The following is a 115,343-nucleotide window of genomic DNA, read 5'->3' as shown; positions in this document are numbered from 1 at the left end:
ATTCGATATTTACCAACATATCTTGAGGAACAGGAATCAGTAAACCATCACCATTACTATTCAAGCCAGCTTCTAAAATTTGTTTCAGGTTTTGAGCCTCCGCCCAGATGCTACGCGCCATAATAATTCGTTCGGGTGCAACTGCTCGAATAAGTGCTAAAACTTCAGGATTTGTAGTTCCCACTTCCAAACCCAATTGTTCTGGAGTTCCCCAGGTTTTTGATTCTTTTACTACCTGTAAATAAAGGGGTGATTCGTTTGTCGGATATTGCTGTAAAGCTTCTGCACCTGGATTAGAAGTACAGCATAAAATAAACACCGCTTTATCAGGATAGACTAAAAAAGGTGCTACGTGATCTTGTCCTGTATAGGGACTGAGAGTGATTGCGTCCACTTGCCATTTGGTAAACACAGTCTGGGCAAAGATGCTACTAGTATTTAAGTCACTGTGTTTGGCATCTAAAATCACTGGGATATGGGCTGGAATAGCTGCTAAAGTTTTGTACAGTAGTTCTAAACCAGGAATACCTAATGCTTCGTAAAAGCCAAGTGTCGGTTTATAAGCACAAACGAAATCAGAAGTTTCCGCAATAATGAATTGTAACCACTTTTCCAAACCAGCAATCAGTTCTTCAGATTCATAACGCCCAGGCATCATCTCTGGATTTGGATCGAGTCCTACAAATAACAAGCTTTGATTTTGTAAGATATTTCTATTCAATTTATCAAAAAAGTTCATTTTTTTTAAAGAGTCATTTGTTATTTGTCATTGGTCACTTGTACTGAGTTTCGACTGCGCTCAACTACCGCATAGTCATTGGCGCAGCCTCTCGTAGAGAAGTATTGGTCATTGGTCATTTGTTATTTGTCATTGGTCATTGGTCATTTGTCACTTGTACTGAGCGAAGCCGTTGGCGCAGCCTCTCGTAGAGAAGTATTGGTCATTAGTCATTGGTCATAGTTTAGTTAGTAAAACATTGATTCTGTTAATTCGGTTCCACCCGCCTTACGTCCTAATTGATAGTGAATTATTGCAAATAAGATAACCATCGGCACTGAGGCAAAGTGAACAATTCGCAATGCTTGCCAATCGCCAAAACAATCCACAATCCAGGAAAATTGAGCAGGTTTATACATTCCTATCCCTGTAAATAATGCCAGCAGCAAAATAGGAATAATTGCTGTATAAGCAATTCGATGCCAAGCATAAATTAGGCGTTGGGAATTTTGAGTTTTTTGTAATGCTTTCAAGTCATTAGCACTGACAAAGCGATGTCGCCAGCGTCGGGTAATTAAAATGTAAATTCCATACCACAACAGGTTCAGCGAGAATAGCCACATTGCTGCAAAATGCCAGTGTCTACCTCCTGCAAGCCAACCTCCTAAAGTAAATATCAAAGGAATGTGCAAACCTGCGCGTCCACCAAAAACAGGGTTAGCGTTGTAAATTTGTAGTCCACTGGTGAGCATGATAAATAGACTAATGATGTTACACCAGTGGAAAATTTTGGCTCCTATTGCTTGAGTGGGTCGCTTTCGAGTTGGAGAGGGAACGTTGGAAGTCATAAATTTTGACTGATAAAATTTGTTGTTTATCTGTCTTAGGTAAATAGCCCAGCAAGTTTGGGTGAGTATTACTCACTTTTATTTTCCCATCATTTAGATTCAGTATTTTGGGATTAATGGTCTACCATCTGCTGTTTGATTACCAGTAGACCGATGTCAATCCAATACCTAAATCAGCAGCGCAGCAGTACAGGATTGCTCTTTTTTGGTGGAATGGGGTTTTCTGACGACCCTAGAGTTGTCAAACGATCGCATTTTGGCTGGCGAATGCGAGAGCGTTTTTTATCCAGTATGTATTAGACTTCTTGCATAAGTCGGGAAAAGGGGCAGGGGAAAGGGGAAAAGGTTCTGCAAAAGTCCCCTTCCCCTTTAACCTTTTCCCCCAAGAGTGCAAAAAGCACTTTTGCAAGAGGTCTATTGGTGATAAACGCGGTTTACTTTTTAGACATCATTTAAGATTAAAACATCAACAGGTATCAAACATCATTTAAGCAAGGAGAATAAGATGGCTAACACAGATAATCTCATCGATGTGAGAAATTTGGGTGTTGCGATCGCCGATCCCTTAATTGGTAGCACTACTCCAAAAACTCCTCAGATATTGGAAGTTACTGGTCAAGGAGAGGTCAATGTTGCTACCACTTTAACTGATGTAGAATTGGGGATTAAAGTACAAGGAAAGACTGCAACCGAAGTTCAACAACTTGTTGCTCAACGTTCAACAGCGGTAGTTGATGTACTGCAAAAGCTTGGGGCGCAAGAACTTCAAACTACATCTATTCAACTAAATCCTGTCTATAGTTATGAAAATAGTACTCAAACTCTAACAGGCTTTGAAGGCCTGAACACATTTGAGTTTGAGTTACCAACAAATCAATCTGGGGCAGCAATTGACAAAGCTATTCAAGCAGGCGCAAATGTCATACAGAATATCAGCTTCACTGCCTCAGATGAAGTATTGCAGCAGGCACGCCTGCAAGTTCTCAGCGAAGCTGTTAAAGATGCTAAAGCTCAGGCTCAGGCTGTTTTTAGTACCTTGCAGTTAACCCCCGGACAGATTATTGACATTGATATCAACTCAAATGACAATCCTAGACCATCTCCCTTCGTGTCTAATCTAACAGCAGATAGGGTTTCTACAACTCCTATAATTGGTGGTTCTCAGACGGTAAAAGCTAGTGTTTCTCTCGATATTGGTTATTCTCCAAATTCAGCAGTGATTCTCGATCTACCTCTTAATGGGTTGCAGCAATTTGCTTAATCAGGACTTATGCAAGTTTCACAAGCACGTGGCGGACTACACCGCGCCCAATACCGTTCGGTTAACGTGAGTTCGACGAGTGCTATTTTGACTTCTCCCCCAGCCCCTCTCCTACAAGGAGAGGGGAGCAAAAACCCTCCTTACTCGTTACTCTCCTTCGCCTTTTAGGAAAGAGAGGCTGTCTGGGAGAGGTTTGGTGAGGGGTTTTTAGAGCCGTCGAACTCACGTTAAAGTTATAGTTCTCAATTCTGTCCGTTTTATAAGTAAAAGCACAGAGCAATTAAATTTAATAGTATAAAAAAATACAAAGCTGAGTAGATAAAAAAAATTAGGTTGATTTATAAGCTTTTGAAGTAAGTGTGACATTGCTCGGTTGTGCCTCATCAGAATTTCTCCTACTAACTGCCTTCAGACTTTTTATAATTCCTTTAAACAATATTTCAGTAATCATCCAGATGACTTAAGACTACTAAACTAACAAAAATGGGATCAAAGTATAACAAGTCAGGCTATATAAAACTCTTATCGCCAAAATCTTCTTGAAATATGCCTTGTTAGAGTTCCTGTTTTAGTCTTCTTATGATCATCTTACTTACAAAATATGACTATTATCATAATTTGAGTAAGGATTACAAGCATCTTTGAAAAATGAATAAAGCTGCTATGTAGTCTATTCTGAATCGCATTATGCTGCCGCCTCACAGTCGAAAAATTCATTTTATGAACTGTCTTTAGTACACCAATATCGAGCATAAAAACTGAAATGGATAATCAACAATTGCGTGTCGATTCTAACCAAATTATTGTCTTCATTGATTCTGCTATAGAAAATTCCCAACACCTAATTAAAGGTGTAATACCACAAGCAGAAGTAATTGTCCTCACTTCCCAGCAGGATGGTGTTGAGCAAATCACCGCAGCTTTACAAGGACAAGTTCGCTTCACTAGCGTTCACATTGTTTCTCACGGTGCCCCAGGAACTCTTTATCTGGGAAACACAAAGCTGAGTCTTAGCACTCTGGATCGCTACTCCGAACACCTGAAGGCTTGGTTCACCCCATCCCTGTTTCTTTACGGCTGTAATGTGGCCATGGGTGATGCAGGAGAGGAATTCCTTACAAAACTTCACTACTTTACAGGTGCAGCGATCGCTGCATCTACAACACCAATTGGAAATGCAGCACTTAATGGAAACTGGGAACTAGACAAAAATTTAGGAGCAGTAGAATTTTGTCCAGCATTTCTTCCATCTGTAATGGAAAGTTATCCTACAGTGTTTGAACAGTCTAACCCTATAGTGGTGGGCAATACCAGTTATTTTACCACCTACGACAATATCAATGGCACAGAACTGTGGAGAATTGATGCCAACACTGGCAATCCGGTACTAGTCGCAGACATTAATCCCGGTAGTGCCTCCTCAAATCCCAGCAATTTCACTGTTCTAGGTAATAGCCTCTACTTTACCGCCAACAATGGTTACAATGGCACAGAACTGTGGAAAATTGATGCCAATGGCTATCCACAACAGGTACAAGACATTAATCCCGGTAGTGCCTCCTCCAATCCCCGCAACTTCACAGTCGTAAATAACATTCTCTACTTTGTCGCCACAGATAATTACAATGTCAGCCAGTTGTGGAAAATAGACCAAAATGGCTATCCACAGCCCTTAAGTGTTCCTGGTGGTCTGCCCAATAACAGCAACATCACAGTACTAAACAATCGGCTCTACTTCACTGCATCGGAGGGGATGAATGGCACTGAACTGTGGACGATTGACCCTAACAATGGCAATCCGATCAACCTCAACATTAATCCCGGTAGTGCCTCATCAAATCCCAGCAATTTCACTGTTCTAGGTAATAGCCTCTACTTTACCGCCAACAATGGTTACAATGGCACAGAACTGTGGAAAATTGATGCCAATGGCTATCCACAACAGGTACAAGACATTAATCCCGGTAGTGCCTCCTCCAATCCCCGCAACTTCACAGTCGTAAATAACATTCTCTACTTTGTCGCCACAGATAATTACAATGTCAGCCAGTTGTGGAAAATAAACCAAAATGGCTATCCACAGCCCTTAAGTGTTCCTGGTGGTCTGTCCAATACCAGCAACTTCACAACTCTAGGAGATAGCCTTTACTTCACTGCATCGGAAGAGATGAATGGCACTGAACTGTGGATGATGAACTCCACGACTGGCAACCCCATCAACCTCAACATTAATTACCAGAATGGTGCTTCTAATCCCAATAATTTCACAGTTGTGGGTAATAGCCTCTACTTTACTGCCAATGATGGTTACAGTGGGACAGAGTTGTGGAGAATTGTTGCTAATAGCTATCCGCAACAGGTAAAAGACATTAATCCTGGGATTGGCTCTTCCAATCCTCATAATCTGACAGTGATAGATAACACTCTTAACTTTATTGCTGATGACGGTATAAATGGTACACAAATGTGGAGAATTGATCCTAATACTGGTACTCCGAACACTTTGGGTATTTAACTTCCCAGAAAATACTTCAGCCTCCAAGAATGGTTTTCCAGCCTCCAGGCTGGGAACCAGTTGGGTTGGGGCAAGGGCTGTATCTTAACTTAGTGCCATTCGTTCATTACCTAAAAGTTGGCGTGTTTTCTAATCGCGGCATAGTGTCTTGCTGTTGTATTCATCTCAATCACCAACTCTGTCCCTCGATCTAATTGAGAATTACACTTAAGTTTACCTTGATGTTTTTCAACGATAATTTGGCGACTAATTGATAACCCTAGTCCTTGACTTTTGTCTACTGGCTTGGTTGTAAAAAACGGTTCAAATATATGTCTTTGGATATGGGGAAGCATACCTTTGCCATTGTCAAAAATGCGAATTATAACTTTGTGTTTTTTACCTAGTAGTTTGTCCTTTACCCAAGGTTCATTATTGTTGACCAATGATAAATGACTGCTAACAACTTCTGTATGAATCAAAATTTTTGGAGTAAAAGAATAATGGTGCTTCATCTTCTCTTCTAAAGCATCAATTGCATTAGTCAAGATGTTCATGAATACCTGATTTAGTTCACCAGGGTAACACTCAATTAAGGGTAATTTCCCAAAGGTTTTAATTACTTTAATTTCTGCTCTATCAGGTTTTTCTTTGAGACGATGTTGTAAAATCCTGAGAACACTATCAAATCCTTGATGTATGTCAACCTTTTGCATTTGACCTTCGTCAGAGGTAGAAAAATTTTGCAAGGCGAAAACAATATCTTTCACGCGCTCAGAACAGGCTCGCATTGACCACAGTAATTTGAAAAATTCTGTCTTCACGAAACCAAGGTCAAGGTGTTGCAAATGTAAGGCAATAACTGGAGTAGGCGTGGGATAGTAATATTGGTAAAGTTCAATAATTCTGATTAAATCTTCAGCGTATTTACTAGCAGGATGGAGATTGCCGGAGATAAAGCTAACGGGGTTGTTAATTTCGTTAGCCATATCCGCCACCAGTTGACCGAGATTAGCCATTTTCTGGTTCTGCAATAACTGCTTTTGGGTATATTTGAGTTCATCAAGAGTAGTTTCTAGCTGCTGTGATTTTTCCTTAACTTGGTCTTCGGTAGACTGGTGTTGAGCAATTTCTCTTTGGAGTTGTTCAAATAGTTGGTATTGTTGAGTAGCGATAGCTTTATCTTGATTAATATCCTTGTGCGTTCCCACCATCCGCACTGGTTTACCGAATTTATCCCACTGAAATACTTTGCCACAAGTCAAAATCCACTTCCACTCCCCGGATTTAGTCAACATTCGCAATTCGACTTCAAACACAGGTATGCATCCTTGCAGATAATCGTGCAATACCTGGCGAATTCTTGGTAAATCTTGTGGATGTACCAGTTGTTCAAAGGATTTATAATCGTTGTCGATTTCGTCTACTTTATATCCCAGGATGCTTTTCCATTGGGAATCGTAATAGGTTTTGTCAGTTACCAGATTCCAATCCCACAACCCCAAGCCATTAGCGATTAATGCCATTTGTAAGGCGGCTTGTGAGCATTGGCAAGGATCTAAATTTTCTAGAGATAAGTCTTTGGTTTCTGGGAAACTCTGAGAATCTTGTACTGAAAGTAGAGCTTCTGATTCATGAGTAGCGGGTTCTTGGATATGCATAGCTGCTGGTACGATGAGGAAGATATTCTGTAGCTTTCTCTCTACGCTGTTTTAGCACCCTGACGATTCAGTTATGGACAAATCGCCTAGTTGGTTTATTAGGCTGTAACTTAGGTCAGGGATATATCAGCCGATATCATCAATTGAAATGGAATTTAGAAGAATGTAACCTCTGTTGCGATCGCAATAGCAATATTTTAGAAAAAATCGCTACATTGTTGTGCATCTACATTCTAAGATATGTCTAAAAAAAGTAGTTCAAGTCACATATAATTACCTAAAAATCCCGAAAAAGTTGTAAAAAAAATTCTATGATTGAATCACGCTAAATAATTTCAAGATGCAAAAAATTGTCAAGGCTTTTTTGTAGCTTTTTGAGTCAGGTCTGGCTGCTATGCATACAAGGCAGGCGACATTGACTTCTAAAGCTTAATGGTGTGAGAAAAGATCGTGCTGAATTAGACTCAATGAGTAATGACTATAGATGAACTAGTATTGCTACTAAAAGCCAGTCAAGCAACCGGTTTAACGACGCTCCAAGAATTGATATTACGTTCTTCGTGGGAAGGAGAAACCTACGCCAATATAGCTATTGAAGCGCACTACGGCGAGGAACGTGTTAAGAAAATTGCCGCTCATTTATGGCAAGTACTGAGTAATTTTTACAAAGAACCAATAGATAAATCCAACTTTCGCCAGACTCTAGAAAATCACCCTTTTAGCGAAGCACATCAGCAGTTAATTAAGGAATTCAACCGAGCCGCCACAGCGATATCCTTAGAATTTCCTAGTGGTCCAGTATCTCTTAATTCCAGATTTTACATTCCTCGTTTGCCAATTGAAGAACTCGCTTACGCAGAAATGGCTGAACCTGGGAGTGTAATTTGCATCAAAGCACCCAAAAAGATGGGGAAAAGCTCTCTGGTTTTGCGATTGCTTGCACGCGCTAACAAGCAAGGCTTTCGTACCGTAACTTTGGACTTTCAGCAAGCAGACAAAGCAGTATTTGCCAATTTGGATAAATTTTTGCGTTGGTTCTGTGTCAATGTTAGTCGGGAGTTACAGCTAGAACCAAAACTCAATGATTATTGGGATGAAGATATGGGTAGCAAAGTCAGCTGCTCTATCTATTTCCAAAAATATTTACTGCCTGCGCTCTCAAGTCCCCTGGTTTTAGTATTAAATGAGGTGGATTGGCTATTTGAGTATCAGGAAATTGCTGGAGAGTTGCTACCATTAGTGCGATCGTGGCATGAACAAGCCAAAAGGGTAGAAATTTGGCAAAAACTGCGTCTGGTTCTGGTTTATTCAACAGAAATTCTTGTTCCCATAAAACTCACTCAACCACCATTTAATATTGGTTTGACAATTAATTTACCTCCCTTTACGAAAGAGCAAGTGCAGGATTTAGCACAACGTCACGGCTTGGATTGGACAGATGGTAAAGATGCCGATAGTTTAATGGCAATGGTGGGAGGAAATCCTTATTTGGTGCGATTGGCATTGTATCATCTTGTAGGTAAAGGTGGATTAAAAGGAGATTTAGGGCAGTTATTGCAACAAGCACCTACAGAAGCCGGAATCTATAACCAGTGTCTAAGGCAATATGTATTAGCACTTCAAGATGAACCAGAATTAGGAGATGCTTTTTATGAAGTGATTAATACTACAAATTATGTGAAATTAGAGCCAAGCTTGGCATATAAATTACAAAGTATAGGGCTAATTAATTTAGAAGGCGATCGCAGTACTCCTGCGTGTGAATTATATCGGTTATATTTCCAACAATATCTCAAAAAAAGTGAGCATTTCAATAATACTCATGTTGAACAATTGAAATAAGAAAATCAACAGTTATCAGTCCTTTATAGTTTAGATGAACTAACTTAATTAGTTAATTACTGCTACTTTGAAAGCTACCTGCAAATTGAGGGGCAAAATTTTGCTCGTCAAAACACTCCAATATCACTGATTTTTTGCGATATAAAAAAGAATTCAGCTATTCGGAATTCAGGAGCGGAGCCGGAGACGCTCTGCCTCCGGTCAGAATGAAGACGCTCGATGACTCGCTAACGCTTCGCTATCAGTGGGGGATTCAGACCCGCCGCTGTTTTGTTTAACACTAAATATGCAGATTGAGTAGAGGTGTTAAACCCCTGAATTCATCCAGTAGTCGCACAAAATTCATTCTGAATTCTGACTTCTGACGCCTTTATTCTGTTTTACTAAAAATAGCAACTGATAAGACTTTTTTTGTCGATGAAATTTCCATTACTAGCTTGGGAATAATAAATCATGCATGAGATAAACTTGCAATTAATCTCAGCATATTAGGTGTGTTTACTATCGACAAATAAAGGAACAACTTGTTAATGAAAGTGAGTTCATTAGGAATTAAGTTAGGTCTTGCAGCTGTTAGCAGTAGTTGTCTTGCAGCAGTAGCGATCGCTATGAGTGGGGCAAGTGCAATTGCTGCTCAATTCATCACAATTGAAAGCACTGGTACATTATCAGGAACTATCGAACTGCCCAGGAATAATCCCAATTTCAATAACAGTATTACTCGTATTGATACGGATGATACTGGAACTTATTACCGGAACTTAGGTACTAATAATAATCCTAATTATGTTCCTGTATATCAATCAAACTATTTACAGGTAGAAACACGCTCCGATGGAAGTCTGCATCATTTTGTTGACTTTAAAGGTATTCCAATTGTCTCGTTTGATGGTGTTTTGACATCACCTGTTCTTTCTGGTGGTCAATTGACTACCTTTCTTTACCAGGGACAATTGCCAGGAACCACATTTCAAGGAGTAGTTCAAGATGAATTTAATCTTACAAAAGCTTTCTACACTGGTACTGTCACCGACCCAAACACCGGAAAGAAGTATCAAGGTACTTTTGAAGTGAGTGGATATGGGGAGCGATATAGTAATCCCAATGGGAATTTAACTCCCACGGTCTTTGATTTCAAGTCTGATATCCCAGGTTTACCAGGTGTAACATCTTTGACCATAACTAACGCTAGTTTGGCAAATTTAAGAATCATAGTACCTATAAATGAAACTTCTATTCCAGAACCCGCTAGCCTTCTCGGAACTCTGATGGTAGCTAGTTTTGGTATCGTTCTGAAAAGAAGAAAAGACAGCGGACTTAGGAAGACGTTTTAAAACTAAAAGCCTGTTGTAAAAAAGCTCACAAGGCTGAAGCTGAATTGTAAAAATCAGTGCCTTGTGAGCAAATAATCTCAGACAATAAGGACTTTAATCCTTATTACTAACTTATTTATCTATCAATTTAAAATAAGCCGGACTTTTGCAAATCCGGCTGAGTTTAATCATTCATCTATACGCAGTAGCTTGCGATAAAACGGTTGCGAAAAATCGGTTATACGATAACGTTTATAGTTATCCATAAGTTCAATTAAAAAATTAATAAACTCGAAACTAGCCATCATCAGTTCATAACTCAGGTCAGCATTGCCATCAAACTGAATTCGGCAACGGGTTAAGTCTGAGGGTAAAGTAGCAACATTCCAAGAGGCGACAAAGGGGACATGTTCGCTGGCTTCAATTTTCCGATGTCCCTCCAAGACCCCTTTTTGATAAAGACTGATGGCATAGGGTAAGAAATTGCGCCTAGCACCCTGAACATAAGGTAAGTAAACACTCGCTTGTTGTTGAGTTGCAGGCTGGAGTTGCTCAATAGACATAGTTAAATATTCCTCAAGTTAGTTAGCAACTGGGGATATTAGTGGATGTTAGTAGTATTCCCCAAAGATGTGTCTAAAGCACATAGTGGTCAGTGAAGAAGGGAATAGGGTACAGGTTACAGGGTACAGATTATTCCCTATCACCTGTCACCTGTCAGCTCTCTAATCCCAATACCAATGCCCCATGCCTAATAAATGAAGTTACTACTAAGAAATATTAAAATTTCGGTTACAATGATGCTGCATTAACTGTTATCGAATCTGGGAACGGTAACACTAAAAATCCCTACTGTACAGTGGTGGATGCCGTTATTGCAGTTTTTCCCAACAAAAAGCTGCTGCTACCTTGCTATTACTTTACCCAAACCGGAGTTCTCATTAGAGAAAGTCCGACTCTACAAGCTTCCTGCCGAAGTGGCTATCAAAGGAATCAAGCTTCTGTCTAAGAGTAGCAAACGCGGTTAATATGAGGTAATTACGCACAGTGGCGGTGACAACAAATGTAGTCCCAGCGGCTTTTGGCTTAGGGATAGCGGGTATTGCAGTTTGCCCATTCCGATTAATATCGGGAAAAGTAGCTTAGGGATATTTGTCCGTAAAATTACTAACTGTAGACAAATAGTGGTTTTTGAATCAAGCAACCTAACCTATGCCAGCGAATTCCTGGCCCGAAGAAGATTCTTATCAAGAGCTCGATCCGCTCAACTCCTTGTTATCTGACCTATCAGTAGATGAGGAGTCAGTGTTAGAGACAGATTCTATGTCTCTACCATCCCGGTTTCAAGGTCGTAGAGGCAAAGCAGCTCTAGTCTTGACTATCGTCTGGAGTGGCACGATCGCTCTACATTTAGTTTCTTGGGCTTCCATTTTTATTCTAGGACTGACCACCATTCTAGGATTTCATGCTTTGGTGGTGGTGTTTACTAAATCCCGTCGCTATCCAAAAGAAATACAGGGAGATTTACCTTCTGTTTCGGTGCTAGTGGCTGCGAAAAATGAGGAAGCGGTAATTGCTAAATTAGTCAAAAATCTTTGTAATCTGGAATATCCAGGTGGGGAGTACGAAATTTGGATAATTGACGATCGCAGCAGTGATAGCACGCCACATTTATTAGCGGAACTCGCACAGAAACACGACCAGCTAAAAGTACTAAGGCGTTCAGCAGAAGCTACTGGTGGCAAATCGGGAGCGTTGAATCAGGTATTGCCGCTGACAAAGGGCGACATTATAGCAGTATTTGATGCTGATGCCCAAGTAACACCAGACTTACTGCAACAGGTAATACCTTTATTTCAAAGAGAAAACGTGGGGGCGGTGCAGGTGCGAAAAGCGATCGCCAACGCTAAAGCAAACTTTTGGACTAAGGGTCAAATGGCCGAAATGGCCCTTGATACTTGGTTTCAGCAACAGCGGACTGCCCTTGGTGGCATTGGCGAGCTGCGGGGCAATGGTCAATTTGTCCGGCGTTCCGCCTTGGAAAGCTGCGGTGGCTGGAATGAAGAAACCATTACCGATGATTTGGATTTGACAATCCGTTTACATTTGGATAAATGGGATATTGAGTGTGTTTTCCATCCAGCGGTGCAAGAAGAAGGAGTGACAAATGCAGTTTCACTTTGGCATCAGCGCAACCGTTGGGCAGAAGGCGGTTATCAGCGCTATTTAGATTATTGGGATTTAATTCTCAAAAACCGGATGGGATGGCGTAAAAGCTGGGATTTGCTGATTTTTATGCTGATTATGTATATCTTGCCGACAGCAGCAGTCCCAGATTTATTAATGGCGATCGCTCGTCATCGTCCACCAATGTTAAGTCCGATCACAGGCTTGTCCATTTCTATGTCGATGGTAGGGATGTTTACAGGTCTGAAGCGGGTACGTCAAGATCAAAAATTCCCACTTTCTACATATCTTACGATGCTGGTGCAAACCCTGCGTGGCAGTTTATATATGTTGCACTGGTTAGTCGTCATGAGCAGCACTACTGCTCGGATGTCGGTAAGACCAAAGCGCCTGAAATGGGTGAAAACCTTGCATACGGGGAATGGAGAATAGGGAATAGGCAATAGGGCATGGGGCATGGGGAATAGGGAATGGAGCGGGGGATGGGGAATGACGAATAGGGGAGAGTTTTCCCCTCTGCACCCCGCCCAATGCCCAATGACGGCAGTTGCTCCACTTGGGGAGACCCCAAGACCGCACTGCCTCCCCAATGCCCAATCCCGAATTTTTTATTCATCATCCACGTCTGCTTCTTCTACCCATTCTGGTGTAGTTATGGAATCGGAGAATTCTGGAAAATCATCTGCAAAACGGATGATTTGTCCGTTGAAAAATTCTGCTACACGTTGAGCTGCGATCGCTACTTCGTCAGGTTCCCAATCAGGTGCGGGTGTTTGTTTTGGGGGTGGAGGCAAAGTTTGCATCCCGTTTGCATTTACCCCGTTTCCATTTGCCCTATTTCCATTTACACCATTGCCATTTCTTGCTGCTGTCGGTGCTGGTGGTGGATTAGTTGGCCGTGGTGCCGACGCTGGAGGCGAAATTTGCTGGTTGTAACTGGGAGTTGGTGGTTGCTGAGAGCGAGTAGAATCTTTTGGCGGAGGATTTTTTTTGGCTGAGGTAGGAGTTACAGAACTGACTTGTTCCAGATTTACCTGAACTTCACGTTGAAAAGTCTGCTGGAAAGCTGCTTTCATCATCGGGAGATCAGATTTAAGTGTTTCATACCATTTAGCCCCTTTAACAGCAATACGCGCTACAGTACCGTTAAACTCTATTAGCTGGCACATTTGTCCAAGTAAAGCTTGCCTGGAAGGCATCGGAAAATTAGTACGCACCTGTTGCCAAACCTGAGTTAAGTCATATTCTGCTTCGCCAACAACTTCTGAAGTTACTGGTTCAAGGTTCGCAGGTGGCACGGGTACGGATACAGGTTCTGGGGTTGGTGGTGAAACTGATTTAGCAGCAGCAGAATTGTGATTTGTTTGCCGTTCAACTGGGGGAGATGAAGTGACGGGCTGATTTTGGGCTGTCGCTTGATGATTGACAGATGCAGAATTATGATTTGTTTGCGGTTCAGCTACAGGTACAGAAGAGACTGGGTGATTTTGGGCAACGACTGGAGGATAGTTTGGAGATACAGCAGGTGTATTAACTCGTGGCGCGACACTTGAGGTTTGTGGCTGAATATTCGTCGTCGCACTGGGTAACAATCCTAGTAATGTTACCTCCAACCACAAACGTGGCTGGGTGGTATTTTTAATTTGTACTTCAGCTTCTCGCAAGTGTTTCTGTCCCGCCAAAATCACGCTCATATCGAAGTATTGAGCAAACTCAACCAGCGCTGTCCAAGTTTGCTGAGTACAAACAACTAAATCGTGGCGGTTGGGCGCTGTTTTGGCAATCAGTAAATCGCGGTAAAAAGCAGCGAGATTTTGCAGAATAGTTAGGGGTTCTCGACCGCGATCTAGGATGTAGTGGGTACAGTCTAGAACCGCTTCCGGTTTATCTTGAGCGATCGCATTTAAAAGCGCTAGCAAGTCCTGTTCGCTTACCGTCCCCACCAAATCCCAAACTCGCTCTGGCGTGACTTCACCTGCTAACAAGCTTAATTGGTCGAGTAGACTTTCGGCATCTCGCAAGCCTCCCTGAGAAAGTTGGGCTACCAGGGTGACAGCATCAAGTGAAATATGAATGTTTTCTTTATAGGCGATCGCGCTTAAATGCTTCACCATCGCCTCTAACTGAATGCGTCTAAAATCAAACCTTTGACAGCGCGAAATAATTGTTGGTAAAACCCGTTGCGGGTCTGTTGTCGCCAATACAAAAACCACGTGTTTCGGTGGTTCTTCTAGTGTCTTGAGTAGCGCATTGAATGCCTGGGTACTGAGCATATGGCAATTATGCACCAAAAGCCCATTAGCAACAAAGTTATGATTATCTGCTACTTCAATGTCATAGACTCGCTCGAGCCCAGCGAGGTGAACAGATTCGACAGTCTCCAAACTTGTAATCCATTGAGGGGATGGAATATTGTTTAAGGTCTGCCAGCCATTTTCTACTGGTGCTTGCCCCCAACCGTATATAGTGGTATGTCTTGCCTGTACTACTTCTGGTGTAAAATTTTGTTGTTGCTGAGTATCCCATTGCTGTAAGCCAAGTAGCAATGAGTTGGTTTTCTGCGGCAGAGAATCCTTCGGTATGTAGTTGAATTTGTGGACTTCCTTCTGGACTGAGGGTGCGTCCATCGATACCAAATTTGTAAATGAGGATGCCGCATCCGCATTCACAGGGGATAGTATCTTCACTCCTTCTTTTACGTCCAATGCTTGTAGCCATCCCTGGTTTGTCCTAATTAAATGATTATCGGTACATCTAATTTCTCGGTTAGTTGTCTTTATAACCAGGGTTTGCCGTTCTCCTTGCTCTAACCATCTGACAACTTTCTTGAATTCCCACTTAAGAGATGAGTCGTTGTAACTCAGTACTTTCTTCCCTTTAATTTTGGGATCGTCAATTCTGTGAAGTCCCTCATCAGTCAAGATCAGAGAATCTCCAGTTAAGCATTCGTCGATTACATAAACCTTGTAGCGACACTGCACAGGAGCAAACTGGGCTTTTTCAATCAACTCGCGGATATTATCGACACCAGTATTACTAGCGGCATCGATTTCAATTACATCTAGGGTGTAGCCCTTAGCGATCCCCTGACAAACCTCACACACGCCGCAGGGTTCAGCCGTGGGCCGATCGCTTTTGAGACAATTGAGGGACTTAGCCAAAATCCGGGCACTAGAAGTTTTCCCCGTACCTCTTGGCCCAGTGAATAAGTAGGCGGGGGCGATTTTAGATGTGCCGATCGCGTTCGTGAGGGTGGTGGCGATCGCCTCTTGGCCCACCAGTTCAGCAAAACTTTTGGGGCGATATTTGTGGTGCAGGGGTTCGTAAGACATGGAAAAATAGACTTCAATGCCTTTCAATGTTGATTAGTAGCACCGAGTCGAGTTGAGGATTCAATTATTTTAAACTCTCGTACCTGGCTTTATTTATCGATGTTGCATAGGTCTTGCACTCAACTAATGCCGTAAATTTTGGCACTCAGGAAAGCAAGCAACCAGAGCCGATCCTCTACTATGATTTCAACATCAATAGTATGGGAATTATAGCATATCATTTAGTACATTTGTTCTATTAAAAAACACAGGGAAGCAGAGGAGAATAACTCTTGACAAATGACAAGTGACTAATGACAAATGACTATACGTTTTATTTACTGAACTAACGCCATAGTCCAGTGCGATCGCTACAATTTTATAGATAAAGTAAAACTCGATGGTGCAGCAGATGCTCAAGCGGCTATTTCAATGGCTCAAAAAGCTTTTTCAGAGCTTGTTTGGTGGAAAACAGACTGCCTCAAAATCTAGGGGAAATGTCCAAAAAGAACCAGCGCCACCCCTAAGCGATACGGATCTGGAATTTCTTTTCAACGAACTGTTGCAAGGAGTACATCAAGCACGAGGGGAAGCATGGGCACAGAAGTGGCTGCATAATATCGAACATCGCATCACAACTCAAGACTGGGTTGAGTGGCTAGGGCGCTTTGGCGACAGATTGCTCGCATCTCCGACACCCAATAATGAAATGGCGGCGCGGTTAGTGCAATTGGGTGAGTTAAAAGTCGGAGAAATTGGAGATGTTGCCTATAATATCGGGATGCAGTTGTTGACACGCAATGAAGGCGAACCAGTTTGGGAATATGAAGGACCAGATGCTTTTAGCACTCCTTTGCCCTCTGAGGGAACTGTCTCAGTATCGGAGTCAGCAGATGCACCAGAGAACCTCCCAGAGGGAGAATACCAAACTGTCACCCTAGAACAGTTGTTTGTAATGTTACAGGAGGATGAAAATTTACGTCAGCAGATTGCTCAACAGCTTGCGGTTGAAACAGACGATCCACAAGTGCTTGTCCAGGCATTAATTAGTCAGTTATATCCTGCTGGGCAATCGACTACAGAGCAAACTGAAAATTAACTGCTTGCCACAATCAAATTCAAGAGTTAAATCTGGGAATTGTTACGTTGTAATGCTATGCTCTTGAAGATTTGTATATTTTTTGCTAACCTGCTACGGAAGCGCTGTCCGAATCTAATGGGTTTTTACGTAATTGATGATTTTTTTAAGACAACGATGGCTAAAATCTAGAAAAACAAAATCCAAGAGTGTGGCAGATGCTCAGGCGGATATCGCAGTCGCTTAAAAGGTTTTTAAAGCGCCTCATTGCAAGTAAACAGAATAGTTCTCTCAAAGGTGCGAGAGGACGCAATCTGGTGGGGGTACCACCAGAACTAACCAATGCGGATCTGGAACAATTGTTTATCCAATTGTTAGAAGGCGTGCATCAAGCACGAGGACGACAGTGGGCATTGAGGTATCTGCAACGAATCGAAAATCGCATTCCGGCTGAACGTTGGATAGACTGGTTGGTGATGTTTGGTGAAAGCTTACTAGCTTCACCTACACCAAATCCTCTTTTAGCAACACAGATGGTGCAATTAGGGGAACTTGGTGTTGGCAGAATTGGAGAAGTTGCTTATGACATTGGCATTCGGCTAATGCAAAACTTACCTACAGAAATAGAAAATTATCAGGACAATCAGGCACAAGACGATCTAGAAATCACTCCTGGGCAAGAACTGATCCGCGAGTTGGGCGAGCAGTTATGGGAGTATGATGAGCCAGATGTAATCGAAACTACTCCTGGACAAGAACTGATCCGCGATTTGGGCGAGCAGTTATGGGAATATGATGAGCCAGATGTAATCGAAGCTACAACCGATGAAGAAATTATCCCAACTTCTCCCGGACAAGAGCTAATTCGTAGCTTTGGCGAGCAATTATGGGAATATGATGAGCCAGATATTGAACCAATAACGTCAGCACCTCAAAATGTCTCTTTTGAGGAGACATCGCCCGAAAACTTCGAGGAACTGGTATGGGAATCTGAAAGGGAAGACGCCCAAGCTACAATACCAGAAAATATCCCCCTGCCGACAGCAGAAGATACAATCAGCTTGTTAACCCAACTTCGGTTCGACGAAGAAGAAGTTGTTCAAATTACTACACCAGCAAATTTTCTTTCCACGAGACAAAAGACTGAATTGGCAACGTCTCCCTCGGTGGAAACCTGGGATAACACTTTGACGAATTTAGAGCCAAATGTAGCTAATACTTTAGATGAGTTGTGGGTGAAGTTGGATCAAAGTACCAATTTAGTCCAGCAACTTGCTTCAGATTTGGCAGTTCAAAGCAGTAATTCTCCTGGTATTATTGAGCGGCATAACGATAATCCGATTACCCACGCTCAAGGGTGGTTTTACCAAGGTCTAAGCCAAGCGAAAACAGGCGATTTGCTAGGTGCGATCGCATCTTACGATCGAGCGATTGAAATGCAACCCGAATTATCAGAATATTGGTTTAATCGAGGCTTAACGCTGTTCCATTTAGAACGTTTTGATGAAGCGATCGCGTCTTATGAAACAGCCATAGAACTGAAACCAGACTTTTACAAAGCTTGGTACAACCGGGGTGGAACTCTCGGAGAATTAGGATACTTTGAAGAAGCGATCGCTTCTTTTGACAAAGCTATAGAAATCAAGCCAGACTATCAAGAAGCGTGGTCTAGCAAGGGTTTGGCACTGCTGAAATTAGGTTGGCTACCAGAAGCTATTGCTAGTTATGACCAAGCGCTACAACTCCAACCAGAAGACCAGGAAAACTGGTATTACCGAGGCATAGCCCTAGCCGTCAGCGAACAATTTGCCGAGGCGATTATATCTTACGACAGAGCTATAGAAATTAACCCAGATTACCACGAAGTGTGGATAGATCGGGGTGTAGTGCTGTTTAATTTAGGCAGGTGGTCAGAAGCGATCGCTTCCTGGGACAAAGCACTTTCAGTTCAAGCCGACTTCTACTTAGCTTGGTACAACCGAGGTATAGCATTAGACAACTTAGGGCGCAGACAAGAAGCGATCGCCTCCTATCAACAAGCGATCGCCATTAAACCCGATTTCCATTTAGCTTGGTATAATCAAGCAGTAGCACTGTTTTATTTAGAACAATTTGCCGAAGCGATCGTTTGTTATGACAACGCTTTGCAAATTAAACAAGACTATTGGGAAGCTTGGATTGGTCGGGGAACTGCGATCGGTCATTTAGTAGATTCTGACGTTTTGCAAAATTTGTCGAGTAGTATCATCGCGACAAATCCTGCTTTACAACAGGGCGGCTACGAAGGAAAATTAAAAAGCTACGAAGAAGGGTTAAAGCATCTGCGGACAGATACCCATCCAGAAGGTTGGGGTAGATTGCATTTTGCGATCGCTAATACTTACTATGAGCAAGGCAAAAAACATACCAATCCCCGCGATTATTGGCGCAAAGCTGCATCTGAGTACCATCAAGCGCTGTTAACCCTGACATTAGAATATTTTCCCCAGTTGCATCTAGAGGTTTTGCAATCTCTCAGCAAAGTGTTGATGGGTTTGGGACAAACCACACAAGTTCAAGAATTGCTGCAACGTGGGACAGATTTATTGCGACAATTACTCAGTGAAGAAACTCGCTCAGATGAAAGTAAAAAACAGTTAGCTTTAAAATTTGCAGGCTTCGATCAATTGGCAGTAGATTTAGCTGTGGAGTCGGGTGATTTAGTAGAAGCTTGGGAAATTGCCGAACAAGGTAAAAATGCTTGTTTAAACTGGCTGCTTTCTGGCTGGAATAATAATATTTACTCGCCTTATTATGGCGCAATTCAACAACTATTCAATCCTTCAACAGCAATTATTTACTGGCATATTAGTCCAGTTGCCCTACATACTTTTATTCTCAAAGACCAAGCACCATCACCAATTCTCCTGTTTACACCCATGCAAGATACTGGGGTAATACCTTTAGGAGAAGATGCTATTCGTCTTAATGAATTGCCTCTACCCGAAGCAGTGCAACGCCTAATTGAATTTGAAATTTGGCTAGAAAATTGGCATCAACAATACCAAGAATATCGCAGCACAGCCCACGACAAAGAAAGTAAAAGTCAGCATTCTTGGCGAGTTGAGATGGAGGAGAAGCTGTTGCAACTGTATGAAATCCTGAATATTTCCACAATTGCACAGGAACTCGAAGGTATCACCCAACTGGTCTTAATTCCTCACCGTGACTTGTACAGATTGCCCATTCATACACTTTTCCATTTTTCTTCGCCATCACCAGAAGAGTTACCGAATGTGGAATCAAATTTCAGCTTTACTTATCTACCTAGTGCCCAAATAGGTTTATCAATCAGAACTGAGGATATTTGGCAGTGGCAAAATAAGTTACTGCTCAGTGTTGAACATCCTGAAAGTACAGGTTATCCCACACTTAAATTTGCCAAACTGGAGTCTGAAATTGTTAGTCAGATGTTCAATAATATCCAACGAATTCAAGGGGCAGAAGCTACGAAAAGTATTGTTGAAAATGCCCTATTTGATAATTATAATATATTGCATTTTACAGGTCATGTTACTAATAATTTAGCTGAACCGAAAAAGTCAGAATTAGCATTAGCGGGTGAAGACAGACTTACTCTAGATGAATGCCAACAAAATCTAGATAGTTACAACCTTATTACCCTCTCTGCCTGTGAAAATTTAAGTACTAACAACTACACTATCACCAGCGAATATGTAAGTTTAGTCAGTGGTTTTGTAACTCAAGGCGTACCTCATGTAGTGAGTACTCTTTGGACTGTAGAATCTTCGGCTAGCGCCTTGGTGATGATCGAGTTTTACCGACGATTACAGCCCAATAAATCAGCAGTTACTGCCTTAGCTGAAGCAACACGATGGCTGAAAGAACTAACTGCTGGAGAACTGACAAAATGGTATGAAGATATCTTAAATAATCTGCATCCAGAAGAAGTAAGAATTCAAACTTATTTAGCGACTCAACTATATAGAAATAGTAAAATGGCATCAGATAAAATTCTTTATAATCATCCTTATTATTGGGCAGCATTTACGATTACGGGTAAGCCTAATTAATACTTTTAAACTTTGATTACAGCTATAAAATTAGCCAGATACTTGTTTTTAGCTTCATCTCAGAATTGGGTAGAAATGAAAACAATTGAAGAATTAAAGACTCGAATCAAAGAACTCAGTAGTCAAGCTGTAAAATTTAGTAAAAAAGCAACTGAAGTGTGTTTGACTAATCGCGAACAAGCTAAACATTTCAGACAACAAGCTAGAGAAGCTAGTAAGCGTTGTCAGCTATTGATACAAGAATTGAAACGGCAATAGGTTTAAAATAATTCGTACTGATACCAATTCACAAAAAATATGATACAGATGCAAACCATAAAACCTATGCTAATTGTCACTTTCTTAATTTTGAATTTTGAATTTTGAATTTTGAATTGGTATGAGGGGTTTATTATGCCAGATGTTCGGTTTGATAAATACTATCGTTATGAAGACTTAACGCGCATTCTGCACAGTTATGCGAAGGAATTTCCCCAACTAGTACGCATAGAAAGCATTGGCAAAAGTTACGAAGGACGTGACATTTGGCTATTGACAGTTAGCAACTTTGCCACTGGCGCACATCAAGAAAAACCTGCCCTCTGGGTTGATGGCAACATTCACGCCACTGAACTAGCACCATCAAGTGTTTGTTTATACCTATTGCAAACATTAGCGACAGCTTATGGTACTCACCCAGAAATTACCCGTTGTTTGGATACCCGCACCTTCTACATTTGCCCCCGTGTTAATCCTGATGGTGCGGAGTTGGCATTGGCTGACAAACCGAAATTTATTCGCTCCGGTACTCGCCCTTATCCTTATGATGAGGAAAGCAACGATGGCTTAGTGATGGAAGATATCGATGGCGATGGTCGGATTTTATTGATGCGAATCCCCGATGCTAATGGGGCTTGGAAAGTCTGTCCGACTGAACCTCGCCTGCTGGTGCGACGCGAACCTACAGAAATCGATGGTCAGTATTATCGCGTACTACCGGAAGGAAAGATAGAAAATTATGACGGAGTTCAGATTCAGATTCAGCGTTCTAAGCAAGGGCTAGATTTAAACCGGAATTTTCCATTTTTGTGGCGGCAAGAATCTGAGCAATCGGGGGCTGGTTCTTATCCTACATCTGAAACAGAAGTGCGATCGCTAGTTCAATTTATCACTACCCATCCTAATATTACAGGAGCGATCGCTTTTCATACCTTTAGCGGTGTTCTCATCCGTCCCTACACCCACCTCAGCGATGATGAATTTCCGGTCAATGACCTCCGCACTTATCAACGCATTGGCGCAAAAGGTACTGAACTTACTCAATACCCAGCCATCTCTGCCTTTCATGATTTCCGCTACGACCCCAAAGACGTAATTACAGGTACATTCGACGATTGGGCTTATGAATATCAAGGTCTATTTGCCTGGACAGTAGAAGTCTGGAGTCCGCAGCGCCAAGCTGGAATTAATGATTATAAATACATCGATTGGCAACGAGAACACTCTGTAGAAGATGACCTGAAGTTGCTGCGTTGGAACGATGAGAAACTTGCAGGTAAAGGCTACGTAGATTGGTATCCCTTCGAGCATCCCCAACTCGGTCAGATTGAACTAGGCGGCTGGGATACCATGTACGCTTGGACAAATCCACCCCCTGAATTTCTGGAGAAAGAAATAGCCCTCTTTCCAGAATGGCTAGTTTGGCATCTATTAATATCTCCGCGTTTAGAAATTTACGAAGCCAGTGTCCATAGCTTGGGTGATGATACTTATCGGGTGCAATTAGTTGTGCATAATACAGGCTGGTTGCCCACTAATGTCACCCAAAAAGCTTTAGAAAAAAAACTGGTGCAAGGCTGTATCTGTGAAATTGAACTGCCTCCTGGGGGAACTTTGGTAACGGGTAAGCCCCGTGAAGAGTTAGGTCAATTAGAAGGACGAGCCTACAAGCCTTCAACTCCCATTAGACGGCACAGCGATCCTACCAAGGATCGGGCAAAAATGGAATGGGTGGTACGTGCGCCCCAAGGTAGTACAGTTAGACTGCTAGCCCGTCATCAACGTGCTGGAGTTGCTCGCACTGAATTGACATTTCCATAATTTGGATATTTAAAATTGTCAAAAATTATCCTAATACAGCTTTGCCTAAACCGATAATTACCGTTCGCCTAATTACACGCGACGAACTTCCCCAACTTTTGGCTTTATATAAGCATCTAAATCCTGTCGATGCACCTCTACCGACTGATGATGTTTTACAATCTATCTGGGATGGGATTTTACACGATCCCCGTTTGTATTACATCGTAGCTGATGTTGATAACCAGCTAGTAGCAACATGTAATTTAACTATTGTTCCCAACTTGACACGTGGCGCACGTCCATACGGCATTATTGAAAATGTTGTCACTCATCTCGATTTTCGACAACAAGGATTGGGTACACAAGTGCTGCATTATGCCTTAACATTAGCATGGCAGCAACAGTGCTATAAAGTGATGCTTCTGAGTGGCTCAAAACGTGAAAAGACGTTGCACTTCTATGAAAATGCAGGGTTCAAACGTGGAGTAAAAACCGGATTTGTTGCCTTCCCTCCAGAGGAGTTGTGAGCAGAACCGATACAGATTATACCTCTTTTCAAAATATTGGTTGATCTATGGGTTCCTTTTCATGAAATAGTCTTTTTTAAAAAAATAAATTCCTAGCCAAAAATGCTGGGGCGATCGGGCTTAGAATTTTTGATTGCGATCGCTAATTTCCAGTCTAGTATTTGAAAATTTACCATTAATGACAACTATCTAAAGAATGAAAGTTTTTCTTCAAAATCTAGCCCTGAGTTAGTTGTATGATTTCGATCGAACTACAATAATACAGCATATCGCCAAGATACTTTTATTTATTAAATCTTGCTAAAGATCATGATACATTGAGTTTGACGGCATTAACCCTCCTCGGCAATTATAAAGAGACGGCTATTAAAAGCCAATTATTTTACTGCTTGACTGGAATTTTAGAACTGAATAAAATCGCCTACTTGCATTAACTCTCTTTATTGTTGCAACATATATTAACACAGGAGCCATGCTTAATTCTTAGTGTGCTCTGCGGTTCTTAAAAAAATAGGAATTCGATACTATGTGTGGTGTACATGAGGATAAACGTTATGAGATATCAAAGCAGCTACTCATAATGTTCAGCGTTTTAATTTTCCAGAGCTAACAGGTTTCATTTCTGGTTTTCATGTCGAGGCGAACCAAATAATCATCTGAGATATTTGTATTCATTTAACCTTGCATCCAGTATTTTCCACATCATCAACCCAAGAAATTGAAAAGAGGATATTTCCATGTCTAGTTTGTCTCGTTGGTCATCAACAAAGGTTGCTTTGCTAGTTCTGGGAATGACAGCTGCTACAATAACTCCCATCGTAATTTCTGCCCCAGCTTCATCTCAAACTCCTGTTCCATCTACGACACCATCACCTGAGACACCATCACCTGCGACACCATCGCCGACTTCAACAGTTAACCTGTCTGATGTTTCCTCAGATTATTGGGCGCGTCCCTTCATTCAAGCCCTAGCTGAGAATAACGTGATTAGTGGCTTTCCTGATGGCACTTATAGACCAAATCAGCCTGTGACTCGTGCGGAATTTGCTGCTTTGATTCAAAAAGCTTTCAGTAACCAAAACCGAGTTCGGCAATTAAGTGCAGGTGGATTTAGTGATGTTCCTGCTAACTACTGGGCCGCTGCTGCAATTCAAAACGCCTACGAAACTGGATTTTTGGCAGGCTATCCTGGGAATGTGTTTAGACCAAATCAAGAAATTCCTAGAGTGCAGGGGATCGTTGCCTTAAGTAGTGGTTTAGGTTTAACTGGTGGCGATACAAGTACTCTCACTACTTACTACAACGATGCCTCAGCTATCCCAGAGTATGCTGTTGGCAGTGTGGCAGCAGCGACAGTAAGTAATCTTGTTGTCAACTACCCGGATGTAAAACAACTCAATCCGCAACAGTCTTTGACTCGTGCGGAAGCAGCAGCACTTTTATATCAAGCTTTAGTTAAACAAGGACGGGCGCAACCCATTGCTAGCAATCTTCCAGCTAGTCAGTACGTTGTAGCTGGAACTCCTACAAGTACTGATATTGTTTCTCTAACGGCATCCAGTAGTTCTTTTACAACTCTGACTTCTTTATTAAAGACAGCTGGTCTAGCAGATGTTCTTCAACAGCCAGGCCCTTATACAGTCTTTGCTCCCACCAATGACGCATTTGCTGCTTTACCTGCTGCTACCTTAGAACAGTTACAGCAACCAGAGAACAGAGAAGCGTTAGTTAAGATTTTGAGATATCATGTGGTTCCGGGTGCGGTAACTGCTAGTCAACTCTCGGCAGGGGAATTGACAACGGATGAAGGAAGACCTGTAAATGTTAAAATTGATTCCGCTAACAGTCAAGTCTCGGTGAATAATGCCAGAGTTCTCCAAGCGGACGTGAAAGCTAGCAATGGTATTATCCATGCAATTAACCAAGTCCTGATTCCGCCTGATGTTAACATCAGTCAGTTAAATCAGCCACCAACAGGAAATGGGACACCTGATGTTAACGTAGGTAGAGCTACTCGCGGTGGCAGAAGCTATATCGGAGTTGGTGGTAACATTGGTTTGAGCGGCGATGATACAGCTCTGAGCGACACTAACTTTACAGTGATCAGTAAACTTGGTCTGACAAATTATCTCTCAGTGCGACCATCGGTAATCTTTGGGGACGATACAATATTTCTAGTTCCTGTGACTTTAGATTTTTCTCCCCGCAGAGCAGGTTCGGTAGGCGATAGAACCTATAGTATATCTCCTTACATAGGTGCGGGTGTCGCAATTGAAGCTAATGCTGATACTGATATTGGATTACTGTTAACAGGTGGTGTAGACATTCCTCTCGGTTCTAAACTCACGCTAACAGGTGGTGTAAATGCTGCTTTTGTAGATGATACTGATGTCGGACTACAATTAGGAATTGGCTATAACTTCAGGTAAATAGAAGTAGAACATGCAATCAGGGCGCACAACTAACTGTGCGCCTTTGCTGTATTAAGGTCGCTTGATTGCTAAAGTAAGTCCATCGGCGATGGGGACAAGGGAGAGGGTAATGCGTTCGTCATGATGTAACTTCTCGTTCAGCGCCCGGATTGCTTGGGTGCTTTCATCTTGATTTTGCTCATCAGCTACTTGTCCAGACCATAAAACATTATCGATCGCAATCAATCCACCTGGACGAACTAATTGCAGCGATCGCTCATAATATCCATCATAATTTTCTTTATCAGCATCAATAAAGGCAAAATCAAAAGTTTCGGCTTGTCCAGTTGCCAATAGCCGATCTAAAGTTTCCAAAGCTGGAGCCAATTGGAGATCGATTTTATCAGCAACTCCAGCTTCTAGCCAATACCGCCGAGCGATCGCAGTAAATTCTTCACTCACATCACAAGCGATAATCTTGCCATCAGGCGGTAGTGCCAAAGCTACAGAAAGTGAGCTATAACCCGTAAATACTCCAACTTCTAGGGTTTTCTTCGCTGCAATTAACTGCACCAGAAGGCTCATAAACTGCCCTTGTTCTGGTGAAATCTGCATTCCACTCCGGGGATGATTGGCGGTTTCTTGGCGCAACTTCCCAAGAATCTCTGGTTCTCGCAGCGAAACAGATAAAAGATAATTGTAGAGTTGTTTATCAAGACCTATAGACTGTTTTGGCATGATAGATCGGAGAATTGAGAGAAACTACAGTTATACTATCGCTGATCGGTGGAATCTCAGGAATAACATGGTGCGGTTAGTTTTGACAGCAATATTGCTGGTGCTAGTGACAGCTTGTGGCAGTATTGGACTGCTACCGACTAGCGAGTTAGTGCAAAAAGCGATCGCACTTGGGCTAGAACAAACTCAACAAAAACTTAGCCAACAACTAAATCTAGATTTTCAAGGATTTGAAATCAAACGGCTATCAATTACCCAAGAACAACCCCTAACGATTGAAAATTTACCAGCTTTCCACGTTCGGGGAACCTACGATTTGATTCTCAAGCTACCAAAACGTCGCTTGACGCAACCAAAACAACCCTTTGATGTTTACTTGCAAATTCAGCAAGAAGGTAAAACTTGGCGATCGCTAATTACCGAAAAAGGTAGCAAAGATACTCAACCAATTTGGCGTAGTTATTTAGTTGAGTAAACCCATATCATGAAAGTGCTTTTTTACGGTTGCGTAAGAATTGCAAACCAGTAATGTAAACACCAAATACCAGTAAACCTGACATAAAACTGGGTTCAGGAACACTAGCAGTAGATACAGAATTGATACTTACAGCAAAGTCTTGATTTAAGTCTACATTATCACCAAATGAACTGTCGGCAGCACCAATAAATATAAATTTTGCATCACTGGGAACTTGTACAAGAACACCATTAAAATCTACACGTGAAATGTAAAAAATACTATTATCTAAACACTGCAATGGAAGACAACCGTTGGGAAGAATTGCATTAATAGCGCCAGGAACTCTGTCAGTCGTTGCGCCATCATACTCTCCGATGCTTGGTAGTAAGGTATTGTCAGCGCTGAAAGTAGCCCACATTGCACCAAAATATTCATTAGTCGGATCGCCAAAGGGTGAAAAACTGCCAAACCGTTCCAGTTTAATTGTGTCCCCGGAATTAATTCCCAAATCTGTTAGAGAAAAAGGTACGCTGTCAGGACTAAATGTATATGAGGAAATAAAACTTGCACTAGGGTCAATGTTGAATTTAGCTGCCAAAGCTTGAGCAGAATCAATTTTGAATAATACTACTAAGCTGAAGGCAGTTTTAACAGTTGCAACTGATAATTTGGTGAATAATTTAGGAATTTTTTGATTTTTTAACAAGGCTGACATCATGATTTCCTACAAATTGTTAATTACTGAAATCAAAAAAAATTTAAGTCTGAATTCTGCACAGTATGATGTGTGCTACTAGAAAAAGCATCACAAGCATTTCCGTATAACTGGTGAGGCATAGTCATGATCGAGGTATAGTTTCACCGGAGACGACAAGATGTATATTAACTTTTTCGCCAGTTCCATCGCTGGAATAGTGGTTGTGGTGCTAACGGCTTTTGGCTTACTGCAATGGTTGCACATCCCTGCTGGTAACTTTCTTGATTGGGTGATTGGTGGTGCTAGTTTTTGGTGGCTATTGGTAATTGTTACCGTACCGTGGAATGTGCATTTTCAAGCTAAAGAAGTCTTAGCAGAAGCCGCACAATCAACAGAGAAAGGAATTCCAGTTGATGAGAAACAAGTGAAGTATGTCACATTGTTGGCAAAGCGATCGCTCTGGGTTGCCATTGCTTTACACTTATTCTCAGCTGTTGGTCTTTATACTCTTGCTGCCACTGGTATTAGTACAGTGGGATATATAAGTTCTGGTGCAGCTTTGTTATTAACAATTCTGCGTCCAGCGATTCGCGCTTATGAATATTTATATGCGCGGTTAGCGATGATTCGCCAAGAATGGAAGTATCCGCGCGAAGATATTTTTGAACTGCGCGATCGCTTCTCTATATTAGAGCAAAAAATCCAGTCGTTGGAAGATCAACTCAATCCTGAACAACCCTATTCCTTACCCGCAACTCAACAACGTTTTGCCGAAGAAACTCGCAGAGATTTAGCCCGAATCGCCGCTAATTTAGAAGAATTACGGGCGACAAATCAAACGGAACATGAGCGTTTGGCAAGAGAAGCCAGAAATGCGATCGCCCAACTTTCCACAGATGGGCAATTTCTCGATCATGTCCGCGAAATTATTCGATTTTTTAAGACCACTTAATGATTGCTTTAATCCCACATTCCGCACCAGAACTGTCACAAAAGAAATGAGACGTAAATTTTGTAGCCAGTTTTTGACTCAAAACCAAACTGTGAAGGATGAAAAGTTAAAAATTAAGCCGGAGTGAGGAGTAAAATAAATCAGTATAAAAAATCCGGCAGAAAAAAGTAGAGTACTATCATTGAGTAACTCACAAAAATTGATAAAAATTATGCTTGATTAAAATGAAAATCAAATTAACAAATAGTAGCGCTGACAAGCGTTAGGAAAGAATTGTAATATCGATAATCTTTCATCACAGAGGTTTAATATTTGTGAGGCCCCATTAATAATTAATAAATGAATACCTTGAAAACATTGAAATATCCATCTGAGAGTCGGGCGGTATGTGAGTTTACCTAATTGGTTTTTTATTTTTTGATTTTGAGCTAATAAACTTTCACGTAACTGTCTTTGACCTAAAGTATAAATTAACAAACATAACCCCATAATCATTGATAATGCCTCAATGCGCTCCCTTGACTTAAGAAATATGCTGTCTGTCAAGAATAAAGGGTCTTTGAGAAACGCAAATCCTCTCTCACATGATTGTTGAGCTTTATATTCTTTAATCATGTCTGAGTGGCTGAGTTGGGATTCATGGATAACATTAGTTGCTAAAATAAATTTTCCCGAAGCGCGATTTTCTATTTCGATTGCCTCTTTATCCTCTTCTAGCTGCGCTGAAATTTGATAGCAATATTTCCAATCAGTCTGAGAGTTATTTTTGCTCTTAATTTGAGGCTTTAACTGTTTTTTAGATATTTTAATTTCAGTCAAACAATGATATTTTAATTGCTCTGATAGATGTAATGCCGCTTTTTTCGCATCTCGATGACAAGCAAATTCTTCATTACATAATTTCGTGAGCTTTTGATGACCATTTATTTGAGCTTGCTGAACACGGCGCATCAGCTGTTTAGAATCTGCTTTTTTGCGTTCTTGACTTTCAACTATCAGCCATCTTTGTTCGATACCAGCATAGTTACTAGACTTGACTATATATGAATAACCTGTTATTTCACTTTGGATGAAATTTTTGGAGTCTATTTCTAATAGTATTTGCTTGGCTAACCCCACTGTCAATGGTACTCTGCATAACCATTTGAGGTTTTTCATCAAATTCAGGTTTTCGGCACTATATAATGCGCTGTCTGCTACCATTAACGCATCTATATCAATATTTTCTCGAAAATTCACGAGAGTCTTCGCAAAAGTTTTCGTATCTGATTGATTTCCTGACGCTGCTTTTAAAAAGATGGGAATATCCCCATCACTACTACAGATTAACTCTATAATAAATTGTTTTAAGTCTGGTCTATGATCTCTTGAATAACCATAGGTAATACTTATTGGTTGTGGTGCTACTTCTATTTCTCTATTTTCATTCTCTGTGATTGTATTTTTTTCAAACACTACTTCTGGTAAGCCTGTTTCATATTCTCCATGTAAGTGCATTGAACTTGAATCCAAGTGCAATGATGACAACTCTACTCCATATTTTTTTACTGCTGCTAACGCTATTAGAGTGAAGATTTCACTTAATCCCTTCAAATATAATTGGTCTAATACTCTTCCTAATCTGTCATCGTTTAAATATTCTGGTAATATCCCTTCTCCTAACAGATGTTCACAGGCGTAGCCATCCATATATTTAGGAAACATATATAACGTTCCTGATACAAAACCTAACCCATTTAATATCATTGCTTTAACCGCCTGACCCCCACTTACCTTTTCTTGTGGGTGCTGTCCGAGTATTTTATTTATTTGGGATACCAGCCCTATTTCATCGATGATTCCTGCTACTATCCCCAGGTGATCTAGATTTTTTACCTCAATATTCAAGGGCAAATTCATTTTCACACTACATTCCATCAACTATTTTTAGTTTTTCATTCTGGGAAGCTTATGGAGTGCTAATTTTATTTATTTTTTGACTTTTACCCTGATTCTGGCTACTAACTTTGCTCCTGGATATTAATTGTCTCAATTTTTACTAAGATTCTTGATTTACTTACTGCTTTCTCTGTGTGCCACTTTTGGGTGCGGAATGTGGGTTTAATAGCTACAGCTCTAGCAGTTGTCGTTTATATAAAGTACATCTTTTAACCTCAACCCTAATGCCTCTGCTTACTAAGGAGAAGGGAGTGTTTGCCTCAGCAAATACGGGGTGAGGTTCCGAATGTATATGTTATAACTTTGTACGAATGATGATTAGTAAAGCTTACATAACTTCAGGAGTACTCACGGTGAATCAGATACAACTGACTTTAACTATTGGTTACTTATTAATGACATGCTATTTTTTAACTAATTGGTTGATATTTTCTTTACATCATCCTGCTTCCAATCCAGAAGATAAATTTTTCTCGTTTGTGATGTTTATGGTGACAACTATCTTCTGGCCTTTGATGATTCCGATGTCTTGTTTAGAAATGGTTCAACAAAAGCGTATAGACTTTAATAAAATGATACCTGTTCTCTTAGCAATATTTGTATTTAGTGTTTCATATTATTTAACCGAATAATTAATAATTCCTCCTCCTAAATTGCATAGATATTCAAGAGAAGCCGGAGGTTTGATTTGTTACCCTCCGGCTTCTTTATGCACAACTACCTTTACTTGTTAGGCAGTCTATTTATTAAACTTGAATAAACTTGAAATTTCTTAACGGCGTCTGCTGCCAAAACCAGTTGAGCGGCGGGGGGCTGAACTACGTCCACTACCAAAACCACTGCCAGAATTGCGTCTGGGTGAAGTGGCTCTACCAGAGGGTCGCAACGTACTACCACCAAAACCAGAACCAGAAGGACGGTTATTACCTGTAGTGCTACGCGGTGTATTGCGTATATTTGTATTTCCAGGATATGACCTTCTAATTGTCCCTGTATTGCGGAAGGCAGTGCGATTTGTTACGGCTACGGGTGGCGCATTGTAGCGAGTTTGATAGTGTTGAACTGCTTGGCCATAGCTTGCGCCATATCCACCGAAGCCACTTAATCCTTGTCCTGGGTAATAGGCAGGGGGTACATAATATTGGGGTCTAAACAACATACTACCAATTGCCTGTCCCGCCAAGCTACCAGCTACAGACCCAGCAAATGGTGCCCAGAAGTTATTTTCTCGACGGACTACAACCGTCTCTTGTTGTCCTGTTTGGGGATTAGTTCTATTCTCAGTAACGTTGTGGACGTACTCAATTTTAAAATCTTCCGTCAGATATAAAATTGGTTGCCCTTTTTCTACCTTCAGATAGCTTTTTTTACCCTGCTTGATTTCATCATCAGTTAACCGCGCCATTTGCAAATTTTCAGTTGCAAAGGTTGGGGGATTATTGTTAAGTAAAAACAGGCTATACTCACCAGTTGCATCGTCATAAGTGGCTTGTTGTATTTGATACTCGCCATCCCTCAACTTTGTACTAGTAGAGGTTTGGTTAACGTTCTTAGCTGGAGGAGTACTTTGGTTCTCGCCACCACAAGCAACAGTTGTGATACACAAACTCAGAGCTAAAAAAACGGCTGTAAATTTACGTACTATGGTCATGATCATTGGATTATTGTCCTATCTCTGAGCTTAACAATTTATCATCTAAGTAGTAAGTACGGACTACCCGACATATTACAAAGGAATCAATTCTGGGTAATATTGCAACAGTTGATCGCTACTAAGTTCATCGCCCAACTGTGCCGGTGAGAAATGTACTTGGATTGCCTTTAATTTATGTTTATAGTGCAAATTTATCAATGCTTTCAATCCTTCCTTGAGCGCCTGAACGTTAGAAAGATCGGTTTCCAAATCTGGTACTTCTCCTTCATAAGCTACTGTAATCATCACAATGACGTTGCGGGTTACAGGTATGGATAAAGGTTCATTCGATCCATTGGAAGCGTAATCTGGTTCGCTAAGATATCTTTCGGCAGAGTCAGTAAATAATTCATTTACGTAATCTCCCGCTTCGCCCTCATTCCAAAATACATCACCTTCGTTAGCAGCAGAAAGCCAATATTCATCGTATTGCAGCAGGGTTTGGCTAATTTCTACCAATCCTTCTCCTAAAACTTCTAAATCGCCATCGGCATCGATCGCATTTCGTCCAGCACTATTTAATACTCCCAAAATTGGCGCTACTTCACCTCCCCCTAAGTGCAGAAATAGACGAAACACTACATAGCGAGTTCGACCGATCATTTTATTAAAAATATTGCTCATTTTTTCCTCCAAAATTTTTGTTTTTTGTCATTTGTCATTGGTCACTTGTACTGAGCGTTCGCGTAGCGTCTCGAAGAGAAGCCGAAGTATTGGTCATTTGTCATTAGTTCAATCCCCAATGTCCCATAACTAATGATTAATATAATGAAATCCTTTAACAAAATCTATAATAATATCTAATGGAGGTAATATATTTTTTGTTGAATCACTGGATATATCATAAGCTGAAGCATTAAGAGCAGAGCGATTAATAAATCTTTTTCCAAAGTTGGGATGATCGTAAACAATCAAAGTGTGGGCACTGGAATTCGTTAAAACTATTTGGGCTGGGGCTTTACAAAAATTTAATTTTGCGGCTACTTCGATATTTTTTTTCATCTGTTTAATTGTTGTAGCCTGATTCATAGCTTGTTCAAAAAGAGTATTTAATTGTTTGACTATCTGAGGCGATTTTAAGTTTTGGTTTGCAACAACTTTATTGTTAATTATTTCCACTATACTGGAAATATTTTTTTGGGTAGATGCTGCATCTAGAAAGGGAAGAATGACAATGTAAGCTGTGGGAAATAATGCTTCGTCGCTATCTACATGAAAGGTAAAAATAGTCCGGCGACGGCCACTTTCAATGCTTGGAGGTTGTTTCAGCCCTCGATATTCTTGAGCAATTTGGTAGTAAGCGCCAGCGATCGCAAAATTGGCTTCATGTTCTAGAGCTGCATCAACAATAATCCGAATTGTTGGCGGTGTTTCGTTAAAAAAATCTCGTGACTCTTCAGAATGGAAATTTTGGACAATGGAGCGATCGCCATTTGGGCTAAGATCGACCCATTCACAAACTATGCCTTCGGTTTTTAAACCAAATCTGGAAGTGGCATAAAGCTTGGCTCCTGTTAAAGTTGCTCCTGTTAAGTCAGCACCGATCCATTCTGCTCTAATTAATTTTGCCTGAGTTAAATTAGCGTGGACTAAACTTGTATTTGTTAAATTGGCATTGCTTAAATCTGCGCCAATTAAATCAGCCCCGCTCAATTTTGCGCCGCTTAAATCTGCCCACCGGAGATTTGCGCTGCTCAAATCTGCCCACCGGAGATTTGCACCACTCAAATCAGCCCCGCTCAAGTTAGCATGGCTGAGATTGGCTTGTCTGAGTTCGGCATCTCGCAAATTTGCACCGCTCAAGTCAGAACGACTCAGGTCACTGGCGTTTAAGTTAGCTATCTCCAAGTTGGCTCCAGTTAAAGAAGCACCTCTCAAGATCGCCTCACTTAAGTTAGCGTGACGGAGATTCGCTTGGCGCAGTGTCGCTTCTCGCAAATCAGCACTGGTGAGATCGGCCTCCAACAAATCAGCGCGACTGAGGTCAGCGCGAACTAACTCGGTGCGGATTAATGAGGCTCCTCTAAGTTGAGCGCGACTTAGATCGGCTCGAATCAAATTAGCAACGTTGAGACTGGCGTTATTAAGAATGGCGCTGCATAGATTTGCACCACTGAGTCTGGCTACATTCAGCTTGACATTGCTCAAATTAGCTTCACTCAGATTCGCGCCACTCAGGTTGACTATACTCAAATTAGCATCGCTCAGATTTACGCCACTGAGTTTTACTCCACTCAGATTAGCTTCTGGGAGGTCAACACCACTAAAGTTTAAGACTCCTGCTGCGTATTGTTCCAGTAATTCCTCTACAGTCATCGATGCTACCCCTTGGATGCCAACTTTAATAGTTGGTAAAGTCATAAAAAACGGAATGTCAAAATCAAAAATGAATATTGGAATTTTAGGATTGGGACTGATTGGCGGATCTTTGGGTTTTGATTTGCGATCGCAAGGACATCATATCTTAGGAGTTAGTCGCCGTGAAGCAACCTGTCAAAAGGCAGTTACCTTGGGCAGTGTTGATGAAGCATCAGTCGATCTGAGCCTATTAGCCGCCGCAGAAGTTGTATTTATTTGTACACCTCTAGCGCTTATTGTGCCCCAATTTGAACAGTTAATCGCTCATTTGTCTACGGCTACAGTCGTCACGGATGTAGGTTCGGCAAAAGCACAGATAGTTAAGGATATTACTCCCCTTTGGGATAATTTTATCGGCGGTCATCCAATGGCAGGCAGAACAGATAGTGGGATAGAAGCTGCACAGCGCGATTTATTTGTTGATAAACCTTATGTCTTAACACCGATAACAACAACTCCAACTAATGCAATTACAGTTGTAGAAGAAATTGTGCGATCGCTCGGAGCTAATATCTATTTTTGTCAACCAGAGCAACACGACCGCGCTGTGAGTTGGATTTCCCATTTACCGGTGATGGTTAGTTCTTCGTTGATTGCTGCTTGTTTGAGCGAAACTGACCCCGATGTTTTGCAATTAGCCCAAAAGTTAGCTAGTTCGGGTTTTCGGGATACTAGTCGTGTGGGTGGTGGGAATCCAGAATTGGGCGTGATGATGGCGCGGTATAATCGTCAAGCATTGCTGCGATCGCTGCAACAATATCGTCAAAACCTCGATGAATTGACTAATTTAATTGAGCAAGAAAATTGGGCAGTTTTAGAGGAAAAGTTCAAATCAAGGCAACAGGCACGACCTGATTTTGTTTAATAGTTGTCGGGTGCGTTCAGCTATCGATAACGTACCCATTTTTTAATTTAAACCTCGTCTACCTTGAAAACCGTAGTTTTGTAGGTTGGGTGCAGCGATAGCGTAACCCAACAGAAAATTTGGTGGTAATGTTGGGTTGCGTTTCACTCCACCCAACCTACAAAAGTATATTTTTTAAAAAACTCTAGGTTTCAACATAGATGAGGTTTAGTAAGTTAATTGATAAACAGAATTCAGAATTCAGAATTCAGGAGTCAGAATCAATCAGGAAACTTTAGTTATAAGTTGGTCAGCGATAGCCAAGCTGTCATAGTAGAAAATCTTCATGTATTAGGCATGGTACGCAATCATAAATTGGCGAAATCAATATCTGATGCAGGATGGGGAACATTCACCAACTTTTTAGCCTACAAGCTAGAACGCGGAGGTGGAAAGTTGGTTGAGATTGATAGATGATTCCCCAGTTCTAAGCTTTGCTCTAATTGTTTCTATCAAATCGGTGAGATATTATTGGATGTCCGTGAATGGACTTGTCCTCATTGCAAAACTCATCACGATCGTGATGCGAACGCAGCCGTAAATATTAGAGCAGAGGGTATCAGAATGCTTGCCCTGAGCGCAGCCGAAGGGATAAAGGCGGAAGGTTCAGCCGTCTCTGCTGTAGAAGGGGAGGTAAGACCAAAATTAGGGCGAAAGTCCAAGTTGCGGCACTCCCCCGTGATTACAGAAGCCAACACTGTACTTGGTACTCCAAGTCAGTGTGAGTAGTTCACAAATGCTACTCAACAGTCTGATAGTCACCAAACCGATGTACCATACAGATAAATTTACAAAAATCAACAATGGTAGAACGTCCAATCAAGAAATCGGAACGTCAGGCTCAAGCAAACACTGACAGCAATTCCGAAAATTCGGATTCTGTAACTCCGATTGAATCCAACCCCAAAAGCTCAAAACCGAGCCGCGAACGCTCATCTGACAAAGGGAAAAAAGCATCATCTAGGGATGAAAGCAGACCACCGGTAAATCCGGCACTAGCGCGTGGCCCAAAACCGGTTAAACCTCCAACCCCCAAAGTTAAAACAGAAGAACTTGAAACCGAATCAGAATCTATCTCTGAGGAGTCTCAAGACTAAAATTACAAGTGTTGTTGTGTGTGATGTGGGAGGCTATAAGCATATTAAAGATTGAGATTTCTGACTCCGAAGGCAGCGATCGCGCCCCCCATCACCATTAGATTATTTTTAGCGATCGCGTCTCTCATAGAGTTCCTGTATGTCAAATGCGCGAATGGGTAGGTGTACAAATTTCACACCCCCAAAAAATTGCTTCTATCTCAATACCAGTAAGCATTTCACCCCACTCATCACCCAATTATCATCCGCGCAATCTCTGAAATGCTTACAAAAACTAGGATGTCAGCCTTTAACTTTTCCCGGCACTCTTCCCAAAGGAATTCTCTAATGCTATGATTGCTCCAGAATCGCGCAACCGCACCTTGAAAACTAAATATAGCTTGGCTTTCAGGCTCCCGCTATTGCAATTCATCAAAATCCCTATTAGGGATTGAAACAGCCCTATCCTGGGCATCAATCCGGCTCATCTCACATTGCAATTCATCAAAATCCCTATTAGGGATTGAAACATGACATGGAGCGGTGAGTCTGCTGACAGAGTGTATTATTGCAATTCATCAAAATCCCTATTAGGGATTGAAACAGAAAGCACAGACCGGACGGGACAGCTGAAACTGTGGAATTGCAATTCATCAAAATCCCTATTAGGGATTGAAACTATTTGGATCGAAGTATATTTCGTACTCAGCACAAATTGCAATTCATCAAAATCCCTATTAGGGATTGAAACCTGAATTAGAAAAGAAGCTAAATACATTACGCAAAATTGCAATTCATCAAAATCCCTATTAGGGATTGAAACCGCCATCTGCTTTTTTACCGGATGCCGAATCTCCGAAATTGCAATTCATCAAAATCCCTATTAGGGATTGAAACTCATCGTAATAGAAAATAGCCTGAGCTTTATTCAATTAATTGATTATTGCAATTCATCAAAATCCCTATTAGGGATTGAAACTCATCGTAATCGCAATGCAAAAACCCAGCAAACTATTGCAATTCATCAAAATCCCTATTAGGGATTGAAACTTTCTGTGTGTCCTTTGTAAAGATTGTGGCAAAGCCATTGCAATTCATCAAAATCCCTATTAGGGATTGAAACCATTATTAGTACTGCCCTTTGTTCGGGGCATATTGCAATTCATCAAAATCCCTATTAGGGATTGAAACAGAATGCGGATTCTTTATTGATAACCAATGCTTAAATTGCAATTCATCAAAATCCCTATTAGGGATTGAAACCATTAAATCCTGCTGAAACTGTGTTAAGTGTTTGCTCAGATGATTGCAATTCATCAAAATCCCTATTAGGGATTGAAACTCGATACAATCCATCAAAACTACATAATGCATAATATTGCAATTCATCAAAATCCCTATTAGGGATTGAAACCAAGCACTTTACAAACTACGGGAAATAGCCGCATTAGATTGCAATTCATCAAAATCCCTATTAGGGATTGAAACTACCAATATAATCCTTATTCAAAACAGTAAGTAGAATTGCAATTCATCAAAATCCCTATTAGGGATTGAAACTTTGAAACGCAACGCTTTTTGAAGGTTTTTGGGCGTTGATGATTGCAATTCATCAAAATCCCTATTAGGGATTGAAACCAAAAGTTCGTATTGACTTTGCGGTTGAATCCATTATTGCAATTCATCAAAATCCCTATTAGGGATTGAAACGTATCAGTGAGGCAATACACCTTGAAACTTCCGAATTGCAATTCATCAAAATCCCTATTAGGGATTGAAACACAACAGGGGAGCCGATACGCTGCTAATAGGAGATTAAAAATTGCAATTCATCAAAATCCCTATTAGGGATTGAAACTCTAATGCTTGAATCTATTTGCAAATGGTTCTGATTGCAATTCATCAAAATCCCTATTAGGGATTGAAACGACTGTTACTAGCTGGTTGAATGACCACGGTATTATTGCAATTCATCAAAATCCCTATTAGGGATTGAAACATCAATCATAATTTAGCTGGCACGATCGGCGGACTGGCATTGCAATTCATCAAAATCCCTATTAGGGATTGAAACATAAAAACAAGCTCTGGCTGAAACTCCTTTAAATCCATTGCAATTCATCAAAATCCCTATTAGGGATTGAAACGCACTGTAGAAAGATGTCGGCCCAATTCCCACGCATTGCAATTCATCAAAATCCCTATTAGGGATTGAAACATCCCACACGGACGGCGTGAGTTTGACTTTCAAGATTGCAATTCATCAAAATCCCTATTAGGGATTGAAACTTAAAGCCAAGAGGCAGCTACGAAATTAACCAATCATTGCAATTCATCAAAATCCCTATTAGGGATTGAAACTAATTAACAAATCACAAAATAGGAGTAAAACATGGATTGCAATTCATCAAAATCCCTATTAGGGATTGAAACAAATCTTTTCTAGCTTCTGCACCACATTCAGGGCACTCCTGATTGCAATTCATCAAAATCCCTATTAGGGATTGAAACTCAAATCAGCAGTATCCTATGCCCGCTGGGGAAACTATTGCAATTCATCAAAATCCCTATTAGGGATTGAAACTTGAAGAAACCAATATAATCATTGGCACAGAAACTATTGCAATTCATCAAAATCCCTATTAGGGATTGAAACGAAAATTTTTATAGTGAATCCGATAATTACCGGATATTGCAATTCATCAAAATTCCTATTAGGGATTGAAACATAGTGCCTTCACATAAAGTATAGGTACTGTAACATTGCAATTCATCAAAATCCCTATTAGGGATTGAAACCAATTTGAGATTGATACAAATAAGCAGAACCATCATATTGCAATTCATCAAAATCCCTATTAGGGATTGAAACCAATCCAAAAACCAAAACAAATTAAACTACTAAAAATTGCAATTCATCAAAATCCCTATTAGGGATTGAAACCAATCAATAGCAGATTCCGCTAGAAATGAAGTTGATTGCAATTCATCAAAATCCCTATTAGGGATTGAAACAGAGAAAGTTAAAAACCAAGTTTGTAATAGATAGATTGCAATTCATCAAAATCCCTATTAGGGATTGAAACTCATTCATTAACCGAAAAGATATTTCGGCATCTAATTGCAATTCATCAAAATCCCTATTAGGGATTGAAACATCTTGACTTGGCTTTAATAACTTTCCTGCTTATTGCAATTCATCAAAATCCCTATTAGGGATTGAAACTTAGTAAATCCATAGCAACTGCTAATTTCTCTGCGGTTTTTATTGCAATTCATCAAAATCCCTATTAGGGATTGAAACTTAGTAAATAGGCACGAGTGCCTACTTCCATCTGATTGCAATTCATCAAAATCCCTATTAGGGATTGAAACAGCGATCGCTAGTCTTGGTAGATGGGCGATCGCTTATTGCAATTCATCAAAATCCCTATTAGGGATTGAAACGACTGCTACTGCCGGACTTGCTCTATCAATCGTTATTGCAATTCATCAAAATCCCTATTAGGGATTGAAACTCTTAAAAAATCCAATCATGTCATTTTACCAGGAATATTGCAATTCATCAAAATCCCTATTAGGGATTGAAACATATGCTTTACTCTGAGAGACGCATTGCATGGGAGAGAATTGCAATTCATCAAAATCCCTATTAGGGATTGAAACTGACATTTGTAATATCAATTCATCCATGTCACGACATTGCAATTCATCAAAATCCCTATTAGGGATTGAAACTTATGCCAAGCGCCTGCTAGATGCCCAATCCCGCATTGCAATTCATCAAAATCCCTATTAGGGATTGAAACCCGGCATCGACTGCAACGCAAGGAACTAACACCAATTGCAATTCATCAAAATCCCTATTAGGGATTGAAACAGTTTGGGGCTGTGAGTAGTAAGCAATCTTTCCATATTGCAATTCATCAAAATCCCTATTAGGGATTGAAACCCGCCCTGGTACACCTTGCAATCCCTGTAACATTGCAATTCATCAAAATCCCTATTAGGGATTGAAACTAAATTTGCGATCGCCTCACGCGAACTCAACCCCCAAATTGCAATTCATCAAAATCCCTATTAGGGATTGAAACCAATCCGTGTGGCGTGAAAATTGCTCATAAAAAATTGCAATTCATCAAAATCCCTATTAGGGATTGAAACGTTTCCGTCTTTGTTTCGAGCCAGGTTATAGCTTCGATTGCAATTCATCAAAATCCCTATTAGGGATTGAAACAAAAACAACTATCGTATTATCCAATGAAAGTATAATTGCAATTCATCAAAATCCCTATTAGGGATTGAAACCTAATACTTTTATTCAAGTTGCTAACGCATTAGCATTGCAATTCATCAAAATCCCTATTAGGGATTGAAACCAAACTCTTTCTTACCTATTATGAAGCTTGAAAAATTGCAATTCATCAAAATCCCTATTAGGGAAGCTGAAATCCCATATAGGTTTTAGCATTAGCGCTAATGCTAAAATCCTCTTCCCTCCTGCCTCCTGCTTCATCCCAACGACAAATATTTACACGCACTTACTGATTACTGTTCTTCGCCTTTTTCTTGAAGGAGCGATCGCCAATCTTCAATCGCCTTCTCCGTCCACAGCCAATTTTTAGTTAATTTATCTACCTGGAAATTTTCTGGATCGGACTTGAGAACCGTTTGCCGCAATTTGATCGCTTCATTCAAATATTGCGTCTGCTTACCATTAGATTGACTAAGTGCAGATTTATACAATCCAAGAGCTAAACCAGCATAAGAAGTTAAAGCATCTTGAGGAACTGCTGTGTTTTGGGATGTTGATTTTGTGTTCTGTTCTTTGAGAGCTAAATTCAAAGCCTTGAACCAAGAATCATTGGCGCGATTCAGATTGCCTTCTGTGTAGTAGGCAAATCCCAAAGCGTTATTATACAAAAGCGATTCGGGTTTAGCTTTGGCAGCAGTTTCCCAATAACGACGGGCATCATCGACGCTATAGTTATTGTCTCCAGTTTGGATAGACTGCCACGCCAATCGTCCCTTGTAAAAATTCACAGATGGATCGTCAGCTTGTTTACTGGGAATTAGTTTTAAGGAAGTTCCAGCCGCAGCCAGTGCGCCCCGATTCAGGAGTTCTTCTACAGCCAATAACCCACCTTGCAAGTCACCCTGACTCAATTTTTCCGTAGCAGTAGCGGTGACAATTCCAGTCGCTGCTATTTCTAAATCGATATTCGGCTGCTTTGGAATCGGTCGAGAATCAGGTAGAGACTGGGCGGGAATTTCTGGTATTTTAGGCAATGCTTGGGGGCGATTTTGCCACCAATTTAAACCGATCGCAGCGGCGATCGCACTAATCCCCACAACACCCACAATCGGCCAAAGTTTGCGGCGACGAGTACGATTTCTTGGCGGGGGTGGTTGCAATTGCGAAAAATTAGAATTTTGCCAATTTTCTTCAAGGTTTCCCGGAGTTGCAGGTGGTGGTGGTGGAACTTCTCCCCACAAATCTGCTGACTCTTCTGAAGAAGTCATTTCCTCTGAAATCTGGCTTTGGTGAAGACTATTTTCGCTAATTTGTCGATCCGGTTCAGTTGCAGGTTTTTGGTTATCTAGCTGACGAAATAAATCCGAAACGATCGCAGAATCTTCTTCATAGCTTGGGTCATCATACTCAATTTCATCAACCAGATCGCCCCAAGTCTCTTCACCCAGCCAGTCCAACCCAGAATCCCGCGTTAAACCACTAGGAATCATATCTTCCATTCCTAAAGGCATCTCGCTATCATCAGGCATACCAGGGTACATCATGGAAGTTACCCCTAAAGGCGAACTATACTGATTCAGCGAATCTGTACTTGTAGATACCTCAGTTTCCTGACTTAAAAAACCGTCAAATTCTGGCTGGAGATATAAAATCGGTAATGCCCAGTACATCTGGTGAGAACCATAAGCCGAAATTAATCCTTGGCGCACCCGACTTACACACAAATCTACTGGATATCCCTGACTTAAATTGCGGTAAAACAATTGTGTGAGCGTCAACGCCACTTCATCAGGAATCCGTTCTGACATCGCCAAAACGCTTCTAATTCCGCGCTTCACCAGACTTTCCGCTAAGTTTCGTTCGCCAGTATCTCCAGAGGGATTGGACGCTGCTGTGTATGCACCCAAGCAGGAATTAAACACTGCCATTTGGATATTATTATTGACGAGCAAACCTGCCAAATCGTCCCCAGTTAAGATTTCTGTTAAGCCAGTTCTGCGACTAACAAGATAAATTTCTCCGCCATTTGCGCCTAAGTTACTATGACCAGAGTAATGGAGAACGTGGTATCTACCTTGTTCTAGGGCTTGCGTCAGTTCTTCCCGTCCTGGTTGGTCTAAGACAGTGAGTTCAATTTCTGGGAAACGATTGCGACTTTCACCAAGTCGTGACGTTTGACGGTGAAGTTCCGCTTGCAGTTTAATTGCTTCTTGTTTCTGTAAGTCAAGACGGACTTGATCTGAGGGAGAAGCAATTACCATCAAAACTCTGACACCACCTTGTTCTGGTGGTGTGGGCATATTTTGGGATCGCAAAGGAGAAGCCCCCAAAATTCCACTTTGGAAGCGAGAAAAAGCCACATAAGGCCCAGTAGCCAAAGGGCGATCGCCTGCGTGCATCACTTCCCAAGGCAAACGAGCTAATCTAGTGTCTTTTAGCCCCAAGCGTAAGCGTAGTACTTGTTGATGGTTCTGAGCAATACCTTGGGCAGTAATCCAACTATCTCTGAGAGTGCCTTGAAATAGGGCGTTATAAAATTGTTGACCCAACGCCACCAAATTCACAGAGTTTCTGGCGATATCGCTTTCATGTCCGCCAGAGGTAAATGGATCTCCTTGCAACACTGAATTCAACGGGTCATTCATCAAATGCCCAGCAGCCATCAACCAATCAGCTATAGGCCAAGTCACCAATTCTTCTGCCAATGGTACCCCAGGCGCGACTTGTTCCGTCCGCACCAAGTAGTCATTTTGCCCTACTGGGGTTACGGAAATATGGAATTCCTGGGTCACAACTTCTCCTGTCCGCCTCCTAAATCTGGTTTGAAACGCGAAAGTTTCAAGTCGATTTTTCGCTTCCTCTGATAATTTAGATGCATCCTACCCCTAAATGTTTCTGATTCGGTGTCGTTTTGGTTTTTCTGCCTTTACAACTTTATCCGGATCGGATTACCTGGGTCTAGAACACTTAATTGGTAGATGCACCTTGATCTTCAACTCCCCTAGTTGGCTAACACCCACTGGGGGTTTTTTTATTTTTGGCAAACAACAGCAACTTCTGACGCAGATATTCTCTACCAGAAAATAGTGCTTAATCCTAGAATACTTGATTAATAGATGGATGTCCCTCGATCTTTAACTCCCCTCATTGAGTTAATATCCACTTTGGTTTTTTTGACACACGATAACAATCAATTTTCTCATAAATTTATCCGGAGCATGGTGGTTAAACCTAGAACATTTAAGTGGTAGATGCACCCTGATAACTAGCTCCCCTGGTTGGCTAACGCCCACTGGGGGGTTTTTTTATGAAAATTCAGTCCTATTGATTAACCCTGAAACACCCATTTTGTAAAGCAGCGCACCGATCGTTTAATTGGTAGGTCTGTCCTGATAACTAACCCTTTTGAAGTTTCTCTTCCATCGACAAACAGTAACAACTTCAACCTCTGCTAATTTATCCGGTAGCGACCCATTTATTTTAGAAAAGATTATTGGTAGATTCACCCTGATAACTTACTCCCCTGGTTGGTTAACACCCACTGGGGGTTTTTTCTAGTTGCGTCACCGATAGCGATCGCAAATGCCTCTGGTAGAAAAATCTGCGCGAGTCTTTTCCTGTCAGAGATGCTACGCGTAACTTGCTTTTCCATAGAGGTACGAGCTTTACAGCCCATCGTCGTAGACATCGCCTCTGATTTCGTTCATTTTTCCCGGAAGATGCTATCTGCCCCTAGAAAAGATTATTGGTAGATGCACCCTGATAACTCACTCTCCTAGTAGGTTAACACCCACTGGGAGTTTTTTTTATTAAAAAAAAATAACTGACCCTGATAACTCAACTCCCTTGATAGGTTAACACCCACTGGGGGTTTTTTCTAGTTGCGTCACCGATAGCGATCGCAAATGCCTCTGGTAGAAAAATATTACCGAGTCTTTTCCTCTCAGAGATGCTACATGTAGCTTGCTTCTCCATAGAGGTACGAGCTTTACAGCCCATCGTCGTAGACATCGCCTCTGATTTCGTTCATTTTTCCCGGAAGATGCTATCTGCCCCTAGAAAAGATTATTGGTAGATGCACCCTGATAACTCACTCTCCTAGTAGGTTAACACCCACTGGGGGTTTTTTTTATTAAAAAAAAAATAACTGACCCTGATAACTCACTCCCCTGATAGGTTAACACCCACTGGGGGTTTTTTCTAGTTGCGTCACCGATAGCGATCGCAAATGCCTCTGGTAGAAAAATCTGCGCGAGTCTTTTCCTCTCAGAGATGCTACATATAGGTTGCTTCTCCATGAGGTACGAACGTTACAGCCCGTTATAGACATCACCATCAACTCTAATTGAGTTCATTTTTCCCGGAAGATGCTAGATGCCCCTAGAAAAGATTATTGGTAGATGCACCCTGATAACTAACTCCCCTAGTAGGTTAACACCCACTGGGGGTTTTTTATTTAAAAAATAACTAACCTTTGTGCAAATTTATCCGGAGTATGGTCTTCAACCTGAGAACACTTAATTGGTAGATGCACCCTGATAACTAACTCCCCTAGTAGGTTAACACCCACTGGGGGTTTTTTTACCCCAGACGCGTAGCAGTGAGCCATACAACCAGAGTAAATCACTATCACTAGTCTTGTTGCTACTGCTGGTAGACCTTGAGTCTCCTCCTGTTGCCAGGATAGAGCATAACTTACTCACTCAATCCCTGAATCGCTTTCTTTTTATTGTGAGCTAGAGACGCCACTCCAAAATGATTGCTATGATATTTAATCACATTCTTAATTTTTTTTATATATTTTGACCGATATTTCTTGATGGTACAAGCCCCTAGATTTATCTATAGAGTCAATCCAAAATCCAAAACTTGTACTGAGCTTGTCCTGAGCGTAGTCGAAGGGCGAAGTCGAAGTATCTAAAATCCAAAATTGTCTGACGAGTTCCCTTTTAACTTTCACTATTTGTCTGCCTCAGCAAACCTTACCTTCTCAGCACCTACTAACAGACTAAATATCAGGCTACCGTTAACAGTACCCCTGAAGCAATTGAAAACTGCTAGAAGTTCCAATTTTTTAGCTGGTTGGGATTAGACGGTAATTGTCTGGTAAACAGGCGGTCTAAAATTTCTGATTTCTGTTCTGAACTGAAGTTGTCATAAAAATTTTCCAGCTTCTCAACTATTCCGAAATTTCTGAAAGCCTCTAAATTAGAATCTGGTTTTTCAATTAAAGGTTTTTGTCTATTCTGGGAATAACTAAGTATATCTACTGTATGATTATTCCTTCGATGCACAAGCTGCATCAATAAATCTATTGCAACAGTTGGCAGAACGCGGTAGGTAGAAGTCACAAAAAAATCAAAAGTCATATTTCCTAGACGGATGCGATCGCCGTCTTTGAGCTTAATCGGCCTAACAGCGCGATTACCGTTCACAAAGGAGCCATTGGTACTGTTGAAATCAATTAAGTAGAAGCCTTGCTGGTCAATATGCTGAATAGCAGCGTGGCGACGAGACAGATGATTGTCAGCAATGCAAATACCACTAGTGCGATTACGACCTATCGTCCAGATTTGTTGTGGCTGTCGTAAACTCTGAGTCTCATTATCGCCCAAGTTAGTCATCAGATAAACAGCAACACTATCCACTACACCATGTACGTAACCTGTCGTCTTGACTCTCCTCAACGACGGTTGAGATAGGTTTTCTAGCTGAAGAATTTCATCTAGAAGGCTGCTGTGGTGTTCGTACAACTTGAGGAATACTTGATATAAAGTTAATCGCCGTTCTATTTCCGTTTGTGCAAAGTCAGTCATTATACGTGAACCTTATACTACCTGATTTCGCGTGTAATATACATTTCCAGCCGACAATCAGGAATAATTGATTTTTTGCTTTTTGCTGCCATCTGAAAAATTTAGTGGTTTAGAAACATGCTATTTTACAAATTTTAGGTGTGAGATTCTCTGTTATTTATAGCCATCAAAAGCATGTAAATACCTTTAGAAAATTCTTATGATGCTTTATGGTTTATTGTAAATAATCATTTGTTATTTGTAACAGATAAAAATCATAAAGATTTCATGAAGAATTGACAACCATCTACGTATTTTTGCTAGATAGTCGGATATTTCTTAATATTCGTGAGAGTGATGGCTATGGCTTAACTGAAACATTATACATATTTGGTCAATTTTAAATAAATCTAAGTTTTACCGAAAAGAATCAGGGCTAATTTTCCCATATATAAGAAAAGTTCAGCATTGTAATTTCGATCGAACAAGTGTTTGAAAATTGTTAATAAAAATGGAGAACTAAAAAGCAGGGAGGTTGAGGCTATTCTGCTAATCGAAAATAATTGATTTCAATAAAAAGGATTCATCCTTCAAGATAATCTAGAACCTAATATCGGAGAATATTCGCATAGAACTACGGCGGCAAAACAGACTATTCCCGAGGAATCAGGAAACTCCATTCGTCTAAAGATTGGGGTAGTTCACACTTTCAAATCACAACAGGCCTCGTTTGCCATTGGGACGCACGGTCATCCAATTTGTTTTTGCTAGTGCTAGCTGCTCATCAGAAATTTTGGCACTGGTGAGATTAGCACCACACAGATTAGCTCCTCGGAGGTTCGCATTGCTGAGATAAGCATTGCTAAGGTCTGCGCCTCGCAGGTCTGCTCCTTCTAAATCAGCATGGTTAAAGTATGCTTTGCTCAAATTAGCATCCTTAAGATTTGCTCGAGTCAGACTGGCTCTGCCAAAGTCACTATTGTGAAGATTAGCTCCCTGAAGATTGGTTTTTTGCAATTGAGCAGAATGGAAATTTGTTTGAGATAAATCAGCACCTTGCAGATTTAGCAAATTTAAATTGTGTAAAGCAAAATCTCGTCTTCCCTTCAGATAAGCTGTTAATAAACCTTGGGTATCTAACTTCCGCCCAACTTTAGAATTTTGACTTTGTGAACCATTGCTGTTGCTACTGAAAGTCGTTGATTTGGCCATCCCAGAACCCTGGTGTAATCCCGCAGCTTCCGCTGCCTTGGCTCGTCTAGCACGAATCGCTGCCGCTACCTGTGCCACTCCAGTGTTGGTACCAGCAGGGTTGTTACATAAAACAGCAGAATTTTCCAGGTGGTTATGTGTTCGCTCTTTAGATCGATTATCAGATTTAGTCAGCAAACCCTTTGCTAAACTATCTAGGTATGGTTCTATTTCCAATGCTCTGAGAACTTCTGCCGCAGACTGATAGCGATTACGTACAGACACTTCTAACATTTTTCGCAACACATTGCCTAAGTGATCGCTCACTTGCACAAGCTGCTCCCACATCATCTCGCCAGTGTTGGGATTGTAATCTAAATCTTTAGGAGTTTTGCTAGTCAGTAAATAAATGCATGTCACACCTAGTGCATAAATATCACTGGCGTAGACTGGACGCATAGCCATTTGCTCTGGAGGTGCAAAACCAGGAGTACCAATAGCATATGCAGTTAATGCTGTCTGTCCTGATGGGCCTGCCGCACTTTGGCTAATTTGGTTTTTGACGGCACCAAAATCGATCAGTACCATTCTGGCATCTTGAGTGCGGCGGATTAAGTTGGCTGGCTTGATATCACGGTGAATCACCTTTTGCTCGTGGATGTATTGCAACAGTGGCAAAATCTCGCTCAAAAATTGCTTAACTCCAGTTTCGCTCAAGATGCCGTTAAGTTTGACCTCCTCTTGCAAGGTGTCACCACTGATATATTCTTGAACTAAGTAGAATTGCTCGCGATCTTCAAAATAGTCTAACAATCTTGGTACTTGGGGATGATTGCCAATCTTACCTAAAGTTTTAGCTTCTCGTTCAAAGAGTTCTCTGGCCATCTGTAAAACGTATGGAGCGCTTCCTGATGGACGTAATTGTTTGATTACGCAACTCGGTTCTCCTGGTAAGCCTCGATCGTTAGCTAGGAAGGTCGCTCCAAAGCCACCCTGGCCTAATGGTTGGATCGCCTGATAGCGATCGCGCAACAGTAGTTGCGAGCCACAAGACTGACACCTTTGGCTATATACCAAATTTTCTGGATTGGAACAGGTAGGATTTAAGCAGTAGCTCATGCACTCTCAACTCGCTGCACGAATAATCACGGGGAGTGTTATACTCTCTTCCAATTATTTAGACATTAATCAACTCTTGCCAGGTAATTTTTGCTGGAAATCCTTTGAAGAGTTCCTAAAGTTTAACTGAGATTACCTAAAGCGATCGCTAAACAAGATTATTTATTATACTTACATTGGTAAAGACTGTGTATGCTACTTTCTACCAATTCCTAATTCCTAATCACGCTTTCTCAAGGCTTGTGGCGTGCATCGTGCTGTTATTCCATTCAGAAAATCAGCTTTAATCTGGTTTTTTGTATGGGAGAACTGGTATTAAAAGGTATTGGAGGGCAGTGCCCAACGCCAGTTACTAATTTGGGGAAACCCCAGACGCTCGCCGACTCGCTTGCCGCCGACGCTATCGCTTTTAGCGTCTCCCCTTCCTCCCAAAGGGAGAAGACCGCACTGGCTACTCTACAGAAATTCGCTGTAGAATTTTGGATGCCCAAATTTGGAGGCAATTTAGAATTATCTCCATTAGTCATTAAGAGATTATTAGCTAGCTTTCATATTCACACTAGTCAGTTGTTCGATAAGTGCAAAAACATCACTGCGGCTGAGTTTCTCTTTACCATTAGCAAGGGCGTCAAGAGTGCCGTTTGCCAGGGTGAAGGGGATTTGACAAAAATCTAAGGCTGGCCCGGTAGGAAGGTCTTTGATATAAGCTTCGGCCAAACCTAGATTGCGTCGGGCATACTCTTGCATATTTTCTGCACTCCAACCTTCTGGGAAGAATTCTACCCCACGCTTCAAATCTTCAGTGTGGTTACGCAAGATATTGACTGCTTGTAAACCCCGCCCAAAACCAATCGCCTGGGTACGGTTTGTTTGTGTTCCATCGTACCAAGTCCACAAGTCAGAAAGTAATAGTCCCACTGCACCTGCAACTCCAAAGGTATAACGATCTAAATCAGATTCTGTATAAATTTTCCAGTTTTTTTCTGACCAATAAGCCATCCGGTCAGCCATTGCAGCAGTGGCATCCCAAATTCGAGGTGCAATGGTGTCTGGTGCTAGCAGTGACCATTCTCTAATCCTCAAAGTGACTTCTTCTAATGAATTCTCATACCCACTAAATCCTGCAAAGAAAGCATCTACCGCAAAGCCATCAACTCCTGCCTGTAATGTCAAGCTAATGGTTCTTAACAGCTTTGCTTTAGTAGCGTTATCTAGTTCGGGATGATCTTCAATTTCATCAATGGCACGCATACACAAATATGCTGATGCTACTGCTTCTTGCAATCCTGGCGGTAAAAGACTAATTGGAATATAAAAAGTTCGGCTAGTTTCTTTGAGGATTTGCAATGCATCTCTACGTAAATTCATGTTTTCACTCCCCACTTGATTTTTGCACCACATGAAGTTTGCAGTTTTTTGATGATACTGGATATAGTTTTGACTAAACTTTAAAAACTATAGACTATAAGATACGCTAGTATTTCATCTAAAAATTGATAGTTTTTGGTATTGCAATTAACAAAACTCTCAAATTTATCAAAGTCTAGTCTAGTATAGAGGTTTTTGGGTGCAAAAGTGTTTGAAGTGTCGTTTGATATAGCTTTCATAAACTTTTAGCATACATATAAAGAATTATGGTAATATTTGGTTGGATATGACGAAATTGTTCTATAAGCAAACATCCATTTTAGCGATTTGAAAGTGCTTGAAGTCTGCGTTAATCTGACTAACAAAATGTAATTCTTGTATATATAAAGACAATTCAGGAAAAGCTGACAACGGATAACAGCATTTGTACATACCTTTGGATGGGTACAATGGTTTACCGAAGATTTAAGGTCAGTTAAATTGGACAACATATAAGGCTGCAATGCCTGAGTTGGACTAAGCCTAATCGATTGGAGTCAGAACCGTCTTGCTGTTTAAAGTGACATAAAGTGACCAAAACTTAGAACAAGAAGTTCCCGTATATTTACGAGATTGGCAAAAGTCGGGAAAATTCCATACCTTTTCCCGACTTTTGCAAGAGTGGGAATGAGAGGACACCTCCCCATCTGCTCTTAGGAAGGGGAGATGCCATATAGGCATTGGGGTTCTTTCGCATATTCATCAAGAATCGGTGTTATAGTCTAGATTATGTTTACAAACAAACCGAACAGTTTGTAAAAAATTAAAAAAATATAGAAGTATTCCTAATTATTAAATTTTCTGAATCTCTTGTTGATACTGTAAATATTTTTTATGTAATTCCTCTGGAATGGGAATAAGACGATTATTTTGCAAACTGACAAAACCACCCTTCTGACTAGCCACTGCTGCTAACTCATTGTTAGATAAAATTTCAGCTTGCACAGTCCACTTTAAGCGTCCTAAACCACTTAGCCATAAACGTCCAATCACTCGATCGATAATCTTTATTGGACGTTTATATTCAATTTCAGTCCCAGCTAGAATTGGTGTATATCCTAGCTCAATTTGTTGATTGAGCTGCCAATGTTCATCTAAAAACTTTAGACGTAAATCCTCTAGCCATCTGATATACACGATATTACTCACAATTCCCATAAAATCAATGTCGTATGTTTTGACAGGAATTGCTAATACTACTTCTAATGGTCTGTGTAAGTTGTTATTTACTAGCATTATTTCTCTTGATATTTTTTAATACTGCTTGGTCTGTTCAATTAAAGAGAAGTTTTTAAGTATTGATTCAAGTGATTAATTACCCTATGGATATGAATTGAATCTCCATAAAGCTTGCTGATCATTATGCCTCCTTCCAGTGTTGCGATTATGATGGTAGCGATTTCATCAGCACTCACTTCCGGGCGAATTTCACCCTTTTTAATTCCTTTTTCAATAATTCGACAAATTAGATGTAGCCAAGAGTTCATCGCTTGTTGAGCACGTTGTCGCAACGCCGGATGAGCATCATCACTTTCCACAGCAGTATTCAGCAGTGGACACCCGCCCTTGATTGGTGGATTTTCTGCGAAGCTACTAAACACCGCAATGATTGCTTGCAGACGTTCTACTGCGTGGTGTTTGCTTCGTAATGCAAATCTAGTATGCTGCTTAATGCGAGCGATCGCAAAATCAAAAGCCTGTAGTGCGAGCTCGTCTTTGCTTTGGAAGTGATTGTAAATTCCTCCTTTCTGCAATCCAGTTACACGCATAATGTCTGACATTGATGAACCTGCATACCCCTGTTGATTAAACAGTTCGGCTGCTTGCTCAAGAATTCTAGTTTTTGTTTCTTCGCCTTTGGACATTACAGCGATTTTGATAGTAGGGAGTGAGGAGTTTATTGAATTGAAAATTGCTGTAAATAAAATCTTACCGACCGAATGGTTTGATTTAAATTATCATGATAGTTGCTTGTAAGTCAAGATTTTTTCAACACTGAGTAAAGAACTAGGCATTAGACCTGCCTTGAAAATAAGGCAGGAGGCAGTGTTTCGACTCCCAACTCTTGGAAAGGCTGCACAACTCTTGGAGACGCTCTTGCTAGCTTGCTTCCACGTTCGCGTAGCGTCCCGTAGGGAAGTGGTACGACTACGCTCTGTTACCACGCCAACGACTACCAAGAGGGCAAGTCCCTCAACAACCAGGCAGTTCTTGCTGGAGGAAATGTTTGCCAATGCAGACTTCACCTGGTTATAGACGCCGTTAGTTTTGATGCTACTCCACCATAATTAATTAGGATTTTGGCACGATCGGGAATTTCAGCAGCAATGTTGGCGATTTGACCTTTGCCAAACAGGATTTTGACTGGATTGCAAAAAACAAAGTTTTCCATGAGTCATTAAACTAGGGAATCGAAATTGACCTTGAGTATCGTAATCACTTTCAGGATGTTGCCTAATTGCAGCATAAATGCGATATATCGCGTCTCTACAAAGTTTGATATTATCCCTATGCTTACTAATACCAATTTGAAAAAAGAATGCGACACATAGACAAGACCCCTCCCCAACCCTCCCCAATACATACGGGGAGGGTGCCGTCAGGCGGGTGGGGTATCTGTCACAAACATTTTTTGAATCGGTATAACTTGTAGGTAAATTTTTGAGCAACCAGTCCGTAGGGAGTTTGACTGACTGCGGTGTATTATCCAGATAATTGAGCAATATACAACGCGAATACGCTGGACGTTTAATCATACTTCCGAGTAAAATACGGTAAGTGCATCGCCTTACGTGGTTTTATATGTAAAACTATAGAAAAACCTAGTTAGAAGTTGAGTTTGGCAGAGCGACTGACCAATAAGCAGTTATCAAAGTCTGTTTGAGCTAAATGCCAGTTGTCATGCTTACAAAAACTTCCAGACAGGTTTTAAGTTGTCCAGGAATCATTGAGAAACACAATAACTTGTCATAACTAGCTCTGTCTACCACTGGGCTATAGTTTGGCTGAGTTGCTGCTCTCTAACTGCTCGTAATTAAGTCAGTGAACAGTTATCAAGGCTTCGTTTGGGGATCTAATCAACCCTTACCGACGCTGCTCACTTATAGAAGTGGGAGATTCAACAGGACTTTGATAACTGATAACTAATTGTTGAAACCCCTGAAGAGTATGCACTATTTATTACTACCGTTCTTAAGCTTTTTTGTTGGTATCATCGTTGGTTTGACGGGTATTGGTGGAGCGTCTCTCATCACCCCAATGTTGATTTTTATTTTTCAGGTTCCGCCTTCTATCGCTGTGAGTTCTGATGTTGTGGCCGCCACCTTAATGAAAATTGTTGGTAGCGTCAAGCATTGGGAACAGAAAACCCTCGACACAGAAGTTGTCAAATGGCTGACCTTTGGAAGTGTTCCAGGCTCATTGTTCGGAGTAGGGATTTTGCACTTCATTAAACATACAGGTGAGTATAGCCTGGATAATATCTTGCTCCGTTTGCTTGGCGGGATGATTTTGCTAGTCACATTGTTAGCACTAGTGCAATTGTTGTTATTGACTTTTTTCCCTAAATTTAATTTACCCGAACTGCCAAAGTTAGACTTAGAAACTAACTTTGGTCGATTTATGACAGTTACTTTAGGAGCAATTTTAGGCTGTCTGGTAGGTCTAACTAGCGTCTCTTCAGGTTCAATGTTTGCCTTAGTGCTGATTGGGTTTTTCCGTCTTGATGCCCGAAAGTTAGTGGGTACAGATATTTCACACGCAGCAATTTTACTGCTGTTTACAGCCCTTGGTCATCTCAGCCTGGGAACAGTTGATTGGAGTTTGGTACTGCCTATATGGTTAGGCTCTGTGCCTGGGGTGTTATTAGGTGCTAAAATCTGCCAAATAGCTCCGCAACGCCCGTTACGATTTATTATTTACGCCATTTTAATGATGGTAAGTTGGAAATTAGTTCATCAAGTTTGACAGGACTCGGTAATATTAAACTGTCTCAATCAAAGATGGGAGGCCAAAGTTCGGATACTAAGAGTTCCCACTCAGGGAACAACTCTGAGACAGTGAGCTTTTCACTATTCCCTAACACCGTCACTTTACTGCTAGGACGATAAACACTCACGGTCTGAGCATCTGGGTCAATCAATAGCGCTATTCTCACTCCCAAGTCTAAGAATCTTTGGATCGTTTGTTGCACAGATGCCAGTCGGTCAAAGGCAGATTTAATTTCCACTACTAAATCAGGCACCAATTCAGGATAAGTTCGCGGCACCCGCTTCAAGCGTTCCCGTGAAAAGAACGAGATCCGCGGCGCAACTATCTCTCCATTGGGTAACTGAAATCCACCTTTAGAGCTAATAATATGCCCTAGCTTACGAGGCTCTACCCAGGAAAATAAAAACGCACAAAATCGAGCGTTAATTTCACCAGAGGTAAAATCAGGTGGGGAATCGCTCAATTCATCTTCATTGCTAAAGTTTCTACTAGGAATAATAGTTGCCGATGGGATGTTCAGAGATGTGATTTCTCTTAGCACTTCTTGCCAAAGATTCTGAAGATTTACGTCTAGCTTTTCCAGCACTCTGACTGCTACTCCATCTGTTACCCCTAGCACACCTAGTAGAAGATGCTCTGTACCAATGAATGTGTGACCTAATCTTAGAGATTCTTCTATAGCAAAGTCCAAAACTTGCTTTCCTTTAGGAGTAAAGGGATACTCCACACCTTGAATTCCAGTACCGCGACCAATAATTTTTTCTACTTCAGTTTGAGCAGCTTCAAGGTTGATATCAAAAGACTTGAGAACCTTAGCAGCAAGACCATTACCTTCTGCAATTAATCCAATCAAAATCTGTTCAGTACCTACAAATTGATGTCCTAAGCGCTCACCTTCGCCTTGTGCCAGCACGATCGCTCGGTATGCTTTGGCAGTAAATCTTTCAAACATAGACCTTTCCTCTGTTAAGAAGATAAATGGCAGTGGACAGTGGAATATTTGAGCAATTTTGAACGCTAAGGATAAACTAGGGTCGTATTTACCAACTTCAATAGCGTTGATGGTTTGACGACTCACGCCCAAAATTTTTGCTAATTCTGCCTGTGACCAATTGCGTTGAGTTCTCAGAAAACGTAAACGATTTTGCATTGCTTGGCTGAAAAAACCAGTGTATTTGCATAGTTTTTGCCTTGCTTGAATTTTATCGTAAACCTAACTTGTCTTTATGTCAAGTTTACTTTACATTAGCAATCAAACCTCCATTCACCCCGTTTTGAAAAAAGCGGAGACATTTGTTGGGTTTAAAAGCTTCAGGACTTACACCAGATGTGACTCAAAATCTGATTATTGCGTAGCGAACTTTAGATTTCAGATTGGGGTTTTCATTGTTCAATCTCAAATCCAGCATCCAACACCCAACATTAATTAACCTCTCACCCAAGGTAGTAGAGTGAATGTACCTCGTTCATACATAATGAACAGACCCAAGCCAATTAACACAAAAGGTACGGCAGCTTTACCGTAGCGACTTAAAATATTAGCAATGGTAGGTTGACGACTTAAAAAATAAGCGATCGCACACCAAACTCCTACCATGATAAAAAATATACCTAAAATTACTCCCAAACTGGCAAGGTTATGACCAGCGAACAAAGGGATATATATACTAATATTGTCGCCACCATTAGCGATCGTTACTGCTGCCACTTTATAAGTTTGGGGGTGCAAAATACTCAAAATAAAAGACAATGCTGGGTTGGTAGGTGTAGGCTCTCTAAAATCACTACTGACTGTCTGAACTGTTATAGTTTCTTCTTTTCTAGATATCAATTGTTGAATACCAATTGCTATTGGTAGTAGTCCTAACAATCCTATCCATTCTCGCTGTACAACCAATCCACCAAAAAATCCTGGTAAGCTAGCGATGATAATGGCTGTAAAACCCAAATATTGACCGAGTAAGATATGCCGCCGCCGAAAATTAGCATTTATTTGAGAAAAAAATATTAACAAGATAATGATGTCATCTATGTTAGTGGCGATGAAGGCAATTATCCCTTCACTGAAGGCTGTCCCTAGCTTACTCATGCTGGATTTTTAGAATCTACGATTTACCACCATACCAAATTCACTAATTCGTAATTCGTAATTCGTAATTCGTAATTCGTAATTACACTCGTTTCTCGCTAACGCTGTGCTAACGTAATTCGTAATTATTGACGAAATACTCGCGCGTCATTATCAATTACGAATTATTTTAACCTTTTGGTACAACTTAGATTTAAAATGACACAGTAATTATTACTGACTCCTCAATTATTCTTCATCTTAAAATATGAATGAGTTAGTTACTGCAATTACTACAGGGGCAATTGCATTCATTGCCACTAATATTGATGATATTGTCATTCTATTATTATTTTTTTCTCAAATAAATGCTAACTTTCGCCCCCGGCATATAGTTGCTGGCCAGTTTCTCGGTTTTACAATTCTGTTAATCCTTAGCCTTTCGGGTTTATTCGGAGGATTAGTTTTATCAAAAAACTGGATTGGATTACTTGGTTTACTACCAATGTCTATAGGTATCAGTAGCTTAGTGAATCAGGAAGAAGATTCATCAAAAGAAGTTCTAGCTGCAACAGAAGAAGCTGAAGCATCAACAATTACTAGTTTTTTTTCTCCCCAAGCTTATAGTGTAGCAGCCGTTACCATTGCTAATGGTAGCGATAATATTAGTGTCTATGTGCCTTTATTTGCTAGCTGCAACTTAGAGAGTTTTTTGGTAATTATCGGATTATTTTTTCTCTTGTTAGGAGTTTGGTGCTACGTTGCATACAAATTAATTAACAACAGAGTTATAGCTGATGTATTGACTCAATATATTAATAATCTTGTGCCTTTTATTCTGATCGGATTAGGCATTTTTATTGTATTAAAAAGTGAAGCTTTAAGTCCAATAAAGCTAGCTGCTAGTAGTATCTGTTTGATAATTTTGGTGAAAAACAATGAAGGGCGGATTTGACGATCTAATTAACAGTTCACGATCGGATCGAGGAAACCCGCCCCTACCTAATCCTGGAACTTAGTTTAATTCACGATTCTAAGTTGCCTCATTAAGAGTCTTATCCTGAGAATGCTTACTTACTATCAGAAATCAAACTTTACTCAACCACTCATTCTCCTCTGGATCTTTGAATAGTGAGGTGCTGAGGTAACGTTCGCCGAAGCTAGGCTGTACCATGACGATGAGGCGACCTGCATTTTCTGGCCGTTGTGCCACTTGAATAGCCGCATATAAAGCAGCGCCAGTCGAAATTCCCGATAGTAATCCTTCTTCTTTTGCAAGGCGACGGCTGTAAGCGATCGCTTGCTCATCTGCTACCTGAATCACTTCATCTACCAGTTCTGAACGGTAAATTGCTGGGACAAATCCCGCGCCAATACCCTGAATTTTGTGAGGCCCTGATTTACCGCCTGCTAATACCGGACTGTTGCTGGGTTCAACTGCGATCGCTTGAAAACTCGGCTTCCGTTTTTTAATAACTTCTGAAACTCCCGTAATTGTGCCACCAGTACCCACTCCCGCCACGAGAATATCTACCTCTCCATCGGTATCATTCCAAATTTCTTCGGCTGTGGTTTCGGCGTGAACTTTCGGGTTAGCAGGGTTACGGAACTGCTGCAACATATAAGCATTGGGCGTTTTAGCTACAAGCTGTTCTGCATGAGCGATCGCTCCTCGCATACCTTCTACCCCTGGCGTTAACTCTAGTTGAGCGCCATAAGCTTTGAGCATGGATCTTCTTTCGTGGCTCATTGTGTCAGGCATCGTTAGAATGAGATGGTAGCCCTTGGCAGCTGCCACCATCGCTAGCGCAATTCCTGTATTTCCAGAAGTCGGCTCTACTAAAACAGTTTTTCCGGGGTGAATCAAGCCTGCTTCTTCCGCCACTTCTACCATACTCGCGCCAATCCGGTCTTTCACAGAAGATGCTGGATTCATGCTTTCTAGCTTCACCACAATCCGAGCAACCGCTCCTGACGCTTGGGGAATCTTGTTTAATTGAACTAGAGGAGTTCGGCCGATTAACTCTGTGATATCTTTCGCTATCCGCATGGGGGTACTCCGTCGTGTCTAAATATAATACATTGGACTCTGCTGGGCGCGAGTTTCTCTTTCCTCGCACAAGTCTTGGAGTGTATAACGACCCAAAACTTCTATTGAGGCAGCGTTAGCTTGCTCCCAAACTTCATAAACCAGAGTCTTTTCTAGAGTCGGAGAGTTAGAGGTATCTTTCTCTTTCCGCTCGCCTTCAACCAAAGTGACAATTTCAAGTATTGTAATCTGCCAAGGTTCCCGAACTAAAACGAAACCTCCTTTAGAGCCGCGTTGACTCTGCACCACACCAGCACGCCGGAGGTTAGTCAAAATTTGTTCCAGATAGCGCTCAGGTATGGGTTGCTTGGCAACGATCTCGCTCATGGTTAAAGGAAGTTTTTGTCCGTGGTGGCTTGCTAGTTCTAAGAGTGCCAGCAGCGCGTATTCCACTTTGGAAGACAGATCCAAGAGAGCGTAGTTTTGGCTATTCAAGACTGTACTCAATATACTACGGTGAATTGAGGGACTTATCGCAGTTTATGCGAAATTAATTTTTTTCAACTGTGGAATGTGATAGCATCCCACTTATTACCCACAAAAACACTATAATCTATCGACTTACCGTAGATTTAGATATTACACAATTCCCAATATAAGGACTCGACCTTTTTCTGGGAGTCATCCTGAGTTTCTGTTTTCAGAGCCTCACCCATCAATAAAAATCTCAACAGAGTATGCTACTAACTGATTTGCAAACCATTTTTGAGCGTGACCCAGCAGCCCGTAACTGGCTAGAAGTATTGTTTTGTTACCCTGGACTCCAAGCTCTAGTGTTTCATCGATTGGCGCACTGGCTGTATAAAATTGGAATTCCTTTCATACCAAGATTCATCTCTCATCTTAGTAGGTTTTTAACCGGAATTGAAATCCATCCTGGGGCATTAATTGGCCAGGGAGTGTTTATTGACCACGGTATGGGAGTTGTGATTGGCGAGACTGCGATCGTGGGGGATTATGCCCTGATTTATCAAGGTGTCACCCTTGGCGGGACTGGGAAAGAAAGTGGCAAACGCCATCCAACTTTAGGTTCTCATGTGGTTGTGGGAGCAGGTGCGAAGGTATTGGGAAACATTCAAATTGGCGATCGCGTCCGTATCGGAGCCGGTTCAGTGGTGCTACGAGATGTTCCCAGTAACACTACAGTAGTTGGGATTCCAGGGCGTGTGACTCGTCAGAACAACTCATCTACCAATATTCTGGATCATGATAAAGTCCGCGACGTAGAAGCTGAAGTCATCCGTGCTTTATTTGAACGCGTCAAGTCTCTAGAGAAACAGTTCGAGGAGTTGGAACAATCAAGTTTGTCCCCAACTGAGCTTGGCGACGAATTAACTGACAACCCTAAGAGCAAAAATTCTGATGGGATGATTGAAGATTTTCTTGATGGTGCAGGAATTTAAGTGAGGGAATGGGGCATTGGGCATTGAGAGTGCTGAGTAATGAGTAATGAGTAATGAGTAATGAGTTAGGAGTTAGGAGTTAAGAGTTTTATTTATCTCCTTGTCTCCCTTATCTCCCTTATCCCCCTGCTCCCTGCTCCCTGCTCCCTGCCCCCTCCTCTCCTCTTTAAAATACCCATAGGTTCTTATAACCTGATATAAATGTAATACTACGGTTAATTTATCGGAGAATAGTTTTATATAATATGGTGTCTTTGTACACAAGCTTATCTAGTTCAAGCAGTAACAATACTAAGCAACTTTTTGCCCGTAGGTCATTTCTGCCAGAGCATCATAACGACCTTTGGAAGATTGAAACGGGTTTTGTGAGAACTTTTAGCTATCTGGAAGATGGTACAACTGTTGCTTTAGGATTGTGGGGGCCTGGAGATGTCGTTGGTAAAAGGTTGTCAAAATTAGAACCTTATCAAATGGAATGCCTAACTAAAGTGGAGGCAACAGTTTTACCTCTAGAGGAGTGGACTGAACTCACAGAAACTCTACTAGCCCATATCCAACAGGCTCAAGAATTGATGATCATTCGTAGCCATAAAAAAGTGGATACTATGCTTATCAAGCTATTGGCATGGTTATCCAAAAAGTTTGGTTCGGAAGTTGAGAAGGGACGTTTAATAGATATGCGTCTGACTCATGAAGACCTGGCGGAAATGGTCGGTTCAACTCGTGTTACGATCACTCGTGTTCTGGGGCAGTTTGAGCAAGAGGGCTTGATCGATCGCCTCTCCTTACATCGAATTGTTCTCAAAGAAGAAGAAATTTGGTACTACGAAATTTAAATTATTTCAGTAAAACCAGCTATCGCCGTCGGCATTCGGCTTGCCCACAATTCTAAGATTCAAGGATTCTAGGTAAGCTAAACCGCGAGAAATTTGTGGCACTGTTCCCCGCAGTTCAATGTCAAAGCATCCTTCTGTATTTGGTTGTAGCATAGCCTTGGTAATATTAACTACCAAGCCGTAAGTAGAAATTAACTGCGAAATCACGGGCGCTTGCAGATAGCATTTGGGAATATGTATTCGCAGACGAATCTGAGTAACTTGGCTTTTTTCAGAAACGGAAGAAACCAGTGATAATCTGTTTTGGGAATTGGTTTTTTGGTTATTTAATGCTGCCATTGGATAGTGATGATTTTATTAATTAGCGTAGGCGTAGCCCGTCGTAGACATCGCTATAAACGCTAGACAAATCTAGCCAAATCGGTAGTCCCAGTTTTTCTAAATAACTCAAGCTAGAGTAGAGTTGCTTTGTTCTTCCCCACAAATCCAAGTCAAACCAGCCGTCATCTTGCGTATTGGGTTGAAGTATCGCACTAGTAATATTGACTGTTAGCCCATAACGAGAAACTAACTCGGAAATCACTGGTTCTTGGTAATAAGATTTTAAAATGCACAGTTGTAAGCGTAATCGATTGGTTTGACCCTGAGAAATCCATTGCTGGAATTGTTCTTGCCATTTATTTGTCAGCCATGCAGAGTCTTTGGGACTCAGTTTGATAGCTGAATTTGGGAAAGGTAGAGTGTGCTGGTTGGGTTGAATTTGGTTAGCGATCGCTAGTTGCAGTAAATTCACTCCCAATCCTTGCAAGTAAGATAGGCTATTTGTCAGTTTTTGAGGATTTCCTGAAAGTTCCAAATCAAACCAGCCATCACTGTCACTGTCGGATGTCAGGGATGCAGCTTTGATATTGACAGTTAAACCATAACGAGAAACCAGTCGAGAAATTACAGGTTGCCTGTTATACTGTTGAGGCACGAGAATTCGACTGTGGACTGAAGCGGGTTCTACAGATTTACTCTGAGACATCAGATTAATTCCCAATAGCTATCACAATTTTTGGGTTCGGCAGAGAATCTTGCTGATGCCGTGCCCCCACAACTCAACTGTGCCTGCTTGAATATCAGCCTCATATAAATTTTCATATTTCTAGCTTTTATTAAACTACTGTAACTTTATCGACTTTATGCATTTAATTGTTATGTAAAGGAGACTCCCACAAAGACGGAAAAAATACAATGGGTAAAATAACGTAAATCAAACTCATTATATTTTGACTAGCTTGAGGTTAATACGGTTGACATTTTTACATAAATATGATATAAATACTTTTTGTAAAGATAGTCCAGTTTGAGTAATCCACGCGCAACTTGAGACTTAGGCAGTGGACGATGTTAGATGCTCTACTTGGAAGGAAAGTTTTTATTCATACTTAATACTTATTTCCTCCAGCAATAACTGCTATCTCTTATGAGAAGTAGAACGGTGTTAATAATTAAAGGTTTAGATTAAGCGGCTCTAGCCCTATTTTGGGGACTAGAGCCTTCAAAGTATAAAAAAATTATGTTTTTTACATTATTTAATATACTTTAATTTATTCCTGCCTACTTACTTAAATATTTTTGATACTTCAGCTAATTTTTAATAAAATGAAAAGTCAGTGTTGACGCGATCGCAGAAACTTTAAACTTTAAGTTCATATCCTAAAATTGCCTTGATCTTTACCTTGTTAGGATATTAATGACTGTAGAATAGTCGCTTAAACTTTCATGATAAAAGTTGATGATTAATATTACTAAATTAAATAAATTTGACTTTTTAGTTTTAATTGGGATTGTGATTATTGGTCTTATACATTTGCCTTTTCCATTTGATGGAGATCAAGCATTTTTTCGGCTTGGTGCTTTGGAGATGCAACAAGGAAAGTTACTCTATCGTGATTTTTGGGATGTCAAGCAACCGGGGATTTTTTGCTTTTACTTTTTGGGAGGAATTTTATTTGGTTTTAATGAGATTGGCATCCATCTCTTTGAACTTATTTACATGGTGTTTCTGTCTATAATATTGTTGCTGAGTCTAAAAAGCTATTTTCAGCATCCGATAATCGCAAGTTTAGTACCTTTGTTAACGGTTGGCGTTTACTATATTGTTTCACAGCCTTGGCATCTTACTCAAGTAGAGGCACTGGTTAGTTTGCCTTTATTTACTTGTGTTTGGTTAACTTCTCAATCTTTTAAATATGAAGGTAGAAAAGCATTTTTTATACTTTTACTATCAGGCTTTCTTGGTGGAATTATCATCACATTTAAATTAATACTTTTACTAATATTACTTTCTTTTTGGCTAACTACTTTGATATATTCTTTGCTGATCAAACGGCAGCCAATTCCAAAAGTATTTATAGAAATCTTTATTCCCATTTTTATGGGGATTATATTTCCTATTTTATGTATTGTTAGTTATTTTGCCTGGTTTAATAGTTTACCAATTTTGTATCAGACATTTTTTTTATATCCACCTCGGATTGTTGCTAATTCCCAATTTAACCCAAGTGGGCTTTTTGCAGGAATAAAATGGTTTTTAAATAATTTTTACCCTCTAATTTTAGCTGCTACTGTTGCCGTAGATGTATCATTACGTAAGTCTAAGAATATATTGACTTTGCTACTTGTTATTTGGTGTATTTTTGCTTGGGGTGTGATTGCTCTACAACGTGGCGCATTTTGGGAATATCATTATTTACTATTGTTTGTACCTTTAGGTATTTTAGCTACTAAAGGATTAGATGTTTTATGGGAGTCTTTAATAAAATTGAGTTCCCCATTTACGACAATCTTGCTGATATTTTTGTTTTTCTTCCCTTTATCGCACACTTTGATAAAAAAGAGTGTTGTTCTGGTTAATAATAACTTTGCTTTAACTGAAGAGACACGATTCAAATATCAGACTGTTTTTAGAGAAAAATACCCATCTCTTCGTTCAGAAGCTGAATTTATCTCCCAACCAGGAAGTCTTCCTGGTAAGATTTATGTAGCTGGCGATCCATCTATTTACTACTTCTCCAATCGGACTCAGGCAACATCACTACGTGGTTGGGCACTTGAATATTTTCTGCCTGAGCAATGGACAAAACTTTTAGAAGAGTTAGATTCATCTAAGCCTCCTTATATCTTTATTGATGATATTCAGCAGCCTACTATCAACAAAAATTTTCCCAGAATGCTAGAATTTCTTGAGAGTAAATACCGTATTTTACGTCAAAATAATAACGGTACTTGGTATACACTTTTGTAGACAAATCACTACAGCAATTCTGAATCATTTATCAGAAATAAGATCCCCGACAACTTTTATAAAGTCGGGGATCTGCGGGTTTTAATACAATACAGTTCAGTTAAAGAAAATTGTAGGTTGGGTTAAGCAAAGCGCAACCCAACAAAACCCCGAAAATGTTGGGTTTCGTTCCTCAACCCAACCTACACATTTCAAAGTTTTTGGCACTAACCCAAGCGTATTGGGTTTCAAGACTCTTAAAACCAGACAAATAAACTGTTTGTGTTACTATAACTCTTACCAATCGGTTGCTTTAGTATCATCCCAGACTTCCAATTCCAAATCGCGGAGATAAGTTAAACCGCTTTGAATTTGTGCATCTGTTCCTTGTAGTTCAAGGTCAAACCAACCATCTCCGACAGCATTGGCTCCCAAAATCGCTGCCGTGATATTCACAATCAGTCCGTAGTCAGACACCAGGCGAGAAATGACAGGTTCCTGGTGATAATCTTTAGGAATTCTGAGTCGAATCCGTTTATTGGTAAGTGTATTGTCAGTAGCCATATCTGAGTTGTTTCAATCCCTAATCGGGATTGGTACAGAACTACTCTTAACCCTAACGGTAATTTCCTGATAGGTACTAAGTAGATCGTACCATGTCCCATGATTTGCTTGTATCCTATTTCAAAAGATAACTATAATCGCTTGATTTTTCTATTCAACATCTTTAATGCGGGTTTTCCGTTCTAGAATCTCCTTCAGCACCAAGGTTACTACTGCTAACAACGCTAACAGTACAGCCGCAGAAAAAGCCGCTTCAGTTTCGTATTGTTTGTAAGCGTCTTCTACAAACAGTGGTAGGCTCTGGGTTTGGTCAGCAATGTTTCCAGATACCACTGAAACCGCTCCGAATTCACCCATTGCTCTGGCATTGGTCAAAATTAAACCATAGAGTAAGCCCCAACGGATACTAGGTAGAGTGACGCGCAGAAATATCTGCCAATCTTTTGCACCTAGAGTTCTTGCAGCTTCTTCTTGATCCTTACCAAACTCTTCTAAAACAGGAATCACTTCCCGCGCCACAAAGGGCATACTCACGAAGGCTGTAGCTAGTACCATACCTGGAAAGGCAAAGATAATCTTGATATCATGGGCTTGAAGCCAAGGGCCAAACCACCCATTCCGTCCGTAAAGTAGGACAATCATTAACCCTGCAACTACAGGCGAAATTGAAAAGGGCAGATCGATAATGCTCAAAACTACGGCGCGTCCAGGAAATTTATGACGAGCGATCGCCCAAGCTGCACATAAACCAAATACCGTATTTAAAGGTAGAGAAATCACAGCTAGTAACAGTGTTAGCCAAGCTGCATGGATAAAAGCTGGTCGCGTCAGATTGGACAGAAACGGCCCAACACCCTTACTAAAAGCTTGGACAAAAACGTTAATTGCCGGGATATATTGAACTAGGGCTAAATAAGCGATCGCTATCCCAATTAAAACTATTGGCACCCAACTCTTCTGCTCTTTCGGCTTGGCCGTATGTGTCTCAGATGCAGATGAGTGAAAACTTGGCTTATCTACTGTCATATCGCCTTGCCCATGCTTGTAAGAAATTAATTGCCAATAACAGTACCAACGAAATTGATAGTAAAACTATGCCAATTACTGTTGCACCAGAATAGTCGTACTGCTCTAGCCGTTGGAAAATCAGTACAGGTGCGATCAAATCTTGGAAGGGCGTATTAGAGGAGATAATCACAGTTGAACCATACTCTCCAACTGCACGAGAGAAACCCAAGGCAATACCAGTCAAAATCGTGGGAAATAAAGGTGGCAAAATCACTTTCCAGAAGGTCTGCCATTGAGAAGCACCCAGACACCAGGCGGCTTCTTCAATTTCATGTTCCATTTCCTGAAGTACGGGTTGCACAGTTCTCACAATAAAAGGTAGTGAGATAAATATCATTGCTACCGCTACTCCCGTGCGGGTAAAAGATATCTTAATTCCCAGTGGTGCTAGTAGCGAACCTAGCCAGCCGTTATCGCTGTAAACAGTTGCCAGTGTTAAACCTGCTACAGAAGTTGGTAGTGCAAAGGGTAAATCCACTGTGGCATCAATCAAGCGCTTGAAGGGAAAGTCGTAGCGAACCAGAACCCAAGCAATTAAAGTTCCAAATACGCCATTGAGTAAGGCAGCAAATATTGCCGTCACAAAAGTTACGTTGTATGTTGCTAGTGCGATATCACTGGTTGCGATCGCCCAAAACCTAGATGGAGGTTCTGTAGCTGCTTTCAGGAACATTGCAGTTATGGGGATCAGCAACATAACTGTCAAGTATACAATGGTGATTACCCAAGTCCAAGAAACTCGCTCCAATCTCTTCAAAAACGGTGTTTTGCGTTCAACTTCTACAGAAGGAGATACAGTCGTCATAGTCAAAAATTCAAAATTGGAAATTCACAAGGAGCTTTTTGCCAGTGTTCGTAATTGCTAATTCGTAATTCAACCACAGACCAACTATTTTTTATTCTGGAGAAAAGAAAGTTGTGGAGTCAGAATTACGAATTACGAATTACGAACTTGTACTGAGCTTGTCCTGAGCGTAGTCGTTGGCGCAGCCTCTCGTAGAGAAGGGCGTAGCCGAAGTATTACGAATTATTTTTTGCCTTGAATCTTGTCAAACACGCCCCCATCTGCGAAGAACTTCTTATCAATTGCTTCCCAACCGCCCAAGTCTGCAACTGTACCCAGAGTTTTCAGCTTAGGAAATTTGTCAGTGACTTCCTTGGTTTGAGCTAAAGTCTCATCCACAGGACGGAATCCTAATTTGACAAACTCTTGCTGTGCTTCTGGGCTATAGAGGTATTTCACAAAACCTTCAGCAACTTCGCGGGTTCCGTGCTTATCGACGTTTTTATCTACCACAGCGATCGGATTGTCGATGGATATATTCACATCGGGAACGACATACTCAACCTTCTCGCCCTTTTGTTGTGCCAAAAGAACTTCGTTTTCGTAGTTGATTAAGACATCTCCCTGCCCTTGCTTGGCAAATGTATCAGTAGCTTCCCGCGCATCTTTAGGCAAGATTGGCACATTTTTGTAAACTTTAGTCACAAATTCAGTAGCTTTCGCCTCATCGCCACCTGTTTTAATTACAGAATCCCATAGTGCTAAGAAATTCCACTTAGCACCGCCGGAAGTTTTGGGGTTAGCAGTAATCAATTTCACACCATCTTTGGCTAAATCTTGCCAGTTCTTGATGCCTTTAGGATTGCCGGGACGAGTGACTATTGCTGCAACAGATTTGGAGACAATGCCATTGTTGGGAACTTCTTTCTCCCATCCTGGCTGAATCAATCCAGCCTTCTCAATCTTTGTAGTGTCTCCAGCTAATGCTAAGTGAACAACATCTGCTTCCAAACCATCAATAACAGCGCGAGTTTGGGAACCAGAACCACCATAGCTTTGCTTGAAGACGACAGTTTGATTATGATCTTTTTTCCACTGTTCTACAAACTTAGGAATAATTGCTTCGTGAGCGGCTTTGGTGACAGCAAAGGAAACTAGAGTTAGTTCAACACTATCTTTGCTTGCAGCCACAGGAGTAGCATTAGCAGCAGGGGTTTCAGAGGAAGAAGTACTCCCAGTTCCTCCACCAGAGCAGGCGGCAAGGGCTACACTCAATACAGTACCTACCAAAAAGAGTGATACAAAGCCTTTGAGCGAATTTAGTTTGAACCGATACGTTCTATTGAACGCGTAGATGCGTTCGCCTTTGGCGTTGCCGTAGGCTAGCAGCTTGTCGTAAGACATCGCTTGTAATCTTTTCAGTAAGCGTTGCCACAAACTCATTCTATTTCCTCCACTAAATCCACAAATAATCGATGGGAATACAGTTATATAGTGTTTATCATACTGGATGATTCCATGTATCTAGTTGCAAACACCAAAAAACCTCACATTCTTTATCAAGAACATGGTGATTTTACCAGTTCTGTGAAAAATTAAAAATGCTTTTACTTTCAACTATCAAATTGCATAGGCGCAGCCCTTCGTAGGCATCGCAATCAACTATCTGCTGCATCAAGCAACTTGCTATAGAATAGCTAATCTAGCGTAGGCGTAGCCCGCACTTCGAGTGAGCTTCAGTGACCATCGTAGATATCGGCTTCGTTCAACGCAGTGCAACAAAATCAAATAACGTCTTGAGTGCAAGAGAAATTACTGTAGTGAGAAATATACGGCGCAACCAGAGGTTACTGAGTCTGAGAGCAACCCGCGATCCAACAACTCCACCAATGAACATAGTAATACTCAGAATAATACCTAGTTTGTAATCAACTATTCCCTGCATAAAGAAAATAATGGTGGCAATTAACGAAGAAAAAATGTTGATAAACTTTGTGTTTGCGATCGCCTGCACAAATGTCATCCGAAATAGACTGACATAAACTGCTGTGAGCATAGTGATATAGCCTCCACTAAAGAAACCACCATAAACACCAAGCACAAAAGTTGCCACATATCCACCAATTTCTGCTATTGGTGAGGGTTTCCCTATTTTTGAAACGATTCCAGCATTCCGATTGGTGATTGAAAAGACGGTAACTACAATCATCAAAATCGAGATAATCAGAGGCATCGATTTTGAAGGTACAACTAAAACAAGTAATGCACCGATAATTGAGCCTAAAAGGGTTAATAAAATCATTATTGGCAAGCGCCTGTGGTCAATTGCTTTTTTACCAATAAAAGGCAATGTACCACCAACGCTCATAAAGGTTAATGCCAGCATATTAGTGGCAAGAGCAATACGCGGTTCAATGCTCAATTGCAAGATTACAGGGACGGTAATTAAAGAAGTGCTTCCTGTAATGACACTTATAACACTTGTTAGAAAGAAAACTGTGATGATTAAAATTAATTGAGTAGCATTCATTAGAGATTTGATCTTTATGTTGTTATCAATACATTTTTTAAAGGATGCTTGCAGTAGATAAAAGATATCTAAAACCCTTAATATGAATGAAATACAGCTTTTTGAAATTATATTAATATAAATAAAATTCAGTGTAAACTTATAATTTTATACCAAAATAAATGGTAAATTTTATATATTGGTAACAACTAAGTTGGGGGACTTCATATAATATTGATAAATTACAACAGTGAGCCACATCCAATACTGTGCGATCGAGAGTTATTGGTGTAGATAATTGGTCTTTCAATAAGCGATAAATAGTGTCTCTACATCAGGGTTTGATTGGTGATACCAATTCAATTAATGATTGCAACATATCCTTGGCTAAAGACGCGATAAATCGCGTCTCTACAAATGATCTATTTGTCGCATTCTTTTTTCAATTGGTATGATTATGAACTGTATGTATTACAATATAAATAGCATGAAAAACAAAACCCATTTAGAAATTATCTAAATGGGAAAAATCGAACAAATATTTATGATTAACTGAATGCATATTTCAGGGGTAGCCCGTCCTGAAAAACTAGTAATTCCCCTGGTTGAATTTGTGTCCAAACTTCATTGTCAGTCAGGGGCGTGGTAGCAATGACAGCGACGCGATCGCGTTCAGTAGTCACTTCCCGAAAATCTACGGTCATGTCTTGGTCAATTAAATGGGCAGCAGCAAAGGGCGCTTGGCGAACAATGTAGCTGAGTTTAGTTGAGCAGTAGGCAAAAAAGTGTTCTCCATCTGATAATAAGTAATTAAATATACCTAATTTCGCAATTACAGCAGTAATTTCTTGCAGCACAAAGTACAGTTCCTTGATATCGGGCTTACCTTTAGGAAAGCGCGATCGCAATGTTTCTAGGATCGTACAGAATGCTTTTTCACTATCGGTATCACCTACGGCTTGATAAAAGCCCAAATTTTCTGGATCAAAATCTGGCAAATTACCGTTGTGGGCAAACACCCAATACTGGCCCCACAATTCTCTGCGGAAAGGATGGCAATTGTGTAAGGCAATTTCACCCTGAGTAGCTTTGCGGATATGGGCTATGACATGGGTTGAGTGGATGGGATAACTCCGCACAAACTCAGCTACCGGAGAAGCAACAGAAGGTTGAGCGTCTAAAAACATTCGACATCCCTTTCCTTCAAAGAAAGCAATGCCCCAACCATCGCTATGGTCATCCGTTTTTCCTCCCCGTGCAGAAAACCCTTCAAAAGAAAAGCAAATATCCGTTGGAACATTGCAATTCATTCCGAGCAATTGGCACATTAGCTCTCAATTTTTGACTAAGGTCTCAGGATCAAGATACTTCAGAATGCTGCATTGATTCTGGAGCGATCGCTTCAATCTTAGAATTTAAGGCTGAGATATGCCAAACGATCCCCAAAAATAAAGAGTCTGCTTCTAGTTAGGATGATGACACTATGCCAAAAGATGGTAACGGCGGATATCTGGTGCAGCAGTCACTAAACCTTCGAGTTTAGCTGCGGCCGCTTGGAAATGGGGTGAATCTAGATGAGTATTCAGGGCTTCATCAGAAGTCCACTCTTCTACAAAAGTAAAGTCTGTTGGATCGTATTGGTTTTGCAAAAGTTCATACTTAATCGCACCTGCTTCCTGACGGGTTGGCTCAATAAGTTCCAACAGTACAGCTTTTAGTTCTTCTACTTTGTTAGGCAAAGCAATAACACGGGCAACAATTTGAATAGTTTGGTTTGTCATTTGTTATTTGTCATTGGTCATTTGTCATTGGTCATTGGTCAAAACAGTGTTGAGTAATGAGTAATGAGTAATGAGTAATGAGTAATGAGTAATGAGTAATGAGTAATGAGTAATGAGTTTTGTTTATCCCCTTGTCCCCTCACTCCCTCATCTCCCTCATCTCCCTGCTCCCCTGCTCCCCTGCTCCCCTGCTCCCTGCTCCCTGCTCCCTGCCCCCTGCCTCCCCTGCTCCCTGCTCCCTGCCCCCTGCTCCCCGATCTTCCCTGCTGCTCTGGTATTAATATTTATTAAAACATCTGCTGTAAATATTGTTCATAGCCTAGTTGTTCTAGTTTTGCTTGCTTTGCAATTACTGATTCACATAAGGTTTGACGATATTGTTGTACTTTTTCTAACAATTCTGGTTGATGAGTTGCGAGGATTTGTATTGCTAAAAGACCGGCATTTTTGGCATTACCGATCGCTACTGTTGCCACAGGAATACCACCAGGCATCTGTAAAATAGAATACAAAGAATCTACACCTTGTAAGTTCCGAGTGGGTACAGGAACACCGATCACAGGAAGGGGAGTCAAAGACGCTACCATTCCAGGTAGATGGGCAGCACCACCGGCACCTGCAATAATTACCTTAATACCGCGTTGGTGTGCAAGTTGAGCATATTGCACCATGCGTTCTGGGGTGCGGTGAGCCGAAACGATCGCTACTTCGCTCTCAATACCAAATTCTTCACAAACTGCGATCGCATCTTTCATAGTGGGCAAATCGGAATCGCTGCCCATGATAATACCAACTAGGGGAGTCATAATAATTCAAAATTCAAAATTCAAAATTCAAAATTATTTGAGCTAGCTTATGGAAGCTAAGTGATGCGGATCATCATCTCATCTATTGGCGTTGTTTGAATTGATTCATTGATGTAAGTTGCATCTAAAATCAGATTTAGCTCTATTCTCGCCAGTGTGATGACCCAAGCAACACAAAATCCTGTAGATATTATCAATGCTAGAGTGCCTGGTTACAAAAATTTGCAGATGCTCTTGGTTAATCAAGAGGGCATAATTGAGCAAATTTTGCCAATGGATACAGTCGGGAAAGACATCTGTGCATCCGCGATCGATGTTGCAGGTGACTGGATTTCATTGGGTGGCGTTGATTTGCAAATTAACGGTGCATTGGGTTTGGCATTTCCTGATTTAACGGCTGAAAATGCTCATGTACTCCAGAAAATAACGCAATTTTTGTGGGATGTCGGGGTAGATGGATTTTTACCGACACTTGTAACAACTTCAGTAGAAAATATTCAGCGATCGCTTGCTGTGATTGCTGATATTATCCCCTGTCAACAAGCTGGTGCCAAGATTCTCGGAGTCCATTTAGAAGGCCCATGTTTGAATTGCCATAAGCGCGGCGCACACCCAGCAGAGTACTTGTTACCCTTAACAATTGACGAGGTAAGGCGGGTTTTGGGAGATTATGCAACGCTCGTGAAAGTCATCACTTTAGCGCCGGAGTTAGATCCCACTGACGAAGTAATTCCATATTTGCGTTCTTTGGGAATTACCGTTAGTTTAGGACATTCTCAGGCGACATCAGCCCAAGCGCAACTTGCTTTTGAACTCGGTGCAACGATGGTAACTCATGCTTTCAATGCTATGCCACCATTGCATCACCGCGAACCAGGATTATTAGGGGCAGCAATTACCCATTCTGATGTCATGTGTGGTTTTATTGCTGATGGCGAACACGTTTCGCCCACGATGCTGCAAATATTACTTCGCGCTAGCTATGAAGAAAAAGGGCTGTTCCTCGTCAGTGATGCCCTTTCACCTCTAGGGCTACCCGATGGCGTGTATCCTTGGGACAGTCGGCAAATTGAAGTTAAAAACGGTACGGCACGACTAGCCGATGGCACTTTATCGGGGACGACTTTACCCTTATTAGTGGGAGTGCAGAATTTGGTGAAGTGGGGGATTTGTGATGTAGAGACTGCTATTTTGTTAGCTACAGATGCACCTAGACGAGCGATTGGTTTGCCTGGAATTACCAAAAGTCAACCTGCTAATTTATTACGCTGGCATTGGGATGAAGCGACAAAAGAACTAACGTGGCAGCGATTATTGGGCTAAATTTCGCTTCAAGGTGATAGGGGAAGAAGCGTTAATTATACTCAATAAAAATGTACATTTGTGAGATAGACATCATAAATCAATGAATATAGCTTTACTCGTTAAATTTCTCGCTCCCTGTCTGCCATTTCTGTTGAATGTGGGTAACAAAGCCGTAGAAGGTGCATCTCAAAAAGTAGGTGAGGATGTTTGGAATAAAGCCAAAGCTATTTGGGCTAAGTTACATCCCAAAGTAGAGGCGAAAGAAGCAGCAAACGAAGCAGCAACGGATGTGGCACAAAAGCCAGAAGATGAAGATTTACAAGCAAGTTTGCGAGTGCAACTTAAGAAGATTTTAGAAGCGGATACAGCACTTGCAGACGAAATAGCTAAGATTTTGCAAGCATCGACTGACAAACCCGGAGACAATATTCAGGTCAGTGCTAATGCTTACGACCAAAGTACGGTGAAGCAAGTTGGGAAGATTGACGCAAACCAAGTAAGTTTTTAATTGAATAGGGTGGATAGAGTACTGCCTACCCTAAAAATTTTGATGTTTCGAGTTCTGAGCAGGAACGGCCGGGTTCCAAACAGGAACGGCCAGGTTTTAAGCAGGAACGGCCGGGTTCCGAACAGGAACGGCCGGGTTTTAAGCAGGAACGGCCGGGTTCCGAACAGGAACGGCCGGGTTTTAAGCAGGAACGACCGAGTTCCAAACAAGAACGGCCGAGTTCCAAACAGGAACGGCCGGGTTTTAAGCAGGAACGGCCCAGTTCTGAACAGGAACGGCCCAGTTCACAGCCACAATATCAAGCAAAATTTCTACCTACTCTAAGCAATGGTAGAGGAACCCAGCCCCAGTAACCCGAACAACATTGAAATGAATGCCACTGCCCACGGTGACAGTAAAGTGACTATGGTAGGGCAGTTAAATGCAATGCAGCAGAAGTCAAATTTATTGTTGACGATATACAACCAATACTAGAGCGATTGCAACAAATCTCTCCACCAGAATCGCCGGGGGTTCTCAAAGCAGGGAATCCCGGTAAAAGTTTGGCTTACTGGCAAGGAAGAACAGCAGAAATTGCCCAAATACAGCAATGGTTAATTGATAAAAATACCTTTTTAATTGGTATAGAAGGCATCGGTGGCACAGGTAAATCGATGCTGGCTACAAAAATTTATGATGAAATTGTCGTCGGTTATGGCATTGGGTACGTAGTTGGTTTAGGCGGTAATATTAATTCACTATCTTCTTATGAAAACAGAAATAGTCGGCTATTTTTCAACTATATGCTGCAAAAACCACTGGTCAGTCTGTTAACTATGGGATTGTTTGTGCAATCTATTGCTGCTCACTCCCAGGCTTTAACCTATAATTACAGCAATCCAAGTTTATCTCAGCAATCCTTACTAATAAGCCAATTTAGACCAGGTGCTAGTTGTGAAGCCAACGACAACTTAAGTTTGTTTGCTGATACTTTTATTAGTGTGTGCCGAAAAGCATCGATTAGGCGGGAGTTTCCCAGTGAGTTTCTGAACTCTTATTTAGAAGACATTAAGAAAAACAAATCGGCTATTGGTAAAAAAGCTTGGAAATTATTAAATGATAATAGATTTAAAAAGTAGCCGTGGAGAACATGAGATGAAAACTGAAAGTGCAAATCAAGCAGAATCCTTCTATATTGCTATAATTCTTTACAAATCATTTTCAGATAAACCTGATTATCAACCTTTGTACCAAGAAAGCTTTGTCTTGATTAAAGCCGCTTCTTTGGAGGAAGCAAAAGCAAAAGCTTTGAATCATGGGAAAAATGAAAGTGTCAGCTATACAAATGAAAATGAAGAAACTATTACTTGGTCTTTACAGCAAGTAGTAGACGTGAATTCAGTTTTGTATGATGATTTTGATTCATCTGAGGATATTGTTGATTTATATACTCGACATTTTCGGAACTATGAGGCTTACCAATTATTTGAGCCATTATTATCTCAAGAGTAACTTGGAGAATAGTTATCAAACCACGCGATCGCTTTTGTCTCAGTGATGGGAATTGACAAGAGCGATCGCATACGTGTAGAAGCCGAGGGTATGGCAAATCAATTAATGTTTCTAACAAAATATATTGATAATTTTTAATCGGCGATCGCTTTGTGTGAAAATCTGTAAATTTATAATTGTATATAGTTAAATTATGGAATGTATGTAGAAGGTAAAAAAATGACAATTACTACCAAACTAAAACAACTCTATGAAACCGATGAGAATTTATGGTTAGAAGAAACTATTGAATTATTAAAACAAAAACAGTTTAGCCAGCTTGATTTAGAAAACTTAATTGAGGAATTAATCAGTTTGGGTAAAAGAGATTTAGCTAAAGCAAAAGGTCTTTTAAGGCAAATTATTATTCATATATTGTTACTCCAATATTGGCAGATTGAATATGAGAGAAACTATCGTCATTGGATTGGAGAAATTAAAACTTTTAGATATGACTTAAATAATCATTTAACAACGAATTTAACAAAAAAGTTACAGGATGATTTAGAGAATATTTATCAAAGTGCAGTTGAGTTTGTGAAAATTAAAACCGATTTAAATATTTTTTTAGAAAAATGTCCTTACACTCTTGTACAATTATTAGATGAAAATTATTTACCTTAAAGATAGCAGTATTATCTAATTTTGGTGAAATCAAAGCAGCACTAAGAGCGATCGCAGTTTCACGAATAGTCATGATAATTGCCTTTTTCAGTCCTCTTCATTTTGACTCAAGGATTTGACTAAATGCATGGCAAGGGCGATCGCTTTGTGTAAGAGTGCCTACTGGCTAGCGTTCTGTCTTTACCAACAACTTGAGCAGCTGTATTATAAGCCTGTGCCAATCTCATATAGGTGCTTTTGTTAAACCCAGCAGAGTTTCACAAAAATCTGATTTACTGCAATTTGTTAGTCCCGTTCTTAAATACTTAATTGAGAATTCCTTAAAGCCTGGGTGCTCATTTAAGAAAATACGATGGAAAGTAGCCTGATCGCCACAGAGAACATAATCTTCTATGCCACCCTGACCAACATAGTTAATCCAACGCGCTTGAAATCTTACTTCTAAGAAATATAGTGTTGAGTATTGCTTCCACTCTGAATTAAGATTATTATCATATTCGTATAAAGCATCTTTCCAAGTACCACTGGAAATTATAAATGTTGGAGAATGATATTTAATAGCATTTTCAGCCATGTGGATTTTTTGAAGACTGAAGTAGAATCCTGCCGTTCGATCTGAAGACTTTGGTACATAGTATTCACCTAACTTATTTAACTGGACATATATAGGGTGATAATAAGTGCGTTGTCTAGATGCAAATGGTGTTTTAGGCAAAGAATTTGCTGTGTGGTTATACCTTGTTTTGGAATTTTCTATTAAATAACTCTCTAGTTGAGACAGGAAAGGTACTAATTCGCATTTAGGCATTAATGGTGCTTGCCAATAGCGGACTCTGACACATTTTTTACCATATTCTTTAACCAGTTGCTCAAAAGCATTTTTTCGATGATGTCCAATAAAACGAGTTTTGAAACATCCGGCTTGACCAATATAAGCTGTAGGCTCTTGATCACTGCCTACAAAATAAATACCACCGAAGGTAGGAAGTGATTTTTTATCAATATATAAAACCCAAGGAAGTTTAGTTACATCAATACGGTTAGCAGTAGCAATAACTTGAGATGTATACAATTTAGATTTCATTGCTAGATGTGCAATTATATTGTGAAGAATTTAATCAGCAAATTCTATTTATAGAATGCCCAAAATTTCCTCACATATAACGTCAATGCAGTTTAGATTGCACTTCTATTTGATGCGCAATAATTTAAACAAAATGCAGTAGATAACAAAATAAAAAGCCCGCTGATGCGGACTTTCTAAATTAATTAAGTTATTGCTTTACTTAGCGTTTCGCCAACTTCTTCGACATCTTCCGCAGACGAATTGATTGGGGTGTAACTTCTACCAATTCATCGGGGCCAATGTATTCCAAAGCACGTTCTAGGCTCATGTCTATTGGTGCTTGCAGTTGCACTAGTTCATCGCCACCAGCAGCGCGGTGGTTGGTTAACTGCTTGGTTTTACAGATATTCAGTTCCAAATCTTGCGGACGATTGTGTTCGCCGACAATCATGCCTCTGTAAACCTTTGTGCCGGGAGTAATAAAGAATGCTCCTCTATCTTCGGCGTTTTTCATGGCGTAGAAGGTAGAAACGCCTTCTTCAAAGGAGATTAAAACACCTTTGTTACGGGCTTCAATATCGCCACTCAGTTGACGGTAATCTAAGAAGCTGTGGTTCATGATGCCTTCGCCACGAGTCATCCGCATGAATTCACCCCGGAAACCAATCAAACCACGGGCGGGAATGACAAACTCTAGTTGGGTGCGATCGCCACTACCAGGCTGCATATCTTGCATTTCGCCTTTACGTTGTCCCAGGCGTTCGATACAGCTACCCACAGCATCAACAGGAATGTCTAACACCAAGAGTTCGTAAGGTTCGCAAGGTTGACCGTTGACTTCACGGTAAATTACCTGTGGCTGAGATACCTGAAACTCGAATCCTTCGCGGCGCATGGTTTCAATTAAGATACCCAGGTGGAGTTCTCCACGACCGGAGACGAGGAATTTATCGGGAGAATCGGTTTCTTCGACACGCAAAGCCACGTTGGTTTCCAGTTCGCGGAAAAGGCGATCGCGTACTTGTCTTGATGTCACCAACTTACCTTCTTGACCCGCAAAGGGCGAATCGTTCACCCAGAAGGTCATTTGCAAAGTTGGTTCATCTACTTTAATTAGTGGTAAAGCTTGGGGTTCGTTAGGATCGGTAATCGTTTCCCCAATATAAGCATCGGCGAAACCAGCCACCGCCACAATATAACCTGCGGTTGCTTCTTCCAGGTCTACACGCTTGAGTCCTTCAAAGCCCATCAACTTGGTAATTTTACCTTTGACAATGGTGCCATTTTCTGTGACTAAAGCCGCTTGTTGTCCTGAACGGATAGTACCGTTGTGAATTCTGCCAATGATAATCCGTCCCAGATATTCAGAATAATCTAGGGTTGTGACTTGTAATTGTAGAGGCTTATTGCGATCGCCCACTGGTGATGGAACGTGTTTCAGAATCGCGTTAAACAAAGGTTGCATGTCTACCGATTCTGCTTCCAAGGTTTCTTTGGCAAAACCTCCCATCCCGGAGGCGAACAGATAAGGAAAATCACATTGGTCTTCATCTGCGCCTAATTCCAAGAACAGATCCAAGACTTTATCTACAGCAACGTGGGGGTCAGCCTGACCGCGATCGATTTTGTTGATGACAACGATAGGACGCAGCCCTTTTTCTAAAGCTTTTTTCAGAACAAAGCGTGTTTGGGGCATGGGGCCTTCATTAGCATCGACAATCAGAAGACATCCGTCAACCATGCCGAGTACCCGTTCAACTTCGCCACCAAAGTCAGCGTGTCCAGGAGTATCAACAATATTAATTAGTGTTTCTTTGTAGCGAACTGCTGTATTTTTGGACAGGATAGTAATACCCCGTTCCCGTTCTAGGGCGTTGGAGTCCATAACGCAATCCGGAACGTCTTCGCCTTCGCGGAAAATGCCGGATTGTTTGAGGAGTGCGTCAACCAGCGTGGTTTTGCCGTGGTCAACGTGGGCGATAATGGCGACGTTGCGAATTGGGAGCGTCATAGAAGCTTTTGGTGAACTCTAGAGGGTGTTTATAAGATTTACATTTGAATGCTAGGCTGTTTTAACAGAATTGAGAAGGATCGGCAAATTCTGTAAAGAACCTTTAATAATTCTAGCGTAATCGTCACAATTGCGGGGAGTTTTGTAAACCCCACAATCGAGATGTGTGGTAATTACGGCGTTGGTGGGATAAAAAAGCTTCTGTGACAAACAGGTGTTAACTGAAGGGCTGTATTGCTTTTGAGAATTGCGGTTGATTCGCATAGAAGAATTTTGTCATTGAAATACTTTGGTGAAAAGTGCGATCTTTGTCCCAGAGAGATGAAGTTCCTGGCTGCTAAAAGTCAGGTTATTTCGTGTTTGGGATCGATAGAGAAGCGATCGCCAAGCCTGGTTTTTATTGACTAGAATGGGGTGGGTATCTCTACAAAAATATTCAACTTACACGGAATTCTCACAATGTAGAGCGAGGTCAATTGTTTAGGAGAGTAAGAAGCGATGTCTACGATGGTCACTAAGCTTGTCGTACCACTTCGTGGAAGCAAGCTAGCAAGAGCGTCTCGTAGAGAAGTGCGGGCTACGCCTACGTCATTATCTATGTAGAGACTTTACAATGTAACGCTTCTAGAGAATTTAAGGTATATCCTAAAAACTAATAAAATGACAGCGATAGTTATATGGTCTGCTGCCTAAATCCTAATTGCGAGAATCCCAAAAATCCTGACGGGGCAAATTTCTGCCTCAGTTGTGGCACACAGTTGGTATCGCTCTTGAGAAATCGTTACCGAATCATCGCACCATTAGGAAGAGGAGGTTTTTCACGCACATATATTGCAGAAGATATAGACAAGCTCAATGAACGATGTGTTGTTAAGCAGCTGGTTCTAAGTCAATTTTATGCCAGTCAAGGTAGTCAGGCACATAAAAAAGCGACTGAGTTGTTTGAACGAGAAGCTAAACGTCTCAAAGAACTAGGAGAACATGTCCAAATTCCCAATTTATATGCATATTTTAAGGAAGCTGAATATCTGTATTTAGTGCAGCAGTTTATCGAAGGGCAAAATCTGTTGCAAGAGTTAAAACAACAGGGAGTTTTTGATGAAGCCAAAATTCGAGATTTTTTAAATGATTTATTATCCGTAATGGTAGACATCCATCAACAACAAGTAATTCACCGAGATATTAAACCAGAAAATATTATTCGCCGTCAAAATGATGGGAAGTTAGTACTAATTGATTTTGGGGTGGCAAAACAAAAAACGGAACCTACAAACACTACGATCGGGACAATTATTGGTTCTTTGGGTTATGCACCAATTGAGCAAATGCAAACGGGTAAAGTTTTTCTGTCTAGTGATATTTACAGTTTAGGAATAACTTGCTTTCAACTGCTGACCAATATTTCTCCTTCGAGTTTGTGGATGAAACAAGGCTATGGTTGGACTTCTAGTTGGCGGCAGTATTTAACGCAACCTATAAGTCAAGAATTAGAGATGATTCTTAACAAGTGTCTACAAGAAAATCACGAACAGCGTTATCAATCTGCACAGGCTGTCTTACAAGACTTGAAGAAGTTGCCACCGCTAAGGTATACATCACCTCCTACTGTTATTCCACCTACTCTACCATCAAGAACGCAACCGCAAAATCAATATCAATCAACTCGATATCTACCACAATTATCTAACAGGAGATTATTGTCTGGAGCAATAATAGCTGGATCGGGTAGTTCATTTTTAGCGATCGCACTTATAAGTTTTCTTGGAACGACTTGGATTAGCTCTGGATTGTGGTTGCTCATTTTAGGAGGATTAATCTTTATTCAATCTCGCCCACTTCTAGAAAAAGCTTATTTAATTGTTATTGCTATCATCGCCAATTTACTCGTTGTCTTTATTTTCAGAAATCTCTTAACTAATAATCTTTTTAAAGCTGGTTTAAATGGGATGTTACTTGTAGGATTGCTAGTTATTCTAGCAGGTTTATTAACAGTTATTATTGTGGGCGTATCTGAAATAATCAACAACCTGATTGCTAAATATCTTTAGTTTTTTGGTTTTGTTCAATTGTCATAAATCTCTATATTAAGATAAATTTTGTAAAAGATTGGTAATTATTCATGATAAATAAAAAAGAAAACTTGAGACTACTTATTTCTTTGGGTCTGGCTGGGGTAATGGTAGCAGCTATTTTATGGTTAATTAACAAAGTATCTTCTACTATCGTAACAACACCATCAAACCCCACACAAACTTCATCTTCATTTACAAATAAGTCGTCATTAATGAATTTGGGTACAAGGATTTTGGTGAAAGTGCAAACATCGCCTGAAAAGACAGATGGAGTTAAAGCTTTTGCTGAAAAAGATTACAGTACTGCCGTTAAAAAGTTTACTGATTCTCTGAAAAATAATCGCAACGACCCAGAAACTTTAATTTATTTAAATAATGCCAAAATAGCGCGAGATAATTCATTAGCTATAAAAGTTGCGATCGTCGCACCAATTAACTTCGATCCTAGTTTAGCAGAAGAGATTTTACGCGGTGTAGCTCAAGCTCAAAATGAAGTTAATACCCAAGGAGGAATTAATGGTAAAAAATTGCAAATTGTAATTGCAAGTGCTGATAATAGAGAAGATTCTGCACGGCTAGATAATGAATTAGTTGAAGATCAAAGCCTTGTAGCTGCTGTGGGCGTTAGACGTAACGCAGAAATATATAAAGAGAAAGGTTTGGTTTTAGTCTTACCCGTCGAGCTACCAAATCAAGCAGAAAATCCAGGAAAGTTAAATAATAATACATTAAATAGTCAGCCTAATAGTTCCACAAATAACTACTTATTTCACGTAAATCCCTTATATGATAATTTAGTAGATACTCATTCTCGCTACATTGCTCGACAAGCAAGGAATATTGCTATTTGTGGCGATGTTCGTAATTCAAGAGATAATCCAACCTCTTCATCAAATCAGATACTCGTAGAAAAGTACACTCAAGCTATCAAAAATTATGGCAGCAACGTTATTAGTACGCCTTGCAATTTAGCAGATAAGAATTTTGACCCGAAAGCTTTTGTAGATAAAGCCATAGAAACAGAAAATGCAAGTGGCTTTTTACTAATGCCTTCAATCAGAAATATATACTTTGCCACCAAAGTAGCACAAGAAGTTAAAGGTAGAAAGCCACTGTTTGCATCTGAAACTATGTACAGTGCTACAACTTTGCAAAATGGCAAGGATCTCGAAGGAATGGTATTACCTGTGTATTGGCATCGTGATGCTAATAAAGATAACCCCTTTGCAAAAAATGCCTTTCAACTTTGGAATGCACAAGTAAATCAGAGAACAGCAGGAGCTTATGATGCACTCCAAGCAATTATTGCTGGTTTAAAAAAAGATAGTACCCGCGAAGGATTACAAAGGGTATTGTCTAATCCCAATTTTTCAACATCTGGTGCAACCGGAATGATTCAGTTTTCGGCATCCGGGGAGCGTCAAGGAGAAGCAATGCTTGTCAAAATTGAGCGTTGCGAGTCTTGCTCTAGTGGGACTGGTTACGATTTTGCCCTCTTGAATAAGAAGTAGTTTTTTCGATCTTAATTGTCATTCTAAAGATATAAATTGCTTTCAAATAGGTAATTTATTCAATTTGAATGTCATACTAAACTGCTTAATTTAATGGCAATCAAAAATTGAAGCGATCGCTTCAATTTTCTCTAAGGAAAAGTTTTATTTATCTACCCAGAGTTGCGAGCGCGATCGCTCAAAAGAAAGATGGAATCCCCCTAACCTCTGTGTCAAGGTTATATCAAGTAAGAATTACGAACACTTTGCCGAGGAGAACACGGATGGTTACTACTTTAGATGATACGAAACGCAATGCTATTGCTGTAAAACTTGCAAGTCTAAAAGCTCTGCAACAATTGGTCATCGAAAATGAACAATCGCTTTTGACGCAAGGGCTTGATGCTGAAATTGCCGATCGCATCCGAAATTTTATAAATGATGATGAAAAAAACCTTGGTGTTCTGGAAACCGTAATTGGTCAATATGGGATTCAGGCTGAACCCAAACAAAATGTTACACAATTCATTGAAAAAGCTCGCGAATTGTTCAAAGGTTCTGAGTTAAGCCTGTATGAGAAAGTCTCTCAGCATGAATTGCTGAAACATCAAATAGTAATGAGTGGCTTGATAGTTCACAAAGCTGCTCAAAAAGTTGGCGCTGATGTGTTGCTAGCGATCGGGCCATTAAATACCATTAACTTTGAGAACCGCGCCCACCAAGAGCAACTCAAAGGCATTCTGGAAATTCTGGGTGTCCGCGAACTCACCGGACAAGATGCAGATCAAGGAATTTGGGCACGTGTTCAAGACGCTATGGCCGCAGTCAGTGGTGTAGTTGGTAGTGCTGTCACCCAAAACAGTGACAAAAAGGATCTAAATATCCAAGATGTTATCCGCCTCGATCACAACAAGGTAAATACCTTATTCACCGAACTACTGCAAAGCAACGATCCACAAAAGATCCAAGAGTACTTCGGTCAAATTTATAAGGATTTAAATGCTCACGCTGAAGCTGAAGAGGAAGTAGTTTACCCACGAGTACGTCCTTTCTACGGTCAAGATAACACCCAAGAATTGTTTGACGAACAAGCTGAAATGAAGCAAGTGTTAGACCAAATTAAGGGTATTAGTCCTTCTTCATCTGAATTCAAAGATCGAGTTAGACAGCTGATGGAAGCTGTTGGCGACCATATTCGTCAAGAAGAAAGCACAATGTTTGCTGCTATTCGTAACAACTTGAGCAGCGATGAAAGCGAGCAACTGGCTACTGAATTCAAAGCCGCTAAGACCAAAATTCAAGAAAAATTAGGCGTTGTTAGCGAATCCAATGCGTAGAATGCTTAAAAGCATTCTATATCCGCTAAAAAAGGTTAATTAAACAAAAACTCCCAGCGTTTATCTGCTGGGAGTTTTTGTTTACAAATGTTGCTGACAGTATTTATAAGCGGTGTATGCCATAGTTACAACCCCGGTGATAATTGCAGATTCATCGACTTCAAATTGGGGATGGTGTAAAGGGTGATTTATGATTCTTTCTTTGTAGCCGACACCCAAGCGAAACATAGAACCGGGGACGTGTTCCAAATATATAGAAAAATCTTCAGCACCAAGGGAAGGTTCGGGTAGTACTTGAACGCGATCGCTACTCCAAGCTTCTTCTGCGGCTGATTGTAACAATTGCGTCAGGGCGTAATCATTTTGGACGCTGGGTACACCTTGGCGATAATTGACTTGATACTTTGCTCCGTAGGTATGGCAAACATTAGATACAATGTTTTCAATCCAGTTTGGGAGATGGGCACGGGTTACGGGATGGAGCGATCGCACTGTTCCCAATAATTGCACTTTATCAGCAATTATATTCGGCGCTCTGCCACCATTAATCTTCCCGATACTCAATACTACAGGACGCAAAGGATTTTGTGTCCGGCTGATAGCTTGTTGCAGTGCCGTAATCACTTGGCAAGCAATCCAAATCGCATCAATCGCCTCATGGGGACGCGCCCCGTGTCCAGATTCTCCCATAATCAGAATCTCTAAATCATCAGCGGCGGCTGTTAATGCCCCGTAACGCACGCCAATAGAACCTGCGGGTATAGAAGGGAAAACATGAACCCCTAATAAAGCTGAGACATTTTCCATCGCCCCATCTTTCACCATCCAGCTTGCCCCTTGAGCAATTTCCTCGGCTGGCTGAAATAAAAACCGCACTTTCCCACCTAATTCCTCAGTCATTTGGGACAGCACCATTGCCGTTCCTAACCCTACAGTAGTATGAACATCGTGACCGCAAGCGTGCATAATCCCATCTGTACGAGAGGCATATTCTAAATTAGTACCCTCTTGAATTGGCAAGGCATCCATATCAGTGCGAATTGCCAATAAACGGTCATTTTGGCCAGTGCCTTGAAGTTCTCCAATCACGCCCGTTTTACCAACTCCTTCTTGTACGTGCAGTCCACTGGAAGACAAAACACCAGCAACAAAGGCTGCTGTTTGGTACTCTTGCCCACTGAGTTCTGGATGAGAGTGGATATGGCGGCGAATTTCAATTAAGCGGGGCGCTAGTTTTGCTGCTAAGTCTTTTATATGGGTAAGCATCGATTTAATTAATCTATAGGCTAGGCTTTTTTCCCATGATAAAGAACTGTTAACAAACAAAATGCTTTTGCTATACAAGGATAAGGGAGGCAGGGGAGCAGGGAGCAGGGGGCAGAGAGCAGGGGGATGTGGTTCGACTGCGCTCACCAACCGGGAGATGAGGGAGTAAGGGGACAAGGGGACAAGGAGATAAACAAAACTCCTAACTCCTAACTCCTAACTCTTAACTCCTAACTCAGCACTCCTAACGCCCCATTCCCAATGCCCAATGCCCCAGTTTATTTTGAATAGCAGGTTGTGCCTCGAGTATTTTCGGGTTTAAACTCGTTACATTCTCTGGGATTTTGACGCTCTAACGACCAGCCATAGGGTTTGTCGGAGGTAACGACACCATTAGCCAGAGTTGTTAGTCGGTAGTTAGCCCCTCGAAAATTAGTAAATTGCAATATGGCATCTTTTAAGTTTGCTGCTTCTAAATTGGCGCTGATAAAACCGGCAAAAGACAGATCGGCATTTTCCAGGGATGCTGATTTTAAATTTGCTCCAGTTAAAGAAGCACCATTGAGATTCGCCGAATTCAGAATCGCACCTTCTAAATTTGCACCGGTGAGATCGGCATTTGTGAGATTAGCTTGAGATAATGTAGCGCCGCTCAAGTCAGCCCCTCGCAAATTTGCTCCAGTTAGATTCAGCCTAGTGAGGTCAGCGCCACTCAAATTACACCGAGGACAGGCACTTGTTGCCTTCAACTGATCCAAGTCTAGCTGATTTAATGCAAGAGCCTGCTCTGCAAACCCTAAACAAGCTAACAGGGAGACGCTGGCAATAATCTTAAGTTTCATATTTTTTACTGATATTTACAAAAATGACAAGTTACGAACATCACGTACTGTCATCCTTACATATACCGCTTCTCTAAGGAAGTACAGGGATGAAGCATTGATTAAGAAGCTGTAAAAATACTATAAATTATAGTAGTAACACTACTCAAACGGAAATATAGGCTATAGAATCAAATCGTAAGGAACTATACCGAACCAATTATAGACTACCAAATATGTGATCCCCCTAGCTCGATGAAAAATACGACTAGGGGGATCTTGTTTTTGGGCATTGGGAATGGGGCATTGAGAATGGGGCATTGAGAATGGGGCATTGGGCATTGGTTATTAATTCTTCCCTTGCTCCTCTGCTCCCTGCCCCCTGCTCCTCTGCCCCCTGCCCCCTGCCCCCCTGCTCCCCTGCCTTCTTCACCGCCATCCTAAAAAGCGCAGTCCAGGAACAATTAGGTAATAACTCACTCCTAACCAGAAGCTGATAAAGAAGCCTACAGAGCCAAAAAAAGTCAGAGGTAACTTTAATGCTGACCAAGCTGGTTGACTGGCAAATTGGAAAATTGGGGGTGCTAAATTCAAAAGAATCAAAACTGCATAACCGATCGCACTGCCAAAGGCCGCGAACACAGCGTACACTACATGATGGCTGCGAAGTCCTAAACTCAAGGTGAGTAGGCAAACTGCTACTAAAATCACAGCTACTAAGCCCTCGCCGCTATCTTTTGGGGTGATTAATTGCAAAATCAACCAGCCAAAGCCATAGCTAATCATGCCCATCAGGGAAGCCACTAAAAACCGCCGCCGTTGACCAAAACACCCGGATACTGTTAATCCCCACGCGGTTCCCCAGCCTGCGGCGACGAATACCAAAATATCTGCCCCGAAGACGGGTTGAGTATTTGGTACTAATTGATTTAGCTGACTCCCAATCAATTCCACAACCTGAGGCCCCAAGCTGGTGCGATAGGCCAAAATAAAACCGGCGATCGCACCAAAACAAGCGCCGATAGTACTCAGGATCATCGCCCAAATCGTCGCCAAACAAGCTCGGAAAATTTTGATGATTGTCTGAGCGATAAAAATAACGGTTTTGGTGACAGCTAGGCTAAAGTTAACTAAAACTTGTTCAATAGCTTGTGTTATCAGTGTAAATCTCTGGGAAACTTGCGTTGAGGCAAGCTTTATCTTGTCTTGCAGTTGAGCAAATAACCCTGGTGGCGGTAATGGTTGAGAAATCTTCGCCAAACGTTTTTGAATTATAGCTGCATTGGCTGGACGCGATCGCACATCCTCCTGCACCATCTCATCCAGCAAATCTGCTAGTTGCGGGTTGACATTCACCACAGTTCGCCAGCGCAATTTACCCGTTTGCCGATCTTCCAACTCTAGCGGGTATTTGCCTGTTAGTAGTTCAATCACCGTTCGACCAAGAGCATAAAAATCGGCACTTGGTCCAACAATACCTCCAGTCACTTGTTCTGGTGGACTGTAGCCAGAAGAAAATAATCGCGTGGAACTGGACACAGAACGCACCTTAGAGGCACTAAATTGTTTCGCTCCACCAAAATCAATTAACACCAAGCGATCGCCTTCTGCTTGCCCTGGAGACGGGGTTACAGATGACGAAGTACCCAGCATTAAATTAGAAGGTTTGATATCTCGGTGAAGAATCTGACGTTTGTGTAATTCTTGTAAAATCTGCACTGCTTGGGCAAACCAATTTAAAACCAAATTCTCTGGACACCCTTGGGGAAAGTTTTTTAATATCTCCTCTAAAGTCTGCCCATTGATTTTTTCCATTACCAGACAAGGGAGTTGGTGCGGTTTGGGGTTAAACAGTTGTATCTGAAAATATCCTTCGGCATCGACTCTGGGGACACCTGGATGGTGCAAACCGGATAAAACCGCCGCCTCTTGGGTAAATAACTCCAGTGCCTTCGGCGAATCTTCTACCAATACTTTCAACACTTTCTCTGTTTGAGTTTTTTCATCCCAAACTGTGTAGATTTGAGCAAATCCTCCCGATCCCAAGGACTGAAGTGGAACATAGCGGTCTAACAACTCTAGCGGTGCGCCACAGCTGTTGCAAAATTTGTTTCCCCAAGGCTGAGGATAAGGACGTTGACAATCAGGATTTATGCAGTGAACCGCACTCTGAGTGATGTGGGACACAACCGCTACAATACAAAGGCTGACTTGATTTTAGCGTTTCTTTAGGTTTCCTGATTTGAAAATAGATAAAAGGAAAACCCCCATAGATTCTATGAGGGAATTCATTCATATTTACAACGAATTTCAAGGAAGGTGAAGTACACAAGCTTGCGTCTCAAAGCAAGGTATAAAGCCTGTTTGACTTCTGACTCACTGAATTCTGCTGTATCTCAGCCCTTAATTACGAAAACTTCTCTTACTTTGTCTGTGCTTGGCAACTTCTTTGCGCTTGCGTTTTTCTAAGGGTGTTTCAAAATGACGATGCTTTCTCATGTCTGGAAAAATTCCCGCCTTGGAAACTTCTCGTTTAAATCGTCGTAAAGCTGACTCAATGTGTTCATTGTCACCTACAATTACTTGGGTCATTATTTCTCCTACTAAGTTGACTTCATCAATGGCTATGCAGGCGGTAACATTACAAAAAAAAGACAGACTCTTGTTTGTCTGACCTTAAGACTCTTGGTAAGTTTTTGTTTCCAAGGTTAGTACCGTCCGCCACTGCCACCGCCGCGGTTGCCGTATCCTCCTCTGTTACCACCAAAGGAACCTCTATCACCTCTGTCTTCCTTGGGTTTAGCTTTGTTAACTTTCAAGTCACGACCCATCCACTCAGCACCGTCGAGAGCTTCAATGGCAGCAGTTTCTTCAGCTTCAGTTCCCATTTCCACAAAAGCAAAGCCGCGCGGACGACCTGTTTCACGGTCAGTAGGTACTTGAACGCGCTTTACAGTACCATATTCTGCAAAAATACCACTTAAATCTTCTTGTGTAACGTCATAAGAGAGGTTACCTACATAAATTGACATCGATTCTCTCCAAAATCATCACTGTGTAGAGATTTTAATTTCTCTCAGAAGTCTGTAAATACTAAAAGGAAAAAGCCTTTCAATACTAAAACCAAAGACATCACTAAATTAACTCTCATAAATCTAGGATGACATACGAGCCAACTCTTTGCACCCACTAGATAGTTAACTAGTGATGCGATCGCACCTAAGCGATCGCCCGCCCCCACATACCCTAAGTACAATCCACCGCAAAAAGGGGTTGGAAATGGAATAAGATAAATTCTGTAGGGTGATATAGAAAATCAGACATGCAGGGGCGCATCTTTGAATATCCGAATTGAACGTTTGACTGCATTCACCATGAAGCATTACTTCAAGATTTTAATACGAAAGGCAAAGTCAGGCAACAAATATAAAACTATTGTGACTTGTATTCTTTGGGAAAACCTGCTATAAAAGCAACTGCGATGCTTATACCAGCAAGCATCGCGAGTCTTTTTCTTTGGCGCTAGCCTCTTTTTTTGGAAAAGGAGAGTAAGTGGCATGAAAAAGAGGGGGAAAGGGCAAGGGGGAAAAGGGAAAGGGAACCCCATATTTCAAAACAGGGGTTTCAGATATCGAGTCGGCAATTTTTATCGCACTACGTGGCGGGTAAAATCTTCTTTTTTGTTCATGATGTAAAAGTTTTTCCTTCTTCCCTTCCCCCCTCCCCTTATCCCCAACTCGACTGCAACAAAATCCCTATCCTCCTTCAACTCTTGCTTGGGCGACTTGGATTATCGCTCGGCTTGGTGGTTGGTCTGGTTACAAATCCCAAAAACCTCCCGGTATTACTACTTTGAGCCGCGGACTTGAGCAATTTGAATCCACCTTTTTTGGCTGGAAGCTCGCTCTGGGCAAACTTGTGTGTACACCGTAGCCTTATCCCCAGAGGGGGTCCCACCTTCCCCTTTCCCCTTTTCCCCTTCTTGGTAACATCATGTTCGGCTAATTAACCAAAGTTGCAATCTTAAGTTGCCGAACATCACCTTTCCACGCTGTCTCCAATTCAGCTTTAACAAGTTGAGCGGCCTCATCTTTGCCTAGTGCCTGCAAAGTTGCCTGCAAGCCAAATAAAGAACGTCCATTATGGGGATATTTTTTTAAATCGGCACGAAAGACTTTCTCAGCTTCTCTATAATCACCCTTAGCCAAAAGCACAGCACCCAAAGATTCCCGCGTCGGAAAGTACCAGTCTGGTGGTTCCACGTAATTAAGGGCATCTTCTGCTACTACTGCTTTTTCTAGCAATTGGATGGCAGATTCATAATCATGCTTTTTTCTGGCAATTTTAGCGTCTAGAACTTTTGAGGCAATGTCTAAAATAGTACTGGCTGGACTGAATCCAATGGTTGCTTTAGTGGAAATTCCCTGTTTGGCAGCCAGTAATGCCCGACTTTCACTTGCTGCATCTTCAAGTTTGCCTGTGGCTGCGCTTGCCATACCGCGAGCAAAATGCCAAAGTGCAGAGGTAGTGGGCAATTTAGCTTCAGGAGCAGGAGTTTTGAAGATCGCATCCCAATCACTAAAGCGTGTCTGAATCAGCATTTTGCTGCCGAGGAATCCCTCAAGCATTGGTGCATAGGGGTCAATTGCAGTAGCATTTGCAACTAATTTATCTGCGGATTTCAGAGCATCTTCATATCTTCCTGCCATGCTGCTAGCCACCATGAGGAAATGTACGTTGTGGTTGTAATACATCATGGGGTAAGTGCCCTGGACTTGATATTTTTTGATGTAAATATCATCTTGAGCAATCGCCAGCTTGTTTGCCTGCATTGCCCCTTGATAATCTCCCACACGAAAATAAATATGACTTGGCATGTGTACCAAGTGTCCTGCTGCTGGCGCTAGAGTTCCGAGTCGGTTAGCACTGACAAGGGCCCGTTCTGGAGAAGGTGAGGCTTCTACTGCATGAATATAGTAATGATTAGCTCCTGCATGATTCGGGTTACGTTTGAGAACTGATTCTAAAACAGCCACAATTTCTTCTGTATCTGGCTGTGGCTTACCATCTTTAGTCCAGTGCTGCCAAGGATGCAGATCCATCAAGCTTTCAGCGTAAAGTGTCGCTGCATCCAAATCATCAGGATAGCGCTTGACTAGGTTTCCCATTGCTTTGGCGTAATCTACTGCTAGTTGATACAAATCAGCATCGGCATCTTGAGAGTAACGTTTTGCTAAGGCGTTAATGTAGTCTCGTTCTGGGGTGGAAGCTTGGGTAGAAAGGGCCAAAGCTTGCTGTACTGCTTGGTAAGCAGCTAATTCCCGATTGGGGTCTATTTCTGAATTAATATTGGGCCCCAAGGCTAAAGCAACACCCCAATATGCGATCGCTAAATGCGGATCGAGTTTGGCAGCGTATTGAAAAGAACGCACTGCCTCATCATGATTGAAAGCGTAAATTAAATTTAATCCCTGATCGAAAAACTTTTGGGCTTGGGGATTAGAAGTAGAAACTGGATGGTGGATTGTACCAAGTCCAGATATTAAGTTGTATGGCTGTTTTAATTCAGTGTAGACGTGTTGGTGTAGGCTCTCGTCGAGAAGCGGCTTGTTGTCAGATATCGCCGCACTAGGAGCGACTAAAGAGAATATAAGCACCCAAACTAGAAATAAGCACTTCATTATTATTTTTCTTCAAGCTCTTTTTTAATATTCAAATGCCACAGTTTCTCTAAATAAGCAACTTGTCGGCAAAAAACAGCAGTCCGGTATTTCTTATAGATATTAAACCCGACAAACACAATCATTGGAATCAAGATAGAATATCCGATGAAAATGTTAACAGACGAATCAGTTGGCATTTTGTAGTCTATATATTGGGAGTTGGCAGTTGGTTGAGTACTAGAATTTGATTGCATAAATATCTTCATAAATACTACAAGTGAGAAGCTAGAAATAAACGTGGATAATTGTTCCTGCTGTCTTTGAGCAGAAATTAGTCACAAGTTCTATTAGGTACTTCAAAGTCGCTGCTGAGACTTATCTATGCCTTCTTGCACTAGCTAAATTATTCTTCAGTTAAAACCTGAGAAATTATGTTGATTTCTGCTAATTTTTGTGACAAAATCCTTATTCTGCAAGTTACTGCTCCTAAAGTATTTACTGAAATTTCCACTATTTTTAGTGTCAGTTATTTCTAGTACTTGTTTAATTACTCAGAGTTGCAGAAGCAATATACAGCGAATTGCAAGTTAATAAGTGACTATTAAGAAAGATGTGACTAATATATAACTCAATACGCTTGCGTTAACCCCAAAAACCTTAAACTACGTAGGTTGGGTTGAGGAACGAAACCCAACATTTGCACGACTTTGTTGGGTTGAGGAACGAAACCCAACATTTGCAGGACTTTGTTGGGTTGCGCTTTGCTTAACCCAACCTACAATTTTTCTTAACTGTAATTATGAGTTATATTTTCGATATATTTCTTTTTCAAGTTCTAGCTTTTCTTCATCTATTCGGATTATCATGTCATCTTCCTCTCCATCTTCATCTGGTATGAGTTGATATAAACCAAACTCACAACACTCTGCAATTACAGATATCATACTGATAATATTTTTATATATTCTTACTGAATCCTCAAGGCAACCAACATCCCAAAGATAAACCGGAGATGGATCGAGATCGCCAACTACATAAAGCATTCTTTTGGTCTCATACGCAGCAATAGGAAACCATTCTTGCTTCCAATATGCATCATCGTAGTTAGTTGCTTCCCCTATACTTTTGTAAATATAAACTGAATTTTGCAAGGAACAAAAAGAACAAATGATATCGGCTCTTAATTGCTCAGGAAACAAAAAATAGAGTGGTAGATAGCCATTGTTATAACCAAAATCGGCGGTTCCATTACGCCATTGATAAAGTTCGTATACTTCTTCGGATAAGCGGAATGGTAAATCCTTTGTAATTTCGTCAATCTGCTGGCGAGTTAAACCTGGATTGTAACAATCAAAGAAATCATGATTGGTAGATTTTAACCAATTCAAAATATATTGAAGTTCATCCGTAAGTTCAGACATTTAACTAACCTCATTTAGTGATTAAAGACGAAAGTATTTTTAAGCATCTCCTCTCATTTATCCAGAATTGAGTACACGGACTCGCTAATACTGCACTATCTACCACCAATTTGAAAGCCTCCGCACTCTGTTGACATATTTACCATATCCAGTGGTAATAAGCCAAGTTGCGGGTTATCAACATCACTATCTACCTGAAGTTATAAATGATTTTGTCTAAAGATAGAACAATATAATGATACCTTTCCCTCTTTTGGATATTAGGTGAATTTCCAAAGATGATTTTCAAGGTTCAATAACTATGTACAATGGACACAAATATTTGTCATAAAAACATCGTCAGATAGAAGAAGCAAAAGTTATTTAAAAGTAATCTATAGATATTGCAGCGCTTTTCAAGCAAGCAAGAAATAATCAACACTTAACCCACTTTAGGAGCAAAAAAGATGAGTATCGAAGATAAAGCAAAAGCTTTTGCTAAAAACGTCGAAGGAAAAGTACAAGAAGCAATTGGCGAAGTAACTGGCGATCCTAAAGATAAAGCTGAAGGTAAAGCTAAACAAGCTGAAGCCCAAGTCCGTCACACTGCTGAGAATATCAAAGATGAAGTTAAAAAGACTTTAGAATAGTACAGCGTGATAGAGATTTTCCTCGCTGTAACAATTTGTTCAAGTAGTTAGATTTTGATGGTAATGTAATAGGTGAAATTTTATTTAGGAAGAAGGTTTAAGTTAAATAATTATTTACTGAACCTTCTCCCTTTATTCACTCTGTTTTTTACCTAAGATTTTCAGCCATTTTGAAAATAACGATCGCAAAACATTTTCTCAATCTATTACTGATTTTTTCAAAGGTGCTAATTCATAATTAATATTCTATTTACCTATCTTTTAACAGACATCCCAACATCACAAGGTAACTCGACTTATACTAAGCTGTTACCCAAAAAGAAAAGCACATCAATTGGTGAGGGTTGTCCTTTGTCCTTTGTCTTTTGTCATTTGTCCTTTGTCATTTGTCCTTTGTCATTTGTCCTTGGTAAACACAAATGACTAATGACTAATGACTAATGACGGTCTTAACGGAAAGTGCAATATGTAGGCGCATTAGCTTACTGTACTAACAGCGTTATTAGGGTAATAATTTTTTGTCGCCTACTTTTAGTTTTCGTCAGCTAAAGGTAGGCGGATAGTAAATGTACTACCCTTGCCTGGTTCAGATGTCACATCGATTGTGCCTTGATGTGCTTCGATAATACAGCGAGAAAGATATAATCCCAAGCCACTACCAGAACGTTGGTGTTTTCCTTGACGAAATCGCTCGAATAATATTGCCTGATCTGGTTTAGAAATTCCTGGCCCTGTATCTTGGATATCAATATTCACAGCTATCGGAGTCAGATAACAGTGAATATTTACAGAGCCTTTGTCTGTAAATTTGATCGCATTGCCGATAATATTTGTCAAAACTCGCCGCAGTTCTAAGCGATATCGCCCATAATGGTGCTTGCAGTTTCACTTAGATCGATGTTTACAGCTAATCCTTTTTCTTCAGCTAAAGGAGTTAATTCTTGGCAAACTTCACTAACTAATTCCTGAATATTGCAGGGAGAAATTTTTAAGGTTTTACAGCCCGCTTCATGACGATAAACTTCTAACAAGGTATTTACCATTTCCAGCAGGTCTTGGTTGCTGCCAATCATGGTATTAATTATTTCTTGCAATTGTGGCGAAACATCGCAAAACCTGCCTTCCAGCAATAATTTTAATACGCGGTTAGAAGCTACTAGGGGAATGCGTAAGTCGTGAGTAAAACGGGAGACAAAATCTGCACGGAGGTTCGCCATCTGATCTCGTTCGTCGATACTATGCTTGAGGCGCAGGAGCGATCGCACCCTTGCATGGAGTTCATCAGGATCGAATGGTTTGCGAATGAAGTCATCTGCACCAGCGTCTAGTCCTTCAACTACGCTAGACTCATAGTGAGCCGTGAGCAGCAGAATCGGGATAAATGGCAGCGCCTGATTCTGTCGGATGCGCCGAGTGAATTCATAGCCATCTAGCTCTGGCATCATCACATCTAAGAGAATTATGTCTGGCGGTGACTCTTCAACCATAGCCAGAGCAATCTTACTATCTTCTACCAAGCTAATTTCATAGTCCTCATCTTCTAGGACTGCTTCTAAGACCAGCAGATTGTCAAAAATATCATCGACAACGAGAATTTTATCTTTTTTGACAGTTTTAGGTAAAGACATGGCTATATAAAAAAGAAGTGCTTGGCTATCCCTAGCAAATCTAGTAATAGCTTACTTCACCAGCGCTGAGATTATTAAGGATTAACATTTTCTTTTGGAGTTTCCTGAGTTTAATACCTTTTTTTTGCGTAATTACACTGCCCTTTTCTTGATAATGTGTATTATTTATTTGATAAAATACTCTTCTCATAAGTATATTAGTCGCCTAAATTATCCAATTAATATGAGTACCTGGGTGCTAAAGTGAGTTATTTTAGTCGCTTTTATATGCATAATACCGCTCAAAGCAAGGATAACTACTTAATAGTCACCTACTTTTACTCGCTACCAGATTTTTCCGGAAAATTTGTTTAGCATAACACATCGGGCGTTGGGTTTATGTATAAAAATATTTTCTGATTGACTTATATTGTCATATCGAAACTCTTGCCTTAGAAAAGCTTACGAGATAAGGTTATCTATGTCTAATGGTAGATGAAGTTCAGGAAATAATACCAAACGCATTGCTTTTTGTATAAGATCCCGAATAGAAGAACGAGATGATTTTAATCTCTACTTTAGATAAATAACAGTAAAGTTAAGCAACTATGAGTGAAATCAAGATCCTTGTGATTGAAGATCACAACCTGACAAGAATCGGCTTGCGGTCTGCTTTACAAACCCAGCCAGAGTTTAACATTGTTGGTGAAGCAGCCAATGCAGCTGATGGTATCAAGCTTCTAAAAACTCTCAAGCCGGATGTTGCTACTATTGACATTGGTTTGCCTGACATGGATGGTATTGAGCTAACACGCACATTTAGGCAATATCAGGCAGATAATGAGGACTATACAACAAAGCTGCTAATTTTAACGATGCAAAATAGCGAACAAGCAGTTTTAGCAGCATTTGCAGCAGGTGCAGATTCTTATTGTATGAAGGATATAGAAACAGAAAAACTAGTAGAAGCTGTGCAAACGACTTATGCAGGTAGCTCATGGATCGATCCAGCGATCGCAGACCTTGTACTACAACAAATACGTCAAGATTTCCCCGATGGCAACAAAGGCGCATCTGGAAAAAGAGTTTTGATTGAAGGTATTGACCCAGATGTTGAGAAAAGTATAGTCAGCTATCCTTTAACTCATAGAGAGATGGATGTTTTAGAGTTGATTGTCGCTGGCTGTGACAATGCAGAAATTGCCAAAAGGCTCTATTTAACAGTCGGTACTGTCAAAACTCATGTTCGAGGTATTCTCAATAAACTCTGTGTTGCTGACCGGACACAAGCTGCTGTCCGTGCGTTGCGGGCCGGATTAGTACCGTAAGCAAGTAAGTAACATCATCAAAGGCGTATACAAGAACACTTAACAAATAAAAATATTTCTTTCCCAGTCTCCAGTAAATTGTTTTTTTGGCCAAAGCAGTTCACTGGGACAAAGATTTATGAAGAAATTGTTACAAAGTTTAGTAGAATGACATAATTGACTAAATAAGTATTTTTCTATACATACATGATAGCGGCTCAATTTCCCTGGCTTACCGCGATTGTCTTACTGCCACTTGTTGCTTCCCTGCTCATCCCCGTGTTGCCTGATAAAGATGGTAAACTCGTACGGTGGTATGCGCTGGGTGTAGGTATTGCAGATTTTGCCTTAATGTGCTACGCCTTTTGGAAGCATTACGATGCCAGCAGTGCTAGTTTTCAAATGGTGGAAAATTATGCCTGGGTTCCTCAGTTAGGTTTTAACTGGGCGGTATCAGTCGATGGGCTTTCAGCGCCACTTGTGCTTTTAGCCGGATTTGTCACCACACTCTCGATATTTTCAGCTTGGCAAGTCGATCGCCGACCCCGCCTCTTCTATTTTTTAATGCTGGTGCTGTATTCGGCACAAGTAGGGGTGTTTGTTGCTAAAGACTTGCTGCTATTTTTTATTATGTGGGAAGTAGAGTTGATTCCCGTCTACCTACTAGTCTGCATTTGGGGTGGGCAAAGGCGTCGTTATGCAGCTACGAAATTTTTGTTGTATACCGCAGCTGCTTCTATATTTATTTTGGTGGCAGCCTTGGCAATGGGGCTATACGGCGGCGGTGATATGACATTTGACATCACCGCCCTTGCCAGCAAAGAATATCCTCTTAGTCTACAACTGCTACTTTATGCAGGATTGTTGATTGCATTTGGTGTCAAGCTTGCTGTTTTCCCGATGCATACTTGGTTGCCTGATGCCCACGGCGAAGCATCCTCTCCTGTATCGATGATATTAGCTGGTGTATTGCTGAAGATGGGCGGATATGGACTGATTCGCCTGAATCTTGAGTTACTTCCCGATGCACACATTTACTTTGCGCCTGTTTTAGCCATTCTCGGTGTTGTCAACATTATCTATGGTGCATTGAACTCCTTTGCTCAGACGAATATGAAGCGGCGTTTAGCTTATTCGTCGATTTCTCACATGGGATTTGTATTGTTGGGGATTGCGTCCTTCACTGATTTGGGAATCAACGGCGCGATGTTGCAGATGATTTCGCATGGTTTGATTGCATCGGTGCTGTTCTTCTTAGCAGGTGTTACTTACGATCGCACCCACACAATGGTAATGAAAGATATGGGCGGTATTGGTCAAGCCATGCCCAAAGTCTTTGCCCTGTTTACAATCGGAGCGATGGCATCTCTGGCACTTCCCGGTATGAGCGGCTTTGCTGGCGAACTCTCCGTATTTGTTGGGATGACAAGCAGTGACGTTTATAGTTCAACTTTCTGCACCGTCACAGTTTTTCTCGCCGCAGTTGGAGTTATCCTCACACCGATTTATCTACTTTCCATGCTGCGAGAGGTATTTTATGGTAAAGACGCAGCCCTGCTATGCGACATTAATAATGCAGGCTTAGAAAATCGAGAAGATGAGGGAACAGTTTGTTTTGGTACAGACTGTCTCGTGCCAGAAGATGCAGTCTACGAGGATGCTAGACCTCGTGAGGTATTTATCGCCGCCTGTTTTCTGCTGATGATTATTGGTATTGGTTTCTATCCCAAGATGGCGATGCAAATGTACGATGTGAAGACCGTTGCAGTCAATGCTAATCTTCGCCAGTCTTATGCCATAGTCTCGCAAACAAATCCCCAAATTTATGCTAAGGCACTCTTGGTTCCGCAAATTTCAGAGGTTGAGGTAGCGCCAGTTTTGGGAACTTTGAAGTAAGCTTTTTGATTAATAGACTTGTGGAAAAGAGCGAACTCTAGGTATCTTTTTTAGGAATAATAAAGCATTGATAGCCGCTCACTATGGGTAGGCTATCAATTTCAAATCATTCTCAGGATGCCCAAGATGTTTTTTCTGGAAAAGCTCCTTTTTTCCAATTTTGCCAAACCTTTACTGCTGCTCGTTGAAAAAAGGCCTGCGAGTTTTGCTCTGGTGTTTCTTGAAGTTCTTTAACTTCGCCACTAAATTTATCTATCCACAAAGAGCCGAGACGATCTTCATCTGGACCAAAGCGGTAAGTAACGCCGATCTCATCCTCCTTTTCTTTTAGAATTAATACGTAAAAAGCCATAACAGATTAATTTGGTTTATAAGAGTTGCGATACTTTAGTTTTAACTTATTTGAGTTATGCTGATGTTACTGGGGGACTCCACAAACGACCAGAGCGTTCAGTAGCTTCATGAGCTGTACGGTAGTTAGTATGGAAAATTCCTTCAAACCTCGACTCAAAGTATTCATGTTCCAATAGTCTCAAATCTTCAGGGTTAAAATTACCTCGCTGTAACCTAATCCAGGCATCTGCTATATCTGGATCTGGACTAAAGCGGTTAAATCCGAGGTCGTAATCCAACTGGTGTTCATCATAAAATAAATGTTTTTTGATCCGACGAATGCGAAACTCTGCCCATCCAGTGTTACGTGCAATCATTGCTATATCGTCAGCATCACGAATAGCATCATACGCTTCAGGAGCATACTCAAGAAAGCGCTTTAAATATTCCATTTTTTAAATTAATTAATATAAATAGTCAATATATAATCCGATAATAACACTATTTTTCAGTCATTAGGTAAAATAATATATTAATAAAAAATAAAATGTAAATATTTCAGATGGGTATGCAAACTACCACAACAGATAATTAGATCGCTAATAAACAAATCAACCCTTTACATGAGATGCTGGTTGATGATTAGTGAGTTTTACCAATGTCTGTTGTTTCTACCATCACTGTTACCGTTCCCGCCACAACTGCGAATTTGGGGCCGGGTTTTGATTGCATCGGTGCAGCTTTAAAGCTGTACAACGAGTTCAAGTTCACTCGCATAGAAGAGAGTGGGTTAACTATTCATGTCACTGGTACGGAAGCCCAACGAGTCCAAACTGATGAGAGCAATCTCCTTTACCAAGCGTTTGTCAAGTTCTATCAACATATAGAGCAGACACCGCCGGCTGTGAAAATAGAGATTAAGTTAGGTGTACCGTTGGCGAGAGGTTTGGGTAGTTCGGCGACAGCAATTGTTGGTGGATTAGTTGCGGCTAATCAACTAGAAGGTGCTACTCTTTCTCAGTCGCAGGTGATGGAGTTAGCGATCGCAATGGAAGGACATCCTGATAATGTAGTTCCAGCTTTGTTGGGAGGATGTCGTCTGGCTGCTACCAGTGGCGCAGGTTGGGAAATTTGTGATGTTCCCTGGCATAAAGATGTTGTGCCAGTTGTGGCTATTCCTAATTTTGAACTTTCTACTTCAAAGGCGCGGGGTGTTCTGCCAACAGAAGTCAGTCGCGCCGATGCGATTTTCAATACCGCCCATTTGGGCTTATTGTTGCGCGGCTTGGAAACTGGTAACGGACAATGGTTAAAGACAGCTTTGCAAGATCGATTGCATCAACCCTATCGTAAAGCTTTGATTCCTGGTTATGATGCTCTCAACATTGCAGCTGTTAGTGCTGGTGCTTATGGTATGGTGATTAGTGGTGCAGGGCCGACACTGTTAGCTTTGGCGGATAAGTTACACTCACAGGAAGTGGAGGCGGCGATGTTAGCTGCTTGGCAAGAAGAAGGAATTACAGCCGAGGTGCGATCGCTTTCTCTAGATACCCAAGGCGCAAAAAGCTTTTAATATTTTACTCAGCACTTAAAACTCGATTTATGGAGCAAACTCAGGCTGAAATAGCGGCGCTTAACTCTCAAATCCAGGCTCTTTTAGAAGAACGCGCTGCACTCACGAGCAAAAATAATGTCATCTCTGGCGAGAATGATTCACCCCAGGCGATGGTAGAAGCTTACCGCCGTCAAGCCAGAGAAAATGCCCAATTATCAGTTGAACTCCAAGGCATAGATGCAGCGATCGCCGCTTTAGAAGGCAAGATAAAACAAAAACAAGGTAAGTTAGTGTGTTGGCAAGGTGAATCCAGACAACTTATCCAACAGCAGCAGCTAGAGGAAGCGAAAGAAGTGGCTCAAGTTCATGCTGAACGCATTAATCAACTAGCAAGTGAACTGGCCGCAGAAGTCCGTTTTCTTAAGGCTTGTGCCAATCAACTGAGTCCAATGTATTGGCAGATTTATTACAAGCCCTTTATTACTGGCTTGAAGACAATCTCCGTTCCCTATGTCCGCTCTGATGGAGAAGTGTGGACAATTGTCAACCGGATTGTTTAATACTTTACTCTTTTCGTTTGTAGGCAATACATTAGACCTCTTGGCAAAAGTGCTTTTTGCACTCTTGGGGGAAAAGGTTAAAGGTTAAAGGGGAAGGGGACTTTTGCAGAACCTTTTCCCCTTTTCCCGACAAATGCCAAGAAGTCTATTGACCTCTCGCCTTTTAGCCTATCCATTATCCAAATCTTTCTCAACAAAAATATAACTTACTTAAAACAAGCGCAAAAACATTGATAGTTATCCACTCAAATTCTTTAGTTTGTGGTTAGCGATCGCCTAGAAAATTTTCGTCATTTACATTCTTCTGCTTTTGTCTATCCGCAGATCGCTTTGTTCTACAATCCTGTTCCTAGCTTATTTGCAACAATCTTAAGAAAAATGTGACCAAAACAGACTTATGGTACTACAAGCCCCTAAATTTATTTATGGGGATAATAATTTTGAATTTTGAATACTTCGACAAGCTACCTCGGCTACGGTTCCATCGAGCGGAGTCGAGATGCTCGGCACAAGTCAGTGCAAGTTTTGAATTTTGAATTCCCCAAAGGGGTTGACTAATGCATAGCAATTTTCAGAGAGGAATTTAGGCTCAGTACCCAAAGATATTTATTGCGAAATGAGATGCTCTCTCATGCTCAAAGATAAATGCTGACTTTCTTCACAACTTCCTCAAATTATTTTGCTATACATAAATATAGGGCAAAAACCTTTAAGAGATTTAAGATTTAAAAGTCGCTAAACATAGTTGAGGGATTAGTCATTTTTGACAATCCAGCATCTGGAAACCCGAAACCGTAAAGACCAATCACCAATGAAATCGGAGGTCTATATGATGTTTAAAAAGATTCTAGTTGCATTAGATCGCTCGGAAATAGGGCAACAGGTTTTTGAGGAAGCATTAGATTTAGCAAAGTTAACACAAGCTAGCTTAATGTTACTTCATGTCCTGTCTTCCGAAGAAGAGGGTAGTCCTTATGTACCTATGCTGTCTAACATGGACTACTATCCAGGATTGACCAATCAAAGCTTTGAGTTATACCAAAAACAGTGGGATACCTTTAAAAATCTAGGAATCCAGATGTTGCAATCTTTCTGTGCCCAAGCAAACACAGCAGGTGTGATTACGGAATTTACACAAAATGTTGGTAATCCTGGTCGCATTATTTGTGATTTAGCCCATAGTTGTGGCGCCGATCTAATTGTTATGGGGCGTCGGGGCCATTCTCGGCTGATGGAACTATTTCTTGGTAGTGTGAGTAACTACGTTCTTCACCATGCTACTTGTTCAGTGCATGTTGTGCATCTTTCAGTTACTCCTAAAAAAGATGAAGTTGTCAAAGAAACTACAAATGCTTTTAGCGTTAACTAACTACTAAGCTGTTCCACATTTAACTTGCATAGTTAGGGTGGGCAAAACTTTGGCGCGATCGCTACTTCTCTGCAAGAGGCCGCGTTAACCATAACGCTCAGTATGCTGCCTACCCCATAAAAGTTAGTTATCTCAATCAACGATCTCTGTAAATTGAGTCTCCAACAACCGATCGCTAACTACACTGTATTGGGCTAAAATTGAGCGTAGGCGTAGCCCACACTTCTGGTGTGTCCGCTTTAGCTTGCTTAAGAGGAGGGGTACGACTTGGCTCAGTGACCATCGTAGACATCTCTTTTTTAGTAAGAAATAAAAAGTCCGCTATCCAAAATTAGAGTTGAGATCGAAAAGTGGATCTATGGAAAAAGATACTATTGAGATCGTTGGTTTTCATGCTCATGTTTACTTCGATCCTGCGAGTCGGGATGCAGCTGCGCGTGTACGTGAAGGATTAGGCGCTAGGTTTGAGGTGAAACTCGGACGCTGGTTTGACAAGCCCATCGGCCCCCATCCAAAAGCGATGTATCAAGTTGCTTTCTTACCGAATCAGTTTGAGAAAGTCGTTCCTTGGTTAATGCTCAATCGTGAGGGATTGGATATTCTCGTTCATCCTGAGACAGGGGATGCTGTGGCAGACCATGCAGTTCATTCCCTATGGTTAGGAGAAAAGCTAGATTTAAATATTGAGTTTCTTCAACAGCTTAGTCCGACTTTATCCAATTAAGAAAAGTAAACGACGTAGTTGGGTAAAAGTTTTGCTTTGAGGCGTGAAACTTTTTCTATTGTGACTAATTCTGGTGAAGTTGAAAAAGTCCAATTTCCCAATAAATACAGGTTTCAGGCTATGTGTAGGCGCTTTAGCGGTTTGCTGCAAGTGCAATCAAGGAAAAATAAGAATTGGTATTCAACTCTTAAGTATCTAGGCATAATAAATTTCAAGTTTGTAGTAAGGACTTTAGTCCTGATAATCCTTGCTCTGAGCGATTTATCGCTCACTACAAACTAGGAGTTTATTTTATATTTAATTATGTCTACCTACTTAATTGCAGAGAACTGTTTATTAAGACTTTGATTAAAAATAGAAGTAATATCAAGTCCGCTTAATTAGTTTTAATTCCCGAATCTATGCAGAAAGCCCAAAAGCCCCTCTCCTCTGCCCCTCTGCCCCTCTGTTCCCCTGCTGCCTTAATGATAAGTCTTGAACCGGACATGATATAAGACATCCGTTTTGCAGAATGCTATGCTGTTAAGCAGCATTCTCATAAAAATAAATTTGTCTGATGAAAAATATGTCTGCGAAAGGAAAAAATGCAAGCATTTCCCAATTCGGCAAAGCTAATTTCAGAGTTACGAAGAAACAGATTTTATTTAGTACTCTTGTTTTCTGCTTTGGTTTGCTGGGACTAGGTGGTTTCTGGTTTAAATCCAGATATAAATTTGATAATCAGATGAATGTAAAACTACAAGAATTATCTAATGTCGATTATCCAGCCAATCCTGCACCATTAGGAAAAAATTTTAAAAGATATTCTAATCGAAAATTAACACTTATTAAGAAAGATGATACACATTTCGATTTCGTACTGGAAGCAACAGATAAAAACACGGCAAAAATAGTTATAAAAAATATTGATTTAGAGCTATTGGTTCCTAAAATACCTGAATGGGTTAAGAAAGATCGAGGTTTAGAAACAATAGCTTTTACAGATAGGGAATGGAACAGGCAACAGATTAGTTTTCCTGCTAATTCCAAAAATATAGAAATTGTTGGAGGAGATGGTTTTGAAAAGCAAAATATTGTAGAGATAGCTTTGGCTAATAATTGCTTAAATGCCGGATTTTGGGAAATTTTACTTTTTACTAAAGAGGATAATAACAAAACTCTTTATTATCAAAGTTGGTTTACTTTCCCAATTGGACATTACAAAAATATTTTTGAAAAAATTAATAAGATTTCATATTGGCAGCATTGGTGGAAATTAGAACATTGGCAAGATCCGAGTGGCACAATAGTCAAAACTAATCTTTTAAGAAATGTAATAGATCAAAAAGAAGTTGCTACTCAGTTCCCCCTTGATGAGAGGATAATTGTATCAGGAGAGCAAAGTAGAAAAGTTAGAACTACGCTAGCGACCAACATTACCAAATGGAGAGATTTTTACGACGTTAAAAATGAAGTTAGGTTTGCAAGTTTTCGAGCGCCAGGATTTTACGATCAAAATAAGCCTTGGGGAAATCAATACTGGAGAATAGGTAAATTTGATAAAGCCATTTTAAGAAATATTAAACCGATTGGTGTGGAACAAAATTTACAGGAAATTGAGTTAGGATTCACAGATACCAAGACTGGTGAACAAAATAAATTATTCATTAGTGGCATTAATCTGAAAACGCTTCCTCAATTGTCTGTAGCAGATTATTCCAAAGGCTTATATATGCCGATGGGAATTGGGATACCTCCTTTTTATCAAAGCTATGAAGAATTAACTAAAAATCATCCAGATGTCAGCCCTTATTTCAGTTTTTTACTAGATTCACAGGGGCGATGGATAGATCATCACCACTTAGCAGTTGATGGTTCAGTGATGCACCTTGATAAAGATAACTCAAATCTTTTGCATCTTTACTTGCTATCCTACGAAAGAAATACTTTAATAGCTCATTTTTTGATCGATTTAACATAGTTATAGCTGTTATCGGTTGAGTAAGGTATAAAAATATTACTTACCTCCTTCATAACAAGCGAAGAGGCGGCTATGATATACGTTACTTTTACTATTATCTAGTCATCAGATAATGCCTCTTTTAAGAAACCAGATTTTCTGAGAGATTTTGTTACTTTAGGGAGAAAAAATTAATCAAATATTCAACTAGCAAAAGGAAAACTGATTGGGAAAGCCTGAAAATCATTCATGAAGTCGATTAATTTCAAATCACCTACTAGAACACAAGGCGCGATCGCTCTTAATTACTTTCTGGTTAGTCTGCAAATAATCATGTAGTAAATCGCAACCGCGTGCCAGTAATTTATCCAGTTGGATATCTGCTAAATCTCGGAAAATTACTGTGCCATTACCACTACCCGCAGCCAGAGTCTTCCCGTCATGGCTGAAACTGACGCTGGTTAACTCATCTTTATCGCCTTTCAAAGCAATCAGCAACGTTCCTGCTCGGTTCCAAATCCTCACTTTGTCATCACTGCTAGCTGCTAAAGTTTTGCCATCGGGGCTAAAACTGACACTAATAAAACTATCGCCATCGCCTGTGAGAGTATCTAGTAAATTTCCGTCTCGATTCCAAATCTTCACCGTGCTATCAATACTAACTGAAGCAATGCTTTGACCATCAGGCGACCAAGCAACTCCATTTACCCGGCGGCTATGACCAATTAATGTGTATAGCAATTTACCCTCTATAGTCCAAATTTTCACGGTTTTATCATCGCTGGCTGAGGCTAGCAACTTGCCATCGGGGCTAAAGCTTACCCAATTCACCGCTTCTTGATGTCCCTGCAAGGTGTTAAGTAGTTTACCGTTGCGACTCCAAAGTTTTACTGTTTTATCTTTACTAGCGGAGGCAATTATTTGACTGTCAGGCGACCAAGCTACACTCAAGACGGTCTCATTATGACCCTGTAAGGTTTTGAGTAGTTGACCGTCACCACTCCAAAGTTTTACTGTTTTATCTTTACTAGCCGAGGCAATTACTTGACCATCGGGCGACCAAGCTACACCCCAAACTTGACCCTGATGCCCTGTGAATGTACGCAGTAGTTTACCGTCTCGACTGAAAAGTTTTACAGTTTTGTCTCGGCTTGCTGCTGCCAAGGTGCGATCGCTTGGGCTAAAACTGATGCTAGTTACCCAGTCATCATTATCCGCTTTCGGCTTTCGCAATAACACATCGTCCCAATGCCAAAGTTTAATAGTTTTGTCCCGACTGGCGGAAGCAAGGGTGCGACCGTCTGGGCTGAAGCTGACACTGTTAACCCAATTATTATGTCCCTTCAGGGTTCCCAGCAACACACCTTCAGAACTCCAAAGTTTGATTGTCTCATCAGTGCTTGCGGAAGCGATCGTGTTACCATCGCGGCTAAAACTGACGCTGGTAACTCCAGCACTATGCCCCGATAAGGTTCGCAGTAGCTTACCTTCCAGATTCCACAGCTTGATTGTCTGGTCTAAACTAGCAGATGCAATTGTTTTCCCATCAGGCGACCAAGCTACGCTTTTGACTGCATCCTCATGTCCCTGCAAGGTTTTGAGCAGTTTACCATCGCGGCTCCACAGTTTCGCCGTCTTATCAGCACTCCCAGAAGCTAAGGTTTGACCATCATTTGACCAAGCCACACTCAAGACTGCACCATCATGTGCCTGCAAAGTTTTGAGCAGCTTACCATCCCGACTCCACAGTTTCACTGTTTTGTCTGTACTCGCCGAAGCAATAACCTGGCCATCTGGGCTGAAACTCACACTATTCACTACACCTTGATGTCCTAATAAGGTAGCAAGCAGTTGACCCTCTCGACTCCAAAGTTTTATCGTCCTGTCTTGACTGGCGGAAGCAATGATTTGACTATCTGGGCTAAAACTGACGCTATTAACTACATCTTCATGCCCCGACAAGGTTTTAACTAAGCTACCATCGGGACGCCAGAGTTTGATTGTAGTATCCGCACTGGCTGAGGCAATTAAAGAGCGATCGCTGCTGAATATAGCACTATTTACCCCAGATACATGCCCGTCCAAGCGGTTATATTCTCTGACCCCGGAAACAGCTTGATAAAGCGCCGTCTGTACTTGTTCTCTTGTATTGGAATCGACCCAGACTGTTTGTTGTAATTTTCTCCCTGCTTTTAAACTTTCTTTTAAGGCATCAATACCTTTTTGGGAGGCAAAGAGAGCTTCACTGGATGCACTGAGAGTTTTAATTTCGCTATCTACTGCTGTGACGATGGAAACACTTAATCCGAAGATGGCGAGAACGGAAGCGGTGAGAGCAATTTTCAGCGAACGATTTAATTGAGCTTCACTAAGTCTTTGTTTCTTTTGACTTTCTGCAAGTTTAGCTGTTAACTCTTTTTCTTTGAGTTCAGCTCGTAATTGCTCAATTTCTAACTGGCTTAATTCTTCTCGTTTGTGTAATTCTCGCAATTCCGTTAATAAGTCTAATCCCTGTTGGGGATGAGAATCTACCAATTTAGAACGCTGCTTATTCTGACTAAGTTCGCTTTTAAGTCGCTCAATCTCAGCTTTACTTTGTTCTACTTTGTAGCGCAACTGATTTAGTTGTACTTGTAAGCTCGATTCTTGTTGTTGCAGGTAGCGAATCAAGTCTACTAAATAATCGTGAATCAGTTGATAGCGTTCTGGGACATCAGGAAAGAGAACGACTAAACCGGAGCGCACTAAAATTTCTAATACTAACTCTAATTTGTCAGCATCTTCTAACTCTCCTAGCTGTGCCGCTAATTCAGCACGAGTTTTAAAAGGTCGGTTGTTACTTTCATCTGTTAATAAGTATAAGACTAGTAACGCGGCTCGTTCATTTTCTGGGCCGCAGTCTTTAATCAGTTCCTTAATATATCGTTCGATGAGTTTGTTCGGTCTATATGGCTGATATTCTTCTAGGGTAGTAATGCGCTCATCTTGAATTTGCGCTCCCACAACTTGCAATTCAATCGGGCGGACTTCTCCAAATTCTGTAGATAAATCTTCGATTAAAGCATCAATTAAAGCGGGTTCTAAATTAAACTGCGATCGCTCGGTCAATTTTTGGATAATTGCTTTAGCATATTCTGGCGAAAAATTATTTAACTGGTAACGAATATGTTTGTCGAGAATATTATTATTAATCGCTTCCAGTGCCGAGAGATGTTTAAAGTCTAATAAACGATGTAAATAATCTTCTCGCAAAGAAAGGATGACTTTGACAAAAGGTATATTGAGGCAATCGCTAATAAATTTATCAAACTCTTGCTTTTGATTGCGATCGCTATAACCAAAGAAAAATTCTTCAAATTGGTCAAAAATTAAAACTGTAATCAAATGGCGATCGGCATTTTCTTGGAGTTGTTGTAAAATGCTAATGGTGAACGGTGTACCAGAGTAAGGTAAAGTCTCTGATTCAATGGCTGCTTCTGGCTTAATATCAGCGTAAATCGCCAGGGATGCGTCACTAGACACCGCCTCACTTAAAGATTTCCCTAATTCCCGTGCCCAATCGGTATAAACTTGCAGTACCACAGGCACGGCTATTTGATCGCCAATGGCTCGATTTTGCAGCGCTGGAACTAAACCCGCCGTTACAGTGGAACTCTTACCCACCCCCGATTGACCGTGAATCACTGTCAACTTTTGATCGGCGCGGCTAATTCTGCCAATTAAGTTATTAATATCACGTTCTCGACCAGAAGCCGCAATTTCTAAAGCAACGCTACTACTTCCAGAAGGTGACATCAATGCTGGGTTTGTCGCCTGTCTTTGAGGTTGCAAGCGCCCTGCACCAATAAAAGCCCGAAAACCATACTGCTGCTCAACAGAACGCCGTTTCTGTCGAATGTAATAGGCTTCTAAATATCGCCCTTCTTCAAAGTAGAGCGATCGCAGTCTCCGCAATAAGCGAATATAACGATGGGCATCGTATTGATGGGCACTGCTTTCTAAGGCTGCTGGCAGTTCTTTTGTCGCCTTATCTAAGTATTCACGAGCAACTTCTAGCTCACCAACATTTCGCTGTGCTTTCGCCAACACTAAATAGTAAATTTGCGCCAATAATAATGGAAATAAGCAGTTATAAGGGTCGTTCTGCTTTTGCGCCTCACCTAATTTCAGCAGTGATACGTGTGCTAAGATACTCGCCTGTACCCACCGCGACTGCTGCACAGCCACTTGCGCCAAAAAACCGTAGTCACAAGCTAATTGGATTTGACTACCATAGGTTTGATGTAACTCCAAAGACTTTTGAGCAACTGTCTGCAATTCTTCCCACTCTTGCAGATATTGCAAAACCTCAGCAAGTTGATTAATAAATCCAGCAACTACATCTAAACGCCCAGCCACCTGCAAAATATTCAAGCATTGCTGAAAATAAGATTTAGCAGTGTACCAATGACGGCGGTTTTCTATTTGATTTTGCTCTGCAAAACGGCAGTAACACAGCCCAATATAAAACAGCAAGATTCCCTGTCGCAGAAGTAGAGGAGATGGAGGAGATGGAGGAGATGAGGAAGAAAATACTTCTTTATCCCCCTGATGTCCCTCTGCTTCCCCTGCACCTCTGCTCCCCTGCTCCCTTGCACCTCTGCCCCTCTGCTCCTCTGCTTCCCCTTTCTCTGCCAACTTTTGCCAAACTTGCAAGCTTTGCTGAAAATGGCTTAAACCTGTATTGATGCGATCGCTAATATAATTATCTAGACCAAAAACAAATTCTAAACTAGCGTGTAGTTCTGGCTCTAAGGTAATACCACGATTGTGCAACTCTCTAATGGCAAAGTGGAGTTCATAACTATGTTCCCAGACTTGCTCGACAGTGGAATAATGCTTTGCAAGTTGAGGAGGTTGGTGTTGGGCAGCATCGTTTGCTAACACCGTAGCAAATAAAGAGTCAGTTTCCTGTTGCAGAAATTGCAGCAGTGATTGAGTTGTCATTTCAAACCGAATTGGTGTCGCCGCCCAACTAGCAAAATCTGGTGCTAAACGCGCTACCTTTTGCAACACTTCGTCATTCACCCAGACAATCATCGGAAATGGGTGGCGTTTGCGAAATTCATCCCGAATATGATTAATAGACCTCAGGAAATCGTCGAGTCCATCTACTGACTCTAAACCCAAAATCATCAACGCCGATGGCGGATTAGCTTCGGTTAGCAGTTGTAAATGAATACTTGTATAAAGACTTCTGGCATTATGCGGCAGAATTACCTTTTGAATGCGGTGTACTCCTGAAGAAATTTCTTCGAGTCGTTGCAGCATTTGCTCTTGCAAAACTCGATAATTGCAGCACACCAAAACCAGGGAAAATTGACCGCTAGAAAGGGTAATTGCTCTCCCCAAACTCCGTAAAGCCCGCTCGTTAGCTGCTCTGATATCTACTTGTGCGTGTCGCTCAACCATGATTTAAATTTTTCCGTCTCTGCTAAAACTGGGTTGACGGCAAACCAAGCTCCCTGATGATCGCGATATTCAAATACAAATAGACTTCGCAAGAGGGTGTGGTATTCTATATCACCTCTAACTCGTTGCTGTTGCACTACCTGAAAGATTAATTCCCACTCTTGAGGGTCGATAGCGTTGGCTCGGTAATCCCGTTGTCTTTGAATTACCAGTTCGACACATTCCCGGTCAAAGGGTGGATCTTGTTCTCGCAGACAGTCAAACAGTAAACCTAATAAGTCGCGTACATGACCACCACTTATCAGGCACAATCGGTCTAAGGTTTCTAAACTATCAAACACCTCTGTAATTAAGCCTAACCGATCGCTAGGTAAAATGTCTGGAAAAGCTCTAGCTAGCACCATCTGCCGCATCATTGTTAGACCTTGCGGAAAAATCTCACCAGAGCGTAAACGCACAGGTATCATCGGTAACATTTTTGGGGCAACTCCACCTCCCAAACGATGCTGAAGTTCGGCGCTATCGTTGGAGAAAGTTAAGGCTAAAGGAATAGTATAGACTACATGACAATTCAGTTTGCGTAATTGTTCGCCACGTTGAATAAATAAATATTCTGGCAGCGATCGCCCCGATGGTAAAGGTCGAATTGCAACTCGATCCAAGTTATCAACAATTACCACCAATCCTTTTTTACTTCTAGTTTTCAGTTCTTTGTTGGCAGGTTCTAGTAATTCTTGATTAATTGACTGTAAAATATTTGCGGTTCGCGGTTCTAAATAATCTCGTAACCGCCGCCGCAATTGAGGACTTTCTTTTGTTTTCGCGGTAATTTTGGCAATCCCCACAGACAACTCTGCTTCTACCCCAACGTCAATTGGCGTTTGCAGAAAATCTACAACTTCACCAAACAACTTGCTAAAGTAGCGAGGCTTGAGCCTAATTTTCATCGCTTCTAGACTTTCGCTCACCTGTCCAGCGATGGCTAACAAAATATCAGTCACATCCACATCGGCCATTTCTAAGACGTGGGTAGACTCAAAGTAAACTACATGAAATTGCTGCGCTTCTAACTCAGCTTTCAGACGCAACAACTCCGTTGATTTTCCACAACCGAGATGTCCGGTAAATAGTTGACAGGTTGGTGTATCTGGCGATATTTTAGCGATCGTGCGCTGCAAAGCTTCGATAATTTTGCCACCCCGCACCGCAGCAAAATCAATATAGTACCTGCGATCGCTAGCGTTTCCTATAATTAGAGGTCTGCTCGGATTGCAAGCTTGATAAAATCTTTCTAAATCTAGGAGCATAACTAATCAAGTTCACTCAAAAATGGGGATGCAAAAATTTACTAGATAAATATATTGATTTTAGGTAATTTATGCCTTATTTTAATCAAACTACTAACTAAACTAGCAGCATTCCGGATAATTGATTATATCTATAGTTCGATATAGCACATATTAATGGTGATGTTTTAGTTAAAGTAAGCAAAAATACTAGTATAAGTATAAATAGCAAAAATATCTAAAATAAAATAAGCTACTTTTATGAATATTAAAAATATCCAACACAAAAAAAGGTACCGTTAAGTACAATTTTGTCGCTCTCTTGAACTCATCATCAGCTTGATTTATTAACGAGCTTTGATTAATTTTACAAAAAAATAATCTAAAATCCTTATAGCATAAAGCTTTTAACAAAAATGTTGTTTAAGTCAACTTGAGTTGAAAGTCACTTTTTGACTAGATTTTGTTTCTCGTTTTTAAATCAGCACGATTTTATGAGACTTCTTGCATGAATCCCTTGCCCTCACCCTAAATCCCTCTCCCAAGCTTGGGAGAGGGACTTTAAATTTGGCTCCTCTTCTCCCAAAATTGGGAGAAGGGGTTGGGGGATGAGCAATACGGTGCGGTTAACATATTTGTCTCTTGAAGATCCCCCCAACCCTCCTTAAAAAGGGGGGCTTCTTCTCCTCTTTACCCCCTTTTTAAGGGGGTCGCCGCAGGCGGGGGGATCTTATCCGAACCGTATTGAGGGGATGAGGGTAAATTTTGCATTTGTGCAAGAGGTCTATTGATGAAAACCATAATTTTATTGATGAAAACTATAATTTTATTGATGAAAACTATAATTTTGTTGATAAAAATATGATTTTATTGATGAAAACCATGATTTTGTTAACGACAGCCTTTGCATTCAGAGTGACAACCTCTGAAGTATTGACAACCAGGAATCTACAGCCCCATTGAGTATAAAATTATCTTGTCATGTAGCCGATCGGGCAAAATATGCTTGATCAGCGCTCCAATTTTGGCATCTTGTCCAACAAGATAGCGCGTCTTAGGTTTTTTTGCAGTCAGCGCATGGACAACAACTTGAGCCACAATATCCGCAGAAATTCCTTTAGATGCAATAATCTGCATTTTCTTGCGGACAATATTCATCGCTTGTCCGTAGAGATTGTGTGCCGTTTCGGGTAGATCCTGCTGTGCTACTTCAGATTGACTAAGAGACTTGTCCCAAATTGGGGTAGTAATAGAACCAGGTTCAACAATTGAAACCGAGATTCCCCAAGGTCGTAACTCCATCCGCATCACATCAGTGAGTGCTTCCAAAGCAAATTTAGAAGCATTATAAGCGCCCAAAAACGGCGTTGGACTTCTACCAGCAATGGAACCCATATTGATAATTCGACCCCGACTTTGGCGTAAAAGACCAAGAAATGCTTGTGTCACAGCTAATTGTCCAGTGACATTAACCTGCATCTGGTGTTGAAATTCAGCGATCGCTAATAATTCTAACGGCCCAGGAACAGCAATTCCGGCATTATTCACTAAACCGAAAATCCCCACACCACCAACTGCATTTGTTACCGTATCAACCGCAGCCGCGATCGATTCAGCGTCAGTAACATCTAAAAAAATCGGAATCAGCCTTGGCGATCCTTTTTGTTTAAGTGTTTGAGCATCAACATCTTGACGCACTCCAGCAAAAACCGAGAAGCCCAACTGGTCTAAAAGCAAAGCACACGCTTGACCAATTCCTGTTGAAGCTCCTGTAACCACCACTGTACGTTGATTTTCTAAAACCATTAATTTTCTTTGATGATAGAGCTGCCGTAATTACGAATTACGAACTACGAATTACGAATTAGTATCAATCTTTACAAGTGCCAAACCGAAGGCAATCTTCAGTTTGGTCATCTCTAGCCGACATTCGCCACGGCAAGATGCGGAACTGAGCATTTTTACTGTTAGCAATTAGAGTAGCTATTGTGGGATACTGGTTTTTAACAATTGCCACGTCGCTACTAGAAGTATTGCCTAGCCCAACATTGTATAAATAAACAGGCAATGCCATAAGGGCAATGCAAATTATCCGGTTCATACCCAACCTCAGCTAACAATTTCCGATTACCATCTGTATAGATGCCACCTAAATGAACCGGATTTTTAAAACTGAGTATTAAGTGTTGATGTTGTGCTAATTTACTCAGCGCAGTGGTCTGTCAAATTTAAATTGATGGGTAAGCTAGTTCGTAGTCAGGACTTTAGTCCTTCATTCTCTAAACACTCAAGTGCTGACTACAAACTTATCAAAACCAATAAGACAGACTACTAGCCGCAGAGACATGATTTCTAATTTATCGGTTCCACCCTTTTTTATTTTAGGTTAGGCATTGCCTACAAGATGTCTTCCCACTAACTTATGCAGATGCAAACCCAAAAAACAGGACAAAAAACCCACAGCAGCCAAAAACATCTCTTAGTAGCTGCATTCCCCAGATAAAATAATGAAGAGTGCTGAGTCACCAAAATGGTCGATAACCGACAAAAAAAGATACAATCCCTAAATTTATTTATGGCATTGTTAATTTTTAATTTTTAATTTTTAATTTTGAATTCGGAGCGAAGCGAAGTGACGCCTTCACAAGACGTAGATACTGTAAACGTTCCTAACCTCGACCCAGAAGGATATGGCAACTCAGACACCGATCCGCTTGATGAGTTGCCTGGTGAAGTCGAAATGTCTCTTTTCGACCATCTAGAAGAATTGCGACAGCGGATTTTCTATTCGTTGATTGCCGTAGCAGTGGGCATTATTGGCTGTTTCTTTGCCGTTAAGCCGATTGTCCAGTTACTTGAGGTTCCAGCACAAGGAGTAAAATTTCTCCAACTTGCACCTGGAGAATATTTCTTTGTCTCCCTGAAAGTTGCAGCATACACTGGCATTGTACTTACTAGTCCTTTCATTCTTTACCAAATTATCCAGTTTGTGCTTCCAGGACTGACTCGCCGCGAACGCCGTTTACTGGGGCCTGTGGTTTTGGGTTCGAGTGTGCTATTTGGAGCAGGTTTAGTATTTGCCTATTTACTTCTTATCCCCGCAGCCTTGAAATTTTTCATTAGCTACGGAGCAGATGTAGTCGAACAACTTTGGTCAATTGATAAATATTTTGAATTTGTGCTGCTACTGTTATTCAGCACAGGTTTAGCATTTCAAATTCCGATTATTCAACTGTTGCTCGGTAATTTGAACATTGTCTCGTCAGAACGAATGGTTTCTGGTTGGCGTTACGTGATTATGGGAGCAGTAATTTTAGGAGCCGTCCTCACACCTTCTACTGACCCCTTGACTCAAAGTCTTTTAGCGGGAGCAGTTTTAGCGCTTTATTTCGGTGGTGTTGGATTGGTGAAGCTTACAGGTAAATAACATTTGGAATCGGTTCTCAGGAGGGCTACGAAGACGGACATCTGATGAAAAAGATATTTATAGGTTATTTACTAGGGTTGACATTATTAACCGCTTGTAGCGAAGCAGCCACAGATAAGCTTACACAAGAACTACAAACTGTAAAATCATGGACAGCTACAAGCAAAATGGTTGCTGATGCTTGGGTACGAGGTGCTGTACCAAAGGTCTATGCGAAACAAACACTCAAAAAAGCACAGCAAGAGTTGCAAACAGAAACCGACAACATCGCCCAAATAGAATCATCTACAGCGATTCCCCAGCCTTACAAGTTAGCACTTTTAGGTCATATTAAACGGTTAGCAAAAATCACAGAGCAAATGTCAACCGCAGTCGAACAAGAAAATCATTCTGTAGTGGCACAAAGACTTAAGGATTTATCGCTAGAAGGACAAACGCTAGACTCGCAACTACCACAGCAGAATAAACCATGAAGAAAATTTTTGAAATCGCGCTGGGGATTGTGACTAGTATAGGTGGCTTCTTGGATGTGGGTGCGATCGCTACAGCAGCCGAGGCTGGATCTATTTTCGGCTTTCAACTAATCTGGGCGATTATCCTGGGTACAAT

Annotated in this window: 90 protein-coding genes, 4 pseudogenes and 1 CRISPR repeat array (2 of these 95 only partly in view); of the genes and pseudogenes, 43 read left to right on the top strand and 51 right to left on the bottom strand. The window is 40.9% G+C overall.

Annotation, left to right across the window (positions count from 1 at the left end; genetic code table 11):
• Both ACR5KR_RS02760 and ACR5KR_RS02755 read right to left on the bottom strand, forming a co-directional pair.
• A protein-coding gene (locus ACR5KR_RS02760) for a bifunctional orotidine-5'-phosphate decarboxylase/orotate phosphoribosyltransferase (protein WP_445627870.1) crosses the window boundary here: on the bottom strand, window positions 1-739 show its 5' portion. Its footprint begins 695 nt before the window's first position; only the first 739 of its 1,434 coding nucleotides appear in the window; the start codon lies at window positions 737-739; the stop codon falls past the left edge of the window.
• A 227-nt stretch (window positions 740-966) separates the two neighbouring features.
• Window positions 967-1,566, bottom strand: coding sequence for a cytochrome b/b6 domain-containing protein (locus tag ACR5KR_RS02755; protein ID WP_445627871.1), 600 nt, complete (start codon window positions 1,564-1,566; stop codon window positions 967-969).
• Window positions 1,567-1,719: 153 nt separating this feature from the next.
• On the opposite strand from ACR5KR_RS02755, the gene ACR5KR_RS02750 reads away from it, so the two are divergent.
• The 3 genes from ACR5KR_RS02750 (at window position 1,720) to ACR5KR_RS02740 (ending at window position 5,342) form a co-directional block, all read left to right on the top strand.
• Entirely contained in the window at window positions 1,720-1,866 is a 147-nt protein-coding gene (locus tag ACR5KR_RS02750) for a hypothetical protein (RefSeq protein ID WP_445627872.1), read from the top strand.
• Between the two features lie 205 nt (window positions 1,867-2,071).
• Window positions 2,072-2,827 carry an SIMPL domain-containing protein gene (locus ACR5KR_RS02745; protein ID WP_448265355.1) on the top strand — a complete coding sequence of 252 codons (756 nt, stop codon included), beginning with the start codon at window positions 2,072-2,074 and terminating at the stop codon, window positions 2,825-2,827.
• Window positions 2,828-3,590: 763 nt separating this feature from the next.
• Entirely contained in the window at window positions 3,591-5,342 is a 1,752-nt protein-coding gene (locus tag ACR5KR_RS02740) for a DUF4347 domain-containing protein (RefSeq protein ID WP_445627874.1), read from the top strand.
• A gap of 110 nt (window positions 5,343-5,452) precedes the next feature.
• Here ACR5KR_RS02740 and ACR5KR_RS02735 read toward each other — a convergent pair whose 3' ends face one another.
• Complete coding sequence (locus tag ACR5KR_RS02735; protein ID WP_445627875.1) at window positions 5,453-6,982, bottom strand: PAS domain-containing protein; 1,530 nt, start codon at window positions 6,980-6,982, stop codon at window positions 5,453-5,455.
• Window positions 6,983-7,456: 474 nt separating this feature from the next.
• On the opposite strand from ACR5KR_RS02735, the gene ACR5KR_RS02730 reads away from it, so the two are divergent.
• Together ACR5KR_RS02730 and ACR5KR_RS02725 are read left to right on the top strand one after the other, a co-directional pair.
• Window positions 7,457-8,824 carry an AAA-like domain-containing protein gene (locus ACR5KR_RS02730; RefSeq protein ID WP_448265354.1) on the top strand — a complete coding sequence of 456 codons (1,368 nt, stop codon included), beginning with the start codon at window positions 7,457-7,459 and terminating at the stop codon, window positions 8,822-8,824.
• A 530-nt stretch (window positions 8,825-9,354) separates the two neighbouring features.
• Entirely contained in the window at window positions 9,355-10,158 is an 804-nt protein-coding gene (locus tag ACR5KR_RS02725; RefSeq protein ID WP_448265353.1) for a PEP-CTERM sorting domain-containing protein, read from the top strand.
• A 167-nt stretch (window positions 10,159-10,325) separates the two neighbouring features.
• Here ACR5KR_RS02725 and ebsA read toward each other — a convergent pair whose 3' ends face one another.
• Entirely contained in the window at window positions 10,326-10,700 is a 375-nt protein-coding gene (gene ebsA, locus ACR5KR_RS02720; RefSeq protein WP_322688958.1) for a type IV pilus biogenesis protein EbsA, read from the bottom strand.
• A 649-nt stretch (window positions 10,701-11,349) separates the two neighbouring features.
• Between ebsA and ACR5KR_RS02715 the strand changes: the two genes are divergently transcribed.
• A complete protein-coding gene (locus ACR5KR_RS02715; RefSeq protein WP_448265352.1) occupies window positions 11,350-12,756 on the top strand; it encodes a glycosyltransferase in 1,407 nt (468 codons plus the stop codon).
• Between the two features lie 176 nt (window positions 12,757-12,932).
• Here ACR5KR_RS02715 and dnaX read toward each other — a convergent pair whose 3' ends face one another.
• A complete protein-coding gene (gene dnaX, locus ACR5KR_RS02710) occupies window positions 12,933-15,656 on the bottom strand; it encodes a DNA polymerase III subunit gamma/tau (RefSeq protein WP_448265351.1) in 2,724 nt (907 codons plus the stop codon).
• Window positions 15,657-16,047: 391 nt separating this feature from the next.
• On the opposite strand from dnaX, the gene ACR5KR_RS02705 reads away from it, so the two are divergent.
• The 6 genes from ACR5KR_RS02705 (at window position 16,048) to ACR5KR_RS02680 (ending at window position 25,803) form a co-directional block, all read left to right on the top strand.
• On the top strand, window positions 16,048-16,734 hold the full coding sequence (locus tag ACR5KR_RS02705; protein WP_448270069.1) for a hypothetical protein: 687 nt from the start codon (window positions 16,048-16,050) through the stop codon (window positions 16,732-16,734).
• A gap of 197 nt (window positions 16,735-16,931) precedes the next feature.
• Window positions 16,932-20,786 carry a CHAT domain-containing protein gene (locus ACR5KR_RS02700; protein ID WP_448265350.1) on the top strand — a complete coding sequence of 1,285 codons (3,855 nt, stop codon included), beginning with the start codon at window positions 16,932-16,934 and terminating at the stop codon, window positions 20,784-20,786.
• A gap of 75 nt (window positions 20,787-20,861) precedes the next feature.
• Window positions 20,862-21,044, top strand: coding sequence for a hypothetical protein (locus tag ACR5KR_RS02695; RefSeq protein WP_445627881.1), 183 nt, complete (start codon window positions 20,862-20,864; stop codon window positions 21,042-21,044).
• Between the two features lie 135 nt (window positions 21,045-21,179).
• Entirely contained in the window at window positions 21,180-22,865 is a 1,686-nt protein-coding gene (locus ACR5KR_RS02690) for a M14 family metallopeptidase (protein ID WP_448265349.1), read from the top strand.
• 41 nt (window positions 22,866-22,906) lie between these two features.
• Window positions 22,907-23,374 (top strand): GNAT family N-acetyltransferase, encoded by a 468-nt coding sequence (locus tag ACR5KR_RS02685; protein ID WP_448265348.1) that lies wholly within the window; start codon window positions 22,907-22,909, stop codon window positions 23,372-23,374.
• A gap of 737 nt (window positions 23,375-24,111) precedes the next feature.
• A complete protein-coding gene (locus tag ACR5KR_RS02680) occupies window positions 24,112-25,803 on the top strand; it encodes a fasciclin domain-containing protein (protein WP_448265347.1) in 1,692 nt (563 codons plus the stop codon).
• Between the two features lie 54 nt (window positions 25,804-25,857).
• Here the strand turns inward: ACR5KR_RS02680 and ACR5KR_RS02675 are convergent, their stop codons facing one another.
• Entirely contained in the window at window positions 25,858-26,523 is a 666-nt protein-coding gene (locus ACR5KR_RS02675; RefSeq protein WP_448265346.1) for a class I SAM-dependent methyltransferase, read from the bottom strand.
• Between the two features lie 67 nt (window positions 26,524-26,590).
• On the opposite strand from ACR5KR_RS02675, the gene ACR5KR_RS02670 reads away from it, so the two are divergent.
• The gene (locus ACR5KR_RS02670; protein WP_448265345.1) at window positions 26,591-26,998 is read left to right on the top strand and encodes a hypothetical protein; all 408 of its coding nucleotides are present in this window, start codon (window positions 26,591-26,593) and stop codon (window positions 26,996-26,998) included.
• A gap of 7 nt (window positions 26,999-27,005) precedes the next feature.
• Here the strand turns inward: ACR5KR_RS02670 and ACR5KR_RS02665 are convergent, their stop codons facing one another.
• Window positions 27,006-27,698 carry a hypothetical protein gene (locus ACR5KR_RS02665; RefSeq protein ID WP_448265344.1) on the bottom strand — a complete coding sequence of 231 codons (693 nt, stop codon included), beginning with the start codon at window positions 27,696-27,698 and terminating at the stop codon, window positions 27,006-27,008.
• Between the two features lie 160 nt (window positions 27,699-27,858).
• On the opposite strand from ACR5KR_RS02665, the gene ACR5KR_RS02660 reads away from it, so the two are divergent.
• The gene (locus tag ACR5KR_RS02660; protein ID WP_448265343.1) at window positions 27,859-28,632 is read left to right on the top strand and encodes a hypothetical protein; all 774 of its coding nucleotides are present in this window, start codon (window positions 27,859-27,861) and stop codon (window positions 28,630-28,632) included.
• A 231-nt stretch (window positions 28,633-28,863) separates the two neighbouring features.
• Here the strand turns inward: ACR5KR_RS02660 and ACR5KR_RS02655 are convergent, their stop codons facing one another.
• Window positions 28,864-30,531, bottom strand: a complete 1,668-nt coding sequence (locus ACR5KR_RS02655) for an IS1634 family transposase (RefSeq protein ID WP_448270067.1) — start codon at window positions 30,529-30,531, stop codon at window positions 28,864-28,866.
• Window positions 30,532-30,965: 434 nt separating this feature from the next.
• Between ACR5KR_RS02655 and ACR5KR_RS02650 the strand changes: the two genes are divergently transcribed.
• Window positions 30,966-31,202, top strand: a complete 237-nt coding sequence (locus ACR5KR_RS02650) for a hypothetical protein (protein WP_445627889.1) — start codon at window positions 30,966-30,968, stop codon at window positions 31,200-31,202.
• Between the two features lie 140 nt (window positions 31,203-31,342).
• Here the strand turns inward: ACR5KR_RS02650 and ACR5KR_RS02645 are convergent, their stop codons facing one another.
• The 3 genes from ACR5KR_RS02645 to ACR5KR_RS02635 all read right to left on the bottom strand — a co-directional run bounded on the left by ACR5KR_RS02645 (window position 31,343) and on the right by ACR5KR_RS02635 (window position 34,579).
• Window positions 31,343-32,227 carry a hypothetical protein gene (locus tag ACR5KR_RS02645; RefSeq protein ID WP_445627890.1) on the bottom strand — a complete coding sequence of 295 codons (885 nt, stop codon included), beginning with the start codon at window positions 32,225-32,227 and terminating at the stop codon, window positions 31,343-31,345.
• A gap of 69 nt (window positions 32,228-32,296) precedes the next feature.
• Entirely contained in the window at window positions 32,297-32,887 is a 591-nt protein-coding gene (locus ACR5KR_RS02640) for a DUF1517 domain-containing protein (protein ID WP_448265342.1), read from the bottom strand.
• Window positions 32,888-33,016: 129 nt separating this feature from the next.
• Entirely contained in the window at window positions 33,017-34,579 is a 1,563-nt protein-coding gene (locus tag ACR5KR_RS02635) for a pentapeptide repeat-containing protein (RefSeq protein WP_448270065.1), read from the bottom strand.
• Between the two features lie 70 nt (window positions 34,580-34,649).
• On the opposite strand from ACR5KR_RS02635, the gene ACR5KR_RS02630 reads away from it, so the two are divergent.
• The 3 genes and pseudogenes from ACR5KR_RS02630 (at window position 34,650) to ACR5KR_RS02620 (ending at window position 36,622) form a co-directional block, all read left to right on the top strand.
• Window positions 34,650-35,486 (top strand): prephenate/arogenate dehydrogenase, encoded by an 837-nt coding sequence (locus ACR5KR_RS02630; protein WP_445632190.1) that lies wholly within the window; start codon window positions 34,650-34,652, stop codon window positions 35,484-35,486.
• A gap of 273 nt (window positions 35,487-35,759) precedes the next feature.
• Window positions 35,760-36,254: pseudogene (locus tag ACR5KR_RS02625) on the top strand (RNA-guided endonuclease TnpB family protein); the annotation flags it as partial.
• 74 nt (window positions 36,255-36,328) lie between these two features.
• On the top strand, window positions 36,329-36,622 hold the full coding sequence (locus tag ACR5KR_RS02620) for a hypothetical protein (protein WP_445627892.1): 294 nt from the start codon (window positions 36,329-36,331) through the stop codon (window positions 36,620-36,622).
• 400 nt (window positions 36,623-37,022) lie between these two features.
• Window positions 37,023-41,051: a CRISPR direct-repeat array (repeat unit 37 nt; unit sequence ATTGCAATTCATCAAAATCCCTATTAGGGATTGAAAC).
• A gap of 98 nt (window positions 41,052-41,149) precedes the next feature.
• Here ACR5KR_RS02620 and hetF read toward each other — a convergent pair.
• From hetF to ACR5KR_RS02575, 9 genes and pseudogenes are all read right to left on the bottom strand, one after another.
• Window positions 41,150-43,648, bottom strand: a complete 2,499-nt coding sequence (gene hetF, locus ACR5KR_RS02615; RefSeq protein ID WP_448265341.1) for a cell division protein HetF — start codon at window positions 43,646-43,648, stop codon at window positions 41,150-41,152.
• A gap of 710 nt (window positions 43,649-44,358) precedes the next feature.
• Complete coding sequence (locus tag ACR5KR_RS02610; RefSeq protein ID WP_448265340.1) at window positions 44,359-44,544, bottom strand: hypothetical protein; 186 nt, start codon at window positions 44,542-44,544, stop codon at window positions 44,359-44,361.
• A 149-nt stretch (window positions 44,545-44,693) separates the two neighbouring features.
• Entirely contained in the window at window positions 44,694-44,867 is a 174-nt protein-coding gene (locus tag ACR5KR_RS02605) for a hypothetical protein (protein ID WP_448265339.1), read from the bottom strand.
• Between the two features lie 1,046 nt (window positions 44,868-45,913).
• Entirely contained in the window at window positions 45,914-46,672 is a 759-nt protein-coding gene (locus ACR5KR_RS02600; protein WP_448265337.1) for an FHA domain-containing protein, read from the bottom strand.
• 693 nt (window positions 46,673-47,365) lie between these two features.
• Window positions 47,366-48,961, bottom strand: a complete 1,596-nt coding sequence (locus tag ACR5KR_RS02595) for a protein kinase domain-containing protein (protein WP_448265336.1) — start codon at window positions 48,959-48,961, stop codon at window positions 47,366-47,368.
• A 537-nt stretch (window positions 48,962-49,498) separates the two neighbouring features.
• Entirely contained in the window at window positions 49,499-50,329 is an 831-nt protein-coding gene (locus ACR5KR_RS02590; protein ID WP_445627897.1) for a squalene/phytoene synthase family protein, read from the bottom strand.
• A gap of 831 nt (window positions 50,330-51,160) precedes the next feature.
• Entirely contained in the window at window positions 51,161-51,604 is a 444-nt protein-coding gene (locus tag ACR5KR_RS02585; protein WP_445627898.1) for an acyl-CoA thioesterase, read from the bottom strand.
• Between the two features lie 41 nt (window positions 51,605-51,645).
• Window positions 51,646-52,233, bottom strand: a complete 588-nt coding sequence (locus tag ACR5KR_RS02580; protein ID WP_448265335.1) for a TetR family transcriptional regulator C-terminal domain-containing protein — start codon at window positions 52,231-52,233, stop codon at window positions 51,646-51,648.
• Between the two features lie 363 nt (window positions 52,234-52,596).
• Window positions 52,597-52,760: pseudogene (locus ACR5KR_RS02575) on the bottom strand (NADH-dependent alcohol dehydrogenase); the annotation flags it as partial.
• A 776-nt stretch (window positions 52,761-53,536) separates the two neighbouring features.
• Between ACR5KR_RS02575 and ACR5KR_RS02570 the strand changes: the two are divergent.
• Window positions 53,537-54,334, top strand: a complete 798-nt coding sequence (locus ACR5KR_RS02570; RefSeq protein WP_448265334.1) for a sulfite exporter TauE/SafE family protein — start codon at window positions 53,537-53,539, stop codon at window positions 54,332-54,334.
• A 25-nt stretch (window positions 54,335-54,359) separates the two neighbouring features.
• On the opposite strand, the gene ACR5KR_RS02565 is transcribed toward ACR5KR_RS02570, so the two are convergent.
• Complete coding sequence (locus tag ACR5KR_RS02565) at window positions 54,360-55,508, bottom strand: Clp protease N-terminal domain-containing protein (RefSeq protein WP_448265333.1); 1,149 nt, start codon at window positions 55,506-55,508, stop codon at window positions 54,360-54,362.
• A gap of 276 nt (window positions 55,509-55,784) precedes the next feature.
• Entirely contained in the window at window positions 55,785-56,447 is a 663-nt protein-coding gene (locus tag ACR5KR_RS02560) for a cadmium resistance transporter (protein WP_448265332.1), read from the bottom strand.
• A gap of 247 nt (window positions 56,448-56,694) precedes the next feature.
• On the opposite strand from ACR5KR_RS02560, the gene ACR5KR_RS02555 reads away from it, so the two are divergent.
• A complete protein-coding gene (locus ACR5KR_RS02555; protein ID WP_448265331.1) occupies window positions 56,695-57,381 on the top strand; it encodes a cadmium resistance transporter in 687 nt (228 codons plus the stop codon).
• Window positions 57,382-57,513: 132 nt separating this feature from the next.
• Here the strand turns inward: ACR5KR_RS02555 and cysK are convergent, their stop codons facing one another.
• Window positions 57,514-58,476, bottom strand: a complete 963-nt coding sequence (cysK, locus tag ACR5KR_RS02550) for a cysteine synthase A (protein ID WP_445627904.1) — start codon at window positions 58,474-58,476, stop codon at window positions 57,514-57,516.
• A gap of 18 nt (window positions 58,477-58,494) precedes the next feature.
• A complete protein-coding gene (locus tag ACR5KR_RS02545) occupies window positions 58,495-58,977 on the bottom strand; it encodes an RrF2 family transcriptional regulator (RefSeq protein ID WP_445632191.1) in 483 nt (160 codons plus the stop codon).
• A 215-nt stretch (window positions 58,978-59,192) separates the two neighbouring features.
• Between ACR5KR_RS02545 and cysE the strand changes: the two genes are divergently transcribed.
• Window positions 59,193-59,918, top strand: a complete 726-nt coding sequence (cysE, locus tag ACR5KR_RS02540; RefSeq protein WP_445627905.1) for a serine O-acetyltransferase — start codon at window positions 59,193-59,195, stop codon at window positions 59,916-59,918.
• Between the two features lie 245 nt (window positions 59,919-60,163).
• On the top strand, window positions 60,164-60,754 hold the full coding sequence (locus ACR5KR_RS02535) for a Crp/Fnr family transcriptional regulator (RefSeq protein WP_448265330.1): 591 nt from the start codon (window positions 60,164-60,166) through the stop codon (window positions 60,752-60,754).
• 6 nt (window positions 60,755-60,760) lie between these two features.
• Here the strand turns inward: ACR5KR_RS02535 and ACR5KR_RS02530 are convergent, their stop codons facing one another.
• Together ACR5KR_RS02530 and ACR5KR_RS02525 are read right to left on the bottom strand one after the other, a co-directional pair.
• Complete coding sequence (locus ACR5KR_RS02530; protein WP_448265329.1) at window positions 60,761-61,093, bottom strand: NIL domain-containing protein; 333 nt, start codon at window positions 61,091-61,093, stop codon at window positions 60,761-60,763.
• 22 nt (window positions 61,094-61,115) lie between these two features.
• A complete protein-coding gene (locus ACR5KR_RS02525) occupies window positions 61,116-61,781 on the bottom strand; it encodes an NIL domain-containing protein (RefSeq protein ID WP_448265328.1) in 666 nt (221 codons plus the stop codon).
• A 753-nt stretch (window positions 61,782-62,534) separates the two neighbouring features.
• Between ACR5KR_RS02525 and ACR5KR_RS02520 the strand changes: the two genes are divergently transcribed.
• Complete coding sequence (locus ACR5KR_RS02520) at window positions 62,535-64,046, top strand: hypothetical protein (protein ID WP_448265327.1); 1,512 nt, start codon at window positions 62,535-62,537, stop codon at window positions 64,044-64,046.
• A gap of 276 nt (window positions 64,047-64,322) precedes the next feature.
• Here ACR5KR_RS02520 and ACR5KR_RS02515 read toward each other — a convergent pair whose 3' ends face one another.
• From ACR5KR_RS02515 to purE, 8 genes are all read right to left on the bottom strand, one after another.
• Window positions 64,323-64,589 (bottom strand): NIL domain-containing protein, encoded by a 267-nt coding sequence (locus tag ACR5KR_RS02515; RefSeq protein ID WP_094351023.1) that lies wholly within the window; start codon window positions 64,587-64,589, stop codon window positions 64,323-64,325.
• Between the two features lie 150 nt (window positions 64,590-64,739).
• On the bottom strand, window positions 64,740-65,615 hold the full coding sequence (cysW, locus tag ACR5KR_RS02510; protein ID WP_322670851.1) for a sulfate ABC transporter permease subunit CysW: 876 nt from the start codon (window positions 65,613-65,615) through the stop codon (window positions 64,740-64,742).
• Window positions 65,602-66,462, bottom strand: a complete 861-nt coding sequence (gene cysT, locus ACR5KR_RS02505) for a sulfate ABC transporter permease subunit CysT (RefSeq protein ID WP_448265326.1) — start codon at window positions 66,460-66,462, stop codon at window positions 65,602-65,604. Before cysT ends, cysW begins: the two co-directional genes overlap by 14 nt.
• Window positions 66,463-66,684: 222 nt before the next feature.
• A complete protein-coding gene (locus tag ACR5KR_RS02500; RefSeq protein WP_448265325.1) occupies window positions 66,685-67,884 on the bottom strand; it encodes a sulfate ABC transporter substrate-binding protein in 1,200 nt (399 codons plus the stop codon).
• A 322-nt stretch (window positions 67,885-68,206) separates the two neighbouring features.
• Entirely contained in the window at window positions 68,207-68,971 is a 765-nt protein-coding gene (locus ACR5KR_RS02495; protein ID WP_448265324.1) for a sulfite exporter TauE/SafE family protein, read from the bottom strand.
• A 527-nt stretch (window positions 68,972-69,498) separates the two neighbouring features.
• On the bottom strand, window positions 69,499-70,278 hold the full coding sequence (locus ACR5KR_RS02490) for a class II glutamine amidotransferase (protein WP_448265323.1): 780 nt from the start codon (window positions 70,276-70,278) through the stop codon (window positions 69,499-69,501).
• 153 nt (window positions 70,279-70,431) lie between these two features.
• On the bottom strand, window positions 70,432-70,731 hold the full coding sequence (locus tag ACR5KR_RS02485) for a putative quinol monooxygenase (protein WP_448265322.1): 300 nt from the start codon (window positions 70,729-70,731) through the stop codon (window positions 70,432-70,434).
• A 287-nt stretch (window positions 70,732-71,018) separates the two neighbouring features.
• Entirely contained in the window at window positions 71,019-71,537 is a 519-nt protein-coding gene (purE, locus tag ACR5KR_RS02480) for a 5-(carboxyamino)imidazole ribonucleotide mutase (protein ID WP_448265321.1), read from the bottom strand.
• A 159-nt stretch (window positions 71,538-71,696) separates the two neighbouring features.
• On the opposite strand from purE, the gene nagA reads away from it, so the two are divergent.
• The 5 genes from nagA to ACR5KR_RS02455 all read left to right on the top strand — a co-directional run bounded on the left by nagA (window position 71,697) and on the right by ACR5KR_RS02455 (window position 75,504).
• On the top strand, window positions 71,697-72,860 hold the full coding sequence (gene nagA / locus ACR5KR_RS02475; protein WP_448265320.1) for an N-acetylglucosamine-6-phosphate deacetylase: 1,164 nt from the start codon (window positions 71,697-71,699) through the stop codon (window positions 72,858-72,860).
• Between the two features lie 82 nt (window positions 72,861-72,942).
• Window positions 72,943-73,350: a hypothetical protein gene (locus ACR5KR_RS02470; RefSeq protein ID WP_448265319.1), complete on the top strand. Its 408-nt coding sequence runs from the start codon at window positions 72,943-72,945 to the stop codon at window positions 73,348-73,350.
• A 479-nt stretch (window positions 73,351-73,829) separates the two neighbouring features.
• Window positions 73,830-74,468: a hypothetical protein gene (locus ACR5KR_RS02465; protein ID WP_448265318.1), complete on the top strand. Its 639-nt coding sequence runs from the start codon at window positions 73,830-73,832 to the stop codon at window positions 74,466-74,468.
• 16 nt (window positions 74,469-74,484) lie between these two features.
• Window positions 74,485-74,841: a DUF4288 domain-containing protein gene (locus ACR5KR_RS02460; RefSeq protein WP_448265317.1), complete on the top strand. Its 357-nt coding sequence runs from the start codon at window positions 74,485-74,487 to the stop codon at window positions 74,839-74,841.
• Window positions 74,842-75,060: 219 nt separating this feature from the next.
• The gene (locus ACR5KR_RS02455; RefSeq protein ID WP_445627919.1) at window positions 75,061-75,504 is read left to right on the top strand and encodes a DUF29 domain-containing protein; all 444 of its coding nucleotides are present in this window, start codon (window positions 75,061-75,063) and stop codon (window positions 75,502-75,504) included.
• 223 nt (window positions 75,505-75,727) lie between these two features.
• On the opposite strand, the gene ACR5KR_RS02450 is transcribed toward ACR5KR_RS02455, so the two are convergent.
• Together ACR5KR_RS02450 and typA are read right to left on the bottom strand one after the other, a co-directional pair.
• On the bottom strand, window positions 75,728-76,588 hold the full coding sequence (locus tag ACR5KR_RS02450) for a hypothetical protein (protein ID WP_445627920.1): 861 nt from the start codon (window positions 76,586-76,588) through the stop codon (window positions 75,728-75,730).
• A 202-nt stretch (window positions 76,589-76,790) separates the two neighbouring features.
• Window positions 76,791-78,581: a translational GTPase TypA gene (typA, locus tag ACR5KR_RS02445; RefSeq protein WP_445627921.1), complete on the bottom strand. Its 1,791-nt coding sequence runs from the start codon at window positions 78,579-78,581 to the stop codon at window positions 76,791-76,793.
• 677 nt (window positions 78,582-79,258) lie between these two features.
• Here typA and ACR5KR_RS02440 point away from each other — a divergent pair.
• From ACR5KR_RS02440 to ACR5KR_RS02430, 3 genes are all read left to right on the top strand, one after another.
• Complete coding sequence (locus ACR5KR_RS02440) at window positions 79,259-80,629, top strand: protein kinase domain-containing protein (RefSeq protein ID WP_448265316.1); 1,371 nt, start codon at window positions 79,259-79,261, stop codon at window positions 80,627-80,629.
• Window positions 80,630-80,700: 71 nt separating this feature from the next.
• Complete coding sequence (locus tag ACR5KR_RS02435; RefSeq protein ID WP_448265315.1) at window positions 80,701-82,164, top strand: ABC transporter substrate-binding protein; 1,464 nt, start codon at window positions 80,701-80,703, stop codon at window positions 82,162-82,164.
• A 263-nt stretch (window positions 82,165-82,427) separates the two neighbouring features.
• Window positions 82,428-83,480, top strand: a complete 1,053-nt coding sequence (locus ACR5KR_RS02430) for a hemerythrin domain-containing protein (RefSeq protein WP_448265314.1) — start codon at window positions 82,428-82,430, stop codon at window positions 83,478-83,480.
• 81 nt (window positions 83,481-83,561) lie between these two features.
• Here ACR5KR_RS02430 and ACR5KR_RS02425 read toward each other — a convergent pair whose 3' ends face one another.
• The 5 genes from ACR5KR_RS02425 to ACR5KR_RS02405 form a co-directional block, all read right to left on the bottom strand.
• Window positions 83,562-84,746 carry a M20 family metallopeptidase gene (locus tag ACR5KR_RS02425; protein ID WP_445627924.1) on the bottom strand — a complete coding sequence of 395 codons (1,185 nt, stop codon included), beginning with the start codon at window positions 84,744-84,746 and terminating at the stop codon, window positions 83,562-83,564.
• 278 nt (window positions 84,747-85,024) lie between these two features.
• The gene (locus ACR5KR_RS02420; RefSeq protein WP_445627925.1) at window positions 85,025-85,588 is read right to left on the bottom strand and encodes a pentapeptide repeat-containing protein; all 564 of its coding nucleotides are present in this window, start codon (window positions 85,586-85,588) and stop codon (window positions 85,025-85,027) included.
• A gap of 408 nt (window positions 85,589-85,996) precedes the next feature.
• Entirely contained in the window at window positions 85,997-87,754 is a 1,758-nt protein-coding gene (locus ACR5KR_RS02415; protein ID WP_448265313.1) for a serine/threonine protein kinase, read from the bottom strand.
• A 216-nt stretch (window positions 87,755-87,970) separates the two neighbouring features.
• Entirely contained in the window at window positions 87,971-88,159 is a 189-nt protein-coding gene (gene rpsU / locus ACR5KR_RS02410; protein WP_012407716.1) for a 30S ribosomal protein S21, read from the bottom strand.
• 116 nt (window positions 88,160-88,275) lie between these two features.
• On the bottom strand, window positions 88,276-88,599 hold the full coding sequence (locus ACR5KR_RS02405) for an RNA recognition motif domain-containing protein (RefSeq protein ID WP_445627927.1): 324 nt from the start codon (window positions 88,597-88,599) through the stop codon (window positions 88,276-88,278).
• A 703-nt stretch (window positions 88,600-89,302) separates the two neighbouring features.
• Here ACR5KR_RS02405 and ACR5KR_RS02400 point away from each other — a divergent pair.
• Window positions 89,303-89,500, top strand: a pseudogene (locus ACR5KR_RS02400) (IS4-like element ISSysp3 family transposase); the annotation flags it as partial.
• Between the two features lie 68 nt (window positions 89,501-89,568).
• Here ACR5KR_RS02400 and ACR5KR_RS02395 read toward each other — a convergent pair.
• The 3 genes from ACR5KR_RS02395 to ACR5KR_RS02385 form a co-directional block, all read right to left on the bottom strand.
• The gene (locus ACR5KR_RS02395) at window positions 89,569-91,248 is read right to left on the bottom strand and encodes a tetratricopeptide repeat protein (RefSeq protein ID WP_448265312.1); all 1,680 of its coding nucleotides are present in this window, start codon (window positions 91,246-91,248) and stop codon (window positions 89,569-89,571) included.
• A 2-nt stretch (window positions 91,249-91,250) separates the two neighbouring features.
• Window positions 91,251-91,484: a hypothetical protein gene (locus ACR5KR_RS02390; protein WP_448265311.1), complete on the bottom strand. Its 234-nt coding sequence runs from the start codon at window positions 91,482-91,484 to the stop codon at window positions 91,251-91,253.
• Between the two features lie 543 nt (window positions 91,485-92,027).
• On the bottom strand, window positions 92,028-92,651 hold the full coding sequence (locus ACR5KR_RS02385) for an SMI1/KNR4 family protein (RefSeq protein ID WP_448265309.1): 624 nt from the start codon (window positions 92,649-92,651) through the stop codon (window positions 92,028-92,030).
• Between the two features lie 446 nt (window positions 92,652-93,097).
• Here ACR5KR_RS02385 and ACR5KR_RS02380 point away from each other — a divergent pair, with 446 nt between their 5' ends.
• Entirely contained in the window at window positions 93,098-93,280 is a 183-nt protein-coding gene (locus tag ACR5KR_RS02380; RefSeq protein WP_289796540.1) for a CsbD family protein, read from the top strand.
• A gap of 531 nt (window positions 93,281-93,811) precedes the next feature.
• On the opposite strand, the pseudogene ACR5KR_RS02375 reads toward ACR5KR_RS02380, so the two are convergent.
• A pseudogene (locus tag ACR5KR_RS02375) lies at window positions 93,812-94,908 on the bottom strand (hybrid sensor histidine kinase/response regulator).
• A 587-nt stretch (window positions 94,909-95,495) separates the two neighbouring features.
• Between ACR5KR_RS02375 and ACR5KR_RS02370 the strand changes: the two are divergent.
• On the top strand, window positions 95,496-96,215 hold the full coding sequence (locus ACR5KR_RS02370) for a response regulator (RefSeq protein ID WP_445627933.1): 720 nt from the start codon (window positions 95,496-95,498) through the stop codon (window positions 96,213-96,215).
• Window positions 96,216-96,401: 186 nt separating this feature from the next.
• A complete protein-coding gene (locus ACR5KR_RS02365; RefSeq protein WP_448265308.1) occupies window positions 96,402-98,090 on the top strand; it encodes an NAD(P)H-quinone oxidoreductase subunit 4 in 1,689 nt (562 codons plus the stop codon).
• A 112-nt stretch (window positions 98,091-98,202) separates the two neighbouring features.
• Here the strand turns inward: ACR5KR_RS02365 and ACR5KR_RS02360 are convergent, their stop codons facing one another.
• Both ACR5KR_RS02360 and ACR5KR_RS02355 read right to left on the bottom strand, forming a co-directional pair.
• On the bottom strand, window positions 98,203-98,442 hold the full coding sequence (locus ACR5KR_RS02360; protein ID WP_445627935.1) for a hypothetical protein: 240 nt from the start codon (window positions 98,440-98,442) through the stop codon (window positions 98,203-98,205).
• A gap of 55 nt (window positions 98,443-98,497) precedes the next feature.
• Window positions 98,498-98,875 (bottom strand): hypothetical protein, encoded by a 378-nt coding sequence (locus tag ACR5KR_RS02355; protein ID WP_448265307.1) that lies wholly within the window; start codon window positions 98,873-98,875, stop codon window positions 98,498-98,500.
• A gap of 206 nt (window positions 98,876-99,081) precedes the next feature.
• Here ACR5KR_RS02355 and thrB point away from each other — a divergent pair, with 206 nt between their 5' ends.
• The 5 genes from thrB (at window position 99,082) to ACR5KR_RS02330 (ending at window position 104,591) form a co-directional block, all read left to right on the top strand.
• Complete coding sequence (thrB, locus tag ACR5KR_RS02350) at window positions 99,082-99,996, top strand: homoserine kinase (RefSeq protein WP_448265306.1); 915 nt, start codon at window positions 99,082-99,084, stop codon at window positions 99,994-99,996.
• A gap of 29 nt (window positions 99,997-100,025) precedes the next feature.
• Complete coding sequence (locus tag ACR5KR_RS02345; protein ID WP_448265305.1) at window positions 100,026-100,538, top strand: hypothetical protein; 513 nt, start codon at window positions 100,026-100,028, stop codon at window positions 100,536-100,538.
• An 832-nt stretch (window positions 100,539-101,370) separates the two neighbouring features.
• Window positions 101,371-101,907 carry a universal stress protein gene (locus ACR5KR_RS02340; protein WP_445632194.1) on the top strand — a complete coding sequence of 179 codons (537 nt, stop codon included), beginning with the start codon at window positions 101,371-101,373 and terminating at the stop codon, window positions 101,905-101,907.
• 358 nt (window positions 101,908-102,265) lie between these two features.
• A complete protein-coding gene (locus ACR5KR_RS02335) occupies window positions 102,266-102,631 on the top strand; it encodes a DOPA 4,5-dioxygenase family protein (RefSeq protein WP_445627939.1) in 366 nt (121 codons plus the stop codon).
• A 556-nt stretch (window positions 102,632-103,187) separates the two neighbouring features.
• Entirely contained in the window at window positions 103,188-104,591 is a 1,404-nt protein-coding gene (locus tag ACR5KR_RS02330) for a hypothetical protein (RefSeq protein ID WP_448265304.1), read from the top strand.
• 249 nt (window positions 104,592-104,840) lie between these two features.
• Here the strand turns inward: ACR5KR_RS02330 and ACR5KR_RS02325 are convergent, their stop codons facing one another.
• The 4 genes from ACR5KR_RS02325 to ACR5KR_RS02310 all read right to left on the bottom strand — a co-directional run bounded on the left by ACR5KR_RS02325 (window position 104,841) and on the right by ACR5KR_RS02310 (window position 113,408).
• Window positions 104,841-110,021, bottom strand: coding sequence for a WD40 domain-containing protein (locus tag ACR5KR_RS02325; protein ID WP_448265303.1), 5,181 nt, complete (start codon window positions 110,019-110,021; stop codon window positions 104,841-104,843).
• Window positions 109,997-111,328: a P-loop NTPase fold protein gene (locus tag ACR5KR_RS02320; protein ID WP_448265302.1), complete on the bottom strand. Its 1,332-nt coding sequence runs from the start codon at window positions 111,326-111,328 to the stop codon at window positions 109,997-109,999. Before ACR5KR_RS02320 ends, ACR5KR_RS02325 begins: the two co-directional genes overlap by 25 nt.
• 927 nt (window positions 111,329-112,255) lie before the next feature.
• The gene (locus tag ACR5KR_RS02315; RefSeq protein WP_448265301.1) at window positions 112,256-113,113 is read right to left on the bottom strand and encodes an SDR family oxidoreductase; all 858 of its coding nucleotides are present in this window, start codon (window positions 113,111-113,113) and stop codon (window positions 112,256-112,258) included.
• 64 nt (window positions 113,114-113,177) lie between these two features.
• On the bottom strand, window positions 113,178-113,408 hold the full coding sequence (locus ACR5KR_RS02310) for a hypothetical protein (protein WP_448265300.1): 231 nt from the start codon (window positions 113,406-113,408) through the stop codon (window positions 113,178-113,180).
• A 531-nt stretch (window positions 113,409-113,939) separates the two neighbouring features.
• Between ACR5KR_RS02310 and tatC the strand changes: the two genes are divergently transcribed.
• The 3 genes in view from tatC to ACR5KR_RS02295 are tightly spaced (at most 44 nt apart) and all read left to right on the top strand, a layout consistent with a single transcriptional unit that may run on beyond the window.
• Window positions 113,940-114,734, top strand: coding sequence for a twin-arginine translocase subunit TatC (gene tatC, locus ACR5KR_RS02305; RefSeq protein ID WP_445627946.1), 795 nt, complete (start codon window positions 113,940-113,942; stop codon window positions 114,732-114,734).
• Between the two features lie 44 nt (window positions 114,735-114,778).
• Window positions 114,779-115,207 (top strand): hypothetical protein, encoded by a 429-nt coding sequence (locus ACR5KR_RS02300; protein WP_445627947.1) that lies wholly within the window; start codon window positions 114,779-114,781, stop codon window positions 115,205-115,207.
• On the top strand, window positions 115,204-115,343 hold the beginning of the coding sequence (locus ACR5KR_RS02295; RefSeq protein WP_448265299.1) for an Nramp family divalent metal transporter. 1,075 nt of this gene lie beyond the right edge of the window; the window shows 140 of its 1,215 coding nt (coding positions 1-140); it begins with the start codon at window positions 115,204-115,206; the stop codon falls past the right edge of the window. The genes ACR5KR_RS02300 and ACR5KR_RS02295 overlap by 4 nt, the downstream gene beginning before the upstream one ends.

This window comes from Nostoc sp. DSM 114159 (genome assembly GCF_053470285.1).
This window is presented reverse-complemented; position numbering and strand designations above follow the sequence as displayed.

Coding starts and splice junctions, on each gene's coding strand:
- ACR5KR_RS02320 (WP_448265302.1), bottom strand. CDS start 111,328: ATGCTCCTAGATTTAGAAAGATTTTATCAAGCTTGCAATCCGAGCAGA.
- ACR5KR_RS02670 (WP_448265345.1), top strand. CDS start 26,591: ATGGTGCGGTTAGTTTTGACAGCAATATTGCTGGTGCTAGTGACAGCT.
- ACR5KR_RS02660 (WP_448265343.1), top strand. CDS start 27,859: ATGTATATTAACTTTTTCGCCAGTTCCATCGCTGGAATAGTGGTTGTG.
- ACR5KR_RS02715 (WP_448265352.1), top strand. CDS start 11,350: ATGCCAGCGAATTCCTGGCCCGAAGAAGATTCTTATCAAGAGCTCGAT.
- ACR5KR_RS02675 (WP_448265346.1), bottom strand. CDS start 26,523: ATGCCAAAACAGTCTATAGGTCTTGATAAACAACTCTACAATTATCTT.
- ACR5KR_RS02755 (WP_445627871.1), bottom strand. CDS start 1,566: ATGACTTCCAACGTTCCCTCTCCAACTCGAAAGCGACCCACTCAAGCA.
- ACR5KR_RS02605 (WP_448265339.1), bottom strand. CDS start 44,867: ATGTCTACGACGATGGGCTGTAAAGCTCGTACCTCTATGGAGAAGCAA.
- ACR5KR_RS02315 (WP_448265301.1), bottom strand. CDS start 113,113: ATGGTTTTAGAAAATCAACGTACAGTGGTGGTTACAGGAGCTTCAACA.
- ACR5KR_RS02585 (WP_445627898.1), bottom strand. CDS start 51,604: ATGCTAGTAAATAACAACTTACACAGACCATTAGAAGTAGTATTAGCA.
- typA (WP_445627921.1), bottom strand. CDS start 78,581: ATGACGCTCCCAATTCGCAACGTCGCCATTATCGCCCACGTTGACCAC.
- ACR5KR_RS02380 (WP_289796540.1), top strand. CDS start 93,098: ATGAGTATCGAAGATAAAGCAAAAGCTTTTGCTAAAAACGTCGAAGGA.
- ACR5KR_RS02385 (WP_448265309.1), bottom strand. CDS start 92,651: ATGTCTGAACTTACGGATGAACTTCAATATATTTTGAATTGGTTAAAA.
- ACR5KR_RS02360 (WP_445627935.1), bottom strand. CDS start 98,442: ATGGCTTTTTACGTATTAATTCTAAAAGAAAAGGAGGATGAGATCGGC.
- dnaX (WP_448265351.1), bottom strand. CDS start 15,656: ATGTCTTACGAACCCCTGCACCACAAATATCGCCCCAAAAGTTTTGCT.
- ACR5KR_RS02690 (WP_448265349.1), top strand. CDS start 21,180: ATGCCAGATGTTCGGTTTGATAAATACTATCGTTATGAAGACTTAACG.
- ACR5KR_RS02405 (WP_445627927.1), bottom strand. CDS start 88,599: ATGTCAATTTATGTAGGTAACCTCTCTTATGACGTTACACAAGAAGAT.
- ebsA (WP_322688958.1), bottom strand. CDS start 10,700: ATGTCTATTGAGCAACTCCAGCCTGCAACTCAACAACAAGCGAGTGTT.
- ACR5KR_RS02580 (WP_448265335.1), bottom strand. CDS start 52,233: ATGTCCAAAGGCGAAGAAACAAAAACTAGAATTCTTGAGCAAGCAGCC.
- ACR5KR_RS02490 (WP_448265323.1), bottom strand. CDS start 70,278: ATGTGCCAATTGCTCGGAATGAATTGCAATGTTCCAACGGATATTTGC.
- ACR5KR_RS02515 (WP_094351023.1), bottom strand. CDS start 64,589: ATGGCTACTGACAATACACTTACCAATAAACGGATTCGACTCAGAATT.
- ACR5KR_RS02565 (WP_448265333.1), bottom strand. CDS start 55,508: ATGCAAAATCGTTTACGTTTTCTGAGAACTCAACGCAATTGGTCACAG.
- ACR5KR_RS02590 (WP_445627897.1), bottom strand. CDS start 50,329: ATGAATTTACGTAGAGATGCATTGCAAATCCTCAAAGAAACTAGCCGA.
- ACR5KR_RS02355 (WP_448265307.1), bottom strand. CDS start 98,875: ATGGAATATTTAAAGCGCTTTCTTGAGTATGCTCCTGAAGCGTATGAT.
- ACR5KR_RS02390 (WP_448265311.1), bottom strand. CDS start 91,484: ATGCAATCAAATTCTAGTACTCAACCAACTGCCAACTCCCAATATATA.
- ACR5KR_RS02370 (WP_445627933.1), top strand. CDS start 95,496: ATGAGTGAAATCAAGATCCTTGTGATTGAAGATCACAACCTGACAAGA.
- ACR5KR_RS02730 (WP_448265354.1), top strand. CDS start 7,457: ATGACTATAGATGAACTAGTATTGCTACTAAAAGCCAGTCAAGCAACC.
- ACR5KR_RS02680 (WP_448265347.1), top strand. CDS start 24,112: ATGTCTAGTTTGTCTCGTTGGTCATCAACAAAGGTTGCTTTGCTAGTT.
- ACR5KR_RS02365 (WP_448265308.1), top strand. CDS start 96,402: ATGATAGCGGCTCAATTTCCCTGGCTTACCGCGATTGTCTTACTGCCA.
- ACR5KR_RS02325 (WP_448265303.1), bottom strand. CDS start 110,021: ATGGTTGAGCGACACGCACAAGTAGATATCAGAGCAGCTAACGAGCGG.
- ACR5KR_RS02470 (WP_448265319.1), top strand. CDS start 72,943: ATGAATATAGCTTTACTCGTTAAATTTCTCGCTCCCTGTCTGCCATTT.
- ACR5KR_RS02745 (WP_448265355.1), top strand. CDS start 2,072: ATGGCTAACACAGATAATCTCATCGATGTGAGAAATTTGGGTGTTGCG.
- ACR5KR_RS02705 (WP_448270069.1), top strand. CDS start 16,048: ATGCTCAAGCGGCTATTTCAATGGCTCAAAAAGCTTTTTCAGAGCTTG.
- ACR5KR_RS02610 (WP_448265340.1), bottom strand. CDS start 44,544: ATGTCTACGACGATGGGCTGTAAAGCTCGTACCTCTATGGAAAAGCAA.
- ACR5KR_RS02345 (WP_448265305.1), top strand. CDS start 100,026: ATGGAGCAAACTCAGGCTGAAATAGCGGCGCTTAACTCTCAAATCCAG.
- ACR5KR_RS02555 (WP_448265331.1), top strand. CDS start 56,695: ATGAATGAGTTAGTTACTGCAATTACTACAGGGGCAATTGCATTCATT.
- ACR5KR_RS02310 (WP_448265300.1), bottom strand. CDS start 113,408: ATGAACCGGATAATTTGCATTGCCCTTATGGCATTGCCTGTTTATTTA.
- ACR5KR_RS02495 (WP_448265324.1), bottom strand. CDS start 68,971: ATGAATGCTACTCAATTAATTTTAATCATCACAGTTTTCTTTCTAACA.
- ACR5KR_RS02340 (WP_445632194.1), top strand. CDS start 101,371: ATGTTTAAAAAGATTCTAGTTGCATTAGATCGCTCGGAAATAGGGCAA.
- ACR5KR_RS02395 (WP_448265312.1), bottom strand. CDS start 91,248: ATGAAGTGCTTATTTCTAGTTTGGGTGCTTATATTCTCTTTAGTCGCT.
- ACR5KR_RS02595 (WP_448265336.1), bottom strand. CDS start 48,961: ATGAGCTACTGCTTAAATCCTACCTGTTCCAATCCAGAAAATTTGGTA.
- ACR5KR_RS02430 (WP_448265314.1), top strand. CDS start 82,428: ATGGTTACTACTTTAGATGATACGAAACGCAATGCTATTGCTGTAAAA.
- cysK (WP_445627904.1), bottom strand. CDS start 58,476: ATGCGGATAGCGAAAGATATCACAGAGTTAATCGGCCGAACTCCTCTA.
- ACR5KR_RS02455 (WP_445627919.1), top strand. CDS start 75,061: ATGACAATTACTACCAAACTAAAACAACTCTATGAAACCGATGAGAAT.
- ACR5KR_RS02725 (WP_448265353.1), top strand. CDS start 9,355: ATGAAAGTGAGTTCATTAGGAATTAAGTTAGGTCTTGCAGCTGTTAGC.
- ACR5KR_RS02750 (WP_445627872.1), top strand. CDS start 1,720: ATGTCAATCCAATACCTAAATCAGCAGCGCAGCAGTACAGGATTGCTC.
- rpsU (WP_012407716.1), bottom strand. CDS start 88,159: ATGACCCAAGTAATTGTAGGTGACAATGAACACATTGAGTCAGCTTTA.
- ACR5KR_RS02520 (WP_448265327.1), top strand. CDS start 62,535: ATGATTAATATTACTAAATTAAATAAATTTGACTTTTTAGTTTTAATT.
- cysT (WP_448265326.1), bottom strand. CDS start 66,462: ATGACGACTGTATCTCCTTCTGTAGAAGTTGAACGCAAAACACCGTTT.
- ACR5KR_RS02640 (WP_448265342.1), bottom strand. CDS start 32,887: ATGAGCAATATTTTTAATAAAATGATCGGTCGAACTCGCTATGTAGTG.
- purE (WP_448265321.1), bottom strand. CDS start 71,537: ATGACTCCCCTAGTTGGTATTATCATGGGCAGCGATTCCGATTTGCCC.
- ACR5KR_RS02560 (WP_448265332.1), bottom strand. CDS start 56,447: ATGAGTAAGCTAGGGACAGCCTTCAGTGAAGGGATAATTGCCTTCATC.
- ACR5KR_RS02530 (WP_448265329.1), bottom strand. CDS start 61,093: ATGGCAGCATTAAATAACCAAAAAACCAATTCCCAAAACAGATTATCA.
- ACR5KR_RS02655 (WP_448270067.1), bottom strand. CDS start 30,531: ATGAATTTGCCCTTGAATATTGAGGTAAAAAATCTAGATCACCTGGGG.
- ACR5KR_RS02460 (WP_448265317.1), top strand. CDS start 74,485: ATGAAAACTGAAAGTGCAAATCAAGCAGAATCCTTCTATATTGCTATA.
- ACR5KR_RS02635 (WP_448270065.1), bottom strand. CDS start 34,579: ATGACTGTAGAGGAATTACTGGAACAATACGCAGCAGGAGTCTTAAAC.
- ACR5KR_RS02645 (WP_445627890.1), bottom strand. CDS start 32,227: ATGATCATGACCATAGTACGTAAATTTACAGCCGTTTTTTTAGCTCTG.
- ACR5KR_RS02620 (WP_445627892.1), top strand. CDS start 36,329: ATGGTAGAACGTCCAATCAAGAAATCGGAACGTCAGGCTCAAGCAAAC.
- ACR5KR_RS02485 (WP_448265322.1), bottom strand. CDS start 70,731: ATGACAAACCAAACTATTCAAATTGTTGCCCGTGTTATTGCTTTGCCT.
- ACR5KR_RS02425 (WP_445627924.1), bottom strand. CDS start 84,746: ATGCTTACCCATATAAAAGACTTAGCAGCAAAACTAGCGCCCCGCTTA.
- ACR5KR_RS02525 (WP_448265328.1), bottom strand. CDS start 61,781: ATGTCTCAGAGTAAATCTGTAGAACCCGCTTCAGTCCACAGTCGAATT.
- ACR5KR_RS02450 (WP_445627920.1), bottom strand. CDS start 76,588: ATGAAATCTAAATTGTATACATCTCAAGTTATTGCTACTGCTAACCGT.
- ACR5KR_RS02500 (WP_448265325.1), bottom strand. CDS start 67,884: ATGAGTTTGTGGCAACGCTTACTGAAAAGATTACAAGCGATGTCTTAC.
- ACR5KR_RS02440 (WP_448265316.1), top strand. CDS start 79,259: ATGGTCTGCTGCCTAAATCCTAATTGCGAGAATCCCAAAAATCCTGAC.
- ACR5KR_RS02740 (WP_445627874.1), top strand. CDS start 3,591: ATGGATAATCAACAATTGCGTGTCGATTCTAACCAAATTATTGTCTTC.
- ACR5KR_RS02330 (WP_448265304.1), top strand. CDS start 103,188: ATGAAAAATATGTCTGCGAAAGGAAAAAATGCAAGCATTTCCCAATTC.
- ACR5KR_RS02650 (WP_445627889.1), top strand. CDS start 30,966: ATGACATGCTATTTTTTAACTAATTGGTTGATATTTTCTTTACATCAT.
- ACR5KR_RS02600 (WP_448265337.1), bottom strand. CDS start 46,672: ATGACTGACTTTGCACAAACGGAAATAGAACGGCGATTAACTTTATAT.
- cysW (WP_322670851.1), bottom strand. CDS start 65,615: ATGACAGTAGATAAGCCAAGTTTTCACTCATCTGCATCTGAGACACAT.
- ACR5KR_RS02695 (WP_445627881.1), top strand. CDS start 20,862: ATGAAAACAATTGAAGAATTAAAGACTCGAATCAAAGAACTCAGTAGT.
- ACR5KR_RS02535 (WP_448265330.1), top strand. CDS start 60,164: ATGGTGTCTTTGTACACAAGCTTATCTAGTTCAAGCAGTAACAATACT.
- ACR5KR_RS02420 (WP_445627925.1), bottom strand. CDS start 85,588: ATGAAACTTAAGATTATTGCCAGCGTCTCCCTGTTAGCTTGTTTAGGG.
- ACR5KR_RS02335 (WP_445627939.1), top strand. CDS start 102,266: ATGGAAAAAGATACTATTGAGATCGTTGGTTTTCATGCTCATGTTTAC.
- ACR5KR_RS02300 (WP_445627947.1), top strand. CDS start 114,779: ATGAAAAAGATATTTATAGGTTATTTACTAGGGTTGACATTATTAACC.
- ACR5KR_RS02735 (WP_445627875.1), bottom strand. CDS start 6,982: ATGCATATCCAAGAACCCGCTACTCATGAATCAGAAGCTCTACTTTCA.
- ACR5KR_RS02630 (WP_445632190.1), top strand. CDS start 34,650: ATGAATATTGGAATTTTAGGATTGGGACTGATTGGCGGATCTTTGGGT.
- ACR5KR_RS02700 (WP_448265350.1), top strand. CDS start 16,932: ATGCTCAGGCGGATATCGCAGTCGCTTAAAAGGTTTTTAAAGCGCCTC.
- nagA (WP_448265320.1), top strand. CDS start 71,697: ATGACCCAAGCAACACAAAATCCTGTAGATATTATCAATGCTAGAGTG.
- thrB (WP_448265306.1), top strand. CDS start 99,082: ATGTCTGTTGTTTCTACCATCACTGTTACCGTTCCCGCCACAACTGCG.
- ACR5KR_RS02665 (WP_448265344.1), bottom strand. CDS start 27,698: ATGTCAGCCTTGTTAAAAAATCAAAAAATTCCTAAATTATTCACCAAA.
- ACR5KR_RS02570 (WP_448265334.1), top strand. CDS start 53,537: ATGCACTATTTATTACTACCGTTCTTAAGCTTTTTTGTTGGTATCATC.
- cysE (WP_445627905.1), top strand. CDS start 59,193: ATGCTACTAACTGATTTGCAAACCATTTTTGAGCGTGACCCAGCAGCC.
- ACR5KR_RS02435 (WP_448265315.1), top strand. CDS start 80,701: ATGATAAATAAAAAAGAAAACTTGAGACTACTTATTTCTTTGGGTCTG.